Source organism: Micromonospora sp. C51 (assembly GCF_018070435.1).
Classification (GTDB): domain Bacteria; phylum Actinomycetota; class Actinomycetes; order Mycobacteriales; family Micromonosporaceae; genus Micromonospora; species Micromonospora sediminimaris.
The window spans coordinates 57,135-170,225 of the sequence record NZ_JAGPXQ010000005.1; the positions used below are offsets into that span (position 1 = coordinate 57,135).

113 protein-coding genes, 2 tRNA genes and 4 pseudogenes (2 of these 119 running past the window's edge) are annotated in these 113,091 nt (G+C 70.5%); 74 read left to right on the forward strand and 45 right to left on the reverse strand.

From position 1 onward, the window contains the following. Positions 1-351, reverse strand: partial view of a hypothetical protein gene (locus KBX50_RS08550; protein ID WP_374224590.1) — the 5' portion only. 1,317 nt of this gene lie to the left of the window's left edge; the window shows 351 of its 1,668 coding nt (coding positions 1-351); its start codon is at positions 349-351; its stop codon lies off the left edge, out of view. A 373-nt stretch (positions 352-724) separates the two neighbouring features. Here KBX50_RS08550 and KBX50_RS08555 point away from each other — a divergent pair, with 373 nt between their 5' ends. Next, positions 725-1,435 carry a class I SAM-dependent methyltransferase gene (locus tag KBX50_RS08555; protein WP_210936105.1) on the forward strand — a complete coding sequence of 237 codons (711 nt, stop codon included), beginning with the start codon at positions 725-727 and terminating at the stop codon, positions 1,433-1,435. 111 nt (positions 1,436-1,546) lie between these two features. Here KBX50_RS08555 and KBX50_RS08560 read toward each other — a convergent pair whose 3' ends face one another. Continuing rightward, the gene (locus KBX50_RS08560; RefSeq protein ID WP_210936107.1) at positions 1,547-2,080 is read right to left on the reverse strand and encodes a YbhB/YbcL family Raf kinase inhibitor-like protein; all 534 of its coding nucleotides are present in this window, start codon (positions 2,078-2,080) and stop codon (positions 1,547-1,549) included. A 149-nt stretch (positions 2,081-2,229) separates the two neighbouring features. Between KBX50_RS08560 and KBX50_RS08565 the strand changes: the two genes are divergently transcribed. Beyond that, positions 2,230-2,388, forward strand: coding sequence for a hypothetical protein (locus KBX50_RS08565; protein WP_210936108.1), 159 nt, complete (start codon positions 2,230-2,232; stop codon positions 2,386-2,388). A gap of 22 nt (positions 2,389-2,410) precedes the next feature. Here the strand turns inward: KBX50_RS08565 and KBX50_RS08570 are convergent, their stop codons facing one another. Further along, a complete protein-coding gene (locus KBX50_RS08570) occupies positions 2,411-2,788 on the reverse strand; it encodes a MerR family transcriptional regulator (RefSeq protein WP_210936110.1) in 378 nt (125 codons plus the stop codon). A gap of 75 nt (positions 2,789-2,863) precedes the next feature. Here KBX50_RS08570 and KBX50_RS08575 point away from each other — a divergent pair. Beyond that, a pseudogene (locus KBX50_RS08575) lies at positions 2,864-3,591 on the forward strand (SDR family oxidoreductase). A gap of 61 nt (positions 3,592-3,652) precedes the next feature. On the opposite strand, the gene KBX50_RS08580 reads toward KBX50_RS08575, so the two are convergent. Continuing rightward, positions 3,653-3,729, reverse strand: a tRNA-Ser gene (locus tag KBX50_RS08580). Positions 3,730-3,971: 242 nt separating this feature from the next. On the opposite strand from KBX50_RS08580, the gene KBX50_RS08585 reads away from it, so the two are divergent. Beyond that, the gene (locus KBX50_RS08585) at positions 3,972-4,739 is read left to right on the forward strand and encodes a hypothetical protein (RefSeq protein ID WP_210936112.1); all 768 of its coding nucleotides are present in this window, start codon (positions 3,972-3,974) and stop codon (positions 4,737-4,739) included. A 16-nt stretch (positions 4,740-4,755) separates the two neighbouring features. Continuing rightward, positions 4,756-6,231 (forward strand): hypothetical protein, encoded by a 1,476-nt coding sequence (locus KBX50_RS08590; RefSeq protein ID WP_210936114.1) that lies wholly within the window; start codon positions 4,756-4,758, stop codon positions 6,229-6,231. A 121-nt stretch (positions 6,232-6,352) separates the two neighbouring features. Here the strand turns inward: KBX50_RS08590 and KBX50_RS08595 are convergent, their stop codons facing one another. Next, positions 6,353-7,048, reverse strand: a complete 696-nt coding sequence (locus tag KBX50_RS08595) for an HAD family hydrolase (RefSeq protein WP_210936117.1) — start codon at positions 7,046-7,048, stop codon at positions 6,353-6,355. Continuing rightward, a complete protein-coding gene (locus KBX50_RS08600; RefSeq protein WP_210936351.1) occupies positions 7,045-7,911 on the reverse strand; it encodes a GntR family transcriptional regulator in 867 nt (288 codons plus the stop codon). The genes KBX50_RS08595 and KBX50_RS08600 overlap by 4 nt, the downstream gene beginning before the upstream one ends. Before the next feature lie 598 nt (positions 7,912-8,509). Here KBX50_RS08600 and KBX50_RS08605 point away from each other — a divergent pair. The 13 genes from KBX50_RS08605 (at position 8,510) to KBX50_RS08665 (ending at position 18,626) form a co-directional block, all read left to right on the forward strand. After that, positions 8,510-8,752 (forward strand): DUF6284 family protein, encoded by a 243-nt coding sequence (locus KBX50_RS08605; protein WP_307870888.1) that lies wholly within the window; start codon positions 8,510-8,512, stop codon positions 8,750-8,752. Between the two features lie 199 nt (positions 8,753-8,951). Next, positions 8,952-9,326, forward strand: a complete 375-nt coding sequence (locus KBX50_RS08610; RefSeq protein WP_210936119.1) for an RRQRL motif-containing zinc-binding protein — start codon at positions 8,952-8,954, stop codon at positions 9,324-9,326. Next, the gene (locus tag KBX50_RS08615) at positions 9,323-10,189 is read left to right on the forward strand and encodes an ABC transporter permease (protein WP_210936120.1); all 867 of its coding nucleotides are present in this window, start codon (positions 9,323-9,325) and stop codon (positions 10,187-10,189) included. The genes KBX50_RS08610 and KBX50_RS08615 overlap by 4 nt, the downstream gene beginning before the upstream one ends. Before the next feature lie 92 nt (positions 10,190-10,281). Beyond that, entirely contained in the window at positions 10,282-10,749 is a 468-nt protein-coding gene (locus KBX50_RS08620) for a DUF3307 domain-containing protein (protein WP_210936121.1), read from the forward strand. Between the two features lie 22 nt (positions 10,750-10,771). Next, on the forward strand, positions 10,772-12,994 hold the full coding sequence (locus KBX50_RS08625; protein ID WP_307870889.1) for a cell division protein FtsK: 2,223 nt from the start codon (positions 10,772-10,774) through the stop codon (positions 12,992-12,994). A gap of 142 nt (positions 12,995-13,136) precedes the next feature. Further along, positions 13,137-13,385, forward strand: coding sequence for a hypothetical protein (locus KBX50_RS08630; RefSeq protein WP_210936122.1), 249 nt, complete (start codon positions 13,137-13,139; stop codon positions 13,383-13,385). After that, positions 13,382-13,672, forward strand: coding sequence for a hypothetical protein (locus tag KBX50_RS08635; RefSeq protein ID WP_210936123.1), 291 nt, complete (start codon positions 13,382-13,384; stop codon positions 13,670-13,672). Before KBX50_RS08630 ends, KBX50_RS08635 begins: the two co-directional genes overlap by 4 nt. Beyond that, positions 13,672-13,968: a hypothetical protein gene (locus tag KBX50_RS08640; RefSeq protein ID WP_210936124.1), complete on the forward strand. Its 297-nt coding sequence runs from the start codon at positions 13,672-13,674 to the stop codon at positions 13,966-13,968. The genes KBX50_RS08635 and KBX50_RS08640 overlap by 1 nt, the downstream gene beginning before the upstream one ends. Positions 13,969-13,983: 15 nt before the next feature. Further along, positions 13,984-14,892 (forward strand): bifunctional DNA primase/polymerase, encoded by a 909-nt coding sequence (locus tag KBX50_RS08645; protein ID WP_210936126.1) that lies wholly within the window; start codon positions 13,984-13,986, stop codon positions 14,890-14,892. Then, complete coding sequence (locus KBX50_RS08650; protein ID WP_210936128.1) at positions 14,889-16,493, forward strand: YfjI family protein; 1,605 nt, start codon at positions 14,889-14,891, stop codon at positions 16,491-16,493. Before KBX50_RS08645 ends, KBX50_RS08650 begins: the two co-directional genes overlap by 4 nt. A gap of 338 nt (positions 16,494-16,831) precedes the next feature. After that, complete coding sequence (locus KBX50_RS08655) at positions 16,832-17,029, forward strand: hypothetical protein (RefSeq protein ID WP_210936377.1); 198 nt, start codon at positions 16,832-16,834, stop codon at positions 17,027-17,029. Then, a complete protein-coding gene (locus KBX50_RS08660) occupies positions 17,026-17,226 on the forward strand; it encodes an AlpA family transcriptional regulator (RefSeq protein WP_210936130.1) in 201 nt (66 codons plus the stop codon). Before KBX50_RS08655 ends, KBX50_RS08660 begins: the two co-directional genes overlap by 4 nt. After that, on the forward strand, positions 17,223-18,626 hold the full coding sequence (locus KBX50_RS08665) for a tyrosine-type recombinase/integrase (protein WP_210936132.1): 1,404 nt from the start codon (positions 17,223-17,225) through the stop codon (positions 18,624-18,626). Before KBX50_RS08660 ends, KBX50_RS08665 begins: the two co-directional genes overlap by 4 nt. A gap of 124 nt (positions 18,627-18,750) precedes the next feature. Here KBX50_RS08665 and KBX50_RS08670 read toward each other — a convergent pair. After that, positions 18,751-18,837, reverse strand: a tRNA-Ser gene (locus tag KBX50_RS08670). 149 nt (positions 18,838-18,986) lie between these two features. Between KBX50_RS08670 and KBX50_RS08675 the strand changes: the two genes are divergently transcribed. Further along, positions 18,987-19,964 (forward strand): NAD(P)H-quinone oxidoreductase, encoded by a 978-nt coding sequence (locus KBX50_RS08675; protein ID WP_210936134.1) that lies wholly within the window; start codon positions 18,987-18,989, stop codon positions 19,962-19,964. 84 nt (positions 19,965-20,048) lie between these two features. Here the strand turns inward: KBX50_RS08675 and soxR are convergent, their stop codons facing one another. Beyond that, on the reverse strand, positions 20,049-20,486 hold the full coding sequence (gene soxR, locus KBX50_RS08680) for a redox-sensitive transcriptional activator SoxR (protein WP_210936136.1): 438 nt from the start codon (positions 20,484-20,486) through the stop codon (positions 20,049-20,051). A gap of 46 nt (positions 20,487-20,532) precedes the next feature. Here soxR and KBX50_RS08685 point away from each other — a divergent pair, with 46 nt between their 5' ends. Together KBX50_RS08685 and KBX50_RS08690 are read left to right on the forward strand one after the other, a co-directional pair. Then, positions 20,533-21,258: a transketolase gene (locus KBX50_RS08685; RefSeq protein WP_210936138.1), complete on the forward strand. Its 726-nt coding sequence runs from the start codon at positions 20,533-20,535 to the stop codon at positions 21,256-21,258. A gap of 2 nt (positions 21,259-21,260) precedes the next feature. Beyond that, positions 21,261-22,148, forward strand: a complete 888-nt coding sequence (locus KBX50_RS08690) for a transketolase family protein (RefSeq protein ID WP_210936140.1) — start codon at positions 21,261-21,263, stop codon at positions 22,146-22,148. Between the two features lie 95 nt (positions 22,149-22,243). Here the strand turns inward: KBX50_RS08690 and KBX50_RS08695 are convergent, their stop codons facing one another. After that, positions 22,244-22,948 carry a glycosyltransferase family 2 protein gene (locus KBX50_RS08695; RefSeq protein ID WP_093410897.1) on the reverse strand — a complete coding sequence of 235 codons (705 nt, stop codon included), beginning with the start codon at positions 22,946-22,948 and terminating at the stop codon, positions 22,244-22,246. Positions 22,949-23,072: 124 nt separating this feature from the next. On the opposite strand from KBX50_RS08695, the gene KBX50_RS08700 reads away from it, so the two are divergent. Beyond that, positions 23,073-25,325, forward strand: coding sequence for a hypothetical protein (locus tag KBX50_RS08700; protein WP_210936142.1), 2,253 nt, complete (start codon positions 23,073-23,075; stop codon positions 25,323-25,325). A 181-nt stretch (positions 25,326-25,506) separates the two neighbouring features. Continuing rightward, positions 25,507-27,105: a ricin-type beta-trefoil lectin domain protein gene (locus KBX50_RS08705; RefSeq protein ID WP_210936144.1), complete on the forward strand. Its 1,599-nt coding sequence runs from the start codon at positions 25,507-25,509 to the stop codon at positions 27,103-27,105. A gap of 77 nt (positions 27,106-27,182) precedes the next feature. Here KBX50_RS08705 and KBX50_RS08710 read toward each other — a convergent pair whose 3' ends face one another. The 5 genes and pseudogenes from KBX50_RS08710 to KBX50_RS08730 all read right to left on the reverse strand — a co-directional run bounded on the left by KBX50_RS08710 (position 27,183) and on the right by KBX50_RS08730 (position 31,883). Further along, entirely contained in the window at positions 27,183-27,773 is a 591-nt protein-coding gene (locus tag KBX50_RS08710; protein WP_210936146.1) for a hypothetical protein, read from the reverse strand. Between the two features lie 103 nt (positions 27,774-27,876). Beyond that, positions 27,877-29,264, reverse strand: a pseudogene (locus KBX50_RS08715) (sensor histidine kinase). Then, positions 29,257-29,949, reverse strand: a complete 693-nt coding sequence (locus tag KBX50_RS08720; protein ID WP_210936148.1) for a response regulator transcription factor — start codon at positions 29,947-29,949, stop codon at positions 29,257-29,259. The pseudogene KBX50_RS08715 and the gene KBX50_RS08720 overlap by 8 nt, the downstream one beginning before the upstream one ends. Before the next feature lie 70 nt (positions 29,950-30,019). After that, positions 30,020-30,529 carry a hypothetical protein gene (locus KBX50_RS08725; protein WP_210936149.1) on the reverse strand — a complete coding sequence of 170 codons (510 nt, stop codon included), beginning with the start codon at positions 30,527-30,529 and terminating at the stop codon, positions 30,020-30,022. A 181-nt stretch (positions 30,530-30,710) separates the two neighbouring features. Next, positions 30,711-31,883, reverse strand: coding sequence for an acetyl-CoA C-acyltransferase (locus tag KBX50_RS08730; protein WP_210936150.1), 1,173 nt, complete (start codon positions 31,881-31,883; stop codon positions 30,711-30,713). A gap of 136 nt (positions 31,884-32,019) precedes the next feature. Here KBX50_RS08730 and KBX50_RS08735 point away from each other — a divergent pair, with 136 nt between their 5' ends. Continuing rightward, positions 32,020-32,463, forward strand: a complete 444-nt coding sequence (locus tag KBX50_RS08735; protein WP_307870890.1) for a PH domain-containing protein — start codon at positions 32,020-32,022, stop codon at positions 32,461-32,463. Positions 32,464-32,517: 54 nt separating this feature from the next. On the opposite strand, the gene KBX50_RS08740 is transcribed toward KBX50_RS08735, so the two are convergent. Together KBX50_RS08740 and KBX50_RS08745 are read right to left on the reverse strand one after the other, a co-directional pair. Further along, a complete protein-coding gene (locus KBX50_RS08740; protein ID WP_210936151.1) occupies positions 32,518-33,429 on the reverse strand; it encodes a rhomboid family intramembrane serine protease in 912 nt (303 codons plus the stop codon). A 308-nt stretch (positions 33,430-33,737) separates the two neighbouring features. Beyond that, positions 33,738-34,265 carry a peptidylprolyl isomerase gene (locus KBX50_RS08745; protein WP_210936152.1) on the reverse strand — a complete coding sequence of 176 codons (528 nt, stop codon included), beginning with the start codon at positions 34,263-34,265 and terminating at the stop codon, positions 33,738-33,740. Positions 34,266-34,324: 59 nt separating this feature from the next. Here KBX50_RS08745 and KBX50_RS08750 point away from each other — a divergent pair, with 59 nt between their 5' ends. Next, positions 34,325-35,116: a hypothetical protein gene (locus KBX50_RS08750; protein WP_210936153.1), complete on the forward strand. Its 792-nt coding sequence runs from the start codon at positions 34,325-34,327 to the stop codon at positions 35,114-35,116. Positions 35,117-35,248: 132 nt separating this feature from the next. Here KBX50_RS08750 and corA read toward each other — a convergent pair whose 3' ends face one another. From corA to KBX50_RS08770, 4 genes are all read right to left on the reverse strand, one after another. Next, positions 35,249-36,433, reverse strand: a complete 1,185-nt coding sequence (corA, locus tag KBX50_RS08755) for a magnesium/cobalt transporter CorA (RefSeq protein WP_210936155.1) — start codon at positions 36,431-36,433, stop codon at positions 35,249-35,251. Between the two features lie 253 nt (positions 36,434-36,686). Continuing rightward, complete coding sequence (locus KBX50_RS08760; protein ID WP_210936157.1) at positions 36,687-37,781, reverse strand: PLP-dependent aminotransferase family protein; 1,095 nt, start codon at positions 37,779-37,781, stop codon at positions 36,687-36,689. A 128-nt stretch (positions 37,782-37,909) separates the two neighbouring features. Then, positions 37,910-38,368, reverse strand: coding sequence for an ester cyclase (locus KBX50_RS08765; protein WP_093410771.1), 459 nt, complete (start codon positions 38,366-38,368; stop codon positions 37,910-37,912). Positions 38,369-38,479: 111 nt separating this feature from the next. Next, positions 38,480-38,872: a cyclic nucleotide-binding/CBS domain-containing protein gene (locus KBX50_RS08770; RefSeq protein WP_093410774.1), complete on the reverse strand. Its 393-nt coding sequence runs from the start codon at positions 38,870-38,872 to the stop codon at positions 38,480-38,482. A 117-nt stretch (positions 38,873-38,989) separates the two neighbouring features. On the opposite strand from KBX50_RS08770, the gene KBX50_RS08775 reads away from it, so the two are divergent. The 5 genes from KBX50_RS08775 to KBX50_RS08795 all read left to right on the forward strand — a co-directional run bounded on the left by KBX50_RS08775 (position 38,990) and on the right by KBX50_RS08795 (position 42,769). Beyond that, positions 38,990-39,439 carry an NUDIX domain-containing protein gene (locus KBX50_RS08775; protein ID WP_307870891.1) on the forward strand — a complete coding sequence of 150 codons (450 nt, stop codon included), beginning with the start codon at positions 38,990-38,992 and terminating at the stop codon, positions 39,437-39,439. Then, positions 39,436-40,179, forward strand: coding sequence for a hypothetical protein (locus tag KBX50_RS08780; protein ID WP_210936161.1), 744 nt, complete (start codon positions 39,436-39,438; stop codon positions 40,177-40,179). Before KBX50_RS08775 ends, KBX50_RS08780 begins: the two co-directional genes overlap by 4 nt. A gap of 103 nt (positions 40,180-40,282) precedes the next feature. Then, positions 40,283-41,014, forward strand: a complete 732-nt coding sequence (locus KBX50_RS08785; protein WP_210936359.1) for a sugar phosphate nucleotidyltransferase — start codon at positions 40,283-40,285, stop codon at positions 41,012-41,014. Next, positions 41,002-42,069 carry an iron-containing alcohol dehydrogenase family protein gene (locus tag KBX50_RS08790; RefSeq protein ID WP_210936163.1) on the forward strand — a complete coding sequence of 356 codons (1,068 nt, stop codon included), beginning with the start codon at positions 41,002-41,004 and terminating at the stop codon, positions 42,067-42,069. Before KBX50_RS08785 ends, KBX50_RS08790 begins: the two co-directional genes overlap by 13 nt. Next, positions 42,053-42,769 (forward strand): CDP-alcohol phosphatidyltransferase family protein, encoded by a 717-nt coding sequence (locus KBX50_RS08795; RefSeq protein WP_210936165.1) that lies wholly within the window; start codon positions 42,053-42,055, stop codon positions 42,767-42,769. Before KBX50_RS08790 ends, KBX50_RS08795 begins: the two co-directional genes overlap by 17 nt. Positions 42,770-42,896: 127 nt before the next feature. Here the strand turns inward: KBX50_RS08795 and KBX50_RS08800 are convergent, their stop codons facing one another. Further along, positions 42,897-44,216 (reverse strand): glycosyltransferase family 4 protein, encoded by a 1,320-nt coding sequence (locus KBX50_RS08800; protein ID WP_210936167.1) that lies wholly within the window; start codon positions 44,214-44,216, stop codon positions 42,897-42,899. A 24-nt stretch (positions 44,217-44,240) separates the two neighbouring features. Between KBX50_RS08800 and KBX50_RS08805 the strand changes: the two genes are divergently transcribed. The 18 genes from KBX50_RS08805 (at position 44,241) to KBX50_RS08890 (ending at position 63,392) form a co-directional block, all read left to right on the forward strand. Continuing rightward, positions 44,241-45,101, forward strand: coding sequence for an Fpg/Nei family DNA glycosylase (locus KBX50_RS08805; RefSeq protein WP_210936169.1), 861 nt, complete (start codon positions 44,241-44,243; stop codon positions 45,099-45,101). 266 nt (positions 45,102-45,367) lie between these two features. After that, positions 45,368-46,939, forward strand: a complete 1,572-nt coding sequence (locus KBX50_RS08810; protein WP_210936171.1) for a sugar transferase — start codon at positions 45,368-45,370, stop codon at positions 46,937-46,939. A gap of 50 nt (positions 46,940-46,989) precedes the next feature. Further along, positions 46,990-48,216, forward strand: a complete 1,227-nt coding sequence (locus tag KBX50_RS08815) for a sensor histidine kinase (protein ID WP_210936172.1) — start codon at positions 46,990-46,992, stop codon at positions 48,214-48,216. Next, the gene (locus KBX50_RS08820) at positions 48,213-48,992 is read left to right on the forward strand and encodes a LytTR family DNA-binding domain-containing protein (RefSeq protein WP_210936173.1); all 780 of its coding nucleotides are present in this window, start codon (positions 48,213-48,215) and stop codon (positions 48,990-48,992) included. The genes KBX50_RS08815 and KBX50_RS08820 overlap by 4 nt, the downstream gene beginning before the upstream one ends. 102 nt (positions 48,993-49,094) lie before the next feature. After that, positions 49,095-49,541, forward strand: a complete 447-nt coding sequence (locus tag KBX50_RS08825) for a hypothetical protein (RefSeq protein WP_247673362.1) — start codon at positions 49,095-49,097, stop codon at positions 49,539-49,541. Between the two features lies 1 nt (position 49,542). After that, on the forward strand, positions 49,543-51,183 hold the full coding sequence (locus KBX50_RS08830) for a cation acetate symporter (RefSeq protein WP_210936174.1): 1,641 nt from the start codon (positions 49,543-49,545) through the stop codon (positions 51,181-51,183). Between the two features lie 109 nt (positions 51,184-51,292). After that, complete coding sequence (locus KBX50_RS08835; RefSeq protein WP_210936175.1) at positions 51,293-52,057, forward strand: ABC transporter ATP-binding protein; 765 nt, start codon at positions 51,293-51,295, stop codon at positions 52,055-52,057. Further along, positions 52,042-53,733, forward strand: coding sequence for an ABC transporter permease (locus KBX50_RS08840; RefSeq protein ID WP_210936176.1), 1,692 nt, complete (start codon positions 52,042-52,044; stop codon positions 53,731-53,733). Before KBX50_RS08835 ends, KBX50_RS08840 begins: the two co-directional genes overlap by 16 nt. Positions 53,734-53,875: 142 nt before the next feature. Continuing rightward, the gene (locus tag KBX50_RS08845) at positions 53,876-54,406 is read left to right on the forward strand and encodes a flavin reductase family protein (protein WP_210936178.1); all 531 of its coding nucleotides are present in this window, start codon (positions 53,876-53,878) and stop codon (positions 54,404-54,406) included. Between the two features lie 44 nt (positions 54,407-54,450). Beyond that, entirely contained in the window at positions 54,451-55,425 is a 975-nt protein-coding gene (locus tag KBX50_RS08850; protein WP_210936180.1) for an NAD-dependent epimerase/dehydratase family protein, read from the forward strand. A gap of 64 nt (positions 55,426-55,489) precedes the next feature. Next, positions 55,490-56,710, forward strand: a complete 1,221-nt coding sequence (locus KBX50_RS08855) for an LCP family protein (RefSeq protein ID WP_210936182.1) — start codon at positions 55,490-55,492, stop codon at positions 56,708-56,710. A gap of 171 nt (positions 56,711-56,881) precedes the next feature. Then, complete coding sequence (locus tag KBX50_RS08860) at positions 56,882-58,069, forward strand: LCP family protein (RefSeq protein WP_247673364.1); 1,188 nt, start codon at positions 56,882-56,884, stop codon at positions 58,067-58,069. Positions 58,070-58,267: 198 nt separating this feature from the next. Then, entirely contained in the window at positions 58,268-59,206 is a 939-nt protein-coding gene (locus tag KBX50_RS08865) for an LCP family protein (protein ID WP_210936184.1), read from the forward strand. 80 nt (positions 59,207-59,286) lie between these two features. Beyond that, positions 59,287-59,622 (forward strand): rhodanese-like domain-containing protein, encoded by a 336-nt coding sequence (locus KBX50_RS08870; RefSeq protein WP_210936186.1) that lies wholly within the window; start codon positions 59,287-59,289, stop codon positions 59,620-59,622. Between the two features lie 10 nt (positions 59,623-59,632). Continuing rightward, positions 59,633-60,424, forward strand: coding sequence for a glycerophosphodiester phosphodiesterase family protein (locus KBX50_RS08875; protein WP_210936188.1), 792 nt, complete (start codon positions 59,633-59,635; stop codon positions 60,422-60,424). A gap of 60 nt (positions 60,425-60,484) precedes the next feature. Then, complete coding sequence (locus KBX50_RS08880; protein ID WP_210936191.1) at positions 60,485-61,942, forward strand: ATP-binding protein; 1,458 nt, start codon at positions 60,485-60,487, stop codon at positions 61,940-61,942. Positions 61,943-62,008: 66 nt separating this feature from the next. Further along, a complete protein-coding gene (locus KBX50_RS08885) occupies positions 62,009-62,422 on the forward strand; it encodes an ATP-binding protein (RefSeq protein WP_210936362.1) in 414 nt (137 codons plus the stop codon). An 85-nt stretch (positions 62,423-62,507) separates the two neighbouring features. Further along, positions 62,508-63,392 (forward strand): DUF5926 family protein, encoded by an 885-nt coding sequence (locus tag KBX50_RS08890; protein WP_210936194.1) that lies wholly within the window; start codon positions 62,508-62,510, stop codon positions 63,390-63,392. Positions 63,393-63,443: 51 nt separating this feature from the next. Here KBX50_RS08890 and KBX50_RS08895 read toward each other — a convergent pair whose 3' ends face one another. Next, positions 63,444-64,661, reverse strand: coding sequence for an arginine deiminase (locus tag KBX50_RS08895; protein WP_210936196.1), 1,218 nt, complete (start codon positions 64,659-64,661; stop codon positions 63,444-63,446). Between the two features lie 163 nt (positions 64,662-64,824). Between KBX50_RS08895 and KBX50_RS08900 the strand changes: the two genes are divergently transcribed. The 4 genes and pseudogenes from KBX50_RS08900 to pheA all read left to right on the forward strand — a co-directional run bounded on the left by KBX50_RS08900 (position 64,825) and on the right by pheA (position 67,903). Further along, the gene (locus KBX50_RS08900; RefSeq protein ID WP_210936197.1) at positions 64,825-65,565 is read left to right on the forward strand and encodes a hypothetical protein; all 741 of its coding nucleotides are present in this window, start codon (positions 64,825-64,827) and stop codon (positions 65,563-65,565) included. 167 nt (positions 65,566-65,732) lie between these two features. Further along, positions 65,733-66,191 (forward strand): PAS domain-containing protein, encoded by a 459-nt coding sequence (locus tag KBX50_RS08905; protein ID WP_210936198.1) that lies wholly within the window; start codon positions 65,733-65,735, stop codon positions 66,189-66,191. A gap of 164 nt (positions 66,192-66,355) precedes the next feature. Then, positions 66,356-66,841: pseudogene (locus tag KBX50_RS08910) on the forward strand (hypothetical protein); the annotation flags it as partial. Positions 66,842-66,946: 105 nt separating this feature from the next. Then, positions 66,947-67,903 carry a prephenate dehydratase gene (pheA, locus tag KBX50_RS08915; protein WP_210936199.1) on the forward strand — a complete coding sequence of 319 codons (957 nt, stop codon included), beginning with the start codon at positions 66,947-66,949 and terminating at the stop codon, positions 67,901-67,903. Between the two features lie 64 nt (positions 67,904-67,967). Here the strand turns inward: pheA and KBX50_RS08920 are convergent, their stop codons facing one another. The 3 genes from KBX50_RS08920 to KBX50_RS08930 all read right to left on the reverse strand — a co-directional run bounded on the left by KBX50_RS08920 (position 67,968) and on the right by KBX50_RS08930 (position 69,651). Next, positions 67,968-68,684 carry an AIM24 family protein gene (locus KBX50_RS08920; protein ID WP_210936200.1) on the reverse strand — a complete coding sequence of 239 codons (717 nt, stop codon included), beginning with the start codon at positions 68,682-68,684 and terminating at the stop codon, positions 67,968-67,970. A gap of 67 nt (positions 68,685-68,751) precedes the next feature. Next, the gene (locus KBX50_RS08925) at positions 68,752-69,090 is read right to left on the reverse strand and encodes a metallopeptidase family protein (RefSeq protein WP_170863629.1); all 339 of its coding nucleotides are present in this window, start codon (positions 69,088-69,090) and stop codon (positions 68,752-68,754) included. A gap of 129 nt (positions 69,091-69,219) precedes the next feature. Next, on the reverse strand, positions 69,220-69,651 hold the full coding sequence (locus KBX50_RS08930; protein ID WP_210936201.1) for an OsmC family protein: 432 nt from the start codon (positions 69,649-69,651) through the stop codon (positions 69,220-69,222). A 153-nt stretch (positions 69,652-69,804) separates the two neighbouring features. On the opposite strand from KBX50_RS08930, the gene KBX50_RS08935 reads away from it, so the two are divergent. The 3 genes from KBX50_RS08935 (at position 69,805) to KBX50_RS08945 (ending at position 72,326) form a co-directional block, all read left to right on the forward strand. Then, positions 69,805-70,518 (forward strand): hypothetical protein, encoded by a 714-nt coding sequence (locus KBX50_RS08935; protein ID WP_210936202.1) that lies wholly within the window; start codon positions 69,805-69,807, stop codon positions 70,516-70,518. A 177-nt stretch (positions 70,519-70,695) separates the two neighbouring features. Continuing rightward, complete coding sequence (locus KBX50_RS08940) at positions 70,696-71,514, forward strand: HAD hydrolase family protein (protein ID WP_210936204.1); 819 nt, start codon at positions 70,696-70,698, stop codon at positions 71,512-71,514. Further along, positions 71,514-72,326, forward strand: coding sequence for an HAD family hydrolase (locus KBX50_RS08945; protein ID WP_210936206.1), 813 nt, complete (start codon positions 71,514-71,516; stop codon positions 72,324-72,326). Before KBX50_RS08940 ends, KBX50_RS08945 begins: the two co-directional genes overlap by 1 nt. A gap of 48 nt (positions 72,327-72,374) precedes the next feature. On the opposite strand, the gene KBX50_RS08950 is transcribed toward KBX50_RS08945, so the two are convergent. Beyond that, complete coding sequence (locus KBX50_RS08950) at positions 72,375-72,980, reverse strand: bacterial proteasome activator family protein (RefSeq protein WP_210936207.1); 606 nt, start codon at positions 72,978-72,980, stop codon at positions 72,375-72,377. Between the two features lie 100 nt (positions 72,981-73,080). Here KBX50_RS08950 and KBX50_RS08955 point away from each other — a divergent pair, with 100 nt between their 5' ends. Together KBX50_RS08955 and KBX50_RS08960 are read left to right on the forward strand one after the other, a co-directional pair. Continuing rightward, complete coding sequence (locus tag KBX50_RS08955) at positions 73,081-73,878, forward strand: S9 family peptidase (protein ID WP_210936363.1); 798 nt, start codon at positions 73,081-73,083, stop codon at positions 73,876-73,878. Positions 73,879-73,955: 77 nt separating this feature from the next. Further along, on the forward strand, positions 73,956-75,155 hold the full coding sequence (locus KBX50_RS08960; RefSeq protein WP_210936208.1) for an ABC transporter substrate-binding protein: 1,200 nt from the start codon (positions 73,956-73,958) through the stop codon (positions 75,153-75,155). 63 nt (positions 75,156-75,218) lie between these two features. Here KBX50_RS08960 and ddaH read toward each other — a convergent pair whose 3' ends face one another. After that, positions 75,219-76,052, reverse strand: a complete 834-nt coding sequence (gene ddaH / locus KBX50_RS08965; protein ID WP_374224586.1) for a dimethylargininase — start codon at positions 76,050-76,052, stop codon at positions 75,219-75,221. A gap of 59 nt (positions 76,053-76,111) precedes the next feature. Between ddaH and KBX50_RS08970 the strand changes: the two genes are divergently transcribed. The 3 genes from KBX50_RS08970 to KBX50_RS08980 all read left to right on the forward strand — a co-directional run bounded on the left by KBX50_RS08970 (position 76,112) and on the right by KBX50_RS08980 (position 79,622). After that, positions 76,112-76,570 (forward strand): Lrp/AsnC family transcriptional regulator, encoded by a 459-nt coding sequence (locus KBX50_RS08970; protein WP_210936209.1) that lies wholly within the window; start codon positions 76,112-76,114, stop codon positions 76,568-76,570. 58 nt (positions 76,571-76,628) lie between these two features. Further along, positions 76,629-78,548, forward strand: coding sequence for a beta-propeller domain-containing protein (locus KBX50_RS08975; RefSeq protein ID WP_210936210.1), 1,920 nt, complete (start codon positions 76,629-76,631; stop codon positions 78,546-78,548). A 117-nt stretch (positions 78,549-78,665) separates the two neighbouring features. Further along, a complete protein-coding gene (locus KBX50_RS08980) occupies positions 78,666-79,622 on the forward strand; it encodes a zinc-binding dehydrogenase (RefSeq protein WP_210936212.1) in 957 nt (318 codons plus the stop codon). A 6-nt stretch (positions 79,623-79,628) separates the two neighbouring features. On the opposite strand, the gene KBX50_RS08985 is transcribed toward KBX50_RS08980, so the two are convergent. The 3 genes from KBX50_RS08985 to KBX50_RS08995 form a co-directional block, all read right to left on the reverse strand. Beyond that, positions 79,629-80,708 carry a hypothetical protein gene (locus KBX50_RS08985; RefSeq protein ID WP_210936214.1) on the reverse strand — a complete coding sequence of 360 codons (1,080 nt, stop codon included), beginning with the start codon at positions 80,706-80,708 and terminating at the stop codon, positions 79,629-79,631. An 88-nt stretch (positions 80,709-80,796) separates the two neighbouring features. Further along, positions 80,797-81,081 (reverse strand): DUF6457 domain-containing protein, encoded by a 285-nt coding sequence (locus KBX50_RS08990; RefSeq protein WP_210936216.1) that lies wholly within the window; start codon positions 81,079-81,081, stop codon positions 80,797-80,799. Then, on the reverse strand, positions 81,078-81,725 hold the full coding sequence (locus tag KBX50_RS08995; RefSeq protein WP_210936218.1) for a molybdenum cofactor guanylyltransferase: 648 nt from the start codon (positions 81,723-81,725) through the stop codon (positions 81,078-81,080). The genes KBX50_RS08990 and KBX50_RS08995 overlap by 4 nt, the downstream gene beginning before the upstream one ends. Positions 81,726-81,831: 106 nt before the next feature. Here KBX50_RS08995 and fdhD point away from each other — a divergent pair, with 106 nt between their 5' ends. Beyond that, positions 81,832-82,686, forward strand: coding sequence for a formate dehydrogenase accessory sulfurtransferase FdhD (fdhD, locus tag KBX50_RS09000; protein WP_210936220.1), 855 nt, complete (start codon positions 81,832-81,834; stop codon positions 82,684-82,686). A 21-nt stretch (positions 82,687-82,707) separates the two neighbouring features. On the opposite strand, the gene KBX50_RS09005 is transcribed toward fdhD, so the two are convergent. Together KBX50_RS09005 and KBX50_RS09010 are read right to left on the reverse strand one after the other, a co-directional pair. Beyond that, the gene (locus tag KBX50_RS09005) at positions 82,708-83,418 is read right to left on the reverse strand and encodes a GAP family protein (protein ID WP_210936222.1); all 711 of its coding nucleotides are present in this window, start codon (positions 83,416-83,418) and stop codon (positions 82,708-82,710) included. Between the two features lie 78 nt (positions 83,419-83,496). Further along, a complete protein-coding gene (locus KBX50_RS09010; protein ID WP_210936224.1) occupies positions 83,497-84,534 on the reverse strand; it encodes a DUF4192 domain-containing protein in 1,038 nt (345 codons plus the stop codon). Positions 84,535-84,722: 188 nt separating this feature from the next. Between KBX50_RS09010 and KBX50_RS09015 the strand changes: the two genes are divergently transcribed. The 9 genes and pseudogenes from KBX50_RS09015 (at position 84,723) to KBX50_RS09055 (ending at position 94,499) form a co-directional block, all read left to right on the forward strand. Beyond that, positions 84,723-85,016, forward strand: coding sequence for a hypothetical protein (locus KBX50_RS09015; protein ID WP_210936226.1), 294 nt, complete (start codon positions 84,723-84,725; stop codon positions 85,014-85,016). Further along, positions 85,013-85,408, forward strand: coding sequence for a hypothetical protein (locus KBX50_RS09020; protein ID WP_210936228.1), 396 nt, complete (start codon positions 85,013-85,015; stop codon positions 85,406-85,408). Before KBX50_RS09015 ends, KBX50_RS09020 begins: the two co-directional genes overlap by 4 nt. Before the next feature lie 15 nt (positions 85,409-85,423). Further along, on the forward strand, positions 85,424-86,338 hold the full coding sequence (locus KBX50_RS09025; protein ID WP_210936231.1) for a fructosamine kinase family protein: 915 nt from the start codon (positions 85,424-85,426) through the stop codon (positions 86,336-86,338). Then, entirely contained in the window at positions 86,335-87,342 is a 1,008-nt protein-coding gene (gene moaA, locus KBX50_RS09030) for a GTP 3',8-cyclase MoaA (protein ID WP_210936233.1), read from the forward strand. The genes KBX50_RS09025 and moaA overlap by 4 nt, the downstream gene beginning before the upstream one ends. A 2-nt stretch (positions 87,343-87,344) precedes the next feature. Then, positions 87,345-87,593 carry a MoaD/ThiS family protein gene (locus KBX50_RS09035; protein WP_210936234.1) on the forward strand — a complete coding sequence of 83 codons (249 nt, stop codon included), beginning with the start codon at positions 87,345-87,347 and terminating at the stop codon, positions 87,591-87,593. A 12-nt stretch (positions 87,594-87,605) separates the two neighbouring features. Then, positions 87,606-88,904: a metallophosphoesterase gene (locus KBX50_RS09040; protein WP_210936236.1), complete on the forward strand. Its 1,299-nt coding sequence runs from the start codon at positions 87,606-87,608 to the stop codon at positions 88,902-88,904. Between the two features lie 61 nt (positions 88,905-88,965). Next, the gene (locus tag KBX50_RS09045; RefSeq protein ID WP_210936239.1) at positions 88,966-92,184 is read left to right on the forward strand and encodes a UvrD-helicase domain-containing protein; all 3,219 of its coding nucleotides are present in this window, start codon (positions 88,966-88,968) and stop codon (positions 92,182-92,184) included. A gap of 678 nt (positions 92,185-92,862) precedes the next feature. Further along, positions 92,863-93,123, forward strand: a pseudogene (locus KBX50_RS33780) (hypothetical protein); the annotation flags it as partial. Between the two features lie 134 nt (positions 93,124-93,257). Then, positions 93,258-94,499: an ATP-binding protein gene (locus KBX50_RS09055; protein WP_210936243.1), complete on the forward strand. Its 1,242-nt coding sequence runs from the start codon at positions 93,258-93,260 to the stop codon at positions 94,497-94,499. 72 nt (positions 94,500-94,571) lie between these two features. Here KBX50_RS09055 and KBX50_RS09060 read toward each other — a convergent pair whose 3' ends face one another. Then, complete coding sequence (locus KBX50_RS09060; RefSeq protein WP_210936245.1) at positions 94,572-94,772, reverse strand: DUF397 domain-containing protein; 201 nt, start codon at positions 94,770-94,772, stop codon at positions 94,572-94,574. After that, positions 94,763-95,530: a helix-turn-helix transcriptional regulator gene (locus KBX50_RS09065; RefSeq protein ID WP_210936247.1), complete on the reverse strand. Its 768-nt coding sequence runs from the start codon at positions 95,528-95,530 to the stop codon at positions 94,763-94,765. The genes KBX50_RS09060 and KBX50_RS09065 overlap by 10 nt, the downstream gene beginning before the upstream one ends. Positions 95,531-95,776: 246 nt before the next feature. On the opposite strand from KBX50_RS09065, the gene KBX50_RS09070 reads away from it, so the two are divergent. Beyond that, a complete protein-coding gene (locus tag KBX50_RS09070) occupies positions 95,777-96,067 on the forward strand; it encodes a hypothetical protein (RefSeq protein WP_307870892.1) in 291 nt (96 codons plus the stop codon). 38 nt (positions 96,068-96,105) lie between these two features. On the opposite strand, the gene KBX50_RS09075 is transcribed toward KBX50_RS09070, so the two are convergent. The 3 genes from KBX50_RS09075 to KBX50_RS09085 all read right to left on the reverse strand — a co-directional run bounded on the left by KBX50_RS09075 (position 96,106) and on the right by KBX50_RS09085 (position 99,819). Then, complete coding sequence (locus tag KBX50_RS09075) at positions 96,106-97,560, reverse strand: polysaccharide pyruvyl transferase family protein (RefSeq protein ID WP_210936249.1); 1,455 nt, start codon at positions 97,558-97,560, stop codon at positions 96,106-96,108. Positions 97,561-97,710: 150 nt separating this feature from the next. Further along, positions 97,711-99,165 carry a polysaccharide pyruvyl transferase family protein gene (locus tag KBX50_RS09080; RefSeq protein ID WP_210936251.1) on the reverse strand — a complete coding sequence of 485 codons (1,455 nt, stop codon included), beginning with the start codon at positions 99,163-99,165 and terminating at the stop codon, positions 97,711-97,713. 108 nt (positions 99,166-99,273) lie between these two features. Beyond that, a complete protein-coding gene (locus KBX50_RS09085) occupies positions 99,274-99,819 on the reverse strand; it encodes a GNAT family N-acetyltransferase (RefSeq protein ID WP_210936253.1) in 546 nt (181 codons plus the stop codon). Between the two features lie 137 nt (positions 99,820-99,956). Between KBX50_RS09085 and KBX50_RS09090 the strand changes: the two genes are divergently transcribed. Both KBX50_RS09090 and KBX50_RS09095 read left to right on the forward strand, forming a co-directional pair. After that, a complete protein-coding gene (locus KBX50_RS09090; RefSeq protein ID WP_210936255.1) occupies positions 99,957-100,502 on the forward strand; it encodes a DoxX family protein in 546 nt (181 codons plus the stop codon). 234 nt (positions 100,503-100,736) lie between these two features. Further along, positions 100,737-102,179, forward strand: coding sequence for a glycosyltransferase 87 family protein (locus KBX50_RS09095; RefSeq protein WP_210936257.1), 1,443 nt, complete (start codon positions 100,737-100,739; stop codon positions 102,177-102,179). 9 nt (positions 102,180-102,188) lie between these two features. On the opposite strand, the gene KBX50_RS09100 is transcribed toward KBX50_RS09095, so the two are convergent. The 8 genes from KBX50_RS09100 to KBX50_RS09135 all read right to left on the reverse strand — a co-directional run bounded on the left by KBX50_RS09100 (position 102,189) and on the right by KBX50_RS09135 (position 112,328). Continuing rightward, positions 102,189-102,608: a molybdenum cofactor biosynthesis protein MoaE gene (locus tag KBX50_RS09100; RefSeq protein WP_210936259.1), complete on the reverse strand. Its 420-nt coding sequence runs from the start codon at positions 102,606-102,608 to the stop codon at positions 102,189-102,191. After that, positions 102,602-103,858 carry a molybdopterin molybdotransferase MoeA gene (locus tag KBX50_RS09105; RefSeq protein WP_210936260.1) on the reverse strand — a complete coding sequence of 419 codons (1,257 nt, stop codon included), beginning with the start codon at positions 103,856-103,858 and terminating at the stop codon, positions 102,602-102,604. Before KBX50_RS09105 ends, KBX50_RS09100 begins: the two co-directional genes overlap by 7 nt. Positions 103,859-103,867: 9 nt before the next feature. Further along, positions 103,868-104,350 (reverse strand): molybdenum cofactor biosynthesis protein B, encoded by a 483-nt coding sequence (locus KBX50_RS09110; protein ID WP_210936261.1) that lies wholly within the window; start codon positions 104,348-104,350, stop codon positions 103,868-103,870. Beyond that, a complete protein-coding gene (moaC, locus tag KBX50_RS09115) occupies positions 104,347-104,838 on the reverse strand; it encodes a cyclic pyranopterin monophosphate synthase MoaC (protein WP_210936262.1) in 492 nt (163 codons plus the stop codon). The genes KBX50_RS09110 and moaC overlap by 4 nt, the downstream gene beginning before the upstream one ends. A gap of 237 nt (positions 104,839-105,075) precedes the next feature. Then, positions 105,076-105,786, reverse strand: coding sequence for a tetratricopeptide repeat protein (locus KBX50_RS09120; RefSeq protein WP_210936263.1), 711 nt, complete (start codon positions 105,784-105,786; stop codon positions 105,076-105,078). A gap of 32 nt (positions 105,787-105,818) precedes the next feature. Beyond that, entirely contained in the window at positions 105,819-106,601 is a 783-nt protein-coding gene (locus KBX50_RS09125; RefSeq protein WP_210934479.1) for a transposase family protein, read from the reverse strand. A 124-nt stretch (positions 106,602-106,725) separates the two neighbouring features. After that, the gene (locus KBX50_RS09130) at positions 106,726-109,083 is read right to left on the reverse strand and encodes a BTAD domain-containing putative transcriptional regulator (protein WP_210936264.1); all 2,358 of its coding nucleotides are present in this window, start codon (positions 109,081-109,083) and stop codon (positions 106,726-106,728) included. Positions 109,084-109,208: 125 nt separating this feature from the next. Next, on the reverse strand, positions 109,209-112,328 hold the full coding sequence (locus KBX50_RS09135) for a BTAD domain-containing putative transcriptional regulator (protein ID WP_210936265.1): 3,120 nt from the start codon (positions 112,326-112,328) through the stop codon (positions 109,209-109,211). A gap of 441 nt (positions 112,329-112,769) precedes the next feature. Between KBX50_RS09135 and KBX50_RS09140 the strand changes: the two genes are divergently transcribed. Next, a protein-coding gene (locus tag KBX50_RS09140) for a bifunctional diguanylate cyclase/phosphodiesterase (protein ID WP_247673369.1) crosses the window boundary here: on the forward strand, positions 112,770-113,091 show its 5' end (the start). The gene runs 2,183 nt beyond the window's last position; the window shows 322 of its 2,505 coding nt (coding positions 1-322); its start codon is at positions 112,770-112,772; its stop codon lies off the right edge, out of view.

Consider the following 113,091-nt stretch of genomic DNA (forward strand, 5'->3'; position numbering starts at 1 on the left):
GGCGTACGCGCAGAAGGTGGCGCCCAGCCAGGCCGGCCCGCGCGAACCGGGCAACACCACGCGGGAGAGCAGGAAATACCAGGCGGTGGCGGTGGCGATCATGCCGAGGGTGAGAAAGAGCAGGAACGCGGCCCGGGTGCCGAACAGCAGGGTTATCGGAGTCATCGGCAGCGATACGGACAGAACAGACGTATTTGCCATCAGATTGACCGATTCCGGCACGTTCATTCGGTCCGAGGAGAACGGATAGGCCAATTCGGTGACAACCCGGGCACCGTGCGCGAACATCCATTCGAATTGCGCCATATCGGTCGGATTGTCGCGAATACCGTCGCCAGGATTCAGCCACATCCGTCCGGTGACCCAGAAGCCGAATGCGGCGAAGCTCGCCACCGCCACGGCATCCCGCCACCACCCCGAGCCGCCCTCGCCCCGCACGCGTCCCGGGCGGACCGCAGCACTTCCCGCCTCGGACTGTGCGTTAGGTCGGCCCGAATCGGGAGTAGTCATAACAATTCGCAGCGTAGTCGGCCCATGTGGTCAGCGTGCAGGGTTCGGGGCACTGGCGTAGTATCGGTCAAGTTCTCTGGCTATCACCGATCGTGCACCCCCACCCCCGACCGCTAATTCGGCCATCACGGGCCCCGATATCCCCGCCGTCCGGGCGGATGGTTCACTCAGTCGGTCCCGGCACGGGTCGAGTCGTATCGTGAGGAATCGACGCATGGCAGAAATCACTGGGGATCAGCGCGTGCAGTCCGAGGTCCTGGAGGGCCTCGCGACGGCGGTCAATCACCGACGCTGGTTCGTCGAGCTGGCCGTGCCCTACCTGGGTGACAACCCCATCGAGATCGGTAGCGGCCTCGGCGACTACGCCCTGGAGTGGAGCGAGAACTTCCCCCGGTTCACCGCCACCGAGGCCGACCCGGACCGCCTGGTGGCCCTCAAGGAGCGTCTGGCTGACCGACCCTCGATCGAGGTACGCCAGATGCTGCTGCCCAACCCCGAGCGCGGTGACTACAGCGCCGCGGTCTCGTACAACGTGCTGGAGCACATCGAGGACCACGTCGGGGCGCTGCGCAGCATGGGCCAGTTGGTCCGGCCCGGCGGAGCCGTCGTCATCATCGTGCCGGCGTTCCAGTTCGCGATGAGCCCGGCGGACATCGCCACCGGCCACGTCCGGCGGTACACGAAGAAGACCCTGGCCGACGCGATGACCGAGGCGGGCCTGCGGGTGGAGAAGATCCACTACGCGAACGCGCTCGGCCTGATCGGCTACTTCATGGCCACCAAGGTCTTCCGGCTGATGCCGAAGGAGGGCCCGATGGTGAAGGTCTACGACACCCTGGTCCTCCCCGCCACCAAGGCCGCCGAGCAGCTCGTCCGCCCACCCTTCGGCCAGTCCGTCTTCGCCGTAGCCCGCACCCCCTCCTAAACCCACCCCACCCCCAACCCCCGGGGCCCGTCCCGTTGATCATGAGGTTAGCGGCACTTTTCGAGATCGAACTCGCCGCCAACCTCATGATCAACCCGGAATGGGGGCGGGTCAGCCGGCGATCTGGTAGGTGGGGCGGGTGGTGGCTCGGGCCAGGGTGTGGAAGGCCAGGTTGAAGCCGACGTAGGCGGGGGTCGCCTCCGGGGTGACGTCGAGACGTTCGACGTCGAGGGCGTGCACCGCGAAGACGTACCGGTGCGGACGGTCACCGGGCGGCGGCGCGGCACCGCCGAAACCGTGCTCCCCGTAGTCGTTGCGCACGGTGAACGCGCCCTTCAGGTCCTGCTCGGCCGCGCCGCGTGGCAACTCCGTTACGTCGGCCGGCAGGTTGACCAGCACCCAGTGCCAGAAGCCACTGCCGGTCGGTGCGTCCGGGTCGAAACAGGTCACCACGAAGCCCTTGGTCTCCGCCGGGAAGCCCGACCAGGCAAGATGCGGCGAGACGTTGTCGCCACCAGTGCTGCCGTGGGCGTGAGCCGCGTCCATCGGCTCACCGTTCCGCACATCGTCACTGGTCAGCGTGAAGGAGGCGACGGTCGGCAGCAGCTCGTACGGGTCCGGAGCGATGGGACGTTCCAGGGTCATCGACACAGGTCCTTCCGGTGGAAGTGGTGTTCTGCGCCCCTTTCATACCCTGTGACGCGCTGACATTCGACAGAACCGGCCCCAAGTCCGCCGTAACCGAGAGCACCTCACGGCGGTTGTCACCCTGCAACATCTAGCGAAGGAGTCTCTTGGCCGGGGTCTGGCGTGACTTCATCACCGCCGTCATCGATGCCGTGCGTCGACGTGACGAGGCGGCCCTCAGCGACGAACGCCGCCGGGCACTGGACCGGCTCGCCGACGAGAAGATCCGTGAGGAGCAGCGGAAACAACCCCCGGAAAGCACCTAGAGGCGGCCTCGACCGGCAGCGTCTACGGATGCTCGTCGGTGATCGCGATGACCTCGTCGAGGCGGTCCAGAGCCGCCTGTAGGTCGTCGACCTTGGCCTGGATGCGGTCGCGCTCGGCGCGCAGCATCGCTCGCTGCTTGGCGTCGGTGTGCCCGGCTTTCCAGCAGGGCAGCAGTTCCGCGATCCGCTGACTGGTGAGGCCGGCGGCGTACATCTGCTGGAAGAAGCGCACCAGGGTGATGGCCTCCTGCCGGTAGCGGCGCTGGCCGGACGGGCTGCGCTCCGCGGTGAGCAGCCCCTGCTGCTCGTAGTAGCGCACGGCGCGTACCGAGACACCGGCGGCCCGCGCCACCTCGCCGATGCGGATCAGCCGCTCGGCCGCGGTCCCCGTGGCGGTCATGGTGACTCCTCTCACTCCGGCGCTGACGAGCAGCACTTGCCTCTGACGTCAACGTCAGGTTCTAGCGTAGCGGGCATGGATATCAACAACTCGGTTGCCCTCGTTACCGGAGCCAATCGCGGCCTGGGCCGCGCCTTCGCCAAGCGCCTGCTCGAACGGGGCGCCCGCAAGGTGTACGCGACCGCCCGCCGACCGGAGACCGTCGATCTGCCCGGGGTCGAGGTGCTGCCGCTCGACATCGCCGACGCCGACGCCGTACGCGCCGCCGCCGAGGCAGCCCCGGACGTCTCGCTGCTCGTCAACAACGCGGGAATCCAGACCGGCACCGACCTGGTGAGCGGCTCGCTGGACGCGATGCGGCACGAGCTGGAAACCAACGTGCTCGGTCACCTGGGAATGATCCGGGAGTTCGCGCCGACGCTCGCCCGCAACGGCGGGGGCGCGATCGTCAACGTCCTCTCCGCCATGTCGTGGTTCGGGGTCAGGGGCGCCAACGCCTACCACCTGACCAAGGCCGCCGCATGGGCCATGACCAACGGCGTTCGCCTCGAACTCGCCGAGCAGGCACCCTCGTGACGGCGGTCCACCTCGGCCTCGCCGACACCGACATGTCCGCGGACTGGCCCGTGGTCAAGATCGCACCGTCGGATCTGGCCGACGCGGCGCTCGACGGTGTCGAGGCGGGATCCGCCGAGGTCCTCGCGGACCAGTGGAGCCGCGACGTCAAGTCCCGACTGACGTTGAGGCCGGAAGAGTTCAACGCCGCGATGGATCGCGCCCTGGCGGCGCTGACGGCGGCCTGAGCCGCTCTCCACGAGCATCCGGACCGCCGCTGGGACTCCTGCTCGCTGTCCAGGTGAGCGGAGGGTGTGGGATTCGAACCCACGAAGACATCGCTGCCTTACCGGTTTTCAAGACCACGAAGCTCACGCCGCCGAGCTGCTGGTATGCGGTTCGCCACCCACAGTGCGACACGTACACGACACACGTGCCCTCGGTCTAGCCCTGCTCGGCACGTCCGATTGCCGACAGTTGATCGATTGAGAGACGGCCAGGGTCGCGATCGGTCATTGCGCTGTGGCATGGTGCGAGCGCGAGCGAGGGGGCAAGGAACCGCTGACCCATGGTGCCTGAGGAGTTAACCTCCTTGTCTCCGTGACCGTTACGCCCCCATAGGAGCAGTATGACCAGTGACCCCGATGGTGACGTCAAGCCTCCATCTGAAATCCAGCAGCGATCAGGGGCTGCGTTCGATCGGATTCTTGGCAACTCCGTCAACACTGGCATTGCTGCATGGGTCGCTGCCACAACCGGATCACCCGAGGCTGGCGCAGCTATCGGCGGGATGGTTGGCCCACTCGCTGAGGAACTCTCTTTCGCTCTACGAAAAGCAATTGATATCCAGCAGGCGCAGGGCGGTTACATGTTGACCGACGCCGCCACGAAGGCCGAAACGACACCTGACGAGCTTCTGGAAAAACTCATTGCCGATCCGGTAAAGCTACAACTCCTCCTCCGGTCTTTAGAAGTCGCCGCCAGAGCAACGACCGAAGCAAAGCTGAATTTGACAGCTGAACTGCTATCGACTGGGGCTCTCGCAGCAGACCGGGCGGTGGTCGATGAACAAATTCTCGTGGTCGAGGCCATTGGGGGATTGGAAACACCTCATTTTCGTCTCATGCTGGTACTAGCTAACCCGTCGCCTGTCTGGTGGGAGAAATCAGAACATCGGGCAGTCCTACGCTTCGCTTGGCCAGAAGATCGCGTGATCGAACGTGACGCTGGCCTAGAACCTGCACTCACTGCTTTGGTTGCGAAACTACAAAGCCTTGGTATTGCGCGGGATGTCGGCTCCTCAAACGTGGGGCGACCCTTATGGGAGCTGACCAACTTCGGACGCCTATGCGTGGCGTCGCTGCGACATCGCGATGATGTTAACCCTGCCCAGTAAAGCGACAGGAGGCATCGTGTCAGACGCTGACACTGTCCAGTCGGGAGAACCCTCGTCGGAGCCGAACTCTACGAGAAGAATCACGACCCGGAATTTGGCATTTCTGACAATCGAGACCGCGGTTAAGATATTCCTCTCTAGCATAGACAAGTCAAGGCAAATAATCTCGATTATCGACGAACAGCACGCGACTAATCGGTCTACAGCTCTAGGGCCCTACATCAGGCGAATGGAGGTGCAGGAAAGGATTGGAATCGAAGCTGCGGTTAGCAGACTGTCGAGGTCGCGGGGCGATCGACTGAAAAAGAAGATGGATGACCTACGCAAAGAACGAGGTAACGAACCGCCAAAGCAGGAGCCCGACGGAAAAGATATATACCCGGTCGCCATGGAGCAGGTATTCGCCACCATGGGTGAATACTTTACCGAGATTGAGAACGAGATTTGGGCTGAGATCCAAGAGCGATACGCCGAAAAAGAGGTGCACTTGGGATTCGCCTCAAACTACTACCTTTCTTTGACTCAGCCTACGCTGATAGAACACCTTTCGGAATCACTTCTCACGAAGAGCATTTACTCACTTGAGGACTGCATCGGTGCACTAACTCGTTGCACATTGACGATTGCCGGAGCGGAGACGCTCGGCGACCTCCCGCCCGTTCCATACAAGGTAATAGAGTCTTACGGCAAGAATTCAGAGACTGCCGACATCCAGAGGTGGGCGATTGATCGACGAACTGAAGAGTTCGTACGGGGTGGCCCACGCGAGTGGCGTGAGAGTATAGAACGATGGTGCGGGTTCGACATCGACTTAATTGGGGGTGACTGGCCTGCGATACGGGAAGCCGTAGCGAGGACGCGTCTATATAGTCGAGGTTCGAGCGGACGGGTAGACAACCAGTACCTTGCGGAGATCGACAAAGGTGCCGCGAGTGAGATTCCGTTGTGGGAGAAGCTCGATACCGACTCAAAGTACCTGTCCTACCTACTCGACCAGTTGGAGTTGGCAAGCCTCTGTTTGTCGCTCCGATGGGCACAGCACTTCTTCCCAGACCCGGAGGTTAACATTGACTTCTTCCTGGATCGGATCATTGATTTTGAACACAAAAGACGGTGGCGTCATGGCGTTTCCCTTTGCGAAACGCTGCTTGATACATTCGTTCACCGCGATCACCCGACATTCAATCTAATCTCTCTGAACCTGTGGCTCTGCATGCAGGAGACTGAGGGAGATCAGGCCGCACGAAAGGAGGTGGAAAGCTTCGCGCCTGCGGACTCCTATGAATTGATCGGCAAATCAGCACTGCTGAGAGACTGGCCGCAGCTTGTAGACGCAATTAAGGAGTTCGGAAGGGCGGAAGAAGGCGGCAAGATTCCCTCATGGATGGCTCGCATGCCACTAATGCGACGTTCTCTTGAAGAATATCCGCCACTCAGATCACTCTTCCCTGTGCAGCGATCTCGCAGTAAACGTCGCCGCAAGCGCTCCTGATCGATATCGACGGCACCTGCCACAGCCTCTCGCCCATCTCGGCCTGGTCGACATCGGTTCCCAAGACCGATTCCACAACCAGTGGTGGAGGCTGCTCCTACACATGCAGATCGCAGTGTCATCAGCCGCCGATACGATCGATCAATACGTTAGCTACCTGTCCCATGCTCGTGATCACCACGTCTGCACCGGCGGCCCGAAACGTCCCAGCCTTCGCCGGCCGATTGGCATAACCGATCGCTCGCGCACCTGCCGCCCGCGCCCCTTCGATGTCCGAGAGCGAGTCGCCGACGAGCACGCAATGGCTCGGTGTCGCACCGACGGCGCGCACAGCCTGGAGGATCGGTTCTGGATTGGGCTTCATGCGATCCGGGGCGGCGTATGCCCGGCCGACAACCGGCGACGCGTATCCGACAAGCCGATGCGCTGCCAGGTATGCCCTCACCGCACCGGCCGAGTTGTTGCTGACCACCGCTAGCGGCATCCCGGCTTGCCGTGCCGCCACGATGACTTCCCGGCCGTACGGTGTGGGTTCGGCAGTCTCGACGGCTCGGTGTTCCGCCGCGCAGAGTGCATCCTCGACGGCCTGCGTAACGCCTTGGTCTCCGGTTGCGCCGGTACGGCGTAGCACTTCAAGCGGGTCCGGCTCGCTCGCGAGTTCTGGCGGCACGTCGACGCCGTGCCGCCGCAGCAAATCGACCAGCTCGGCGGCAACCTGCGGCGCGGGGTATCCGGCGAAGATGCTGCACACTGGACCGTCGAAGTCGAGTAGTAGTGCGTCGACGTCGTCGAGCAGTCGGCCGAGGTCGGCGTTCATGCGTCGTACCGGTAGGCGATGGTCGACCACACCGAGTCGAACCACTGGCGGGACGCTTCTACGAACTGTGTGCCGTGTGAGGTGTCGTCGTCGGTGACGGCGTAGTGGAACAGTGGCACGTCCTTGCCCATCAGGTCATAGATGGCCAGCGGCTCACCCTTGATCGATACGGTGCGCTCTACGACGGGATAGAAGCCGTAGAAGACCTCTTCGCCATTGAGGATGTAGAGCTTGAACAGCGGGGACGCCCGGTGTAGCCGTACCTCAACGGTGGTCGACCGGATCAGGCCGAGGTCGCCTAGCTCGGCGACCTGATCGATGATGCCGTCTGCCGCTCGGCGGGTAATCCGCTCCGCGCGTTCGCGTACCGCAGGATCGTCGGCCTGTGTCTCGGCTCGTGCCGGCAGTGCCATGGGCGCGGTCATGTCAGAGATCAGGACTCGCACGGCGATCGTCTCCGGCGCGAGTCGACCGACGCGAACCTTGTCGAGTGCCTCGGCGAGCGCGTCGCGGAGCGTCTCGCCGGAGAATCCGGCGAAGTCGATGCTGACATGAGGCCGGTCGAACGCTGCTTCGATGTGCGGGCGCAGCTCGACGGCTCGCTGTGTCTGCGCCCGGACGAACGCGCCGCTGCCCTGCCGGGACACGATCAGTCGCTCTGCCCGGAGCAGGTCTAGAGCGCGCTTGACTGTCTCTCGTGCCACGCCGTAGCGGGTGGCTAGCTCAGGCTGTGACGGCAGCTTGTCACCGGGGGCGAGTCGGCGCGTGAGGATGGCCGCCCGCAGCTTGTTCGCAATCTGCTGTGACGCCTGTTTCGGGTCGTCGGGATCTAGCTGGCCAAGGAAATCAAGACTCTCGCTCACGAGGATCACACTAGCGCTGACTAGCCAAGTTGGGAAAGTTCGCCGCGTCCTCTTGACCTGACTAGCCAGGCCGACCTACGTTGATGGCGTCGCACCTGGCTAGCCAGGGACGACAAGCCGGTCGGTTGCTGCGTCGGCGTTGCGGCTTTGGCTGCAGCGTTCGCGAACGGGCCGCCGTGTGGTCGTCCATTGAGAACTTCAGAGCAGAAGCGCCGCGTTGATCTGGCTTGCGGTATTCCCGCCTTGAGTCACACGGTGGCCGACCTCGGTAGATCCCGAGCGAGCGGGCCGAGCGGGCCGATCTTGGCGCGCGGAACGTCTTCTGCCTCTTCGCATCTGCACCTGTCCCGGGGTGGGGTGTCGCGCTGCTTGGGCGCGGCCTCACCCCGGGTTTCCCCGTCTTGATCCCCCGCTTGTGGAGGTGAGCCGTCATGACCGTGAGCGTCTTCGCTGCCGTTCGAGTGACCACCAAGAGCAGCGCCGTCTGGCGTACCTGCCACCGCTGCGGCGGACTCGCCCCGCTGGCACCCGATGAGCGTCACTGCCGCCCCTGCCGGCCGGTGTCGCGCTCTCGCCGTTCTGGAAGGAACCGATCGAAGTGATCACCCACCTCCCCACCGCCGAGCCGACCGCCGCCGACCTGGCCGCGATCGACACCGAGTGGCCGCTGATCGCCGCCGAACTCGACGTGTTGGACGCGCAGATCACCATGCTCTACGCCGAGGACCACGGCGGACCGACGACCCTGGATTGGCGCAGGCTGCGCCGGGCTGAGGCCCGCGTGACCCGCGCCGCCGCCGAGGTGGCCGCGCCGCCCATCGCTCGTAGGGCGGCGGTGTGATGCGTAAGCCGACCGTTCGTTTCGATGCCGGTGACCCCGGTCGCTGTGCGACGTGTGGCGATCCGTTGGCATGGGTCGGCAACCCCGGATCGGACCGTATCCACGCCTGGTCCGGTCGGCTTGGGCTGCCGGAGCGTCCATACAACCACGACGCACTGCTCATGGTTAGCGCCGCCACCGACCCGCAGCGCGCGGCCTGATGTCCCGCATCCGCGCCGCCTACTACGACCCGGACGGGTCGCGGTACGGCATTCCGACGTTCTGGTGGCGCGGCGCACCCCCGGGCTACGCCACCCGCCGTCAACTGCGCGCCGCCGGCCTGCGGCCCGGTGGCCAGCCAATCGCCGCGCAGATCCTCTGGCGTGGCATCGGCGGTACCCGCACCGCCTACCTGTACCGCCTCGATTTGGCCCGGCCGAAGCGCACCGCCACCCCCGCGCAGCTGCGCGCGATCCGTGCGGCGTTGACCGCCCGTCGCACCTGTCCGACCTGCGGCACGGTGCGCCCGTACTGCATCCCGCGCTCGCTCGGCGAGTGCGTCGACTGCGCCTACCCGATGGAGGAAGCAGCATGACCGCCCCCACGATCAACGGCACCAAGTACCCGCAACCCGTCGAGAAGCTGTTGCCCGCCGCCCGCGCGCTGGAACTGCCGGATGGGCAGGAGTTCCCGTCGCGCAACCGGCTGATGCGCGAGTTCCGCATCGGCGCACCGAAGGCCGACGAACTGCTCGCCCGGCTGCGGGCCGAGCACGCCGACCGGAACCGCACCGACACACTGCGGACCGCGATGGCCGTCCGGGGTGCCCTGCTGGCACCAAACACCGACACCGACACGCCGGCCGCGCCCCGGCTGGACTACGCCGAACCGATCGGCCCGGACCCGGCACCGACGCCGGTCATGCCCGAGCACACGCCGCCGCCCGCCGAGCCGGTGAAGATCCCACCCGTCACGCCGCCCGCCGAGGTTGGCACGGTCGGTCACCCGGACACGCCCACCCCGACAGCGCCGGTCCGGTCGGCGGTGGTGTGGCCGGTCATCCTGCTGGCCCTGCCCGCGTTCGTGGCGATCTGGTCCGGGTGGGTCGGCCTCGGCGGACTCACCGGGTTCGGCGTGGTGCACCCGCTACCCGGTATCGCCGACGGGTTCGCCATCAACACCGCCATCACCCTCCCGATCGGCGTCGAAACGTACGGCGCGTACGCCCTGTACGTGTGGCTGTCCGGCCGGGTTCCCGAGCGGGCACGACGGTTCGCGAAGTGGTCGGCCATCGCCTCACTGCTCGTCGGCGCGCTCGGCCAGGTGGCTTATCACCTGCTGGTCGCCGCCGGAGTGCAGGTCGCCCCGTGGTGGATCACCACCGCCGTTGCCTGCCTGCCGGTGGCGGTGCTCGGCATGGGCGCCGCACTGGCGCACCTCGTTCGCTCGCACGACTAGCCCCGCCCGGCGGCACAGCCCATGGCCTAGGAAACCGCGCTGTGCCGCCGGCCTCACCCCTCAACCCTCACGGACCTTGGGAGAGAACACCCATGCTCGCAGATCCGACCGGCGCGCACGCCGCGACGTTCGCCGCCGTCTTCGCTGCTCTCTACGTCGCTCACCAGGTGGGCGACCACTGGATCCAGTCGCAGCACCAAGCCGACCACAAGGGCCTGCCTGGCTGGCCGGGCCGCATCGCATGCGCCGCCCACGTCGCCACCTACACCCTTACGGCCCTGCTCGCGTTGGTGTTCCTGATCGCCGGCACCGGGCTGCGGCTGGACCCGTGGGCGGTCGGCGTGGGGCTGACCGTCTCGGCGGTGTCGCACTACATCGCCGACCGGCGCACCCCGCTGCGGCGCATCGCCGAAGCGCTCGGCTCGGCGCGCTTCTACGCCCTTGGCACGCCCCGCCCCGGACACGACGACAAGCCCTGTCTCGGGACCGGCGCGTACGCCCTGGATCAGTCCTGGCACGTGGCGTTCCTGTTCGTCTCCGCCCTGCTGATGGCCGCCTGACCGACACGACAGGAGAACGATCGTGGCTAGCCCCAACCCTCATGAAGATGACCGTTTCGACTGGCAGGCCGCCGAGGCGGACCTGACCGACCCCACCACCGGCCCGAATGCCGAGGTGGTCGACCTAGATGACGCTCGCGCCCGCCGGCAGGCGACCGCCACGCCCGGCGGTGACGGAAGCGACGTGGCCGATGATGGCGAGGATGCGGAGAGCGTCGCCGATGACCCGGACCGCGACGGCGGGCCGGTCGACGTCGCCGAGGACATCCCCCGCGATGTGCTGGCCCGGCAGCGTCAGCGACGGCCGATCCTGGCCGACTGGGCGCGTTCGTGGCGTGGCTTGCGCGCCGCTGTGCGGCATCAGAGCAAGGACGCCGGTTACGTGGCCGCGTACCACACGGTGCGGCTGCCGAAGTACGCGGCGAAGACCGCCGTTTACGCCCCGCTGGGTCTGTTCCGGGGCGTCGGCCGGGCGTTGCACTGGGCCAGCGCCGAGGAAGGCAACTGGCACTTGCGGCAGGCCGCCGCGTCGCGGGGTGACGCGGACACGTGGATGAAGCTCGACGCGCGTCGGCAGCGTCAGACCGTGTGGCGGTGGTGGGTGCTGGCCGGCGCTGCCGGGGCGATGGTGGCCGGTGCGATCGTGCTGGCCCTCGGCCCGTCCTGGTGGCGGTGGGTCGCTCTGCTGGCGGTACTGCCGCTGCTGGCGACGCTCGGCCGTCCGGCGGACAAGCCGCTGACTGACCGGGTTTCTGAGGGCACCCGGTATCGCAAGCTCACCGCCGAGCTGGTGCGCCGGGCGTTGACGTCGCTGCAACTGCCGGCCATCAACTCCGCGGTGGCCAAGGACGCGAAGGCGATCAGCTTCCCGGTGGACATCCACCGCGACGGCCCCGGCCACCTGGCGGTGGTCGACCTGCCGTACGGGGTGGAGGCGTCCGAGGTGGTCGCCCGGCGGGGCAAGCTGGCCTCGGCGATGCGGCTTCCGTTGGATCAGGTGTGGCCCGAGACGGCACCCGGCCACACCGGACGCCTTGCTTTGTGGGTGGGCTACGAACCGGCGTCGCAGATGACCCCGCCGCCGTGGCCGCTGCTGTCGGCCGGGGCGAAGGTCGATCTGTTCAAGGCGTTTCCATTCGCTACCACGCCCCGGCTGGACACGATCAGCGCGGAGATGATGTTCCGGAACTGGCTGTTCGGTGGTCAGCCCGGATCGGGTAAGACGTTCGCGCTGCGGCTGTTGCTGCTGGCCGCGTCGCTGGACCCGCGTGCGGAGATCCGGGGTTACGAGTTGAAGGGCGTTGGAGACTTCGCCGTGTTGGAGCCGGTCATGAACGAGTACGGCAACGGCTTCGATGACGACACCCTCGCCCGGTGTGCCGCGTTCATCGACTGGCTGTACGAGGAGTGCCGCCACCGCTCCAAGCGCATCGAGCACTACGCGAGGTTGGGCAAGGCACCGGAGAACAAGGTCACCCCGGAACTGGCGTCGCTCAAGGGGTCCGGCCTTCACCCCCTCGTCGCCTGGTTCGATGAGCTGCAAGAGCTGATGACCAGCAAGTACGGCAAGGACGCCGGAGAGAAGTTGGAGAAGGTCATCAAGCTTGGCCGTGCGCTCGGCGTGATGATCGCGATCGGTACGCAGATCCCGGACAAGGACAGCTTGCCGACCGGCATCAGCCGCAACGTCAACTCTCGGTTCTGCCTGTCCGTGGCGGACCAGACCGCGAACGACATGATCCTCGGTACCTCGGCCTACAAGCAGGGGCTGCGTGCCACGGTGTTCGTGCCGGTCGATGAAGCAGGGTGGGGCATCCTGCGCGGGTTCGGGCCGAAGGCGTCGGCGGTGAAGTCGTACTACGTCAACACCGCCACCGCTGCCCAGGTGGTCACCCGTGCCGTCGCGCTGCGGCAGTCGGCCGGGACGCTGCCCGTGCCGGACGAGCAGACCCGCACCGTGGCTCCGGTCGCCGATGTCCTCGGCGACCTGGCCCGCGTGTGGCCGGGGGATGAGAAGTCGGCGTGGAACGAGACGCTGTGCGGTCTGCTCGCCGAGCTGCGACCCGACGTCTACGGCGGGTGGGAAGCCGCGCAGCTCACCACCGCGCTCAAGCCGCACCCGTCGATCAAGGTCGCGGATGTGGGTCGGCGCATCGACGGCAAGTCGGTCACCCGGCGCGGCATCAAGCACACCGACCTCCTCGCCGCGATTGCGGAGCGTGACCGCAAGCGGTCGGCTGACTGACCACCCCGGAGGGTGCTAGCGCTAGCGGCTCGTGCTGCTAGCGCTAGCACCCCCGCTAGCACCGAAACCGAATCATGAGCTGCCATCTAGCGGATAGCAGCTCACGGCCCTTCACGCCCGAAAACCGGCCCAGGAGGCTGTCATGGACCCCCTGACCATCGCCGCTATCACCCTCGCCACCATCCCCGCACTGATCACGCTCGGTTACGGCGTCCTGTGCTGGGTCGCGCCGTTCAAGACCTGCCAACGCTGCGCGGGCACCGGGCAGACCACGACCCGGTTCCTGCGTCGGCCGCGTGCCTGCCGCCGCTGCGACCGGGGCATGAGACTGCGCACCGGACGGCGCGTCTACAACGTCCTGCACCGGCTACGCGCTGAGGCGCACCGATGACCCGCCGGAACGCCGGTCACACCGACTGGTGTGCCGGTGGCCACCGCTGCAACCTCGGCGAACACCGCTCCGACGAAATCGTGGTCGACGCCGGTCACGCGCGGGCGGTGCTCGTGCGCGTGCGGTCCGCCGCCGGCCGCGACCACGCCGAGGTGCGCGTCAGGGTGGCGCTCGCCCCGACCGAGCTGGCCGCCCGCCGTCAGTTGGTCGGCCTGCTCGGCGACGTGCGCCAGGCCGTGACCCGCGCAGCGATCGCGGCGCGACCTCGGCCGCGCCGGGCCGCGTGATGGCCGGGCCGCGCCGCGACGGCGCTTCCCCGCGCGATGCCCGGCTGTCCGGGTTGGAGATCTGGCTCACCGGTACCCCGGCCGAGCTGGACGCCGCCACCGCTGCTTTCGCCGCCGCCGGGCACCGGATCGCCCAACGCGGCACCCGCCGACCGCTGACCGGCGCTGATGCCGGTCGGTGCCGCCTTTACCTGCGGCTGTCCGTCGCCACCGCCACCCGGCCGTCAGGGCGCACGCCGGACACCGGCGGCGCGGCGCTGCTCGACCTGGACACCGCCCGCCGCAAGACCGCCTGATCAGGAGACATTCCCATGCCTGACCTACTCACCGCTGCGCTCGGCCACGCCGAACGCGGATGGCACGTCTTCCCGCTGCGACCCGACGACAAACGACCCGCCTTCCCCGACCACCCCACCGAGCAGTGCACCGGCCGCGACCCGCGCTGCCGCGCTGCTGGCCGGCACCTCGGGTGGGAAGACCGGGCCACCACCGACCCGGACCGCATCCGCCGCGCATGGTCCGCCCGCCCGTACGGCATCGGCATCGCGTGCGGACCGTCTCGCCTCGTGGTGCTCGACCTGGACACCCCGAAACGGTCCGCCGAGGCGGGTGGGCGGGACGGCCTGGCGGTGCTCGCCGAACTGGCCGACACCCACCGGGCGACCATCGACCCGACCTACACCGTCACCACCGGCCGAGGCGGCACCCACCTCTACTACCAGCACCCGACCACCGGCCCGACCCTGCGGAACACCGCCGGGACGCTCGGGCCGATGGTCGACACCCGCGCCGCCGGTGGCTACGTCGTAGCCGCCGGTAGCACCGTCTCCGCACGGCCCTACACGGTGGCGCTCGACGTCGATCCCGCACCGCTGCCGACCTGGCTCGCCGACCTGCTCGCCCCCGCACCGATGCCGCCGCAGCGGCCCGTGGTTGTCGACCTCGGCACCGGGCGGGCCGGTGCCTACGTGCGGGCCGCCATCGCCCGGGAAGTCGACCGGGTGACCGCCGCCGCGCCGGGTGAGCGGAACCGCAGCCTGTACGTGGCCGCCGTCGCGCTCGGGCAACTCGTGGCCGGTGGCGGGCTGACCGAGGATGACGCTCACAGCGTGCTGGAACAGGCAGGCGTGACAGCCGGGCTGCGCACCGCCGAGGCGTACCGCACCGTCCGATCCGGCCTGACCGCCGGTGCCCGCCGGCCTCGGCAGGTGGCCGCATGAGCGCCGCCCGTCTGCACCTCGTGACCACCGACCACCCGGACGCCACCGGCGAGCAGTCGCCGGGCGGGCCGTTGTGGGATGTTCCAGTGCCCTTGACCGGCCCCACCACCGCGCCGCCGCCGTTTCCGGTGGAGGTGTTTCCCCGATGGTTGGGCGACATGGTGACCGGTGTGGCCCGGTTCACCGCCACCGACCCGGCGATGGCCGGCACCCTCGCCATGGCCGTGCTGTCCGCGTGCGCGGGTGGCCGGTTGGAAGTCGAACCGGTGCCCGGGTGGCGGGAGCCGGTGAACGTCTTCGCCGCCGTCATCGCCGGCCCCGGTGAACGGAAGTCCCCGGTGCATCGGGCGATGACCGCGCCTCTGTTCGTCGCTCAGTCGACGCTCGCCGAGGCGGCGCGGCCTCGGATCGCTGAGGCCGCCGCGCTGCGGGACATCGCCGACCGGCAGGCCGAGCAGGCGAAGACGGCAGCGGCGAAGGCCAGCGACCCGCACAAGCGCGACGAAGCAGCGGCCGAGGCGGTCGCCGCTGCCATCGCCGCCGAGGCGATCACGGTGCCGACCCTGCCGAAACTGATCGTGGACGACGCTACCCCGGAAGCGTTGATCGGGTTGATGGCCGCGAATGGTGGCCGGATGGCGATCATCTCGGATGAGGGCGGGATTTTCGACACCCTCGCCGGTCGGTACTCCGGTGCGCCGAACCTTGACCCCTACCTGAAAGGCCACGCCGGGCAGCCGATGAGCAATGAGCGGCAGACCCGCGAAGGCGCATCCGTCGACAAGCCCGCATTGACCGTGTGCGTGATGGCGCAACCGACCGTGCTGCGCAAGTTCGGCGGGAACGCCGACCTGGCCGGGCGTGGCCTGCCGGCCCGGTTCCTGTTCGCCCTACCCCGATCCCTGGCGGGGTATCGGCCGGTGGACACGCCGCCGGTGCCGGAGCAGGTGACCGCCGGCTACCGGCACCGGGTGCACGACCTGGCCGCGACGTTCGCCGAGTGGCCCGACCCGGACGTGGTCACCCTCACCGACGACGCCGGACGGGTGCGGCGGGCCGCCGCCGAGCAGGTCGAAGCCGAGCTGCGGCCCGGCGGAAGCCTGTACGACATGCGCGAGTGGGGCAACAAGCTCACCGGCGCAACCCTGCGGCTGGCCGGGCTGCTGCATGTGGCGCACCATCCGACCGATGCGTGGCTGCGGCCGATCGACGCCGACCGCATGGGCGACGCCGTACGGCTGGCCGAGTTCTTCGCCGCGCACTACCGGACCGCCCTCACCGCGATCGGCACCGACAGCGCGGTGGAGAACGCCCGGTACGTGCTCGGCGTGCTCACCGGCAAGGGCATGACCGCCTTCACCCGCCGGGAGCTACACCGCCGGGTGTCTCGCCGGCTACCGAAGTCCGATGACGTGTCGGCGGTGCTCGCCGAGTTGGCCGCGCTCGGATGGGTCCGCACCGGGCCGGACGGACGCTACGAACTGCACCCACGTGCCACCGCCGAGCAGGAGCCCGGAAGCGTTGACACGCTGACATCCGACCTCGCCAGCGGCGTTTCCGCAGGTCAGGACACGGGCGAGGGTGTCAACGGGCCGCGTTGACAGCCGTTGACAGGCGTTGACAACCCACCATCAGCCCGCCCGGTGTCAACGGGTGTCAACGCCTGTCAACGGGCACCGTTGACACCCACACACCCGCCGCCACCTGCGGAAACGCTCGAATGTCGGCGGATTGTCAACGTGTCAACGCTTCCCGGCCCCACCGCCGGGCGGCACCGGCATCCGACCGGTCCACCGGTGGCCGGAAACGGCCCGCTGAGAGCGCCTGAGAGCGCCACGCCCTACGCCCTACACCGGAACACCCGAGATCTTGCCTCCACGGCGCTCTCAGCGGGCCGCTCTACGCCGTTCTGCGGCGACACCTCCCCGTACCTCCACAAGTGACCGCCACCGACCGGAAGGCCGCCACCGTGCGAATCAGGCTGCACGGCACACCCGCTGAAACAGCCGCAGCACTCAACGCCATCGCCCGAGTGCTGCACATCCGCTCTGCGTCCCGGCCCTACCCCGATCCCCGATCCCCGATGTTCCAGCGCCTCTACATCGACGCCACCCCGAGGGAGGACACCCGCCGATGACCGCCCGCCGCACTTCCACCGGCAACCTGCTCACCCTCGCCGAAGTGCTGGACGAACTTCGCGTACCCCGGTCGACCTTCTTCCGCTGGAAGGCCACCGGCCGCGCACCCCGAACCATCAAGTACCCGAACGGAAGCCTCTACGTACGCCGCCGCGACCTGGACAACTGGCTCAACGATCACGAGGAGGCCGCTTGAGCAGCTACGACGTTCGGATTCACGCGATCCTGGCCAACGACCTATCGGGCAAGCGGAAGTCGTACACGGTCCGATGGAAGGTCGCCGGCAAGCCGTTCCGAAACACGTACGCCACTCGGGCACTCGCCGAGAGCTTCCGATCAAAGCTGGTCGTAGCGCAGCGCGAGGGAACGGCATTCGATGAGAAGACCGGGCTACCGGAACCGATGGCACGGGAACTGAACAGCCGGAATTGGTACGACGTCGCCGTTGCGTTCGTGGATATGAAGTGGCCACGTGCGGCAGCAACTCAGCGCAAGAGCATCGCCGATGCGCTCACCACGGTCACGCTCGCCCTGCTCGCCACGTCACGCGGCGCACCGGATGAGGCCGAGATCCGGCACGCCCTCTACACCTGGACCTTCAACAAGTTGCAGCGCGACCGAGACAACGGCAAACCGCCGGAGCACCTTGCGCCGGTCATCCGGTGGCTCACCGCGAACACGCTGCCGCTAACCGACGTGGCAAATCCAGCCACCATCCGGAAGGCACTTGACGCTCTCACGGTTCGGATCGACGGTGGCCCGGCCCCAGCGAACACAGTGGCAAGAAAGCGGGCCGTCTTCTACAGCGCCTTGAAGTACGCAGTTGAACTTCGCTATCTCGAAGCGCACCCAATGGACTTCATTCAGTGGCGAGCGCCGAAGAACACCGATCAGGTTGACCGGAAGGTGGTCGTGAATCCTGAACAGGCACGTTCCCTACTCTCGGCAGTGCGCAAGCGCGATCCACACTTGGAAGGCTTCTTCGCCTGCATGTACTTCGCCGCGCTCCGTCCCTCCGAGGTAATCCACCTACGCGCAGACGAATGCGAGCTGCCCGAAAAGGGGTGGGGTTGGCTTCACCTCAGTGGCTCAACTCAGCAAGTTGGCGAGGATTGGAGCGACAGCGGCAAATCGTTGGAAGACCGGGAGTTGAAGCACCGGGCGAAGAAGGCGACCCGTGACGTGCCGGCCTGCCCGGAGTTGGTTCGCATCCTGCGGCAGCACGTCGGGAGGCACTGCCGCGACGCCAACGGGCGGATGTTCAACGCCGCTGGCGCGCGACCCGCCCCGGTGTCCAAGAGCACCTATCTGCGCGCCTGGCGGCAGGCACGCGAGGCAGCGCTGACACCGGCTCAGCAGCGCTCACCTCTGGCGCACCGGCCGTACGACCTGCGGCACGCGGCCGTGTCGCTCTGGCTGAACGCCGGAGTGCCGGCTACCCAGGTCGCCCAATGGGCGGGGCACAGCGTGCATGTGCTGTTGAAGGTCTACGCCTCGTGCATCGACGGCCAGGATGAGGCCGCCCGGAAGCGAATCGAGGGAGCGTTAGGCAGCGACGACCAGGCCGAGGAAGCGCCGGGTGACGCCGACACGTAAACGACACGACCAGTGAGACACGGCGGCACCGGGCGAGACAAAGTGAGACTCATTCACTACCAATAGACGCGCCCCCTGATCAGCGTTCGCGCTGGTCAGGGGGCGTTTTTGCTGTCCAGGTGGGCGGAGGGTGTGGGATTCGAACCCACGAAGACATCGCTGCCTTACCGGTTTTCAAGACCAGCGCCATCGGCCACTAGGCGAACCCTCCCGGACCACGCGGTGCGCGGCCGTGCCTAGTCTGCCACGCCGCGTACGTCAGCGAACGGCCGAGCTACCCGGTGCGCCGTGACCACTGACGCTGGGTGGTGCCCGGGGCCGCCGACGTGGAGTCGGCCCGGGATCGGGTAAGACTGGGCCATGCGAGCGATCACCATTGCGGAGCCCGGCGGACCTGACGTACTGAGCTGGAGCGAGGTGCCGGACCCGCAGCCGGGTCCGGGTGAGGTGATCGTGGACGTGCGGGCCACTGCGGTGAATCGGGCCGACCTGTTGCAGCGGCAGGGGCACTATCCGCCTCCGCCGGGCGCGCCCGCGTACCCAGGGTTGGAATGCTCGGGGGTGGTCAGCGCGACCGGTCCCGACGTGGCCGGCGCGCGGGTGGGTGACCAGGTCTGCGCGCTGCTGGCCGGCGGCGGGTACGCCGAACGGGTGGCCGTGCCCGCCGGGCAGTTGCTGCCGGTGCCGGCCGGCGTCGATCTGGTCGACGCCGCGGGGTTGCCGGAGGTGGCGTGCACGGTCTGGTCGAACGTGGTGCAGGTGGCTCGTCTGACGGCGGGAGAGACGCTGCTGGTGCACGGCGGTGGCAGCGGGATCGGCACGTTCGCGATCCAGCTCGGTGCCGCGCTCGGCGCGACGGTGGTGGCGACCGCGCGGGCCGCCAAGCACGAGCGGCTGCGTGAGCTGGGCGCCGACCTGCTTGTCGACTACCGGGAGCAGGACTTTGTCGAGGAGGTTCGGCAGGCCACCGACGGCCGGGGCGCGGATGTCGTCCTGGACATCATGGGCGCGTCGTACCTGGGCCGGAACGTGGCCGCCCTGGCCGCCGACGGGCGGCTGGTGGTGATCGGCATGCAGGGCGGCCGCAAGAGTGAGTTGGATCTGGGTGCGCTGTTGGCCAAGCGCGGCACGGTCGCGGCCACCGCGCTGCGCTCCCGGCCGCTGGAGCAGAAGGCCGCGATCGTACGCGGGGTACGCGAGCAGGTCTGGCCGCTGGTCGAGGCGGGCCGGGTGCGTCCGGTGATCGACCGGCGGCTGCCGATCATCGACGCGGCGCAGGCGCACCGGCTCGTGGCGTCGAACGAGCACGTCGGCAAGGTGCTGCTCACCGTCGGCTGAGCGGTGCCGTGCCCGCCACCGGCAGCCGGGCAGCCGGGCAGCCGGGCAGCCGGGCAGTCGGGCAGCCGGGCAGCCGGGCGGAAGCTAGCCGGGCAGTACGAGTCGGGCTCCGGGGCCCTCACCGCCCAGATTGTCCTCCGGGTTGTAGAGGGTGCAGCGGCGCAGCGAGAGACAGCCACACCCGATGCAGGCGTCCAGGTCGTCGCGGAGCCGACTCATCAACCTGATCTTCTCGTCCAGCCGGGCCCGCCAGGTCGTGGAGAGCTTGGCCCAGTCCTCGGCGGTGGGGGTACGGGCGGCCGGCAGCGAGTCGAGTGCGGACCGGATCTCCTCCAGCGAGATGCCGACCTGCTGAGCGATCCGGATGAAGGCCACCCGGCGCAGCTCGGTGCGGTGGTAGCGGCGTTGGTTGCCGCTGGTCCGCTCGGCCCGGATGAGCCCCAGCCGCTCGTAGTAGCGCAGCGCGGACTGCGCCACCCCGCTTCGGGCGGAGAGTTGACCGATGGTCAATGCTTCCTGCATCACGTCGCCTTGAGTTGAACCTCGCTTCAACTTGCAGGCTATCCGTATGACCACACTCGCCACCACGGCCCGGGTCGCCGAGGCCGCCGCGCCGCTCGACGGGCGCGATCCGGTCGCACCGCTGCTGGAGCGCGTTCGCGCCGGCCGGCAGTTCGGTGCCAACGTCCTGTCCACCCTCGACGTGCTCCAGGTGCTCTACGACCGGGTGCTGCGGATCACCCCGGCGACCGTCGACGACCCCCACCGCGACCGTTTCCTGCTCTCCAAAGGTCACGCGGTGGCCGGCTACTATGCGCTGCTCGCCGCGAAGGGCTTCATCCCGCCCGACTGGCTGGACGACCAGGGTGGGCCGTCGAGCCGGCTCGGCGACCATCCGGACCGCACCCTGATCCCCGGCGTGGAGATCGGCTCGGGCTCGCTCGGGCACGGCCTGGGTCTGGGCATCGGCACCGCCCTGGGGCTACGCGCCCAGGGCCGGCCCGACCCCCGGGTGTACGTGCTGCTCGGCGACGCCGAACTCGACGAGGGCTCCAACCACGAGGCGATCGCGTACGCCGGCGCGGTCGGCCTCGGCAACCTGACCGCGATCGTGGTGGACAACGCCTCCGCCACGCACGGCTGGCCGGGCGGAGTGGCCACCCGGTTCACGGTCAACGGATGGACCGCCGCCACGGTCGACGGGCGGGACCGGGACGCCCTCCACCCGGCGTTGACCGGGCACCACGGCCACCGGCCGCACGCCGTCGTAGCGGTCGTCAGGGACGGTGAGTGATCGTGCGGGACACCTTCGTGGCCACCACAACCGCCTTCCTGAACGACCCGCGGACCGTCATCGTGCTGGCCGACATCTCCGCCGAGGCGTTCGCTCCCGCCGCCGCCCAGCACCCCGACCGGGTGGTCAACGTCGGCATCCGGGAACAACTCATGTTGGGAGTGGCGGGGGGCCTGGCACTGACCGGGCTGCGTCCCATCGTGCACAGCTACGCGCCGTTCCTCGTGGAGCGGACGTACGAGCAGATCAAGCTGGACCTCGATCATCAAGGGGTGGGCGCGGTGCTGGTCAGCGTCGGGGCGTCGTACGACCGCGCGGCAGCCGGCCGCACCCACCTCAGCCCGGCGGACGTCGCACTGATCGACACTCTGCACAACTGGACGGTGCACGTACCCGGCCATCGGGACGAGGTCCCCGGGTTGCTGCGCGACGTGGTCTGCGGCCAGGACTCGGCATACGTGCGGCTCTCCACCCAGAGCAACGCGCAGGCGTACCCGGAGGCGGGCGACCTGCGGGTGCTCCGGGACGCCGGCCCGGGGGCGGCGCTGCTGGTCGCGGTCGGTCCCACGTTGGACGCGGCCCTCGACGCGACCTCGGATCTGCCGGTCACCGTGGCGTACACCCATCGCCCGCGCCCGTTCGACACCGCCGGCCTGCGGGCGCTCGCGGCCAGTGCGGTGATCCTGGTCGAGCCGTACCTGGCGGGCACCTCGACCCGGCTGGTCTCGGACGCGCTGGCCGACCGGCCGCACCGGTTGTTGGCGCTCGGGGTCCGCCGCGAGGAACTGCGCCGGTACGGTTCCGCGGCGGACCATGCCCGGTGGCACGGGCTGGACGCGACCGGCCTACGCCGCTCGATCACCGACTTTCTGTCGCCGGCGCTGGTCTGAGCGTGCCGGTTCGCGGCATGTCGCGGTCTCCGAGGCCGGCGTACGGCCCGACATGCCGCAACCGGCGCCGCCCCATCGCCTCGACCGGCGGGCGGTCAGCGGGCCGAGGCGTCGGGGTTGCGACGGGTGCGCTCCCGGCCGAGGATCCAGATCGCCTCGACGCCGTCCCGCCAGGTGATCTTCTTGCCTTCCTCGCGGCCCCGGGCCCGGTAGCTGATCGGCACCTCGTACGGCCGGATGCGGCGACGCAGCAGCTTGCCGGTCACCTCGGCCTCCATGCCGAACCCTCGGGATCGGACGTCCAACGAGCGGTAGAGCGCGACCGGCATCAGCTTGAAGCAGGTCTCCAGGTCTCCGATGTAGGAGTTGAACAGCACGTTCGCCGCCATGGTGACGCCCTTGTTGCCCATCACGTACCAGAAGCTGTAGGCGCTGTGGCTGCCGAAGGTGCGGTTGCCGTAGACCACCGTCGCCCGCCCGTCCAGCACCGGGGCCAGCAGCTTGGGGATGTCCTGTGGGTCGTACTCCAGGTCGGCGTCGAGGATGACCATGTACTCGCCCTCGGCGTTGGCCACCGCCGTGCGAATGGCCGCGCCCTTGCCCGCGTTGCGCTGGTGCGTGATGACCCTCAACCGGGCGTCGTCGGCGCGCCCGAGGATCTCCCCGGTGCCGTCGCGGCTGCCGTCGTCGACCACCACGAGCTCGATCTCACAGGGGTACTCGACCGCCAGCGCCTGCTTGAGGGCATCCGCGATGCGTTCTTCCTCGTTGTAGACCGGCATGAGGATCGACAGCTTCACGGGAATCTCCACGAGGGCGGGTAATGTGTCGGCCATAGCCTAGCCCGGCAGGTCAGCCGAGTGGCGACGACCACCGACGGCGATCCACGGCCGGGCATTCAGACTGATGGTGTTTACTTCCGCCATGTCGGCCGCCGGCTTCCCGTTCGTCTTGGTTCCCGTCGCCGCCCTCGTTCTGCTCAGCGTGACGTTACGGCCACGCGACGCGGAGACCGTGGCACCACGGCGACTCGGGGCGCTCCGGGCGACCCTCGCCGTCGGTGCCGTCGCGGTGACCACCGTCGAGGTGCTGGGCGCGCTGCGGCTGCTCACCACGCCCGCCTTTGGCCTGGCCTGGTTGCTCTTCCTCGCGGTGGCGGCAGCGGCCGCCGGGTGGCGCCGACGGGCCGACGCCACGGCCCGCAAGGCCGAAGAGCGTGCCATGGTCCCGGTCGAAGGTGCCGGCCCGTCGTCAGCGGACCCCCCGCAATCCCTTTCGCCCGGATCAGCGGGCGTCCTCGCCGAGCCGTCGGGCGCGCGGGTTGCCACGGTCGCCGTGGGACCGGACCGGCCGTCGACACCGTCCGGACCGGACCGACCGCTGGCCGGCGGCTGGCGCAGCGCCGCCAGCGCTTTCTGGCGTACGGCCAGCCGTGGTGAGCGGCTGCTCGCCGGTACGGTCGCCGGGCTGCTCCTGGTCGAGCTGCTGATCGCCCTGCTGGCCGCACCCAACAACTACGACTCGCAGACCTACCACCTGCCCAAGGTGGAACGCTGGGTGGCCCAGGGCGACCTGACGTTCTGGGCGACCGCGATCCACCGCCAGGTGACCATCCCGCCGGGTGCCGAGTACCTGCTGCTGCACCTGCGGCTGCTCACCGGCGGCGACGCGCTGCACCACCTGGTGCAGTGGGCCGCCGGACTGGTCTGCCTGCTCGCGGTCGCCCGGGTGACCGCGCAGCTCGGCGGTGGCCGGCGGGCCCAGTTGCTCACCGTGTTCCTGCTGGCCAGCACACCGATGGTGACCCTGCAGGCGACCAGTACCCAGACCGATCTGGTCTGCGCCGCCTGGGTGCTCTGCGCCGGCACGCTCGCGCTGGACGGGCTGCGCCGCCGTGCGCACCTGGGTGACCTGCTGGTTCTCGGGGCGGCCACCGGGCTGACCGCGGTCACCAAGACCAGCGGCCTGCTCGCGGTCGGTCCGCTGCTGGTGCTCTGGGGGGTGGGCCAGCTACGCCTGGCGTACGCCGACCGGCCGGCCACGCTCCGCCGGACTCCGGTCGCCGGGATCACCCGTACCGTCGGCGCCTCGGTCCTGATCCTGCTGGTGGCCGCCGCGGTGGTCGGCCCCTTCCTGGGCCGGGTGTACGCCGAGTTCGGCCACCCGCTCGGGCCGGAGCGGCTGCGCGAGTCGGTTCCGATGGAGCGGCACGACCCACCGTCGGTGCTGGTGAACGCGCTCCGGATTGCACACACCGCACTGGACACTCCGCTGGCGCCGCTGCGCGAGGTGTCCGCCGAGGCGATCATCGGGGTGGCCGGCCTGATCGGGGTCGACCCGCAGGACCGCGCGATCACGTTCGGGCGGGAGATCTTCCCGGTCGCGTCCTGGTATCCCGACGAGGACCGGGTCGCCTTCCCGCTGGCCGGTGCGCTGGCGCTGATCGGTGCGGTGGCGGCGCTGCGCCGCCCGGCCCGGGTCAGTCCGGGCGCGGCGGGGGCGCTGCGCGCGTACGCCCTGGTGGTGGTCCTCGCCGTGGTGCTGCACACCGCGATGATCAAGTGGCAGCCGTGGGGGAACCGCCTGATCCTCTATGCCCTGGCGGCCTCGGTGCCGCTGGCCGGCCTCTGGCTCGACGCCCTCTTCCGCCGCTCGGGTCAGCTCGGCTCCCGCCTCCGCGAACGGCGCGGCGGCCCGGCGGGCAGCGATGGCAGGCGGCCCGTCGCCGCCGGGCTCGCGGTGACGGTGCTGGCCACCTGCGCACTGGCCGGGGTGTTGTCGGTGTCGTACGGCTTCCCGCGCCGGCTGGTCGGCACGGGCTCGGTCTTCACCACCTCCGACTGGGAGAGCCGGTTCGTGCGGCGTCCACAGTGGGCGGAGGAGTACCGCTGGGCGGCCGACGCGGTCCGGGCTGCCGGCGCGCGCCGGATCGGGTTGTCCCAGCGCAATGACGACTGGGAGTACCCCTGGTGGCTGCTGCTCCGCGACGCGGACGGTACGCCGCCGGACCTGCTGGCGCTTCAGTCGGTGCTGGACGACCGACCACCGGCCGACCCGGCCTCGCTTGACGCGATCCTCTGTGTCGGCAGCCGGAAACTCTGCACCGGCCTGCTGCCCACCGGCTGGCGGCTGGAGTTCCGCAGCTATGTCGGCTACGCCCTGCCCGAGCGGCCGTGACCGGGCAGCCGGCGGTGACCAGGCAGCGCGGCACGCCGAGCGGTCCGGGCGGAAAGAAGCCATTGGCCCGGTTCGGCGCAGCACGTAAGTATTCCGAGACGTATTCACATACCTGCATCGCGCGCGTTACCGTCCGGTAACCCGATCGACGTCCCGCGATCGGACCGAAAGGAGTGCGTCGATGTCTGGTACCCACGCCAGGCGTGAACGGACACCTCGACGGCGCCTTGCCGAGGTCGCCGTCCTCGCCACCGCTCTCGTCCTGCCGATGCTGGCCACGGCCTCACCCGCCGCCGCAGCCGACCGTCCCGCCGTCCAGCCGCTCCCCGCCCACCTCGAAACCATCCGTGCCGCCGAGGCCACCGCGCTCTACGGCGCTCCCGGCATCCGTCCGCTCGACCAGCGCCGCAGCGCACTGATCACCATGGGCGACAGCCAGATCTCCGGCGAGGGGGTCGGCAACTACGTGCCCGGCACCCACCAGCCGGGCAACTGGTGCGACCGCTCGTACGACCAGGCGGTCTTCCGCACCGGTATCGCCGCCGACGAGCGTTACAACATCGCCTGCTCGGGTGCGACGCCGTGGAACTTGATCGTCGGCGGTCCCACCCAACACAACGAGTTGAACCAGGGCGACCATCTCGCGATCAAGGCACGCAACACGCACATCAAGCTGATCTGGGTGGTGGCCGGCGCCAACGGCGACGGCACGATCCAGTTCGGCCCGGTCGCCACCGACTGCGCCGTCCGCCGCGTCTTCTTCCAGGGCCCCTGCTGGCCCACCTACACCGACCAGTGGACGGTACGCACCGACGGCAGCCGCCGGGCCGTCGAGGAGGCACTCACCGACATCCGCCAGACCATGACGAACGCCGGCTACCTCGGCTCCGACTACGAACTGGTGTTCATGTCGTACTCCAGCCCGGCCAGCCCGGACGTGGAGGACAACCCGGACTTCCCCGGCTGGTACGCCGGTGGCTGCCTGCTGTACCTCGCCGACGCCGCGTTCGCCCGGAACAAGGCGGTGCCGCTGTTCGAGTCGGCGCTGCGGGCGGCGGCGGCCAACACCGGCACCCGCTACCTCGATGCCAGCCGTCTCTTCCACGGCCACGAGGTGTGCACCGACAACACCTCGGTACGCGGGCTCTACATCGAGTTGGGCGTCTGGGACGAGAACGCGGCCCGCCAGTCGTTCCACCCGAACTACCGGGGACACGGCATGTTCGCCCAGTGCATCACCCAGTTCTACGCCTCCGGCCAGCAGCAGGGCACCTGCGTCGACCCGGCCAGCACCGGCAACGGCCAGCTCTACCCCGGACTGATGGAGTTTCGGCAGCTGCGCAACGCCGCCACCGGCACCTGCGTGGACGGCAAGGGGTACGACTCACGCAACGGCACGGCCCAGCAGTCGTACCGCTGCCATGGCGGACGTAACCAGGGCTTCTGGTACGACCCGACCCGACAGTCGCTGCACTCCGAGCTCTCGCACGACCGCTGCCTGGACGTGGCCGGTGGTTCGCTGCGGTCAGGCACGGCGGTGAACATCTACGACTGCCATGGCGGCGCCAACCAGAAGTTCACCGTCTCCGGCAACCAGGTCCGCGCCGCCGGTGCCACAAACCTCTGCCTGGCCTTCGACAACCCGCTGCTCGGTACGCCCCGACTGCGCCTGGCCACCTGCTCCAGCAGTTCCCGGCAGCAGTGGTCGTTCGAGTCGCGGTCGTTCGCCCAGCCCGTCGGGTACGGGCGGGACGACTTCATCGGCTCCCGGGTCTACTGACGCCGGGGGCGGGCGGGGCCGCCGGGCCCGGCACCGGGTGATCGAATTTCACCGCGCCGGGCCCGGCGGGCCCACTGTCACTTCTGGTTGAACGGGACGACGATCAGGCGGGCCTGTGCCTGCTCGCCGTTCACGGTGCCGGCCACGCCCAGCTTGGTGCCGACCTTGATGTCCGTGGCGGCGATCGACTTACGCCGTTCGATCACCCGCAGGTCGTCGGTGAAGGTCCAGGTCCGGGTGAAGCCGTCGGTCGACTTGACCGTGATCTTGCCGTCGGCGAGGTCGGTCACCTCGCCGCGCTGCACCGAGACGGTCTTCGTGCCGCCGTCCTTGGTCTGCACCACGACGTCGCCGTGCAGCGTGTTCTTGCGCAGCAGCACCCGTGCCGCCCGACGCTTGCGCCACTCCTCGACCCGCTCCTTGCGCTTGTTGGCCGCGCTCGGGGTCGGCTCCACCGGCGCGGCCACGGTCGCGTCGGGATCCAGCTCTGCCGGGTCGAGACCGAGCGCGGCCAGTGCCTGGCCCTCCGCGCCCATCGCGGCGACCACCTCGACGGCGCTCTCCTGCATCGCGTCCCGCTCGGCCCGGCCCACCCCGCAGCCGGCGGCGGCCAACGCGACCGTCACCAGCAGCGCGCCGGTGGCGGTGAAGGATCCCCTGCGTGCCATTCCTCGTCCTCTCGTCGGTGCTGGTCTGCCGGATCTCGTCGCGCCGCGTCACGGCCGGCGTGGATCCGTGCACCCAGCCTGGACCCGCCGGATGCGCCGACCGTCAGGCCGACGTTCGGGTCAGGTAAGGAATCCCGGCAGCCGGATGGTGAACGCGGCCCCACCCTCGGGCGCGTGCCCGGCGCTTATCTCACCGCCGAGCCGGCGGACCAGGCCGGCGGCGAGCGCGAGCCCGAGCCCACTGCCGACCTTGCGTAGCCCTCGGTAGCGTTGGTGCAGCGCCCCGCGCTCGAAGGCCACCGTCAGGTCGTCGTCGGTCAACCCGGGTCCGCCGTCGCGAACCTCGATCACGCCACCGGCACCCGGGTCGGCACCGGCCGGTCGGACCGCCAGCACCACCGGCGCACCCGGGGGTACCACCCGCAGCGCGTTCTCCAGGAGGCCGTCGATCACCTGTCGGATCCGGCCCGGGTCGGTGTACGCCGGCACCGGCTGCCCCGGCAGCTCCGTCCGGAACGTCACCCCTATCGAGGCGCACCGGTCCGCCCAGGTCCGGCCGGCGTCAGCGGCCAGGCCGGCCAGATCCACCGGCACCGGTTCGAGGGGGAAGTCGACCGCCTCCAGGCGGGCCAGGGCGAGCAGGTCGGTGACCAACCGGTCCAGGTGCTCCGCCTCGGCGAGCATGGTCCGGCCGGTGTCGGCCGCCGACGACGGTTCAACCACCCCGTCGGCCAGCGCCTCGGCGTAGCCACGGATCGCGGTCAGCGGGGTGCGCAGTTCGTGCGAGACGGAGAGCAGGAACTCCCGCTGTCGTCCCTCACTCGTGGCCAGCGCGGCGGCCAGCCCGTTCAGCGCGTACGCCAGGTCGGCCACCTCGGCCGGCGGCTCGACCGGCACCCGGACGGTGCGATCGCCCGCCCGCAGCCGGGCCGCGACGAGGGCCGCTCGGCGGATCGGTCGGGCCAGGCGGCGGGCGAGCAGGAGGCCCGCGACCGCGCCTGCCGCCAGCCCCGCCAGCAGCGGCAGCCAGAGGCCGCGCAGCACCTGACGCCACACTCCCGCCCCGAGCGGACGGGTCAGCACCACGCCGTCGCCGCCGGGCAGCGCCCGGCCCTCGACGAGTGCCCGTTGCCCGTCGACCAGCCGCCGACCGGAGAAGTTCCGCCCGTTGGACACCCGCTTCACCACCTGGGGAGGCAGACCGGCACGGTCGACATCACCGCCCGAGATCAGGTAGATGGTGGTGCCCTGGTTGCCGAGTTGGCGGATCAACCGCTCGCCGGCCAGTTCACGGACCCGGCCGGGGCGTGCCCGCAGCAGCTCGGCGGCGACCTGGGCCTGTGCGGCGAGCGCCTGCCGGTCCCGCCGCTCGGCAGCGCGGACCGCCACCGGCACCGCGACCGCCGCGGTGACCAGGACCGATACGAGGGCCACCGCACAGGTCACCAGCACCGCGCGCGCGGTGAGCGTGCGGCCGGGACGATCAGCCATCAGCGGCGTACCCGACTCCGCGATGGGTCCGGATCACGCTCGCCGCGCCGAGCTTCGCCCTCACCTGAGCCACGTGCACATCGACGGTACGGGTGCCGGCGTGCGCCGCGTATCCCCAGACCGCGGCCAGCAGTTCCTCCCGTGAGAAGACCCGGCCCGGCCGGCTCATCAGGTGGGCCAGCAGGTCGAACTCGGTGGAGGTGAGCTGCACCGGAGCGCCGTCGGCGGTGACCGACCTGCGATCGGGGTCGACGGTGACCCGGCCGAGCATGACGGGCTGCCCGACGCCGCCTGGCGGGCCGGCGGCCCGGCGCAGCACCGCCCGCAGTCGGGCGACGAGTTCGCGAGGGCTGAACGGTTTGGTGACGTAGTCGTCGGCCCCCAGTTCCAGGCCGACGACGCGGTCCACCTCGTCGTCGCGAGCGGTGAGGAAGATGACCGGCGTCCAGTCGCCGGCCTCGCGCAACCGACGACAGATCTCGGTGCCGGCCAGCCCCGGCAGGGCGATGTCGAGCACGCAGGCCACCGGACGCAACCGGCGGGCCGCCGCGAGGCCGGCACTGCCGTCCCGTTCGACGTGTACGCCGAAGCCGTCCCGGCTGAGGTAGAGCCGGACCAGGTCGGCGATGCTCGGTTCGTCCTCCACCACGAGGACCAGCCCGCGTTGCGGGTTCTCGGCGGTCACTGGGCCATGATTGCCGATTGACGAGACTCGGCAGCGTCAGGCTGTGTTCGAATTCGGTAAGAAGACCCGGTCAGTGGGCCACGACGGGCTGGAAGGCACCCGGTCGGGCGGCGGGCGCTTCGGCGACGGTGGCCACGATCCGCGGCTGTGCGCTGCGTACGCGGGTACGGAAGGCGTGATTGAGCAACGCGTCCAGCTGCCACACCTGCTTCGGGTGCTGGGTGCGGATCAGGAAGCGCTCGCGGATGCCGTCGATCGCGGTGGCGGCCAGTTCCACGCAGTGCAGGCGCGGGTCGGGGCTCCAGGTGACGTGGCTCAGCTCGCGGAGCTCCGTGTTGAGGTGCAGGCGGAGCCGATGCAGCACCCGGGTCTGCCGGGTGACCACCAGCCTCCGGTGGGTGAGCAGTAGGAGGTATTCCCCGTCGACCGGTCGGTCGGGCCGGCTGCACCGGGTGACCAGGATGGTGGCGTCGCCGGAGCCCACGCAGCGGCGGAACACCGGCATGTGCCGACTGGCGGTCTGCACCGCCAGGCCGGCCTCGGCGGCGGCCGGAAGGAACGTTCGGGAGAAGACGTCCATGACCTGCCCAACGACCCTGTCCGCACGGTGACATGGCCGATGGACATGCTTTCTGCAATTTCCACACCGCCCCGCCCACCTCGGCCACCCCCGCTCGCCTCGGCCAGTTGACCAAGAAGTTCTGGTCGCCCGAGCGCCGGTCAGGGGACCAGAACCTCTTGATCGACTTGACTCGGCGAGGTCAGAGGAGTTCGAGGATGGTGGCGTTGGCCATTCCGCCGCCCTCACACATGGTCTGGAGGCCGTAGCGGATGGTGTTGTCGCGCATGTGGGCGAGCATCGTGGTCATGATGCGGGCACCGGAGCCGCCGAGCGGATGCCCCAGGGCGATCGCACCGCCGCGCGGGTTGAGCCGCTCCGGGTCCGCCTCGGTCTCCGCCAACCAGGCCAGCGGTATGGGGGCGAACGCCTCGTTCACCTCGTACACCCCGATCTCCTCGATGCCCAGCCCCGCGCGACGCAGTGCCTTCGCGGTGGCCGGGATCGGCGCGGTCAGCATGGCGACCGGGTCGTCGGCCGCGACCACGGCGGTGTGGACCCGGGCCAGCGGGCGCAGCCCGTGCCGGCTGGCCCACTCGCTCGTGGTGACCGCGAGCGCGGCGGCACCGTCGGAGATCTGCGAGGCCGAACCGGCGGTCACCACACCGTCCGGGCGGAACGGAGTGGACAGTTCGCCCAGCTTCTCCAGCGACGTGTCGCGCCGGATGCCCTCGTCGACCGCGAACTTGCCGCCGTCGGCGAGCGCCACCGGGGCGACTTCGGCCTCGAACGCGCCCGCGTCCTGCGCGGCGGCGGCCTTCTCGTGGCTGGTCAACGCGAACTCGTCGAGCTGGGTGCGGGACAGGCGCCACCGCTGGGCGATCAGCTCCGCCCCGACGCCCTGGCTGAAGGGGAGCGGGGAGTCCTCGGCGACACCCTCGACCCCCCGGTAGCGGGTCAGGATCTGCTCGCTGAACGGCGTTCCACCGACCACGCTGGAGCCCATCGGCACCCGGGTCATCGACTCGACGCCGCCCGCGACGACCAGGTCCGCCTGACCGGAGAGCACGGTGGCCGCAGCGAAGTGCAGGGCCTGCTGGCTGGAACCGCACTGCCGGTCCAGGGTGGTGCCGGGCACCGACTCGGGCCAGCCGGCGGCCAGTACGGCGTTCCGGGCCACGTTCCACGACTGTTCCCCGACCTGGGAGACGCAGCCCCAGACCACGTCGTCCACCTGAACCGGATCGATCCCGGTGCGTTCGGCGAGGGCCCGCAGGACGTGTGCGGACAGATCCACCGGGTGCACCGTGGCCAGGCTGCCCTTGCGCCGCCCGACCGGGGTGCGCACCGCACCAACGATAACCGCGTCACTCATGTTTACTCCCCGGTAACCTGGGCTGGTCCCGATCCTACGCCCCGCCGGGTCGACCGCCACGCCCCCGCCCACGTGAACGCCGGCCGGACGCTCCGCGGCGGATGCCGGTGACCGGCGGCGCTGGCATGCTGGTGCCGTGGCGTACGACACCATCGCACAGCAGTGGCGGGTGCCTCTGGGCCTACCGTTCCTGAAGCTGGCTGCCGCAGCCAGCGTGCTCGCCCTGGGAATCCTGCTCGCCGCGGGTGACCCGCTCCGACCGGTGCTCGGCGGGTTGGCCGCAGCGGTTCTCACCGGGTGGGGCCTGCGGGATCTGCTCGCGCCGGTCCGGTTGGCGGTGGACCCGACCGGCATCACCGTACCGGCCGGGCTGCTGGGCCGGCGGCACCTGCCCTGGCCGATGGTGGAGACCATCCAGGTGCACCGCCGGTCCGGGCGCGGACTGGCCGGACCGACCCTGGAGATCGATACGGGCGATTCACTGCACCTGTTCAGCCGGCTCGATCTCGGTGCCGATCCGGGCGAGGTCGCCGACGCGTTGCGCACCGCCCGGGCGGGAAGCCCGGGCGGCCCCGGTTGATCGGCGCTCTGGCAGCCGATATGACCGGGCCGACGGTGCCGTGTCGGGCAGCGGTCAGCCCAGCAGCGCGGCCGTGCGGACCAGGGCCATCCCGAGCAGCGCCACGACGATGATCGCGCCGCCGCCGAACTGCACCAGGGTCCGGCGCGACCGCGGCGCGTAGGCCAGCACCAGCGCCATCAGCGCGCCGAACACCAGGCCGCCCAGGTGACCGGCGATGGAGATCTGCGGCACGGTGAAGGTGAAGATCAGGTTGATCACGAGGATGGGGAGGATGGCCGAGGTGTCCCGACCCAGGCGTCGCATGATCACAAAGATCGCCGCGAAGAGGCCGAAGATGGCGGTCGACGCTCCCGCCGACATCTGGTTGGGCGCGCTGAACACGTATACCGCGACGTTGCCGCCGAAGCCGGCGATCAGGTAGAGCGCGGCGAAGCGCAGCGGCCCGAGCACCGCCTCCAGCGAGCGGCCGAGCACCCAGAGCGCCCACATGTTCAGCAGCAGGTGCACCACGCCGTAGTGCAGGAACATCGCGGTGATCAGGCGGTACCACTGGCCCTCGGCGACACCGCCGATGGTGCCGTCGAGGAACATCGCCCGGCCCAGCACCGCACCCCACTCGGTCAACGGGGTGCTGCCGCCCATCAGCCCGCCGAAGCCGTTACCGCCGGCCGCCGCGTCCCCGCCCCGGTCGGAGGCGATCGAGACCAGCATCACCAGCAGGTTGAGGGCGATCAGGGTCTTGGTCACGTAGCCGTGTCGGCCGACGACCCCGCCGCCGAAGGCGGTCCGCGCCGGGCGCACGCCGCGGCGTCCCTCCGACACGCACTCCGGGCACTGGAACCCGACCGACGCCTCGTTCATGCAGTCCGGGCAGATCGAACGGTCGCAGCGGGTGCAACGGACATACGTTTCCCGGTCGGGGTGGCGGTAGCAGGCCGGCGTGGTCGGCGGGGACTCGCTCATCGCTGGCCCCAGACACCCGAGCGCTCAGTCATGCGAGCAAAGGTACCCCGAGCCGCCACTCAGGCGGGTCGAGGCGTACCGGCCCAGCCGTGGCGGAGTGCTGACGGCCGCCGCCACGTCGACGCCTGCGCGGCCCTGGCGGCCGCCGGCAGAGCGAAGACTGGTCCGGACACCGGTGGGGTGTCCGGACCAGTCCGCAAGCCGCCGGTCGTCGTCGACGTGCCCGAGCTGGCACTCGGCGAGTTGGACGACCAGACCATGGACCCGCACGGCGGGCCGGCCCTTCGGCACCGCCCGCAGACGCCCGGTCAGGCCGAGCGCTCGATCTCGACGCGCTCGATGACGACGTCCTGGAGCGGCCGGTCGCTGGGGCCGGTCGGGGTGTTGGCGATCGCCTCGACGATCTTCGCGGACTGCTCGTCGGCTACCTGCCCGAAGATGGTGTGCCGGTTGTTCAGGTGCGGCGTCGGCGAGACGGTGATGAAGAACTGCGAGCCGTTGGTGCCGGGCCCGGCGTTCGCCATCGCCAGCAGGTACGGCCGGTCGAACCGCAGCTCGGGGTGGAACTCGTCGGCGAAGGTGTAGCCCGGCCCGCCCCGGCCGGTGCCCGTCGGGTCACCCATCTGAATCATGAAACCGCTGATCACCCGGTGCGAGATGGTGCCGTCGTAGTACGGACCACTGCCCAGCTGCCCGGTCCGCGGGTCGGTGTACTCGCGGGTGCCCTCGGCCAACTCGACGAAGTTGCGGACGGTCTTCGGGGCGTGGTTGCCGAAGAGCTCCAGCCGGATCGGGCCGGCGTTGGTGTGCAGGGTGGCGTAGACAGCCTCAGCCACGGGTACTCCTTATTCGTTGGTCAGTTCCATGCGGATCCTCCCATGTGCCCGATCTGGACATGCGGAGGCATCCGAAGGTGGAGGATGAGACAGAGCAACTCCCAGGAGGTGGGACCGTGTTTGGAAACTGGCGGCGAAAGACCCAGGCGCAGTTGGCTCGGGCCGAATTGAACCGCAGCATCGGTCACCTGAGGCAGGCCGCCACGCATGCCGCGAGGGGTGCCGGCGACACGGTCGGCCCGCGATTCCAGGCGGCCCGCGGTGCGGTGGCACCGACCGCCGTCGTGGTCCGGGACCGGGCATCGAACGGCCTCGCATCGACGGCCGCAGCCCTCACGCCGCTTGCTCTGGCCGTACGTCACGCGCAGTCCGACGCGGCCGATCGGGCCGCCAAGGGGAAGAAGGCCGCGGTTGCCAAGCAGGCCGCGGTCAGTAGGAAGGCGAAGAAGATGAAGGCGAAGAAGAAGTCCCGCCGGAGCGGGACCATGATCGGCCTGCTGGCCGCCGGTACGGTGGCCGGGCTGGCCGGCGCGATGGCCCTGCGGCGGCACCGCGAGCAGCAGGAGTGGGCCGAGTACGACGCGGGTGCCGCGCTTGAGCCGATGCACGAGGAGGTGGAGACCATCGAGGTGCGCACGACCGGCCCGGCCGGTGCCGGCAAGGTCTCGACCGGAGCGGGCAGCTCGGCGGTGGCCAGCGGCGACAGCGCCTCCACCACCGCGACCGCGCCGTCCGGGGTCGCCGCCACCGGGAAGGTCCCCGCGGTTGCCGAGGGTGCGCGCACCAGCACCGGCCGCCCCGCCGACGACCTGAGCAAGGCCACCAACCACAAGTCCAACACCCGCGCCTGACGCCTCCCCTCCCACCCCCACCGCCGTCGAGGTTGATCATGAAGTTGTTGCCGCGCACGCCGGTGTGTCGCGGCGACAACTTCATGGTCAGCGCAGACAGCGACACGGGCGGTCGGGGGAGGGAGGGCCGGGTCAGAGCCAGTCGTTGCGGCGGAACCAGCGGTAGAGGGCCAGCGAGATGCTGAGCATCAGGGCCAGCACCACGGGGTAGCCGTAGGTCACCCTCAGCTCCGGCATGAAGTCGAAATTCATGCCGTAGATGCCGGCGATCGCGGTCCACACGGCGGCGATGGCCGCCCAGGCCGCGATCTTGCGCATGTCGTTGTTCTGGTCGACCGTCACCTGGGCCAGCCGCGCCTGGAGGATCGAATTGAGCAGGTCGTCGTAGGAGTTGACCTGCTCGACGGTGCGGCTGAGATGGTCCTGCACGTCGCGGAAGTAGCGGCGCACCTCCTTGGGCACGTCCCGGTTCATCTGCGAGGTCAGCGTCACCAGCGGCCGTTGCAACGGCATCACCGCCCGCTTGAACTCGACCAGTTCCCGCTTCATCTGGTAGATCCGCTGGATCCGGCCGCTGGTCTGGCGGTCGAAGACCTCCGTCTCCAGCACGTCCATGTCGTCCTCAAGCTGGTCGGCAACCTCCAGGTAGAGGTCGACGACCCGGTCCGTGATCGCGTACGCCACCGCCCAGGGACCGTTGAGCAGCAGCTCCTGGCGAGCCTCCAACTCCTCGCGTACGGGCGCGAGCCGGCAGGCGTCGCCGTGCCGGACACTGATCACGAACTGCGGGCCGATGAAGAGCATCACCTGCCCGGTCTCCACCACCTCGGAGTTCTCCGTCAGCTCGGTGTGCTCGCAGTAGCGGGCGGTACGCAGCACCAGGAAGCTGACCTCGCCGAACCGTTCCAGCTTCGGACGCTGCTGGGCCTTGACCGCGTCCTCCACGGCCAGTTCGTGCAGCCCGTACGTGGTGGCGATCTCGGTCATCTCGGCCAGCTCCGGCTCGTGCAGGCCGAGCCAGACGAAGCCTGTCTCGGCGCTACGAGCCGCGGCCAGCGCGTCGGCGTAGTCCCAGTCGCCGGCCTGCCGTTGACCGTCGAGATAGAGCGCGCAGTCGACCACCGCGCTGCGTCGCCGGTCAACCGCCGGCTCACCCGACTGCGATCCGTCCGAGCTGAGCCGGCGCGTCACGGCCCGCACGGGTGACCAGTTCCGGGGGCGCAGGGCGCGGCTCCCGTTGGCGCTCGCGTTCCGGTTGCCAGCGGTGGCCGGGCCGTCCGAGGAGGTCGTCCCCGCGCGTTGCGTCCGCTCCGTCATCACGCCCTCCCCCCGCCGGCTGCGGTTTGCAGGTTACGCCGCCGCAGTGATCATGGCCGGCCCGCAGGGGTGGCGCCGGACGGACCGGACCGCATCGGGGGGGGTGAGGGGGCGACCCGGCCCGCCCGGCGCCGTGGGGGCGGGGGTTGTGCGTACGCGTGGTGAGACGCTCGCAGCATTGTGGGCCCCGAGTCGCCTCAGCGGGAGACCCGGGCCGGCCGGTATCGCCTTACTGTCGGAAAGCCGACAGAAATTAGCCGCGCACCGCCTTCATCGCCTCGGCCAGCCGCCGAACTCCCTCGTCGATCCGATCCGCGGTGACCGCCGAATAGGCCAGCCGGAGCGCGTGCCGGCCGCCGTCGATCACAAAGTCGCTGCCCTTGACCACCGCGACGCCACGCTCTGCGGCCGCCGGGGCGAGCCGGTCGACCGCCACGTCCTCCGGCAACTCGACCCAGAGGAAGTAGCCGCCGTCCGGCTCCACGAACCGGGCCTCCGGAATGTGCCGGCGCAGCGACTCGGCGAGGACCGTGGCGCGCTCGCCGAGGGCCGCCCGGACCGTCTCGATGGAACGCCCGATGTCCCCCGACACGCAGAACTGGTGCACGATGGCCTGGGAAACCATGCCGGGCGAGATGTAGAGGCTGGTCGCCTTCTTCGCGACGTCGCCGATCAGGTCCGCCGGACCCACCAGGTAACCCACCCGCACCCCCGGGCAGACGGTCTTGGTGAAGCTGGAGGCGTGCACGACCACGTTTCGGGTGTCCATCGACAGCATCGACGGCAGCGCCTCGCCCCGGAATCGGATGTCCGCGTACGGGTCGTCCTCGAAGATCGTGAAACCGAACTCCGCAGCCAGGTCCAGTAGCTCGCGGCGCTTCTCCAGGGACAACGTCACGCCGGCCGGATTCTGGTAGTTCGGAATGACGTGGGCCAGCCGGGGCCGTACCCCGGACTCCAGCAGCTTGCGCAACTCGGCGGTGTCCAGACCGTCCGGCTGGATGGTGACAGCATGCAGCTCACTGCCCATGTTCCGGAGGTTCAGCAGGGTGCGGTCGTAGGTCGGACGCTCCACCACCACCGCGTCGCCGGGGCGGACCAGGTGATCGAAGAGAAAGGCGTCGGCCTGCAACGAGCCGTTGGTGACCAGCACCTGCTCCGCCTCGACACCGTGCTTCTCGGCGATCCACTTCCGGAGCGGGACGTAACCGACGGAAGTGCCGTACGCGGTCACCCCGGCGGGGTCGGCGTCGAAGGCGCGGACGGCTGCGGCCTTGAGCCCCTCGACATCGACGATGTCCAGTGAGGGGGCGCCACGGGCAAAGGAGATCAGCTGCTCGGCGGTCATGGCTGTTCAGCGTACGGGCGGAGGTGGGACGTGCGCGGAAGGCACGGCGATGTCCGCATCCTGAGCCACCGGGTCGGGTGAACGGGCGCGCCCGGTGGCCGACCCACACCCGCCGACTGTGCGGCAGATCAGGCCGGAAGGCCGACCGGCTCGTCCTGCGGCCGGCGTGACGTCCCCGCGACCCGCAGGCCGAGCAGAGTCATCAGCTGCCCCCAGTCGAAGTAGGACCGCCAGGCGGCGATCCGGCCCCGACGCACCCGGACCACGTCCACCACTTCCCAGGCGACGTCCCGTCCGGTGGGCGCGACGGTCCCGAACGGGGTGTGCAGCACGCCGGTGTGGGTGCCGGTCAGCAGGTGCTCGACCGCCGCGCCACCGGCCGTGCGTACCGCACCGAGCGGATCGACCCGCAGGTCGGGAAAGGCACCCGTCCAGGTACGCAGCAGCGCCGGCAACTCGGTCGGACGCACCGTGACACCGGGCATGGCGTAACGCGCGTCCGTCGCGTACAGCTCCGGCAGGCGAGCCACGTCACGCCGCAGGAGCATCTCGTACTGCTGCTGGATCAACCGGTCCGCGCCACGCATCACGCCTCCCCGCGCGGGGCACGATCGGCCCGCGCCCGCAACAGGGGCATTACCCGCCGACCGGCCCGCCCAACCCGGGACGGATCGACCGACCGCCGATCGGCGACCTGGTCAGCCGGTGCCGACCATCCGGCTGGCCGCCCACACCCGCATGATGTCGCGTACGGAGATGACGCCGGCGACCTCACGACCGTCGAGGACGACCAGGTGCCGGAAGCCACCCCGGGCCATCGCCGCCGCCGCTTCCTCGATCGTCCATTCCGGCCCCGCGTAGACGACGTCCCAGGTCAGATGGGCCCCGGTCCGTTCGACGTCGCAGTCAAGACCGGCTCCGATCGCGTTGAGCACATCCCGCTCGGTCATGATCCCGATGCCCTCGGAATCCGGGTCGATCACCACCGCCGACCCGATACGGCGCTCCGACATCATCCGCGCCGCCTGCCGCAGCGTGTGCTCCGGACCGACCACGAGGATCTCACTGGACATAGCTTCCCGAACCTGCATGACACATCACCCCTTTGGGACGGCTGCACCCGGTTACCCGCAATGGTGAGCCCCATAGGTTTCCAGGACAAGACCGGACATCGGCACGGCGGGACGGTCGCGGCTACTGTTCTTGACGTGTCCACCGAGCCGCTGCGCTGCGCGGGAGCGCTGATCGTCGCCCCCGACGGACGCCTGTTCTTCCAACGTCGCTCGCCGCACCGGCGACTCTTCCCCAACTGCTGGGACATCGTCGGCGGCCACCTCGAACCGGGCGAGTCCGTGCAGGACGCGCTGCACCGGGAGGTCACCGAGGAGACCGGCTGGCGGGTGTCCGAGGTGCTCGCCGAGATCGGCGAGTACCGCTACGTCGGGGACGACGGCCTGGCCCGGATCGAGAGCGACTGGCTGGTCCGGGTCGACGGCGAGCTGGCCGCGCCCGTGCTGGAGGCGGGCAAGCACACCGAGTACCGCTGGCTCGGCCCCGACGACCTCGACCTGCTCGACGAGCACCGTGACGTCAACGACGGGTTGATTCGGCACATCGCCGAGCGGGCCTTCGCCGTGCTGCGGTCCATCGGTTCGTGAGCGACACGGTCGGGCTTGCTCCGCACCGGTACGCGGCGTTGGTGGCGCCCGCCGTGGACCGGGTCTTCACCGCAGCCATGCAGGCCGGTCGGCACGGTGGCGGCGCCGAGCTGAGCCAGCGGTACGGCGGCCCGCCCGCCACCGGCTTCCTGGTGGAACTGCGCACCCGGCTGGCCGTACCGGGTGGCACAGTCGACGGCTCGGGGTTCGCCGCGGTGACCCGCTACCGGGACCCGACCGCCTGCCGGCGCAGTCTCGACCGGCATGTCGCGTACGGCATGATCCACCGCCGGGCGGACGGCGGGCTTGCCGCCACCGAGCGGGGCCTGGCCTTTCTCGCCGAGCTTTACCAGGTGCACGCCGAGGTGACCGAGGAGCTGTGGGCCGGCCACCACGACCGGGTGCTGCGGCTGGTGCAGGTCGCCGGCCGGCTGTTGACCGCCGCGCCGGGCGGTGGGGCGTTCCACGCGGTGGCACCCCCGTACGAGCCGGACGGTGCCCCGCCCGGCCTGCTGCTGCTCAACCGGCTCGGCGCGCTGCGCTACCACCGGGCCGACGCGCATGCCGCCGCCTGGGAGGCCGCCGGTCACACCGCCGTGAGCATCGCGGAGCTGCCCGACGGTCCGCAGCGCCAGGCCATCGAGTTGGAGACCGACCGCCGAGCGGCCGGGCCGTACGCCGTGCTGACCGCCGAGGAACGGTTGACCATGCTCGCCGACCTGGCGGCTCTGCCCGGCTGACCGGGGTGCGCACCGGCCGCTGGCCGCTGACCGGCGGCAGCGCCGACGCGGGCGGCGCTATCCTCCTTCGGTGAACGCCGCGAGAACAGGAAACGATGCCGGCATGGTCGGAATGGTGCTGGCGGCTGGCGCAGGTCGCCGGCTGCGCCCGTACACCGACACGCTGCCCAAGGCGCTGGTGCCGGTGGATGGCGAGATCACCATCCTCGACATCGCGTTGCGCAACCTGGCCGAGGTGGGGCTCACCGAGGTCGTGGTGGTGGTCGGCTACGCCGCCGACGCCGTCCGCGAACGCCAGGCCGAGTTGGAGCGCCGGTACGGCGCCACGATCACCCTGGTACCCAACGACAAGGCCGAGGAGTGGAACAACGCGTACTCCCTCTGGCTGGCGCGTGACTGGTTCTCCCGGGGAGTCCTGCTGGTCAACGGCGACACCGTGCATCCGGTGAGCATCGAGAAGACCCTGCTGGCCGAGCGCGGGCCGGGCGTGCTGCTGGCGATCGACACCCTCAAGCCGCTGGCCGAGGAGGAGATGAAGACCACCTTCGACGCCGCCGGCCAGCTCACCCGGATCACCAAGCTGATGGACCCGGGCGAGGCGTACGGCGAGTACATCGGGGCCACCCTCATCGAGCCGCAGGTGGCCGAGGCCCTCGCCGACGCCCTGGAGGCGACCTGGCGGCGCGACCCCAACCTGTACTACGAGGACGGGTACCAGGAGTTCGCCGACCGTGGCGGCGAGGTCCGGGCCGCGCCGATCGGCGACGTGGCGTGGGTCGAGGTCGACAACCACGCCGACCTGACCCGGGCGCGGGAGATCGCGTGCCGCTACTAGCCCGTACCGTCGCGACGCCACTGTCGATCGAGGTCCGCCGGGGCGCGGTGGCCGACCTCGGCTCGCTGCTGGCCGACCGCCGGATCTCCAGCGGTGGCGACGTCGCGGTGGTGGTCGGCCCGGGTCAGGGCGAGAAGATCGTCGAGCTGTGCCGTCCCTCGCTCGGGTCGGCCGACGTGTTCACCGTCGCCGGTGGCAGCGTCGACTCCGCCAACGAACTCGGCGACCAGCTACGCCGCCGCAGCTACGACGCCGTCGTCGGCATCGGCGGCGGGAAGACCATCGACACCGCCAAGTACGCCGCCACCCGCTACGGCATTCCGATGGTCACCGTGGCGACCAGTCTCGCCAACGATGGGATCGCCTCTCCGGTGGCGTCGCTGACCCATGAGGGCGGCAAGGGCTCGTACGGGGTGCACATCCCGATCGCCGTGCTTGTCGATCTCGACTTCGTGGAGAACGGGCCGGACCGGCAGACCCAGGCCGGCATCGGCGACGCGGTGAGCAATCTCAGCGCCTGCGCCGACTGGGAGCTGGCCCACCAGGTTCGCGGTGAGCCGATCGACGGGCTGGCCGTGACGCTGGCCCGCACCGGGGCGGAGGCCCTGGTCAACCATCCCGGCAAGATCACCGACGACGGGTTCCTCACCACGCTGGCCGAGGCGCTGATCCTGGGCGGCATCTCGATGTCGATCTGCGGTTCCAGCCGGCCGGCCAGCGGCGGCGACCACGAGATCTCGCACGCCATCGACCACCTCTTCCCGAGCACCGCCTCGCACGGGGAGCAGGCCGGGCTCGGCGCGCTGTTCTGCACCTTCCTCCGGGGCGACCTGGAACGGTTCGGCCAACTCGCCCGCTGCCTGCACCGGCACGGGCTGTCCACCCGACCCGCCGACCTCGGGCTCACCGACGAGCAGTTCGTCGAGGCGGTGGCCTTCGCCCCGCACACCCGGCCCGACCGTTACACGATCCTCGAACACCTGGCGCTGTCCGCCGACGACCTTCGTACCCGGCTGGGAGACTACGTTGACGCCCTTCGTGAGCACCTTGGCTGAGCCGCCCCACCCCACGGTCGCCGACTTTCACCGGGTGAACCGGGGCGGTGGCCTGTTCAGCGAGTCGGTCAGCCAGTGGATCGGCGCGGTCTTCGCGCTCGTCGCCCAGCGTCTCGGGCTCCGGCCGACCGCGCTGACCGTCACCAACCTGCTGCTCGGGCTGGCCACCTCGGTCACCGTGGTCGCGCTCGCCAGCCCGGTCGCCGCCGGGGACGTGCCGGCGCCGGTGGTCGGGCTGGTCGCGCTCTTCGGCTGGCAGATCGCGTACGCCCTGGACTGCGCCGACGGTCAGCTGGCCCGGGTGACCGGGCAGGGCAGCGCGGCCGGCGCCCGGGTCGACGTGCTCTGTGACGTGGCCGCCCAGATCGCCCTGGTGGCGGCGTTGTCCGCGACCGCCGTGGCGCAGCGCCCGTCGACGCCGGTCTGGTTGGTAGCGGCGTTCGCCGGCACCTGGATGGTCAACCTGGTCACCTCGGTGATGCAGTCCGGCCCGAACGCCGCCAGCATGGTCACCTCCACCAGCCTGCCGGTACGCCTGGTCAAGCTGGTCCGCGACTACGGCGCGGTCATCTTCGTGGCCGCCCTGGTCCTGGCCCTCGCCCCGGCGCTCACCCTCTGGGTGATGATCGCCTTCACTGCGGTCAACGGCGGCTTCCTCCTGGCCAGCATCGCCTTCTCCGCCCGCGCCTCCCTCCGCTGACCGCCCAACCCCACCCCCTGACCCACCCCACCCCCTGACCCACCCCGTTGATCATGAGGTTAGCGGCACCTTGAAGATCAAATAGTGCCGCTAACCTCATGATCAACCCGGTTGGTGGTGGGGTTGATTAGGGGTGGGTCAGGGAGGCGTAGACGTCGATGAGGCGTTTGGTGACCACGTCGGGGTGGAAGGTGCGCTCGTAGCGGTTGCGGGCGGAACTGGACAGGGCGGCGGCTCCGGCGGCGGCTATCGGCAGCGCGGCGGCCAGCGCGGCCGGGTCCGGCGGCACGACCCAGCCGGCCTCGCCGGCCCGGATCCCGACCGGGAGGCCGGTCTGCGGCTGGGTGACCGCCGGTACGGCCTCGCCGGCCTGCGCAACGGGGGCTGTGGGCCCGCCGGGGCTGGGCGGGGCTGGTGCCGAGGCGGTCACCGCGGGACCGGTGCCGGCGGGTTCGCGGGGGGTGTCCGCGCCGACCAGGTACGGGATGCCGCCGAGCGCGGTGCCGAGCACCGGCCGACCGCTGGCCAGCGCCTCGATGATCACTGTGGGCAGCACGTCGTGCCAGGTGGAGGTGGCCAGCACCACGGCGCTCGCGGTCAGCGCGTCACGGACGCCTGCCCGATCGAGCGGGCCGAGGAACGTCACGTCCGCGCGTTCGGCCGCCGCCGCCTCGACCAGTGGGCGCAGTTCGCCGTCCCCGGCCACCCGCAGCGGGCCCAGCGCGCCGTCCGGGTGCCGGCGCCACGCCTCCAGCAGCAGGCCGAGCCCCTTCTCCGGAGAGAGCCGGCCGAGGAAGAGGAAACCCTGGCCGAGCGGAGCGGGCGTGCCCGGGTCGGGGATTCCGTTCGGTTTCACGACGATTCGCGAATCGGGGATGCCGTAGTCACGCAGATGGTCGGCGACCGCGCTGGTCAGCGCGACGAACCGGTCCACCGACTTCCAGGTGCCGCGGTGCACAGCCAGGGTGGTGGCCATCAGCGCGCTCTGCGCCCGCGACCCCCGGTAGCAGCGGTGCACCACCGCCGGCACGCCCAGTGCCCGACCCCGGCAGTCCTGGCAGATCACGCCGTCCCGGAAGTACAACCCCGAGGAGCAGACCTGTCGGTAGTTGTGCACCGTCTGCACCACCGGCACGCCGTGTTTGTGCGCGGTCCGCACCACCCAGGGCGACAGCAGCGGGTACGGGTTGTGCAGGTGCAGCACGTCCGGGCGCTGCTCGGTGAGCAGCCGACCCAGCTCCTGCTGGGCGCGGGGTGCGTAGATCGGGGAGATCGGCAGCAGCGCCTTCGCCGTCTTCGGCATCGCCGGGATCTCGTCGGAACTGCGCAGGAACGGCAGCACCTCCACCCCGGCGGCGGCGAGTTGGGCGATCTCGGCGTCGACGATGGTGTTCTCACCGGACGGCTGAGCTTCCCGGTACCGGTTGTGCGCCACCACGATTCTCACGGGAAAGAAGGCTACCGTTGGACGATGCCCGAACTACCGGAGGTGGAGGCGCTCGCCGGTTACCTGCGACAGCGCGCGGTGGGCCGGCGGGTCGACCGCCTGGAGGTCGCCGCGATCAGCGCCCTGAAGACGTACGACCCGCCGCCGACCGCCGTCGCGGGCCGGGCGGTGACCGACGCGCGGCGGTACGGCAAGTTCCTTGACGTGGTCTTCGACGGCGGCCTGCACCTGGTGGTCCACCTGGCCCGCGCCGGCTGGCTGCACTACCGGGAGGCGTTCGCCTCGGCCGTTCCGTTGCGACCCGGCAAGGGGCCGATCGCGATCCGGGTGCGCCTCGACGACGGCTCCGGCTTCGACCTGACCGAGGCCGGTACGCAGAAGAAACTCGCCGCCTACCTGGTGACGGATCCGCAGGCGGTGCCCGGGGTGGCCAAGCTCGGGCCGGACGCGCTCTCGGCCGACCTCGCCACCTTCGCCGGTGCGCTGCGCAGCCGCCGGGGCCAGGTCAAGGGGGTCCTCACCGACCAGGCGGTGCTCGGCGGGGTCGGCAACGCGTACTCCGACGAGATCCTGCACACCGCGAAGCTGTCGCCGTTCGCGTTGACCGACCGGCTGACCGACGACCAGATGGCGACCCTGCACGCGGCGACCCGCCGGGTGCTCGGCGACGCGGTGACCCGGTCGCTGGGGCAGCGGGCCGCGGAGTTGAAGGGCGAGAAGCGGTCCGGCCTCAAGGTGCACGCCCGCACCGGGCTGCCCTGCCCGGTCTGCGGAGACACCGTCCGGGAGGTCTCGTTCGCCGACTCCAGCCTCCAGTACTGCCCGACCTGCCAGACCGGCGGCAAGCCCCTTGCTGACCGAAGGTTGTCCCGACTTGTACGGTGAGTCACACCACTCGCTGATTACGCAGCGGAATCGGACGTGCGGTGCGCAACCACCGGTCCGGCGCTCTACCCGGGCCGTCATCCATCGGTATAGTGGCCCGGTCCCCGGCCTGCGAATGGCGTGGGGCCGGCCAGATCCCAGGCGGTAGGTGGCCGCCGCGCAAAGTCCCTCGGGTCGGCAACGGAACGGAACTCGCGTGGGAAACTGGAACGGTGGGCGACCCGGGCGGTCACGGCGAGTGAACGCGGCGGGTCATGCGGGAGGACATGAGTGAGGTGACGACCAGCCTCCAGCGCCCGGTGACCAACGAAGGCCGGAGCAGACTCGTGCGGCACGTCGACAGCTTCGAGATCCAGCCGCCGAACCCGCCATCCCCGAACGGCGTACCCCGATCGGCGTGGGCCCGGGCCCGGCGGCGGGTGTCGCGCTGGCACCGGCCCTACACGGCGATCCTGCTGCTGCTCGACTTCGCCGCGGCGGCCTTCGCCAGCTACACCGCGATCCACACCTTCGACCAGGCCACCGCGGGTTTCCACCAGGCGCAGAACGACCCGACCTGGTTCTACACGGTCGCGTTCCTGCTGCTGCCGCTCGGCTGGCTGGTCATCCTCTGGTTCAACGGCACCTACGACCGACGTTGTCTCGGGCTCGGGCCGGACGAGTTCAAGCGGGTGATCCGGGCCGGGGTTACCGTCTGTGCGGCGGTGTCGTTCCTCGCCTTCGCCACCAAGACCGACCTGTCCCGGTTCACCGTCGGCACGGCGTTGCTGCTGGCGTTGCTGCTGATCCTGCTGGGCCGGATCCTGGCCCGTTTCGTGCTGCACACCGTCCGGCGCAACATCCAGCAGGCGGCGCACCGGATGGTGCTGGTCGGCACCCTGCCGGAATGCCTGGAGGTGTACACGGCGGTCACCCGCACCCCGGCCGCCGGGCTCGTCCCGGTAGCCATCCACATCACCGACGGGTACGCGGCGGCCAAGGGCGTGCAGACCCCGGTTCCGGTGTACGCGGGCCGCGACGTGCTGGCCCTGGTACGCGAGGTGGGCGCGGACACCATCGCGGTCTGCGGCTCGGCCAGCGCTGAGCCCGGTGAGCTACGTCGCCTGGCCTGGCAGTTGGAGGGCTCCGGCGTCGATCTGGTGGTGGCGCCGCAACTGACCGACATCGCCGGCCCCCGGGTGCACATCCGCCCGATCGAGGGCCTGCCGCTGCTGCACGTCGAGGAACCCACCCTCTCCGGGCCGGCCCTGCTGGCCAAGAACATGATGGACCGCGTCGCCGCCGGGCTCGGCCTGCTCGCGCTGATCCCGGTCTTCATCGCGATCGCCATCGCCATCCGGGTCTCCGATCCGGGTCCGGTCTTCTTCCGGCAACCCCGGGTGGGGCACGAGGGGCGCACGTTCCGGGTGTGGAAGTTCCGGACCATGTACGTCGACGCGGAGGACCGGCTGGCCAGCCTGGTCGACCAGAACGAGACCGACGGCATGTTGTTCAAGATGAAGCAGGATCCCCGGGTCTTCCCGGTGGGCCGCTTCCTGCGTGCCTCGTCGCTGGACGAGCTGCCGCAGCTGATCAACGTGCTCAAGGGTGAGATGTCGCTGGTCGGGCCGCGCCCGCTGCCCGCCGACGACGGCGACTTCCTGGGTGATGTGCGACGCCGGCTGCTGGTGCGCCCGGGTATGACCGGGTTGTGGCAGGTGTCCGGCCGCTCCGATCTCTCCTGGGACGAGGCCGTCCGGTTGGACCTGTACTACGTCGACAACTGGTCGCTGGCGTACGACCTGAGCATCCTGTGGCGCACGGTAGGCGTGGTGGTGGCGCGCAAGGGCGCGTACTGACCGGTGCCCACCCCTTTCCCGCAGCGTCCGCAACCAGCAGGATCGTCGACGTGGGTGGCAACATATCCGCCGTGATCGGCGTCTTCTCCCTGGTCAGTGTGCTGGCCGGGGCGCTGTTCGCGGTCGGCCGGCTACGTGGGCGGCGCGGCATCGCCACGCCCGGACAACGGGCCACCTACGAGGTGCTGCACACCGCCGGGCTGGCGGCCGAGCCGCTGCGGGCCGGGCTGAACCCGGCCGGCGCGGCAAAGGCCGCCCGCCACCTGCGCACCCTGGTCGGCGCGGAAGGGCTGGCGTTGACCGACACCGACGACCTGCTCGCGCTCGACGGACGCGGCGCGCACCACCGGGAGCAGCTGCGGACCGCCGCCCGGCGGGTGATCGCGTCCGAGCGTTCCACCGTGCTGGGCGAGGCGGAGCTGACCTGCGACCGGATCGACTGCCCGGTCCGGGGCGCGGTGGTGGCCCCGCTCGGTGGGGCGTCCGGCCGGATCACCGGCGCGCTGGTCGCCGTCACCGACGGCGCTCCGGCACCCGGGCTGGTCCAGGCCACCCTGGAGACCGCCCACTGGGCCGGCAGCCAACTGGCCCTGGCGGAGCTGGACTCGTCCCGGGAGCGGTTGGCCCGGGCCGAGGTACGCGCCCTGCGCGCGCAGATCAGCCCGCACTTCATCTACAACGCGCTGACCGCGATCGGTTCCTTCGTCCGCACCGATCCGGAGCGGGCCCGGGAGCTGATCCTGGAGTTTGCCGAGTTCACCCGGTACTCGTTCCGGGCGCACGGCGAGTTCACCACGCTGGCTGAGGAGCTGCGCTCGATCGACCGCTACCTGACCATCGAGCGGGCCAGGTTCGGTGACCGGCTTCAGGTGCGGCTCCAGATCGCCCCCGAGGTGCTGCCGGTGACCCTGCCGTTCCTGTGCCTGCAACCACTTGTCGAGAACGCGGTCCGCCACGGGTTGTCGCGCAAGCCGGGCACGGGCATGGTGAGCATCGAGGCTCGGGATGCGGGCGCTGAATGCCACATAACGGTGGAGGACGACGGAGTGGGGATGGATCCGGCCACGCTGACCGCGGGAATCGCCGAGCTGGCCGGATCGACCGGCGACCCGGGGGACGATCCGGGCCAGCACGTCGGGTTGTCGAACGTCGACGAGCGCCTGCGCTCGGTCTTCGGTGACGGCTTCGGCCTGGTCGTCGAGACCGGTGTCGGCTCGGGTACGAAGGTGAGCATGCGGGTGCCGAAGTTCCACCCCGGCGTACGGGCGGGTTCGTGACCGGCTCCGGCCCGACCGCCGCCACCGGCTTCCTGCGGGTGCTGGCGGTCGACGACGAGCCACCGGCGCTGGACGAGCTGGCGTACCACCTGCGGGCCGATCCCCGGGTGGCCCGGCTGTACACGGCCGGCGACGCCACCGAGGCGCTGCGGGTGCTCCGCGACGACGACGTGGACGTGGTCTTCCTGGACATCCGGATGCCCGGTCTGGACGGCATGGAGCTGGCCCGGGTGCTGCGCCGCTTCGCCCACCCTCCGGCGATCGTCTTCGTCACCGCGTACGACGACGGTGCCGCGGACGCCTTCGACGTGGGCGCCACCGACTACGTGCGCAAGCCGGTACGCGCCGAGCGGCTGGCCGAGGCGCTGCGCCGGGTGGTCGGCTCGCGGGTGGTGCCCACCCATCCCGCCGCGCTGGCCCGGGCCGAGGAGGATCCCACCATCCCGGTCGAGCTGGCCGGCACCACCCGGATGCTGCCCCGGTCCGCCGTGCGGTGGGTCGAGGCACAGGGCGACTACGCCCGGCTGCACACGGCGGACGGGTCACACCTGGTGCGGGTGTCGCTGGCCACGCTCGCCGAACGGTGGGCCGACGCCGGGTTCGTCCGGATCCACCGGTCGTACCTGGTGCAGCTCCGGCTTATCGCCGAACTCCGTCTGGTCAACTCCGGCTACGTGGTGGTCATCGACGGTACTGAGCTGCCGGTGAGCCGCCGGCACACCCGGGAGCTGAAGGACAAGCTGGTCCGGGCCGCCAAGCAGGAGTGGAGCCGCTGATCGGCGGGGTTGTCCACCGCGTTGTCCACAGGCCCGACTCGTTGTCCACACCGTTGTCCACAGGCCGCTTGACAATCCCGCCGGGCGGACGAGACTGCCGGGATGGCCGCCGAGGATGCACTGCCGGCACCCCGCCGACCCGATCCGCCCGGAACCGTAGACGAGGGCGTCGGGTCCGGGCCGCCCGCGCGTACCCGGGTGGTGTTGGCCGAGGTCTCCCGCCGGCCGCACTGGCCAGCGGGTACCCACACCGAGCTGACCCAGCAGACCCGGGTCGGTGAGGCGCTCGTCCGCGGTCTGGTCCGCGCTCAACTGGCCCTGGCGCTGCAACTGTCGGCGGTGGTGATGGTCGGGCTGGGCGGGCTGCCCTGGCTGTTCGCCATCGCCCCCTCGGTCGGCCGGATGACCGTGCTCGGCGTCAACCTGCCATGGCTGCTGCTCGGGGTGCTCTCCTTCCCGTTCCTGGTGGCCGTCGGCTGGACGTACGTCCGGCTGGCCGAGCGCAACGAGCAGGACTTCACCGACCTGGTCCAGCGGCCGGAGCGCTGACGTGGGCAACGACCTCGTCGTACCGGCGATCGTGGCGGTCACCCTGGTCACCGTCGCCATCGGCTTCTACGGGCTACGGCTGGCCCGCACCACCTCCGACTTCCTGGTCGCCTCCCGGGTGGTCAGCCCCACCTGGAACGCAGCCGCGATCGGCGGCGAGTACCTGTCGGCGGCGAGTTTCCTCGGCGTCGCCGGGCTGATCCTCAAGTACGGCGTGGACGTGCTCTGGTACCCGGTCGGGTTCGCCGCCGGATACCTGGCCCTGCTGCTGTTCGTGGCCGCACCGCTGCGCCGGTCCGGCGCGTTCACCCTGCCCGACTTCTGCGAGCTGCGGCTCGGGTCCCGCCGGCTACGCACGCTGGCCACCATCTTCGTGATCTTCATCGGCTGGCTCTACCTGGTGCCGCAGCTTCAGGGCGCCGGCCTGACGCTGGCCACGCTGGCCGGCTCGCCGTACCCGGTCGGCGCGCTGGTGGTGGCCGCCGTCGTGACCGCGAACGTGGCCCTGGGCGGGATGCGGGCGGTCACCTTCGTGCAGGCGTTCCAGTACTGGCTCAAGCTGACCGCGCTCGCCGTACCGGCGATCTTCCTGGCCCTCCAGTGGCAGGCCGACGGCCGTCCGGCGGTGACCCCGCCGGACGGGGCCACGTTCCGGACGGCAACCACCGTCGTGGTCGAGCAGCAGGCCGTGCTCACCCTCGCCGACGGCCAGACCCTGGAGGTACGCCCCGGCGACGAGCTGAGCTTCGCCGAGGGCGAACCGGTGCCGGAGGTCTCCGGGGTGGCCAACGGGGCCACCGACTGGCTGCTGCCCAGTGACGCCGGTTCCGACGACCGGGGACTGTTCGGCACGTACTCGCTGATCCTGGCCACCTTCCTGGGCACCATGGGGCTGCCGCACGTTCTGGTGCGCTTCTACACCAATCCCGACGGGGCCGCCGCCCGCCGGACCACCCTGGTGGTGCTGGCCCTGGTCGGCGTCTTCTACCTGCTGCCCACCATCTACGGCGTGCTGGGCCGGATCTACACACCGCAACTGCTGATCACCGGCCAGACCGATGCGGTGGTGGTGCTGCTGCCCGAGGCGGCACTCGGTGCCGGGACCACCGGTCGCCTACTGGCCGCGCTGGTCGCCGCCGGGGCGTTCGCGGCCTTCCTGTCCACCTCGTCCGGGCTGCTCACCAGCGTCGCCGGGGTGATCTCCACCGATGTGCTCGGTCGAGGCTCGGTGCGCGGCTTCCGGCTGGCGACAGTGATCGCCGGGGTGGTGCCGACGGTCCTCGCCCTCAACGTCTCCGGCCTGGACGTCTCGCAGGTGGTGGGCCTGGCGTTCGCGGTCGCCGCGTCCAGCTTCTGCCCGCTGCTGGTGCTCGGCATCTGGTGGCGGGGCCTCACCGACGCGGGCGCCGCCGCCGGAATTCTCGTCGGCGGCGGCGCCGCCGTGACCTCGGTCCTGATCACCGTCCTCGGCCCGGCCATGACCGGCTGGCCGGCCACCCTGATCGCCCAGCCGGCCGCCTGGACGGTGCCGCTGGCCTTCACGGTGATGATCGCGGTCTCGCTGGCCACCCGCCGCCGCGCCCCGGCCGACATCGGCCGCACCATGCTCCGCCTGCACGCCCCCGACGCCCTCCGCTCGTGAGGAAGCGTCCTTCCGGCCCCGACTCCCACGCTGGTCCGACTCGGGGATGAGCTGCGGATCCTCCTCCGGTCGGGCGGCGGGTTGGTCGGCACGGGATACGGTCGGGCGCATGACTGGTGAGCACCCGGCGCTGGCGCTACGCGGCCTGGCCAAGAGCTTCGACGGCAAGGTCGCGGTGGCCGGCGTGGATCTCGACGTCCCGGCTGGCTCGTTCTACGGGCTGCTCGGCCCGAACGGCGCCGGCAAGACCACCACCCTGTCCATGGCGGTCGGGCTGCTCCGGCCTGACGCCGGAGGCGCCTGGGTGCTGGGCCACGACGTGTGGGCCGACCCGGTCACCGCGAAGCAGCTGCTCGGCGTCATGCCGGACGGGGTACGCCTGTTCGACCGGCTCAGCGGGGCCGAGCTGCTCGCGTACCACGGCCTGCTGCGCGGCATGGACCCGGCCGTGGTCGACCAGCGGGCGGCCGAGCTGCTCGACGTGCTGGCCCTCGCCGACGCCGGTCGGACGCTTGTGGTCGACTACTCCGCCGGCATGAAGAAGAAGATCGGGCTGGCCTGTGCGTTGTTGCACGGGCCCCGGCTGCTCGTGCTGGACGAACCATTCGAGGCGGTCGACCCGGTCTCGGCGGCGCTGATCCGGGACATCCTCAAGCGGTACGTGGCCGGCGGCGGGACGGTGGTCTTCTCCAGCCACGTCATGGAGGTCGTGCAACGGCTCTGCTCACACGTGGCGATCCTCGCCGGTGGGACCATCAAGCGGGTCGGCACCCTGGAGCAGGTCCGCGGCGACCGTTCGCTGGAAGACGTCTTCGTCGAGGTGGTCGGCGGGCGTACCGCCACCGGTGAGGAGCTGGCGTGGCTGTCCCGGTGACCGCACCGGCGAACCGGGTGCGGCCGGTCTCGGCGCGTCACTTCGTCCGACTCAAGCTGCGGGTGATGGGCAACAACTTCCGCGGTCAGGGCTGGCGGGTGGCGCTGTTCCTGGTCGGCTCGCTGATCGGGCTCTGGTTCGCGGTCGGCGCCTTCTTCGGCCTGGCGGCTCCCGGGCTGGCCGGCGACGACCGGTACGCCCTGCTGGTCGCCGCGTTCGCCGGTGGGCTGACGGTGCTCGGTTGGCTGCTGCTGCCGCTGGTCTTCTTCGGCGTCGACGAGACACTCGACCCGGCCCGGTTCGCGCTGCTGCCGCTGTCCCGACGCACCCTGGTGACCGGGCTGTTCGCGGCGGCGCTGGTGAGCGTACCCACGGTCGCCATGCTGCTGGCCCTCTCGGGTCTTGTGGTCACCGCCGGGGTGTTCGGCGGTTGGTCGGCCGCCCTGGTCACCGCCGTCGGGGTGGTCTGCGGGCTGCTCCTCTGCGTGGCCGGTGCCCGAGCGGTGACCAGCGCATTCGCCTCGATGCTGCGCTCCCGCCGGGTACGCGACCTGGCGGCCGTCCTGCTCGCGGTGCTCGCCGCGTCGCTCGGCCCGTTGCAGCTCGCCGGCGTGGCGGCGATCCAGGACACCGACTGGGACCGGCTCACCGGCGTGGCGACGGTGATCGGCTGGACCCCCTTCGGTGCCCCTTGGACGGCGGGCATCGACGTGGCGCAGGGCCGCGCCTGGGCCGCACCCGTGAAGCTGCTGATCACCGTGGTGACGATCGTCGCGCTGCTGGCCTGGTGGTCACGCTCGCTGGAGTCGGCGATGGTGGGCGCGGCGACCGCCGGACCCACCCGGGCACGGCCCGGAGTGACCGGCGGCGTGGTGACCCAGCTCTTTCCCCGGGCCGCCGGCTGGCTGCGTCGGGATCGCTTCGGTGCCCTGGTCGCCCGGGAGGCCCGCTACTGGTGGCGGGACGCCCGACGACGCGCCAACCTGATCACGATCGCGGTGGTCGGTCTCTTCGTGCCGGTAATGGTCAACTTTGGTGGGCAGGGCTTCACGATCGACAGCGACCAGGGCTTCAGCGCTGCGGGGGACTCCTCGCCGGTGCTGGTCAGCCTCTCCATGCTCTTCGTCGGGCTGCTCGCCGCCGTGACCCTGGCGAACCAGTTCGGCTTCGACGGCAGCGCGTACGCGGCAAACGTGGTGGCCGGCGTACCGGGTCGGCTGGAGTTGCGCGCCCGGATCACCGCGTTCTCGCTCTACGTGCTGCCGATGCTGGCGGTGGTCGCCGTGGTGATCGCGCTGGTGCTCGGCGAACCGACGTGGATCGGATTCATGGCGGGTGCGCTGGTCGCCACCTACGGTGCCGGGCTGGCGGTCAACTCGTTCGTCTCCGTGCTGGGCGCGTACTCGCTGCCGGAGACGAGCAACCCGTTCGCGATGAACAGCGGGGCCGGGGTGGTGAAGGGGATGCTGACGCTGCTGGCCATGGTGGCCACCAGCGCGCTCGCCGCACCGATGGTGCTCGCCGCGGCACTGCTCGGCGACGCCTGGCTCTGGCTCGGCCTGCCGTTGGGCGTGGCCTACGGCGTCGGCGCGGCGCTGCTCGGCGCGTACCTGGCCGGCGACGTGCTGGACCGCCGCCAACCCGAACTGCTCGCCCTGGTCACCCCGCGCCGCTGACCGCCGGCTGCTGGACCGTCGCTGACCGCCGCTGACCGTCGCGCAAGATGCGGCATGTCGCGGCATCCCTACCGGGAGATACCCCAACATGCCGCATCTCGTGAGCGGTAGCCGAGGCCGAGAACCGGGCAGACGGGTCACAATGTTTCACGTGAATCATGAGCCGGGTGCCCGGATCCATCACACCGACCCGTTCGCCGCGCCGGCCGACCAACGGTCGCCCGTACGCCGGCTGCGGGGCCGGCTCGCCGCGCCGGTGACCCTCTGGACGGCGCCCGGACCGGCCGGGCTGACGGTGTCATCGACCCTGGTCGCCGAGGGCGAGCCGGGCCGGCTGCTCGGACTGGTCGACGCCGAGTCGGAGCTGTGGGCGGCGGTCGAGGAGACGGGCCGGTTCGCCGTGACCCCGCTCGGCCCACCACACCGACAGCTTGCCGACCGGTTCGCCGGTATGTTCCCGTCACCGGGTGGCCTCTTCGCCACCGGCACCTGGCTCGACACGCCGTACGGTCCGGTGCCGGGCGACGCGGGTGGCTGGGCCGGTTGCCGCCTCGACGGTAACCGGGAGTACGGCTGGAGCCTGCTGGTGGAGGCGACCATCGAGCGCGTGGAGCTGGCCGACGACGCCGAGCCGCTGCTGCACCACCGGGGTCGCTACCGGGAACTGGCCTGACCGTTGCGACGGACCGACCACCCGCTCCTTTAGGCTGACCAGTCATGAAGGTTGAGCAGCGCTTCGGTCCCGGTCATCGGATCCTGGTCACCGGCGGCGCCGGTTTCGTTCCGTCGCACCTGGTGGATTCCCTGATCGAACGCGGCTGCACAGTCGTCGCTCTCGACAACTTCGTCACCGGGTCCAAGGAAAACGTCGCGCACCTGCTCGACACGCCGAACTTCACCCTGGTGGAAGCCGACATCGCCGACGGCCTGCCCAGCCATCCGGCGTTGGCGGAACGCTTCGACGCGATCCTGCACATGGCCTCACCGGCCAGCCCGACCGACTTCGAGAAGCTGCCGGTGGAGATCCTTCGGGTCGGCTCGGTGGCCACCCTGCACCTGCTGGAGCGGGCCGCCGCCGACGGCGCCCGGTTCCTGATGGCCTCCACCTCCGAGGCGTACGGCGACCCGAAGGAGCACCCGCAGCGGGAGACGTACTGGGGCAACGTCAACCCGATCGGCATTCGCAGCGTCTACGACGAGGCGAAGCGGTTCTCGGAGGCCGCGACGATGGCGTACCGCCGCAGTCGCGGCGTGGACACCGCGATCGTGCGGATCTTCAACACCTACGGGCCGAGGATGCGGCCGGACGACGGACGGGCCATCCCGACCTTCATCTCTCAGGCGCTGCGCAACGAGCCGATCACCGTGCACGGCACCGGCAACCAGACGCGTTCCATCTGCTACGTCGCCGACCTGGTCCGGGGCATCCTGCTGCTGCTGGACTCGACCGAGAGCGGGCCGGTGAACTGTGGCACCGAGCACGAGATGAGCATGCGGGAGCTGGCCGAGACGATCGTGTCGCTCTGTGGCAGCCGATCCGAGGTGACTTACGTCACGCGCAGTGCCGACGACCCGGAAATGCGCCGTCCGGACCTCACCCTCGCCCGCGAAGCACTCGGCTACGAGCCCACCGTCGCACCCGAGGAGGGACTGCGGCGCACCATCGACCACTTCCGCCAGCGGCTGGGGTAGTCGCCACCGACGGCGCACCGCTCGGTAGGGGCGGGACTGGCTCGTGCTGCGTACATTGAGTTACATGTCAGCAGCCATTCCCGCCGCGCTACCGGCCCTCCACCTGCACCGCAGCGCCGGCCGGGCAGCGGTGCCAGGCCCGGGACGCGGAAGCCGGGCCAACCCGCCGGCCGACACCCGGTGGCACCCGGCGTACGACGATGAGCCGAGCCCGGCCGGCGGCGCGGGAGGACCACGCGGTCCGCTGGGTCCGGGCGGGCCCGGCGGTCCGTCACCGCGGCGGCGACCGCACTGGCGTCGCATCGCGCTGGTGGCCGGGGTCGCCGTGCTGGTGCTGGCCCTGATCGGCGGCGCGGGAGCCTGGTTCTACGCCCGCAGCCTCGACAACAACATGGCTCGGACCGACCCGTTCTCGGAGATCACCGGTGACCGACCGCCCAAGGCGGTCAACGGCGCGTTGAACATCCTGATGGTGGGCACCGACTCGCGGGATCCGGACGCGCCGATGGACCGGGCCGGCGAGTGGCGGGCCGACACGATCATCGTCATGCACATCCCCGCCGACCACAAGCAGGCGTACCTCGTCTCCATCCCACGGGACCTGTACGTGCCGATTCCGGAGAGCGCCGGCGCCGGATGTGAGACGGGCCAACGACGCAAGATCAACGCCGCGTTCGCGTTCGGTGGACTGCCCCTGGCGGTACGTACGGTCGAGTGCTTCACCGACGTGCACATCGATCACGTGATGGCCATCGACTTCGCCGGGTTCAAGCAGGTCACCGACGCCCTCGGCGGGGTGGACCTGGAGGTGGAGCGGACCATCACCTCAATCCACAAGCCGTACCGGAAGTTCACCAAGGGCACCAACCACATGAACGGCAGCGAGGCCCTGGACTGGATCCGCCAGCGCAAGCAGTTCCCGGACGGCGACTTCGCGCGGATGCGGCATCAGCAGGATTTCCTGCGGGCGCTGATGGACAAGGCGGCCAGCACGGGCACGCTGACCAACCCGAAGAAGCTCAACGCCTTCCTCCAGTCGGTCACCGAAGCGGTCACCGTCGACCAGGGCTTCTCGCTCACCGACATGGCGGTGCAGTTCCGCAACCTGCGGGGCGAGAACCTGACCTTCGTCACCAGCCCGCACCTGGGCAGCCAGACCATCAACGGCGAGTCGGTGGTCGTCTCCGACCGGGAGAAGGCGCTGACCATGTACCGGGCGATGGCTGCGGACACGATGGCCGACTGGATGCAGGCCAACAAGCAGCCGACCAACGGCAACGGCTGAGCACCAGCGACCACCGGAACGGCCGATCGTCCACTTGGTTGTGGACGATCGGCCATTACAGCAGGATGACGCGGCGGAGAACGTGAACTGGACAGCACCCGAACTCGCCAGCACGGGAATGCGAACGTAAAGTGTTCCCGCCCCCTTCTGCGTACACGAGCTGGAGCACGCATGCCGGTTCACAGCCCCTCTCTGCTTGAGCCGCCGCGCACGTCCGCTGCCCCACCGACTCTCAAGAACGACGGTCCCGGCAAGTCCGGCAAGAAGCGCACCCGGCGCAGGGATCCACTCTGGGCCCGGCTCACCGTGATCTTCGGCGCCGCGCTGATGATGACCAGCGGTGTGGCCATCGTCGGCAGCAAGGCGCTGATCAGTCAGGCCACCGGCAGCATTTCCCAGCGCAACCTGCTCGGTGACGCCAGTAAGACCTCCGCGGAGGGTGGGGCCGATCTCAAGGGCCCGATCGACATGCTGTTGCTGGGGGTAGACGCCCGGGAGCGGTGGGCGGCGGACGACGTACGCGCGGACAGCATCATCGTGCTGCACATCCCGGCCACCCACGACCAGGCGTACCTGATCTCGATCCCGCGGGACACCGAGGCGCGGATCCCGGCGTTCGAGAAGACCGGTTACCCGGGCGGCGTCGGCAAGATCAACGGGGCGTTCCAGGCCGGCGCCCAGAACGGCGGCGGCTGGGAGGGCGGCGCCCAGTTGATGGCGCAGACCATCAAGGGCATGACCGGGGTCAGCTTCGACGGTGCGGCGATCATCAACTTCGGCGGCTTCAAGAACGTCATCGACGCCCTCGGCTCGGTGCGCATCTGCCCGAAGCAGGAGGTCACCTCGATCCACATGTCGTACGTCGACGGCAAGCCGATGTGGAACGCGGACGCCAAGAAGACCGGCAAGTCGCGTACCCCGGTGGTGCACAAGAAGGGCTGCCAGGAGATGGAGGGCTGGGCGGCCCTGGACTTCTCCCGCCAGCGGTACGGTCTCAAGAACAGCGACTACGACCGCCAGCAGAACCAGCAGCAGCTGATCAAGGCAATGGCCAAGAAGGCCACCCAGAACGGGAGCCTGACCAACCCGGTGAAGCTGAACGCGCTGATCAAGGCGGCCGGTAAGGCGTTCATCCTGGACACCGGTGGCGTGCCGGTGGAGGATTTCGTCTTCACCATGCGCGGGGTGACCGGCAACGAACTGATCATGCTGAAGACCAACGGCGGCACGTACAACGCCAAGGGCAACGGCACCGAGGCGCTCAGCGAGCAGACGCTGGACATGTTCCAGGCGGTCCGGAAGGACAAGCTCGCCGAGTTCGTCTTCTACAACCCCGAGGTGATCTCCTCACGGAAGTGACGGCGGGGCAGCGCGATAGCCGAAACCACCGTCACTCTTCGTGACACTTCCGTAGCCTGATGTGAGTCGGATTCACATCAGGCTACGGGGAGGGACGTCACGGCCAGGAGGCGGCGTACCAACCGAGAGCGGGCACCGGGCGCGCGTACCCGGCGACCGCGGTGGCCTCGCGTACTGCTCGGTATCGGGCTGGCGGCGATGCTGCTGGCCACGATCGCGGTGATCGGACTCCGGACGCTCACCGACCGGTACGAGAGCACCATGACCCGGGCGGAGCTGCTCGACCCGAGCGCCCGCGCCGACCGTACCGACCTGGACGGCCCGCTCAACTACCTGCTCGTCGGCTCGGACCGCCGGCCCGGAGACGCCGGCTCCGAGCAACGCACTGACACCATCCTGATCGTGCACGTGCCGCCCGGACTACGCGAGGGCTATCTGGTCTCCGTGCCGCGCGACCTGCTGGTGACGATCCCGCCGGGAGGCGGCTACCCCGGCGGTGAGGACAGGATCAATACGGCGTACGAGTACGGTGGCGGCGGCCAGCCCGGTGCGCACCTGCTCTCGGCCACCCTGACCCGGCTCACCGGCATCCGCTTCGACGGCGCCGCACTCGTCGACTTCGCCGGTCTCCGGAACGTGATCGACCTGCTCGGCGGGGTCGACATGTGCGTACGCGACGAGGTGAAGTCGATCCACACCGACCGGGTCTTCCGTCCCGGCTGCCAGCGGATGGACGGCGAACAGGCGCTGGACTACGTGCGCCAGCGCTACGATCTGCCGGGCGGCGACTACGACCGGCAGACCCACCAGCAACAGTTGTTGGGGGCGATGCTGGCACAGGCCGGTGAGACCCGACTCCGTACCGACCCGGTACGGCTGCACCGGCTGATCGGGGCCGTGGGCGGCTCCCTGACCCTGGACACCAACGGCGTGCCGGTGGAGGACCTGCTGCTCGCGCTGCACGGACTGGCCACCGACGGACTACGGGGCGTGCAGGTACCGTCTCACCCCCAGATGATCGACCAGGTGTCCTACGTCCGGCTCGACGACGAAGGTGACGGGCTGTTCGAGGCGGTGCGCGGCAGCCGGATGTCGGAGTGGGCCGGTGCGCATCCGCGCTGGGTGACCCGGCTCTGACCCGCCCGATGACCGGGCCCGCCGGGCGCAACGCCGTCCGTCGCGGGCCGCCACCCCACGAGGTTCTAGGCTTGGTACCCGTGTTCGGACCTCAGATACCCACCGTGACCGTTCCCGAGATCAACGATCAGACGTACCTGCTCGACGTCCGGGAGGACGACGAGTGGAGCGCCGGTCACGCCCCGGGCGCCCACCACCTGCCGATGATGGAACTACCGGCCCGGCTGGCCGAGGTGCCGACCGACCGGGACGTGGCCGTCATCTGCCGCTCCGGCGGTCGCTCCGCTCAGGTCGTCGCGTATCTGCTGCGTAACGGCTGGGAGCAGGTGAGCAACGTCGCCGGCGGGATGGGCGACTGGGCGGCGGCCGGTCGACCGGTGGTCGGCTCGGACGGGCAGCCGGGCCGGGTGCTGTAGGACGCGAGCCGTGGACGGACCCCTCGTCTTCGCCCACCGTGGCGCCTCGTACGACCTGCCCGAGCACACCCTCGCCGCCTATCTGCGCGCTCTCGACGAGGGTGCCGACGGGCTGGAGTGCGACGTCCGGTTGACCCGCGACGGGCACCTCGTCTGCGTACACGACCGGCGGCTGGACCGGACCAGCAACGGCCGGGGTCTGGTCAGCGCCCGGACGCTCGCCGAGTTGGAGCAGTTGGATTTCGGTTCCTGGCATCCCGGAGGGGTGCCGGCCAACGGCGACGAGGTGCTCGACGACTCGCACACCCGACTGCTCACCCTCGAACGGCTGCTGGCGGCGGTGCTGGCCGCCGGCCGGCCCGTCCGGCTGCTGGTGGAGACCAAACATCCGTCCCGCTACGGCGGCAACGTGGAGCGGCGGCTGGTCGCGCTGCTGCGCCGGTACGGTCTGGCCGACCCGCACCCGGACGCACTCGTACGGGTCACCGTGATGTCGTTCTCCCCGCTGGCGGTACGCCGGATCCGGGCACTGGCCCCCGCGCTACCGACCGTGCTCCTGCTGGAGGTGCTGCCTCGCTGGTTGCCCATGGGTCGGCTGCCGTTCGGTGCCGACATCGCCGGACCGGGGATCGCGCTGGTCCGCGCCCGCCCCGCCCTGGTGCCGGCGCTGCGGGCAGCCGGCAACCAGGTCTATGTCTGGACCGTGAACGAGCCGGCCGACCTCGACCTCGTGCTGGCGGCGGGGGTGGACGGCGTGATCACCGACCGCCCGGCGCGGACTCTCGCCCGGTTGCACAGGTAGTCAGAGCCTGAGGCCGCTCGGGGGTGCCCGGGAACGCGGACGGCAGGCACACTCGGGGTCATGCCGGACCGCACCGACTACTCCGCTCTCATCGCCGGGCACACCGCCGTCATCGAGATGATCAATTCCGGTGACGCGGGTCTACCGGTGCTGACCCAGCTGCTCCGGGTGGCCCAGCCGGCGCTCGGTGCCGCCGGGATGGCGTTCGTGGAGTTCGCGCCCAGCGGCGGCCGGGTGATAGCCGCCACCGGTGCCGCTGAGTGGACCGTCGGCCGGCCGCTGCCGGCCAACGATCCGGTCACCATCTGCCTGCTCGCCGGCCCCCGGGTGCAGTGCGTACGAACCGACCAGTTCAGCAACTCGCTGACCAGCGAGCTGGCCCAGCGCGGCCTGCGGCGGATGGTCGTCTCCCGGGCCGAGATCGGTGGCCACACCGTCGGCAGTCTGCACGCCCTCTACCTCGCTGGCGACGAGGAACCCACCGCCGAGCACTGCGGCGTGGTCGGTTACCTGGGCTCCTGCATCGCTCACATGTACGGCGACCAGAGCGGCCTGCCGGTGCACGGCGACGGTCCGGTGGTCGCGGCGCTCGCCGACGGGCTGGCCGTGGTGGACCGGGACGCCAAGGTGCGGCTCTGGAATCCGGCCGCCGCGCAGGTGACCGGTCGGTCCCCCGGGGAGGCGATCAACCAGCCGCTGCCCTTCCCGCTCCCGCCGTCCGGGCAGGTCCTCGATCATCGCCTGCCGAGCGGGCGCTGGCTGCGGATCACCTCGGGTGAGTTGCCGGGCCCCGGCGCCCTGCGGGTGGTCACCTTCCGGGACACCACCGACCAGCAGCGGCACGACCACGAGCGAGATCTCTTCGTCGCGGTCACCAGCCACGAGTTGCGTACCCCGGTCACGGTCATCAAGGGCTACGCGGACACCCTCACCGACCACTGGGAGTCGCTGAGCGAGACCGACCGGCGGCAGGCCGCCCGGGTCATCGGCCAGCGGGCCAACGAACTGGCCCGGCTGCTCGACCGGCTGCTCGCCTCCGCGGCCGAGGCGTGGCCGGGCGACGGACCGCCGGCACCCTTCGACCTCACCGAGACGCTCCGGGTCGCGATCGCCGACCTGCCCACGGACCTGCGTCGGCGGATCACCCTTGAGGTGCCGGCCGAGCTGCCCAGGGCGATCGGCCATCGGCAGAGCCTGGCCACCGTGCTCACCGAACTCGTCACCAACGCCGGCAAGTACTCCCCACCCGACTCCCCGATCGACGTCGCCGCCGGTGCCGACGGCCAGACCGTCTGCTTCCGGGTCAGTGACCGGGGCATCGGCGTACGCCCGGAGCACGTGGAACGGGCCTTCGACCGGTTCTGGCAGGGCGACTCCGGCGACCGGCGTCGCTATCCCGGCACCGGGCTCGGCCTCTATCTCGTGCGCCGGATCGTTGAACAACAGAATGGGTGGGTATTCCTTCGTCCGAGAAGTGGTGGGGGTACGGTCGCAGAGGTGCGGCTGCCCCGCAGGTGACAGTGGGGGTCACGGGGCGAAAGAGGGGCAGAGGTGGCGACGACAGCTGTCGAACGCGCGTGGTGCGTGGTGGTGCCGCACCACGCCAGTGGGGCGCGGATCGCCCGGCACCGGCTCGCCGCCGAGCTGGCCGGCAGCGTCTCCCCGGCGATGCTGGCGGATCTGGTAGCGGTCCTGGCCGAGCTGGTGGGTAACGCGGTCCGGCATGCCGACCCGCTGCCGGGCGGCGTGGTCCGGGTCGCCTGGCGGCTGCGCCACGCGCCCGACGGGCCGCAGCTCCGGCTGCGGGTCACCGACGGCGGCGCGTCGGGTGCCCCGCGAATCCGTCCGCCGGACCCGGACGCGGCCGACGGCCGGGGTCTGCACATCGTCTCCGGCCTGGCGACCAGTTGGGGCGTGGAGCGCGACGGTCTCGGTCAGAGCGTCTGGGCCGACTTCGAACCGGTCGTCGACCAGCCGGCCTTGGTGACCTCCGGCTGAGCCGGTCGGTCGACCGTTGTCGGGTCCGGCCCCACCCTCCACCGGAGGGCTCCGGCGCCTGTGTCACCCGCTAGGCTGTGTCGCCGTGAGCAAGCGTCGAAAGAACCAGCGGGCCGCCGCTGCGACCGGCAAGCGGGAACGGGTCCGGGACGTCTTCGTGCCCCGGCCCTTCGAGGGGCTGGTCGACGAGCCCGAGTGGATCGCCCTGCGGGAGCTGGTGCCAGCCGCTTCCGCGCCGCTGCGGCTCGCCCCGGCGCTCGTCGAGGAGCACGGCGACCGGCCGGTGACGCTGGCCACCGTACTGCCGATGGCCGCCCCCGCGATGAGCCGGGACGACGGCCACATCTTCATCGGGCTCCAGCGTCATCTCCAGTCCGGTGACGTCTCCCGTGACCTGGCCGAGTCGCTGCTCTGCGCACTGCGTACCGCCCCCGGCGCCCAGGTCGCGGTGCCGCCGCTGCCCGGCCCCGGTCCCCGGTTGCAGGACATCCTGGTCGACGGGCCGTTGGAGATCAGCCTGCACGAGGGGTTCGAGTTCTGGCTGGCCCCGGAAGCCGCCGAGGACCCGACCGTGCGGGCTTCCCTGGAGCGGGCCAACGCGGCGATCTATCCCACGGTGCGACTGACCGCCGCGCGTGCCGCGTACTGGTGCCAGGTGACGGACAAGGCCCACGTCCGCTGGGTGCTGCCCGAGGCCGAGGAGGCCGCCCTGGACGCGCTGGCCCGGCTCGGCGCGGCCGGCTCGCTGACCCTCGGCGACCAGACCCGGTTCGCCGGCATGTTCCGGGCCCACGGGCGGCTGGTGCCGGTCTGGGACCTGCCCGAGGCGATCCCGGCCGGTGACTGGGAGCAGCCGGTCGCCGACTTCGCCAAGCGGTACGCCGACGCCCTGGCCGAGACCGGCCCGCTCGACGCCGACGCCCGCAGGTCCCGCCAGGGGCTGCTCGGCCGTCAGCTCACCCTGCGCTGACCGCAACCCGGGCTGCTGATTCGCCCGCCGGGCACCTGCTCCACCCGGCCGTCAGGAGGGTGCCCTGCCCTGCTCCCGCAGCAGTGGGCAGGACATGCAGCGGGGGCCGCCGCGCCCCGAGCCCAGCTCCGAGCCGGCAATCGGAATGAGTTCGATGCCGGCCCGCTCCAACTGGGCGTTGGTCTCGACGTTGCGCTCGTAGCCGACGCAGAGTCGGGGCGCGAGCGCCAAGGTGTTGTTGCCGTCGTCCCACTGCTCCCGCTCGGCGGTCACCGGGTCGAGCCCGGTGTCGATCACCCGTAGCCGGTCCAGGTCCATCGCGTCGGCGGCGGCCCGCAGGAACGGCGCCGGCCCGTCGACCCGCGGGTCCGCACCGTCGGCACCGGCGATGACGGTGTACGCCGACAGGCTGCTGGCCACGTTCGGGTACATCAGCACCGCGTCGACGTCGACCATCGTGCAGATCGTGTCCAGGTGCATGGTGGCCCGTTCCTGGGCGATCGGCACGACGAGGATGGTGTGCGCCAGCCCGGCCGCGAAGACCCGACGCGCGAGACGCTCGGCACCGGCGGGTGTGGTCCGCTCGCCGACACCGACGGCCAGCACGCCGGGTGCCAGCAGCAGCACGTCCCCACCTTCCAGGGGCTCCAGGCCCGGGCGGTAGACGAACTCGGTGCCGGCGAACCGGGGATGGTGACGGTAGATCGCGTCGGTAAGCGTGGTCTCCCGCCGCCGGGCGGGCATCGCCAGACTCGTCACACCCACCCGGTCACCGATCCACAGTGACGAGTCGCGGGTGAACAGCAGGTTGGGCAGCGGGTCGATGATGAAGTCGTGGCGGTCCATCAGGGTGTAGACGAGCCCACCCCGGCGGTCCCGGCCGAGCCGCAACTCCTCGTGGGCCAGGCCAGCGACGAGGACGCTGGCCAACGCGGCCGGGTCGAGGTACGCCAGATGCGCGGCGACCCGGGCGCGCAGGGTGTCGCCGAGCCGAGGCGAGTTGAGCACCTCGTCGGTCAGTTCCGTCCGGGCCTCCGCCACGGCCAGCGTCTCGGTGAGCAGGTCGGTCAGGTAGAGCACCTCGACACCGCGTTCCCGTAGGGCTTCCGCGAAGGCGTCGTGCTCCTCCTGCGCCCGACCTACCCACGGGATGGCGTCGAAAAGCAGCGAGTCGTTGTTGCGCGGGGTCAGCCGGGCGAGTTCCGGCCCCGGCCGGTGCAATAGGACGGTGCCGAGCCGGCCGACCTCACTGTCCACGTGGTGGCTCACCCCCGCAGCGTAGGGCAGGGTTTGGCGGTATCCGGTAAAACAACCGTGGGTGAATATGGCATTCATCCACAGTCATTCCGGCGCTCCGGCTTGCCGACCACCGGGACTGGCAACGTAGGGTAGTGAGAACGTAACTTCGAGGGACCTTTTGCCGGAGGTCGCGATGACTGTTTTCCCCGCACGTCGAGCCGTACCGTCCGCCAGGGCGCTGCCGCCAGTGGCGGTACCGCACCCCCGGGTCGAGTCTCCCGGGGTGGTCGCGGCTCCTCGCCCGTCTCCGTTGGAATGGGCCCGCCGCCGTCGGGCGGAGCGGGGCGCGCGACGGCTGGAGGCGGCCGGTGCCCGCGCTCTCGGTCAGCTCGACCATCTCGGGCCGGCCTGGCACGTCATCGACTGGCCCCGCACCGACGTGGCCGATGCCCTCCTCGACGACCACGCGGACAACCGGGCCGGGTTCCTGGCCATCGGTCCGAGCGGCCTCTTCGCCGTCACCATCGCCGACCATGGCCGGGCCCGCGTCCTGGTCGCCGGTGACGTTGTGCAGATCAACGGCAAGCGCCCGCCCTACGTGGCCGAGGCACGTCGCGACGCACGACGGGCGAGCAAGGCGCTGACCGCGGCCGTCGGCCACCCGATCCCGGTGACCCCGGTGCTCACCTTCGTGGGCTCCGGGGTGATCAGCGTCTACGGTCTGCCGAAGGACTGCCTCATGGCGACCCACCGGGAGCTCGACCGGCTCCTGGTGGCCGGCGGTAACCGGATCAGTCCGGCCACCGCCGAGAAGCTGTCCCGGGTAGCGCAGCACCCCGGCACCTGGGGCGACGGCGGTTACCCGCCGGCTGCGGACTACCGGTGGTACGAGGACGGCCGAATGGCCGCTGACAAGCCGACCGGCCGCCGGTAACGTCAACGGCGACGCCACGCGGCCGGGCACGGCTCAGCTCCCGCCGGCTCGCGCCGTCGCCGACCGGGCACTGATCAACACCGACGGCACCGTACGCCCAACGCGGTCGGCGGTCGCTGCCGCGACCGGCTAGCGTGGACGTACCGTCGGTGTGCATAGGAGGCTCGGTGGCCCACGTCGAACTCTCGCTCTCGGAAGTGTTCGCGCCCTCCGGGGGGACACCGACAGAGCTGGAGGGCGACAACCTCGGCCGCTGGTCGGCCACGGTCTCCAGCGCCGACGAACCCTGCCTGCTGATCGACGCCGAGACCCGGGTGCTGGCCGTCTCCACCGCCGGTTGCGAGCTGCTCCAACTGGGTGCGCCGGAGGACGTGATCGGCCTGCCGCTGCTCGACGGAGGGCTGCGACTGCTCGACTTCACCGCCTACCGGGGCGAGCTGGCCGAGCCCGAGATCGACAAGATCCCCCCGCTGCTGGCGCTCACCTCCGGCCGACTGGCCCGGGGCCTGCTACGCATCGAGGCGGCGACCGAGGACGCCCCTGACGCGACGGTGGACGCGATCTCCACCCCCGTGGTCGCCGACGGCACGGTGGCCGGCTCCCTCACCTTCTTCTCCGAGGTCTGACTTCCTCCTACCATGGGCTCGGCCACCATGCCGTCCAGAGTTCCCGCCCTGAGGACCACTCCGTGCCGCCCACCTCGCCGTTCCCCGTCGACCCCGATCGGCCCACCGCCGGCTCCCGGTCCCCCACCGGGGCCTTCCTCCGCCCGTGTCGGCGGCACGGTCGGCTGATCGGTGTTGCCGTGCTGACCGTGTTGGCCGTCGGATGTGGCGCGCCCCCGGAGGCACGCGACAGCGGCGGTCTACCGACCCTGCCGCCCAGCCGGGCGACGACCAGCCCCACCAGCTCCGCCACGCCGTCCTTCGGTGCACTTCCGGGTGCCGTTCCGACCACGCCGGCGGCCGACCCGGGGCTGGTCGCGGTGGCCTGCACCGGCGAGCCGTCCGGGAAGCAGATCATCGAGCTGGTGCGTGGCCGTCGTGGGCTGCTGCCCGGCAGCGCTCGGGTCAGCGTCCGCACCGGTCCGTTGTGTGCCGCCGACTGGCACCTGACCACCCTCGACGTCGCCGGATACGAGCCACTCCAGGTGGTCAGCCGGGACCGGGCCGGATCTTTGCGCCTGGTGACCGCCGGCACCGACGTGTGTACGGCCGAGGTGCGGGTCGCCAGTCCGGCCGGCATCCAGACCCTGGCCTGTGGCAGTGATGGTGGCGGTCTTCCGGTGCCGGTCGCCCCGCCGACGGCATCGCCGACTCCCTCGAACCCCTCACCCACTCCGTCGGGCCCGTCGCCGACTCCGGGTGCGTAGGCTGAGGGCATGCCGGGAACGCCGCCGACCCGTTTCGTCTACCTCGGGCCCGAGGGCACCTTCGCCGAGCAGGCACTACGCACCGTGCCCGCTGCCGAGCGGGGCAGCCGCACGCCGGCCCGCAGCGTCGGCGAGGCGCTGGAGGCCGTCCGCGCCGCCGAGGCCGACGCGGCTCTGGTGCCATTGGAGAACTCGATCGGGGGCGCGGTCGGGGTCACCCTCGACGAGTTGGCCGAGGGCGAGCCGCTGGTCATCACCCGGGAGGTGATCCTGCCGGTGGAGTTCGTGCTCGGGGCACGGGCAGGAACTCCGCTGCCGTCGGTGCGCAGCATCGCCGCACACCCGCAGGCGTCCACCCAGTGCCGGGGCTGGCTGCGGACCCACCTGCCCGACGCGGTCGTGGTGGACGTGCTGTCCAACGGCGCGGCGGCGGCCGGCGCGGCCAACGGTGAGTACGACGCGGCCATCTGCGCACCCATCGGCGCGACCCGGCACCGGCTCGCCGTCCTGGCCGACAAGATCGCCGATCACCCCGACGGGGTGACCCGCTTCGCGCTGCTGTCGCGGCCCGGTCCGCCTCCGCCGCCCACCGGCGACGACGTGACGTCACTCGCCGTCTACATCGCGCACGACCGGGTGGGCGCGCTGCTGTCCGTACTGATGGAACTGGCGGTCCGGGGCGTCAACCTGACCAGGATCGAGTCCCGGCCAACGGGCGAGGCCCTCGGCCGCTACGTCTTCTTCCTCGACTGCACCGGTCACGTCGCCGACGTCCGGCTGGGTGAGGCGTTGCAGGGGCTACGTCGGGTCTGCGCCGACGTACGCTTCCTCGGCTCGTACCCCCGGCACCGCTGGGACGGATCGGCGCCGGAACGGCCGGTGACCGCCCCGGCGGGCCTGTCCGACGCCGACTACACCGATGCCGCCGCCTGGCTCACCCGCCTGCGCGCGGGGGAGCTGACCTGAGCGACCCGGGTGCCGCCGGCCGACGTAGCCGGGCCCCGGCTGCGCGAGCCCGGCGCGCCGCGGACTACCGGAACAGGCTGCCGAGCACACCGCCCTGGTCCTGCTGGCCGCTGCCCATGATCGGTGGCTCCTCGGAGGGCTGGACGACGACGAAGCCGTGGCCGGCGAAGCTCATCGTGTACGCCTCACCGGTGGTGCGGCCCAGCAGCGTGCCGAGCCCGATCTGGTCGGCCCGGTGGTAGCCGGTCTGTAGGCTCGCCGACCAGCAGACGGCAGCCTGTGGGTCCACATAGGTGGGCGCGTCGACGTTGAGCACGACCGGAGTTCCCCGGGTGGTGACGGCGATCCTGCCGTGCCCGGTGAAGACGCAGTTGAACAGGCCGGACGAGGCCATGCCGGCCCCGCCGACCATCTTGATGTCGTAGCGCAGCGTGGCGTCGAAGGCCAGCACGCTGGAGCCGTTGATGGAGAGGGCGTCGCCCGGCTCCAGGTCGATGACGTGCACGTCCTTGGCGAAGTCGGCCAGGAACACGTCGCCGCGTCCGGTGAGCTTCATCAGCGGCACACCCTCGCCGGTGAGCTTCTGCTTGAGGAAGTTGCCCAGCCCACCGGAGCCGAGCGCCTGGAACTGCACCTGACCCTGGTACGCCACCATCGAACCGACCCGGGCCATCGCCTCACCGTCGAGTTCGATCTTCAACATCTTGGAGTTCTGCAACCGCATGCCGGGTTGCGTCGACTCCTGCTCCAGATTCGCCGCCGAGAACAGCTCGCTGCGCATGATTCCTCCCGTACTCGCCGTACCTGGCCGAGACGGTAGGGCCAGCCCGCAACCCCGGAAGCAGGCGTCAACCCCAGCCCAGCTCGTGTAGGCGCGCGTCGTCGATGCCGAAGTGGTGGGCGATCTCGTGCACCACGGTCACGGCCACCTCGTCGACTACGTCCTCGTCGCTGTGGCAGATGCGCAGGATGGGGTTGCGGTAGATGAGGATCCGGTCGGGCAGTACGCCTGCGTAGTCCCAGCCGCGTTCGGTCAGCGCGTGTCCCTCGTACAGGCCGAGCAGATCCTCGCCGGGCGGCGGGTCGTCCTCGACCAGGATCACCACGTTGCTCATCAGCGCCAGCAGTTCCTCTGGAACCTCGTCGAGTGCCTCCCCGACCAGTTCCTCGAACCGCTCACGCTCCATCTCGACCGCCACGGCGTCATTCTCCCCCAGCCGGCCCGCGGTCCGGCACCCCGAACGCGGCGGACCGGCACGGTCGGTGCCGGTCCGCCGACGGCCAAGAGGCAGGAATCGCTGCGGGCTGGGCGCAGGTCAGGAGGTGAGGCGAGCGGTGAGAGTGATCTCGGCGCCGGGCGAGAGCAGGCGCGAGATCGGGCAGTTCTGCTTGGCGGTCTCGGCCAGCTTGGCGAACTGCGCCTCGTCGATGCCGGGCACCGCACCGACGGTGTCCAGCTCGATCCGGGTCACGGTCATCCCGGCGTCGGTCTTGTCGAGGTGCACCTTGGCGGTGGTCTCCACGGAGGTGGGCGTCGTGCCGGCGTCGGCGAGCGCCTTGGAGAAGGCCATCGAGAAGCAGCCGGCGTGCGCGGCACCGATCAGTTCCTCGGGGTTGGTGCCCTCACCCTCTTCGAAACGGGACTTGAAGGAGTAGTTCCCCTCCAGCCCGCCCTTGCCGGTGCGGATGGTGCCGGACCCCTCGGTGAGGTTGCCCTGCCAGCGTGCGGAAGCGGTACGGATAGGCATGCACCTGACGCTAGTCCACCGAGGGCCGGCAGGCGACCGACCGCCCCCGGCCGCGTGGTTGTTCCTCGGCGTCGCGACCCGGCTGTGTCATGATGCGACCCGGAGCTCGCGGCGCGGCGGACGCGAGTCCCGGCCATCAGGAGAGGGTGAGTGATGACCCACGACCTCCCCATTCCCCGTCAGGACGACCGCACCGACGGTGCCAGCGTCATCGAGTGGGGGGCGGAGGACGAGTCGCCGGCAACCGGCCGGTTCCGGCGGGCTTTCGGTGGCCTCGGCGGCGACCACCGGGTGCCGGTGCTGCTGGCCGGGCTCGGCGCGGTGGCGGCTCTGGCGTCGCTGCTCGGCGAGTGGTCGACGATCACGATCCCCAACGGCGGACCGGATCCGGACACGCCGCTTCAGGTGACCAGCGGCATCTCCGACCTCGGGCTGGGCTCGGCATACCTGGTCGGGCTGCTCGCGCTCGGTGCCACGGTGGCGCTCGCGGTGCGCGGTACGGACGCTGTCCGGGCGAATGCCCGGGTGGCGGGGTTGGCACTCGCCGCGGGTGTGCTCGCGCTGCTGGCGACGACCGCGACGGCGCTCGACGACACCCTGGGCCGGGGAATGTACTTGAACCCGGAACTGACCTTCGACGTCGAGTACGGGCGCGGTCTGATCACCGCCTTCGTCGCCGTCGGGCTGTTCGCCGCTGCGCTCCTCCGGACCTCGCCCGGACCGGCCGGCGCCCGGCCGGGGTCGGACGGGCCGCGACGGCGCGGCCGACGGCCGTCGATGGACGCGGAGCCGGAGGGGGAACGCCCACCTGCGGACATAACCGTCACACCGACGGTGCCCTTCGCCCGGGAGGCACCGACCGACTGATCCACCGACCCCCGGTCACGAGGTCATCTCCGGTGTGTCGCCCGTTGGCACCCGATTCGCCTGGAAGCCATGGTTGCGACCGGTTGTGCGAGGTACGGTTGCTGCCCGCCGTCACGCCGGGTCGCCGATCGACGAGGTGAACGGCTGGTCGCGACGGCGGCGGGCGAAGGAGGAACCATGACCCGCCCGGGACTGCCCAAGCTGATCGCCACCGACCTCGACGGGACGCTCGTCCGCAGTGACGACACCGTGTCGGCCTTCACCCACGAGGTGCTCGACCGGGTACGCGCCGCTGGTATCCCGGTGGTCGGCGCCACCGGTCGCGGCCCTCGGCTGACCGAACTGACCCGCAACGACATCCGCGCCGCCGATTTCCTCGTGCTGGCCGGCGGCGGCCGGGTGGTCGACCAGAGTGACCCGGAGGGGCCGGTGGTGCTGCGGGACGAGCGCCTCTCCAGCGAGGTGCTGGCCGTCCTGCTGGCTGAACTGGAGGCCGCGGTCGGCCCGCTGACGGTCATGGTGGAGGCGTCGGATGAGCACGAGGCACCGCTCTGGGGCGACTACCACCCCGCGTGGCCCTATCAGGACGCGTTCGAGGTACGCAGCCGCGCGGAGTGCCTCGCGGGTGATGTGATCAAGGCGTTCGCGCGTACCGCCGATCACCACGTGGACGAGTTGCTGGCCGCCGCCCGGGAGATCGTGCCGCCGCATCTGGCCACCCTCACCCAGGCGGGCCTGGGCTTCATCGAGATCTGCCCGCCCGGGGTGGACAAGGCCTCCGGGCTCAGCGTCATCGCAGAGACCCTCGGGGTGGACCCGGCGGACGTGCTGGTCTTCGGTGACATGCCCAACGACCTGCCGATGTTCGAGTGGGCCGGCTGGGGGGTGGCCGTCGCCAACGCCCACCCGAGCCTGCGCGCGGTCGCCGACGAGGTCACCTTGCGCAACGACGACGACGGGGTGGCGATCTATCTCGACCGGCTACTCTCCCGGTGATGGACTCCACGCCGCACCTGGTCGCCAGCGACATCGACGGGACACTGCTGCGCGACGACCGCACCCTGAGCGCCCGCACCGCCGCCGTGCTGGCCCGGATCTCCGCCCAGGGCACGCCGGTCGTCCTGGTCACCGGCCGGCCGATCCGCTGGCTCCGGTTGGTGTACGACCAGCTGGCCGAGCCGCTGCCGGCGGTCTGCGCCAACGGGGCGGTGGTCTACGACCCGACCACCGACGAGGTGCTGCGGGCCGACCCGCTGGCACCGGAGCTGCTCGCCGAGGTGGCCCGACGCCTGCGTGCCGAAATACCCGGAGTGAGCCTGGCCGTGGAGATCGTCGATGGCCGCGAGATGCGTCACGAGGCGCACTACCCGTTGCGGTGGGACGCCGACGACGAGGCGATCCGGGCGGTGCGGACCGCCGAGGAACTGCTGTCGGCGCCGGCGGTGAAGCTGCTGGCGCGGGCCGGTGAGCAGGACCCCGACCGGTTCACCCGACTGATCGCCGCCGCCCTCACCGGGCTCGCGGAGGCCACCCACTCCTCACACTCCGGGCTGGTGGAGATCTCGGCTGCCGGGGTGACGAAGGCAGCGGGCCTGGCCTGGTACTGCCACCGACTCGGCATCGCCGCGCCGGACGTGCTGGCCTTCGGTGACATGCCCAACGACCTGCCGATGCTCACCTGGGCCGGGCGGGCGGTGGCGGTCGCCAACGCGCATCCGGAGGTGCTGGCGGTCGCCGACGAGGTCGCCCCGGCGAACTCGTCCGACGGTGTGGCCGCGTACCTGGAGAAGGTCTTCGGGGCGGACTGAGCCGCCCGGCTGCGGCGCGCGACGAGCGTGCCGCAGCCGGACTCATGGTCAGAGGTACTGGCCGGTGCTGTGTCCCTCACCGCCGCCCGGCTGACCCATGCCGGGCATTCCCGGCAGCATCGCCCCGGCAGGTCCGCTGGGCAGCGCCTGCCGACCGGAACGCATCTGCTCCAGCTGCACCCGGGCCGCCATCTGTTGCGCGACCAGAGCTGCCTGGATGCCGTGGAACAGCCCTTCCAGCCAGCCGACCAGCTGGGCGTGGGCGATGCGCAGCTCGCCCTCACTCGGTGCCTGGTCCTCGGAGAACGGCAGCGAGATCCGTTCCAGCTCCTCCCGCAGCTCGGGGGCGAGCCCTTCCTTCAGCTCGACGATCGACCGTTGGTGGATCTCCCGCATCCGGTGCCGGCTGGCGTCGTCCAGCGGAGCGGCCTTGACCTCCTCCAACAGCTGTTTGATCATGCTGCCGATCCGCATCACCTTGGCCGGCTGTTCGACCAGGCGCGACGGATCCTCACCAGATCCGTCGTCGGTCTGCACGGTGCCGACGGGCCGGCCGTCCGGTCCGACCACCACCACGGTTCCGGAGTGCCCGGTACCGTCCCGGTCGGGCTCGTCGTTCTGTCCAGCGGAGCGCGCTTCGGTCATGCCCTCCATCTTTACCCAGCGGTACCCGTCCGCGTCCGGCGGCCCGCTGCTCTGTTACCAGGGCGGCACCGACCTCACGGTGGCCGGTGAGCCGCGCTACCGTCGCCCGATGCACTCCGATCCCCGTACGGTGCTGACCCGCCCCGCGCCCGAACCGGACGCGACCGTCGCCTACGGCGAGCACCCGGACCAGATCGCCGACCTGCGCCGCCCGGCCGGCTCCGGGCCGCCCCGTCCGCTGGTGGTGGTGGTGCACGGTGGTTTCTGGCGCGCGGAGTACGACCGGCGGCACACCGGGCCGCTGGCGAGCGCACTGGCCGCGCTCGGGTACCCGGTCGCCCAGTTGGAGTACCGGCGGACCGGTCAGCCCGGCGGCGGCTGGCCCGGCACCCTCACCGACGTGCTGGCCGGAGTCTCCGCGCTGCCCGGATTGGCCGAGGTCGCACTGCCGGGGCGGGTCACCGCCACGCCACCGGTGCTGGTCGGCCACTCGGCCGGCGGGCACCTCGCGCTGTACGCGGCGGCCCACGCACCCGGTGCCGTCGCCGGGGTGCTGGCCCTCGCACCGGTCGCCGACCTGGCCGAGGCGTATCGGCTGGATCTCGACGCCGGTGCCGTGGCCGCGCTGCTCGGCGGTGGGCCGGCCGACGTGCCGGAGCGTTACGCGACGGCGGATCCTCGGTCTCTGGTTCCCCTACGGCCACGCACGGTAGTGATACACGGCACGCTCGATCAGCAGGTACCCATCGACCTCTCTCGAAATTACGTGGCTGCCGCCCGCGCCGCCGGTGCCGAAATCCGCCTGATTGAGCTACCAGAGTGCGAGCATTTCGGGCTTATCGCTCCGGACTCGCCAGCATGGCCGGAGGTTACCGACGCGTTGCGGTCTCTGCACGAAGATCATTAGCCATTGACGCAGCGTCGCCGAGCAGGTAGAACGCCGAAGGGGCGGATGCGCCCGGCAACACATTCGAAGGGAACTCGGTGTCGCAGATGAACCGCAGGCGGGCACTCCAGCTGCTGGCCGCGCTCGGTACGGGCGGACTCGTCGCCGCATGCGGCTCCGACGCCGAGCCGGAGGTGGCCGACACAGAGAGCCCGATCAAGATCGGGCTCATCGCGCCACAGTCCGGTCCGAGCAAGGCGGTCGGCGACGAACTCAGCAACGGCTTCGAGCTGTACCTGGACCTCAACGACCGGCGACTCGGTGGCCACCCGGTCGACCTGGTCACGGCCGACGAGGGTGACAACGTCAAGTCCGGTCAGGGTGCCGTCGAGGGGCTGCTCAAGCAGGGCGTGCTCGCCCTGACCGGGGTCGCCAGCTCGTCGGTCATGTTCGGCATCAAGGACATCGTGGAGCAGGCCCGGGTGCCGTTGATCGGCTCCAACGCCTCGCCTGCGAACCTGCAGAGCGTCGTCTACATCTGGCGTACGTCGTACGTGCTCGACGAGGCGGGCCGGGCACTCGGCCGCTACCTGAAGGACGAACTCGCGGCCTCCGACCGGATCGCGACGATCCTGCCGGAAGGGGTCGTCGGTGTCGAGGATGTGCTTCGTGGCTTCCGCGAGGAGTTCGGCGCGTCCGACCCGCGGCTCGCCTCCGAGGTGGTCTGGACCTCCGGCAGCAGCAGCCCCAGCAGGACCGCCTACGTCTCGGACATCAACCGCGCGCTGGCCGGCAACCCCTCGGTCGTCTTCTGCTTCTACTCCGGCACGGCGGCCGTGGAGTTCATCATGCAACTGCGCGACGCCGGATTCCGGGGCCGGATCTACGCCCCCGGCTTCCTCACCGAGGGTTCGGTGCTGGAGAACATCCGGCCGGCGAACGACGCGCTCGGCATCCGTACCGCCCTGAACTACTCCGCCGACCTGAACAACGCGGCCAACCGGCGGTTCGCCTCGGCGTACCGGAAGAAGCACAACACCTCCCCGACCACGTACGCGATGGCCTCGTACGACGCGGCCAAGGTGCTCGACCAGGCGATCCGGCTCGCCGGCCCGGCACCCACCCCGCAGCAGGTCAACCTCGCGCTGGGCCGGATCGGGCAGATCGACAGCCCACGTGGTGCCTGGCAGTTCAACCAGCCGCGTACGCCACAGCAGAAGTGGTACCTGCGTGAGGTGCAGCGCGACGGCCAGGTGGTGTCGAACGTGCTGGTCAACGAGTTGGCCACGCTCGGCTGACCAGGTCGAGGAGAGCGCAGGGCCGCCCCCGGCCCGGGGACGGCCTCGTCTCTTGATCGGCGCTCAGTACCGCAGTTCGGCGATGCAGCACTTCACGCTGCCACCGCCCTTCTTCAGCTCGGCCAACTCCACCGGCACCGGGGCGTAGCCGGCCGCCTTGAGCCGACCGGCGAGCCGGGTGGCCTCGCTGTTGAGCACCACGTTGGCCCCATCGCTGACCAGGTTCAGCCCGAAGGCGAGGGCATCCTCGTCGTCCGCCAGCACCGCGTCCGGGAAGAGTTGGGCGAGGACCCGCTGACTGGCAGCGGAGAAGGCACCGGGGTAGTAGACGATGTTGCCGTCGTCGATCGAGGCGAGCGCCACGTCCAGGTGGTAGAAGCGCGGGTCGACCAGCCGCAGCGAGACCACCGGCCGGCCGAGCGCCTCCTGCGCCTCGGCGTGCGCCGGCAACTCGGTACGGAAGCCGTGCCCGGCGAGGATCAGCCCGCCGTGCGCCTCCGGCAGGTACGCGAAGTCCCCCTCGCCCTCGTTGGTCTCGTTCGGCGCGATGAACCGCCAGCCCTGCGACTCGTAGAAGGCCCGGTGCGTGGCCGCCTCGGCGGCCCGCTGCTGGTGCTTGAACTGTGCCCCGTAGACCGTGCCGTCGACCATGAGCGCGCCGTTGGCCGCGTAGACCATGTCGGGCAGGCCGGGCTCGGGTACCAGCAGGTGCACCTCGTGGCCGAGGCCGACCAGGGTCTCCCGCAGACGGTCCCACTGCTTGACCGCCAGCTCGGCGTCGACCGGTGCGGTCACGTCCATCCACGGGTTGATCGCGTACTCGACCGCGAAGTGCTCCGGGGAGCACATGATATATGTCCGCTTTCGCGGCACTCGCTGCTGGTTCACGGTGACCAAGGGTAGGTACGGTAGAACTTTGGTAACAGCCGCAAACATTGCTTCCCAGAGGCGGAACATTGCAGATCGACACCGTTGACCAGCGAATCATTGCGCTGCTGGTGGCCGATGCCCGGGCCTCGTACGCCGACATCGGCGCCCGCGTGTCACTCTCCGCTCCGGCGGTCAAGCGGCGGGTCGATCGACTGCGGTCCGCCGGGGTGATCCGGGGATTCACGGCCATCGTGGACCCGGCCTCGGTCGGCTGGACCACCGAGGCGTTCGTGGAGTTGTTCTGCGCCGGCCGGACCACCCCGGCCCAGATCGGCGCCGCCGTGCGCCGCCACCCCGAGGTGGTCGGTGCGTACACCGTCTCCGGCGAGGCCGACGCGCTGGTGCACCTGCGTGCCGCCGACATCGCCCACCTGGAGGAGGCGCTGGAGCGGCTGCGGGCCGAGACGTTCGTGACCTCCAGCCGCAGCACCATCGTGCTCTCCCGGCTGGTCGAGTCCCCCGGTGTCGGCCCCTCCACCGCCTGAAGCCGCAACAGCCGGCTCCGGCTGGAACCAAACACGGATTCGCCACGTCGAACCGGCCATGAGACGGGGTACCAAGCTCGCCACGACCGGCGGTTCGCTGGTGGCGCTCGCGCTGCTCGCCGGCAGCATGGCTGTGTCGCAGCCTCCGCCGACCGGGCCCGACCCTGCCGAAACACCGATGGTGCCGGTCGGCCTGGTCTCCTTCGACTCCTGCGCCGACGCCCTCACGGAGCTGCGGGCGGCGGCCACCGCCTCGGTCGGCCCGTACGGTCTCGCCGAAGACGGGGTGCTGAAGGCGGCGGCCCTCGGCGGCGCGGAGTCGATGGCCCGTACCTTCGCCGGAGCGCCGGGCGACGCCGCCGGTCAGGACGCCGGGACCCCTTATTCGACGACCAACAACCACGAGGCCGGCGCGGACGAACCCGACCTGGTGAAGACCGACGGCCGACGGATCGTCACCGTCACCGGCGGGGTGCTGCGGGTGGTCGATCCGGTGAGCCGCCGCGTCACCGGGCGGCTCGACCTGGCCGACGGCCGGGAGGAGTTGCGCTGGCAGGAGCACCGCCTGCTGCTGCTCGGCGACCACGCGCTGGTACTCGGCGAGGACCCGCCGCGTCCGGCCGACGCGCTGCACTCGATCAGGCGTCCCGGTGGGACCCGCCTCCTGTTGATCGACCTGGCCGGCCGTCCCCTGCTGCTCGGCACGTACCGCATCCAGGGCAGCACGGTCGACGCCCGGTTGACCGGTGACACGGCCCGGGTGGCGGTCCGGGCGCCGGCCCGACTGGAGTTTCCGCTGGCGTCCGAGGGCACCGACCAGGTCCGCACCGAACGGAACCGCAAGGTGATCGCCCGGGCCGGTGTCGAGGCATGGCTGCCGGAGTACGAGTGGACCGCCGGGCCGGAGCGGCACACCGGTCGGGTCGGCTGCGACCGGCTCAGCCGGCCCGACCGGATGACCGGCGCGGCCACCCTCACCGTGCTCAGCTTCGACCTCACCAGCGACCGGCTGGGTGATGGTGACCCGGTGGCGGTGGCCGCCGACGCCGACACCGTCTACGGCACGGCGACCAGCCTGTACCTGGCGGGTCAGCGTCCGACACCGATCACCGGCCTGCCCCGCTGGCAGCCGTCGCCGGCCGAGCCGATCACCGACATCTACCAGTTCGACACCGCCGCGCCGGGGCCTCCCCGCTTCCTGGCCGCCGGCTCGGTGCCCGGCCTGTTGATCAACCAGTACGCGCTCTCCGAATGGGCGGGGCACCTGCGGGTGGCCACCACCACCGGCGAATTCCGGGACGACGGCTCCGCCTCCGAGTCGGCGGTCCGGGTGCTACGTCGCGACGACGGGACGCTGGTACCGGTCGGCATGGTCGGCGGCCTCGGGCGGGGTGAACGCATCTACTCGGTGCGCTACCTCGGCCCGGTCGCGTACGTCGTGACCTTCCGGCAGACCGATCCGCTCTACGCGCTCAACCTCGCCGATCCGGCCGCGCCCAGGGTCACCGGCGAGCTGAAGATCACCGGCTATTCCGCGTACCTGCATCCGCTGCCCGAGGAACGCCTGCTCGGTGTCGGTCAGGAAGCCGACCGCCAGGGACGGACCAAGGGCGTCCAGGTGTCACTCTTCGACGTCCGCGATCCCGGCCGGCCGGACCGGCTCGACCAGTGGCACCTGCCCGGCGGGTGGTCCCACGCCGAGCACGACCCGCACGCCTTCCTGTACCGCCCGGACACCGGCCTGGTGGCGCTGCCCGTCGACGCCGGTGTCCGGCTGCTGCGCGTCAGCGACGACACCATCAGCGAGATCGGCGAGGTGACCCACCCGGTCGGCGGCGACAGCGGCCGGCAGCGGTGGGGGCAGCCGGTACGGCGGTCACTCGTGGTCGGCGACGTGCTCTGGACGGTCTCCGAGGCGGGCCTGCGCGCCACCGACCCGGCCTCGGCCCGGAGCCTGGCCTGGATCGCCGCCACCTGAACCTTCCTCCCGCGCGGGTGGGGTCCGGTTTCTCGGGGTTTCCGGGCCCCACCCGCCTTGACCTCAACCACGCTTCAACTGATCGACTCCGGTGGGAAGCGGCGGTGAGGGGGAGACATGCGCGCGGTGTGGCTTCACGAGTTCGGCGGGCCGGAGAAGCTGGTGCCGGGCACCGCACCCGATCCCGTACCCGAGCCGGGACAGGTGCTGATCGACGTGGTGCACGCGAACATCACCTTCGTGGAGACCCAGTTCCGGGCGACCGGCTTCGGCCCGTCCGGCGCGAGGCTGCCGGTGATTCCGGGCAACGGCGTCGGCGGTGTGATCAGCGACGTCGGGCCGGGCGTCGACCCGGGACTGGTCGGTCGACGGGTGGTGAGCGGCACCGGCGGCTCCGGCGCGTACGCCGAGCGGGTCGTCGTCGACGCGGCGCTGCCGGTGGCGGTACCGGACGGGATGCCGCTCGATCAGGCGGTGGCCCTGCTCGCCGACGGACGTACGGCGTTGCTGCTGGCGGAGGCGGCCGGGCTCGAACCAGGTGACCGGGTGCTGGTCGAGGCCGCCGCCGGTGGGGTGGGCAGCCTGCTCGTCCAGCTCGCGGCCGGTGCCGGAGCGCGGGTGGTCGGGCTCGCCGGCGGTACGCGCAAGGTCGAGCTGCTACCCCCGCTGGGCGCCGAGATCGCCGTGGACTACCGGGCGCCGGACTGGGTTGGCCGGGTACGGTCGGCGACCGGTGCCGTGGACGTGGTCTTCGACGGGGTCGGGGGCGCGATCGGGCGGGACGCGTTCGAGCTGCTCGACCCGGGTGGTCGGATGCTCAGCTTCGGCCTGGCCAGCGGCGAGTGGGCGGGCATCGAAGCGGAGTCCGCCGCCGAGCGGGGCGTGACAGTGGTCCAGCCGACGTCGACCCCCGCCCAGCTGCGGGCGTACACCGAACGGGCGCTGGCGGAGGGGGCGGCCGGGCGGCTGCGCGCGGTGATCGGCCAGCGTTTCCCGCTGGCACGGGCGGCCGAGGCGCACGCGGCGATCGAGGCCCGCTCGACGGTTGGTAAGACCCTGCTCGACGTGCGCTGACCGCCCTCAGAGGTACATGCCGGTGCGATGCTCGCCGCGTCCCGGCTTGTCTCCCTCGCCGAAGAACCGCTTGCCGCCGAACTCGCCGTGCAGACGGTCGTCCAGCTCGTCCGCGAGCCCGGTCATCACCTGTACCGCAAGCATCAGGTGGGTCGGCTGGAAGTTGCGACCGAAGACCGGGATCGACGCCCACACGGTGTCGTCGGCACAGTAGAGCCGGCCGATCGGCATCCGGTTGGTCAGCTCGGAGAGCTTGACGTACAGCCGCTCGGTCGGCTCGACCTCGGTCAGCACCGGCGAGAAGACGTCGACCAGCGGCGGATTGTCCCGCACCCGGACGAAGACCATCGCCGAGCCGGCGCGGATGTTGATGTCACCGTCGGAGTCAACCTGGAGCCGGTCGGAGTCCGATTTGAGCATGGTCGAGACGACCGTGCGGACCCGCTCGGCCAGATCCAGCACCTCGCTGTCGGCATCGGCCTCGTCGGTTGCCGCCAGCGCCTGCTCCAGCTCGGTGCCGATCTCCCGCGCCAGGTTCGCCGCGCTGCGGGCGGTACCCAGTGCCTCTCCGGGGATCGGCTCACCCTCGCCGTCCTCGATCGCGTAGACGAGAAAGGCCGGATGTGGGGCACCGTAGATGTCGCGCAGTGTGCGGGAGAGCAGCGCGGCCAACCGGGTGGCCTCGTCCGCCGCGGAATCCAAGCCGAACTGGTCCCCCGAACCTTCCACCACGCCCGGCGGTGACCAGCCCAACGCGATCATGTCGGCGACCGCCGCACGGTCCAGCCGGTAGCCCGCTGGCAGGGTGGCGTTGCCCACCGCGCGGGCGGCGAACCGACCGTCGCTTCTCACCTCGACGTAGACGGAGTAGACGGCGTCGTCGGTGCCGGAGGCGGTCGGGTCGAGGGTCAACGCCACCTCCGCGCCCGGCGGCAGCGTGGACAGCCGCTCCGCCAGCGCCCGGGCGAAGTCCCGCCACGCCTGGGTCACCTTCGCCCGCAGGTCGGCCGTGCTCGGCTCGTCGAGCAGGATCGACTCGTGGTGCACCGGCGTGCCGGGCGGCGCCGAGGGGTGGTCAGCCGTCATGATCGCCTCCGTCCGTTCCGGTCACCCTACCCAGCAGGCTGCCGGCACGGATCAGCGCGGACCGTGATCGGACAACCTCCCGGGGCGGTCAGCCGTGGTCGGGTCCGGCCGGGTCGGCGCGGGAGTGCGGGTCGCCGCCCAGTTCCACCGGCCAGGTGGCGGCCAACCCGGAGAGCCGGGCCACGGCCACGGCCGGATCCGCGCCCCGCCCGACGGCCAGACCGAGCAGGTACGCGGTGACCGGCGCACCCGGCCGCAGCACCTGGTGCGCCACGTCCCGGGCCAGATCCAGCACGGTCGGCACCGGCACCTGCGTCGGATCGAGACCCAGCTCCGCACAGGCGGCCGTGACCCAGTCGTCCAGCACCGTCATCGCGTCCACTCCTCCGCCCGGCGTAGGTCACGCTCAGTGTCGCAGTCGAACCAGGGCTCCGGGCCGTCACCGTGCCACGTCACCTCGCACACCGTCAGGCCAGCGAGCAGCTCCCGCAGCGGTGCACCGGTCACGTCGCCGCCGCGCCGAACGCGGAGCCGATCCAGGGCGGCCCGCAGGGCGGCTGGCCGCCAGACCGCGCACAGCGTCTGCCGCCGCCCCGACCGGTCCACGTAACAGGCCCCGTCAAACGTCGCCGAACCCGGCCCTTCCAGGCTCGCCGTTCCGGCGGACCGGGGACGGTCGAAGCCGGGCAGGTGGTCCAGCAGGTCGCCGACGGCTGACCGGGTCAGCAGGGGCAGGTCGGCGGCGAGCAGGGCGACGGCGGGTACCTCGGTGTCGAGCAGGGCCAGCCCGGCCGCGACAGCGGTCACCGGCCCGCCGCCAGGCGGCACCTCCCGGGTCAGCCGCACTCCGGTGATCGCCGGTCCGGGGCCGACCAGGATTCGGGGCGACGCATCGGCCACCGCGGACAGCACCCGCTCCCGCATCGGCACCCCGCCGACCGGTAGCACCGACTTGTCCCGCCCGCCCATCCGGCGCCCCGCACCACCCGCGAGCACCACCGCCGCGTACGCCGTCATGGCGCCACGCTAGTCGCCGGCCCGACCTGGCGGCAGTCATGGTGGCCGGGCACGGGATCGAGGGCGGCGTGGAGGACGTCCGGCGATGCGGGGCAGGATGGGGGACGTGGGACGGGCTTCGGATCGGCGTGGTGTGGTGCGGGTGGATCTGGACGCGACGGACGCCGGCCGGCGCCGGGTGCGGCGTCCGGACACGATCGCTGCCGAGGAGCCGCTGGAGATCCGGGTCGGTCCCGCCGGACCTGGGCGACGTCCGCCGCTGACCGTCACCATGCGTACCCCGGGTGCCGACCTCGACCTGGCCATCGGCTTCCTGTTCAACGAGGGGCTGATCCGCTCCGCGGACGACGTGTCCACCGCACAGTTGTGTGCCGGCACCGACACCCCGAACACCTACAACGTGGTCGACGTGACCCTCGCTCCCGGGGTACCGGACCCGGTCGCCGACGCGACCCGGCACTTCCACACCACCAGCGCCTGCGGGGTGTGCGGCAAGGCGAGCATCGACGCGGTGCGTACCCGGTCGATCTTCGACGTCGGCGACGACCCGCTCAGCGTGCCGGCGGAGCTGTTGGCCGAGTTGCCGCAGCGGCTGCGGGCCGGGCAGCGGGGGTTCGACCGCACCGGCGGGCTGCACGCCGCGGGCCTGTTCTCCACAGACGGCGAGTTGGTGGTGCTGCGCGAGGACGTGGGTCGGCACAACGCGGTCGACAAGGTGGTGGGCTGGGCGGTGCGCGAACACCGGCTGCCGCTGAGCGGTCAGGTGCTGCTCGTGTCGGGCCGGGCCAGTTTCGAGCTGACCCAGAAGGCCTGGATGGCGGGTGTGCCCCTGCTCGCCGCGGTTTCGGCACCGAGCACGCTCGCGGTCGACGTGGCCACCGAGGCGGGAATGACCCTGGTCGGGTTCCTGCGGGATCGGACGATGAACGTCTACACCGGCGGACACCGGGTCATCGCCTGATCGCGCTCCTGGCGGCCACCGTCAGCGGTTGGCCAGCATCTCGAACAGCTCCAGCCGGGCCGCGGCGTCGCGGGCGATCAGGAAGCCGGCAATGCCCAGAACCCAGCCGAGCATGCTGCCCGAGGTGCGGACGATCCACGCGTTGAGCCGGGCCAGCACCGGCTCCACCCAACTCGGCCAGGCCACCCGCGCACCGAGCAACAGCATCGCCGGCAACACCATGACCAGGCAGTAGCCGCCGAGCAGCGCCACGCTGGTGGGCACGGCCAGGCCGGAGGTGGTGAGCAGGCCCAGAGCGCCGAGGTACGGCAGCATCGTCGCCACCTCGGCCAGCGCCGCGAACAGCGCCAGTCCCACCAGCCAACGAGCCGACGAGTCACCGGCGGTCACCCGGTCACGCCAGCGCAACACCCGACCCGTACCGGCGCCACGCTTGCCGTCGTAACGAAAGCTCAGCACGAACAGGCCGACCCCGAGCACCAGCTGACCCCAGAGCACCGGCCGGTTGTCCAGCGCACCGCCCAGCAGCTCGGCCAAGCCGCTGCCACCGAAGTACAGCAGCAACCCGACCACGAAGTAGAAGCCGGCGATGGTGCCGAGGTAGATCATCACCCGCCGGACGCTCACCGGCCCCGGAGCGAGCAGCAGCCACACCGGGATGAACAGGGTGCCGATGCTGGTGCTGTCCACCAGTGCCAGGCCGACGAGGGACAGCAGCAGGGCAACGCTCATGCCGTACCGGCGGCAAGCTCGGACATGCGGCGATTATCCGGCACCGCCGCCAGGATCGTGCCCCCGGTGCAGAGACGGTCACCGAGGGCGCCGTCGCGCGCGTCGCCTCGCCCGACGCCGCGCTCTCGGCAGACTGGTCGCCGGCCAGCCGTCCAGCCGGGACGGCGGCACTCCACGGCGGAGCAGATCGTCCAGCAGCACGGCGAGGGAGTAGTCGGGATGCTCGGCCAGCACGCGTCCCAGTGCCACCGCCGCCAACGCGCCCTGCCCGTCGCGCCAGGCGGCGAACGCGAGCAGCGCACCCGGAGCGGCGATCAGCTCCGGGTCGGCCCGGCGCAGCACCTCGGCCCAGAACGCGACGTCCTCGTCCCGGCCGTCGGTGCGCTCCCAGGCGTGGTCGCGTACCGGCAGGTGGGTCAGGAGCAGGCAGAGCCAGGCCAGCTCGTCGTCGGTCAGCCGTTCGCCAGCGCGGTGCCGCCGCACCGTGGCCCGCAGCGCCGCCGTGCCGGCCGCCCGCAGCGCCCGAGCGCCGAGCAGGTCGGTGGCGGGCGCGGCGGCCAACAGGTCGGTGAGCCGTTGCTCCGCCCGCTCGACCGCGTGCCGCATCGCCTCCCCGCCGGCCGGGGCCACCTGTGCGGCGAGTGCCGCCCGGTCCGGTAGGGCCACCTGGCCGGCGAAGACCGCCGCCGCCGGCACCGCGCTGGCCTGCGGGTCGTACGGAGTGCCCTCCGGCGGGCAGCACTCCGGCTCCTCGCAGAGGTAGGACCACCACCGCCCGTCGGTGACCCGCAGCGCGTCGAGCACGGCCAGCCCCGCCTCGGCCAGCGCGGCCCGGACCGCGTCCACCGCCGGGGTCACCCGGGCGGCCGGACCGTACCCGACGACGGTGGCCGAGTCGGCACCCTGCCGGGCGGTCACCGCGGCGATGTGTTGACCGGGCTCGTAGGGGTCGGCGTCGCCGGGCAGGTCGCCGCGGGCGGCGAAGACGATCCGCTTACCGGACAGCGCCACCACCACGATGCTGTCGGCGGGATGGAAGCCCAGCAGGTACGGCACGGCGGCGATGAGGTCGGCGGGAGAGCGTACGGACAGTCGGGGCAGCTCGGTCGAGTTCATGCAGGCAGCCTGCGAGCCAGGGATCGGGCGACGCTGCCCCTGTGGACGACACGCCGGTTATCCACAGTCACCCAGCGTATTTTCCCAGCTCAGTTTCGATCGACTACCACCAGCACCGGCGACCTGACGACTTACCCCAAGGCAGGTAAGGCCAGACGAGGAGTATTCTCACCGTATACTTGGCGGCTGTGGATACCACCATCAAAGTAGACAGTCAGGTACGGGACCGCCTTGCCCGACTCGCACGCGAGCGCGGAACCACGCTCCGCGAACTTGTCTCTGAACTGGCCAACAACACGCCGACCGCGGAAGACCTGAAGACCCGGGCCGAGGCCGCCGTCAGTTACGTGCGGGCTCGCATCAACCCCGACCTCTCCGAGGCCGACCTCTCCGCCGCCGAACGCTTCTGGATGGAGATCGAGTCCGGGCGGGTCCCGGACATCGACGACATGTACGAACCCGACCGGAAGCGGGCAGCATGAGTCGAGCACCCGCATGCGTGGTGCTCGACCACACCGCATTGCTCCTGCTGGGACGAGGTCACCCCTTCCTGTCCGGGCTGGTGGCCGCACCGGCGCACAGTCAACCCCACCGGCACGTTTACGTGCCCGCACTGTGCCTCGCCGGTGCGGTAGCGGAACGCCCGGAGATCGGGGAGCATGTCCTGTCCCTGCCCGCCATCGAGGTCGTCGAAGTGGGCTTCGCCCACGCGTTGACGATCGGCCGCCTCATCGCCGACGAACTGCCCTGGCAGCACGCCCATGCCACGGCGACCTGCGTTCCCGACGTCGAATGGCCCGCCGGCCGACCCCTCATCACCGCGGAGCCGAAACGGTACGAGGGGTACGCGATGCACGTGATTGCCGTCGGTTAGCGATACGTTGCGGGGATGGATCTGGCGTACCTGCGGGCGCATCCGGAGCAGTTGCCCACCTTCCTGACCCACCAGCGGATCCGGGAGACGCCGGTGTCCGGCGGCAACATCTGCGCGGCTTCCCGGCTGACCCTGGACGACGGTCACTCGGTGTTCGCCAAAACCTGGCCGGAAGATGCGGAGCGGCCGGTGCCGGCGAATTTCTTCGCCGCCGAAGCGGCCGGACTGCGCTGGCTGCGCGAGGCCGATGCCGTCGCCGTACCGGAGGTGCTGGTCGCGTTGCCGGAACTGCTGGCGCTGGAGTGGGTCGACCCGGGTGAGCCGACTCCGGAGGCGGCCGACGGTTTCGGGCGGGAGCTGGCCGAGTTGCACCGGACCGGCGCCGATGCGTTCGGTGCGCGGTGGCCGGGGTTCATCGGCGCCCTGCCGGCGGACAACACGCCCCTCGACGGCCTGTGGACGGAGTGGTTCGCCCGGACCAGACTGCTGCCCTACCTGCGCCGATCGGTCGACGCGGGTGCCCTGACCAGCGCCGACGCCGCTCTGGTCGAGCAGGTCGTCACCCGGATCGGCGAGTTCGGCGCTGACGAGCCGCCCGCCCGCATCCACGGTGACCTCTGGCCGGGCAATCTGCTCTGGGGCGATGACGACCGGGTCTGGCTGGTCGACCCGGCGGCGCACGGTGGGCACCGGGAAACCGACCTGGCCCAGTTGGCGCTCTTCGGCGGCCCTCCGCACCACGACCGGATCATGGCGGCGTACCAGGAGAGCTGGCCGCTGGCCGACGGGTGGCGGGCCCGGGTGCCGCTGCACCAGTTGCACCTGTTGCTCGTGCACACCGCGCTCTTCGGCGCGGCGTACCGCGATTCGGTAACCAGGAGCGCCCGGGACGCCCTGAGCGGGGCGGGGCGCGCTACCGTCGACCGGTGAGCCTGCCCCCGCCCACCGGCCTCGTCGACCGGTACGGCCGCGTCGCCCGGGACCTGCGGGTCTCCCTGACCGACAAGTGCAACCTGCGCTGCACCTACTGCATGCCCGCCGAGGGTCTGCCCTGGCTGGCCGGGCCGCAACTGCTGACCGACGACGAGGTGGTCCGGCTGATCCGGGTCGCGGTGTGCCGGCTCGGGGTCGACGAGGTGCGGTTCACCGGTGGTGAACCGCTCATCCGCCCCGGTCTGGTCGGCATCGTCGAAGCCGTGGCGGCCCTCGAACCGCGACCCCGGATCTCCCTGACCACGAACGGCATCGGCCTGGACCGGCTCGCCCCCGCGCTGCGTACCGCCGGCCTGGACCGGGTGAACGTCTCACTCGACACGCTGGACCGGGAACGCTTCACCCGGCTCACCCGCCGGGACCGGTTGGCCGACGTGTTGGCCGGCCTGGCGGGCGCGGCCACCGCCGGGCTCACCCCAGTCAAGATCAACGCGGTGCTGATGCGGGGCGTCAACGACGACGAGGCGCCGGCGCTGCTGCGCTTCGCCCTCGACCACGGCTACGAGTTGCGGTTCATCGAGCAGATGCCGCTGGACGCCCAGCACGGCTGGGACCGGGCGGCCATGGTGACCGCCGACGAGATCCTGGCCACGCTGCGTGACGCGTACGACCTCAGCCCGGACCCGACCGAACGCGGCACCGCCCCCGCCGAGACCTGGCTGGTCGACGGCGGTCCGGCCCGGGTCGGCGTGATCGGCACGGTGACCCGGCCTTTCTGCGGCGACTGCGACCGGACCCGGCTCACCGCCGACGGGCAGATCCGCAACTGCCTGTTCGCCACCGAGGAGTCGGACCTGCGCGGCGCGTTGCGGGCCGGGGCCGACGACGCGGAGCTTGCCCGCCGCTGGCGGGCGGCGACGCTGACCAAGCGGGCCGGGCACGGCATCGACGACCCGTCCTTCCTGCAACCGACCCGGCCGATGTCGGCCATCGGAGGCTGACCATGACCAGCGTCACCGTCCGTTACTTCGCTGGGGCTCGGGCTGCGGCCGGCCGCGCCGAGGAGACCACCGCCGCGGGTCGGTCGCTTGACGAGTTGGTGGCGGAACTGGCCGAGCGGCACGGCGGGCGGTTGGTATCGGTACTGGCGGTGTCGAGTTTTCTGATCGACGGCGTGACCTGTCATGATCGGCAGCAGCCGCTGCCGGCCGGGGCGACGATCGACGTCCTGCCTCCCTTCGCCGGCGGCTGAGGGGGATCCCACGTGTTCGCGGTACTCGGCTTCGTCACCACCCTGGCCGTGATCACCGGGTTGATCCATCTCTACCTGTGGAAACGCCTGGTGAAGGACACCACCACCGCCGGGCGCTGGCGGCGGGCCGGCACGGTCACCGCGGTGGTGCTGGCCCTGCTGGTGCCGGCGACGATGGTCGGCACCCGGGCCGGGATGTACTGGCTCGCCTGGCCGGGCTACCTCTGGCTCGCGCTGATGTTCTACCTGCTGGTGCTGCTCGTCGTGCTGGAAGTCCCGATGCTGGTGACGCGGCTGGTGCTGCGTCGCCGGTCGACCCTGGCCGCCCCGGAGCCGGTCCTGGTCGGCCCGGCCGGGTCCAGCGCGTCGACGGAGTGGGCGACCGGCGCTGACGAGTCGACCGAGCCACCCCAGCCGGCCGGCGACGCCCCTGCGACTCCGCCGGCCACCGGCGCCGTCGGTCCCGACCACGATCCGGGCCGCCGCCTGCTGCTCGCCCGTGGTGCCGCGATCTTCGCCGGGCTCACCGCCACCGGCCTGGTCGGCTACGGCGTACGCACCGCGCTGGGCCCGCCCCGGCTGGACCGGGTGCAGATCCCGCTGGCCAAGCTGCCCCGCAGCATGGACGGTCTGCGCATCGCCACCGTCTCGGACATCCACATCGGCCCGCTGACCGGACGGGCGCACACCGAGCGGATCGTGGCCGCGATCAACCGGCTGGACGCCGACATCGTCGCCGTGGTCGGCGATCTGGTCGACGGTACGGTAGCCGAGTTGGGCGACGACGCCGCACCGCTGCGCGACCTGCAAGCACGCCATGGCAGCTACTTCGTCACCGGCAACCACGAGTACTACTCCGGGGTGGAGGAGTGGGTGGCCGAGGTCGACCGGCTCGGGCTGCGAGTGCTCCAGAATCGGCGACTGGAGATCGCCGCCCGTGGTGGGGTGCTCGACCTGGCCGGCGTCAACGACGTCTCCGCCGTCGGCGACGGCGTCTCCGCGCCGCCGGACTACGACGCGGCGTTGGGCGACCGTGACCCGTCCCGACCGGTGGTGCTGCTGGCGCACCAGCCGGTGGCCGCGCTGGAGGCGGCCAGGTACGGGGTCGACCTGCAACTGTCCGGCCACACCCATGGCGGTCAGATCGTTCCGTTCAACCTGCTGGTCCGGCTCGAACAGCCGGTCGTATCCGGGCTCGGTGAGGTGGACGGAACGAAGGTCTACGTGACCAACGGTGCCGGCTTCTGGGGGCCGCCGGTCCGGGTCGGCGCGGAGCCTCAGGTCACCCTCGTCGAGCTTCGTTCGGCATAGCGCAGCTCACCTCCACGCGTGGCGGCGCGCGGGAGCGCGGCCGGTCGTGACAGGATGCGGCGTGCCCCCGTTCAGCGCCGTACCCCCCGGTGGCCTTCCGCCCTTCGTCGCGGACCTGCACATCCACTCGAAGTACTCGCGGGCCTGTAGCCGCGACCTGAACCTGCCGAACCTCGGCTGGTGGGCGCGCCGCAAGGGCATCGCGGTCCTCGGCACCGGCGACTTCACCCATCCCGCCTGGTACGACCACCTGCGGGAGACACTGCATCCGGCCGAGCCGGGCCTGTACCGGCTGTCGCCGGAGGCGGAGCGGGACATCGCCCGTCGGCTACCGCCCCGGCTGGCCAGCGAGGCGGAGGGCGACCAGGTCCGCTTCATGCTCAGCGTGGAAATCTCCACGATCTACAAGCGGGACGACCGGACCCGCAAGGTCCATCACCTGATCTACCTGCCGGATCTGGACGCGGTGGGCCGGTTCAACGCCGCGCTCGGCCGGATCGGCAACCTCGGCTCGGACGGTCGACCCATCCTCGGTCTGGACTCGCGCGACCTGCTGGAGATCACGCTGGAGGCGAGCGGCGACGGGTACCTCGTACCCGCGCACATCTGGACGCCGTGGTTCTCCGCCCTGGGCTCGAAATCCGGCTTCGACGCGATCGCCGACTGCTACGCAGACCTGGCCGACCACATCTTCGCGGTGGAGACCGGGCTCTCCTCGGACCCGGAGATGAACTGGCGGGTGGGCAGCCTGGACCGCTACCGGCTGGTCTCCAACTCCGATGCCCACTCGCCGCCCGCGCTCGCCCGCGAGGCCACCGTCTTCGCCTCGTCCCGGGACTACTTCGGCATCCGGGAGGCGCTGCGTACCGGTGCCGGGCTGGCCGGGACGATCGAGTTCTTCCCGGAGGAGGGCAAGTACCACGCCGACGGCCACCGGCTGTGCGGGGTGAACTGGGCACCGGAGCGGATCCGGGAGGCCGGCGGACGCTGCCCGGAGTGCGGCAAACCGCTGACGGTGGGCGTACTCAGCCGGGTTGAGGATCTGGCCGACCGGCCCGAGGGTTACCGGCCGCAGCACGCCCCCGAGGTGACCCACCTGATCCAGCTCGCCGAGATCCTCGGCGAGATCAACAAGGTCGGTCCCCGCTCCAAGCGGGTCGAGGGGAAGCTGACCGAGCTGGTCGCCGCGCTCGGCCCCGAGCTGGAGATCCTGACGCGCGTTCCGCTGGACGAGATCGGCCGGGTCGGCGGCGAACTGCTCACCGAGGCGATCGGCCGGCTCCGTCGCGGCGAGGTCCGCCGGGTGCCGGGGTACGACGGCGAGTACGGCGTGATCACCCTGTTCGACCCGGCCGAGCTGGGCGGCGGGGCCGGCGTGTCCGCCGGGCAGGAGACGCTGTTCGACGTGCCGGTGCCCGCGCAACGGCGGGCACCGGAGACCACGGCGAAGGTGGGCGCTGCGGCGAAGACGGCGGCCGGTGTGAAGCGTCCGTCGGCGAAACCCGAGCCGAAGCGGAAGCCGGCGGCGCCGGCACCGCCGATCGCGCCGGCACCCTCCCCGCACGAACCGTTCGAACCGATGCTCGCCGGCATGGAGGAGGTCGGCACCGGCCTGCTCGACCGGCTCGACGCGATGCAGCGGGTGGCCGCCTCGGCACCCGGGGGGCCGCTGCTGATCGTCGCCGGCCCGGGTACCGGCAAGACGCGGACGCTCACCCACCGCATCGCGTATCTCTGCGCCGAGCTGAACGTCTTCCCCGAGCGATGCCTGGCCATCACGTTCACCCGGCGGGCCGCGGAGGAGTTGCGGCACCGCCTCGACGGTCTGCTCGGCCCGGTCGCCGAGGACGTCACAGTCGGCACCTTCCACTCGCTCGGGCTCACCATCCTGCGCGAGAACGCCGGGGCCGCCGGCCTGCCCGACGACTTCCGGATCGCCGACGACGCGGAGCGGACGGCCGCGCGGACCGAGGCCGGAGACGACCCGGCCCGCTACACCGCGCTGCTGCGCAAGCAGGGCCTGGTGGACCTGGACGAGCTGCTCACCCTGCCGGTGGCGCTGCTGCGGGAGGACCGGCGGCTGGTCGACAGGTACCGGCAGCGATGGCAGTGGATCTTCGTGGACGAGTACCAGGACGTCGACGCGGTGCAGTACGAGCTGTTGCGCCTGCTCAGTCCGGCCGACGGGAACCTGTGCGCGATCGGCGACCCGGACCAGGCGATCTACTCGTTCCGAGGTGCCGACGTCGGATACTTCCTGCGCTTCTCGCAGGACTTCACCGACGCCCGCCTGGTCCGGCTCAACCGCAACTACCGGTCCTCCGCGCCGATCCTGGCCGCCGCGGTGCAGGCCATCGCGCCGTCATCGCTGGTACGGGGTCGCCGGTTGGATCCGGCCCGGCTCGACCCGGAGGCGCCGCTTGTCGGCCGGTACGCCGCGGCCTCCGTCGCCGACGAGGCCGATTTCGTGGTACGCACCGTGGACGAGCTGGTCGGCGGCCTGTCCCACCGGTCGCTGGACTCCGGCCGGATCGACGGACGGTCGACCGCGCTGTCCTTCTCGGACATCGCGGTGCTGTACCGCACCGACTCGCAGGCCGCGCCGATCGTGGACGCCCTGGCCCGGGCCAACATCCCGGTGCAGAAACGCTCGCACGACCGGCTGCGGGACCGTCCCGGGGTGGCCGCCATCGCTCGTGAGCTGCGGCACGCCCCCGGTGTGGAGGGTGCCCTGCCCGCGCGGGTACGCCTCGCCGGCCAGGTGCTCGCGGACCGGTTCGCCGCCCCGACCCTGGACGGGTCCGGCGGGGTACGCCCGGAGGATGTCCGGACCGCCGTCGACCTGCTGACGCCGCTGGCCCGTCGCTGCGGTGACGACCTGGAGATGTTCCTGTCGCAGCTCGCCACCGGCGCCGAGGTGGACGCGCTCGACCCACGCGCCGAGGCGGTCACCCTGTTGACCCTGCACGCCGCGAAGGGTCTGGAGTTTCCGGTGGTCTTCCTGGTCGGTGCCGAGGACGGACTGCTGCCGCTGCGCTGGCCCGGGACCACGCCCGACGAGGCCGCGGTGGCCGAGGAGCGACGGCTCTTCTTCGTCGGGCTGACCCGTGCCCAGGACCGGCTCTACGTCAGCCATGCCGCCCGCCGATTCCGGCACGGCTCGGAGCGGGACTGCCGCCCGTCGCCGTTCCTCGACGTGGTCGACCCGGGCCTGTTCGAACGCCTCGGCGACAGCGAGGGCCCCCGGCGACCCAAAGACCGCCAGCTACGCCTCATCTGACGAAGGGGCGATCGGGTTGCCGACCGGCCGGGCAGTGTGGCACCGGTGACCTGTCGTAGGCACTACGGTGACGTTGGCGGTGCCGGTGGTCGACCGACCACCCACCGGCTTCACGGGATGGCTCAGGAGGGCGTGCGCATGGCGAACTACGGACCACCGGGCCCAGGCCCGCAGCCGTGGCACGAGCCGCCTCCTGGCGAGCAACCGTGGCCCGAGCCACAGCCCGGCCAGTGGTACGGCCAGGACCAGGGGTACGGCCAGGACCAGGGGTACGGCCAGGACCAGGGGTACGGCCAGGACCAGGGCTACGGCCAGGTGTACGGAGGCGGCCAGGGCTACCGGTCCGGCGAGTCCTACGACGCCGGGGGGCACGGCGGCGACCGGTACGGCACGACCGGGTCGGGACACCTTCCGCCGGATGCCTGGGCGCAGTCCGCCTACCAGGCTGATGCGGAGACCGGGTACGCCGGCGCACCCACACCACCGCCCCAGCCTCGGCGCGGACGGATGCTCGTCGTGCTGGCGGCCGTCCTGGTGCTGGTGCTGGGCGGTGCGACGGCGTTCTATCTGGTCGGGCGGGACGGCCAGACACCAACTCCGGTGGCCGCACCGACCGAGGAGGTGGCGTCCACGCCGGACCCGCAGGGCGAGGAGCCGCCGCCCGACGATCCGGCCACCGCACCGTCCGCCGATCCCCGCTTCGTGCAGGCCGGGCAGTGCGTACGCAACGACGCCGCGGCCGGCGGCGAGCCCAAGCTGCTGCTGAGTGAGTGTGCGCCGAGGTCGTACGAGGTGCTGCGGCGGTTCGACGGCAAGACCGGCGGCGAGCGTGACGCCGAGGAGAAGTGCGCTGGGGTGGACGGCTACACCAACTGGTACTTCTACGACAGCGAGTTGGACTCACTCGACTTCGTGCTCTGCCTCAAGCAGCGCGACTGACGACCGATTACCAAAACTAGTGCTGTCTAGCTTGGAGGCTAGACAGCACTAGTTTTTGGTCGAGGGCAACACGCCGGTACCGCCGTCTATCCATGTCTAGCCTCTTCTCTAGACGGCCCGATACTCTGCGATGCGTGGATCCGGTCCGCAACCCGTACGCGCCGGGCGCCGGCCAGCGTCCGCCCGAACTCGCCGGGCGGGGGCGGGAGCTGGACGTCTTCGACATCGTGCTGGAACGCATCGCCCGGGGCCGGCCGGAACGCAGCCTGATGCTCACCGGGCTACGCGGCGTCGGCAAGACCGTCCTGCTGAACACGCTGCGCTCCCAAGCCATCAACCGGCTCTGGGGGAGCGGCAAGATCGAGGCACGACCGGATCAGTCGCTGCGCCGACCGATCGCCGCCGCGCTGCACATGGCAGTCCGGGAATTGGCACCGAGGCACCGGGCACCGGAGCGGATCGACGCCTTCCTCGGGGTGCTCAAGGCCTTCGCCCAACGGGGCGCTCCGACCGGTCGCGGCGGGGCCGCTCCGAAACTGCGCGACCGTTGGCAGCCCGGCATCGACGTACCGGCGGCCAGCGGCCGGGCCGATTCCGGCGACATCGAGATCGACCTGGTGGAGCTGCTCACCGATGCCGCCTCCGTCGCCAGCGACGTCGGCACCGGTGTGGCCGTCTTCATCGACGAGATGCAGGACCTGGGCCCGGAGGATGTCTCCGCGCTCTGCGCCGCCTGCCACGAGCTGTCGCAGCTCGGCGCGCCCCTGATCGTGGTCGGTGCCGGCCTGCCGCACCTGCCGGCGGTGCTGAGCGCGGCCAAGTCGTACTCCGAGCGGTTGTTCCGCTACCAACGCATCGACCGTCTCGACCGGATCGCCGCCGACCACGCGCTCTGCGCGCCGGCCGAGCGGGAGGACGTCGAGTACGAGGCGAAGGCCCTCGACCTGCTCTACGAGAAGTCCGGCGGTTATCCGTACTTCGTGCAGGCGTACGGGAAGGCCACCTGGGATCATGCGCCCCGGTCGCCGATCACCGCGGCCGACGTCCGCGTCGCCGCACCGGAGGCCGAGGCGGAGCTGGCGGTCGGCTTCTTCGGCTCCCGCTTCGAGCGGGCCACTCCCGCCGAGCGGGAGTACATGCGCGCGATGGCGACGCTCTCGCTCGTCGAAGGGGAGGCCGACGGCGGCGGCCGGGACGACATGGACGCCGCGGTGCCGACCTCGGAGATCGCCCGAGCCCTCGGCCGCAAACCCGCAAGCCTCTCGCCAGCCCGGGATGCGCTGATCAAGAAGGGGCTGATCTACTCCGGCGAGCGCGGCACGGTCGCCTTCACCGTCCCGCACTTCGGCCGCTACCTGCGCACTCAACCCGCCTGAGGTAGATCTCCACGGACACCGGCCAGGGTTGAAAGCCCTCGGCCGGGCGGCCGGGGGCTTCCGTGAGGTGCGTCAGGCGGTCGGGCGGGCGGCCTTCGCGAGCTCGACGAAGCCGCGCCACGCTGCTGGGTGGAAGGTGAGCGTGCCGCCGGCACGGTCCTTGGTGTCCCGAACCAGGACGACGCCGGGAAGGTTGTCGGCGACCTCGACACAAGCACCGCCGTTGTTGCCGCTCTTGCTGCTCTTACGCCACTGCGCGCCGGTCATGTCCATGATGCTGCCGCTTCCCTGAGGAGTGTCAGGGACTGCGTCCGTGACAGCGCCTCGCCACGGATGCGTTCCCACCTGCGGCCCAGGGTAGCAATGTCGGCGGATTGATCGACGATCTTCGCCTCGGTCTGGCTGTCCGCATGCCCGAGCACGCTGCCGTCGTCCAACTCGGCGAGGATGAGGGGCCCGCCCAGCCCGGCGTACATGCCTACCGATGCGGGCACGACATGGATCGCCGTGGTGGGCTGTGCGCCGCACGCCACCAGGTGCTCGCACTGCTCCCGCATCAGCGCCCGGTCACCGTAGGCGGACCGGCGCAGCACCAGCTCGTCCAGCACCACCACCAGCATCGGCGGGTTGTCCCGGCGCAGGATGGCCTGCCGCTGGAGGCGTGCCTCCACCAGCCGCCCGACGTCGTCGGCGGTCAGTGTCTCCCCGGCCAGCGTCGCCCGCGCGTACGCCTCGGTCTGGAGCAGCCCCGGCACCCAGGCCAGCTCGAACCAGCGCAGCGCTACCGCCTCGCGCTCGATGTCCACCCACCGCCGGAACCACGCCGGCTCGCGCCGCTTGAGGACGTCCGGCCACAGCTCGGTCACCTCCCGGCCGAGCGCCTCGGCGACCCGCCTACGGGTCTGCGGGCGCGGGATGCGTCCATGGCTGGCCCACCGCGCGGCGGTCTTCGGGTCGACACCGACCCGCGCCGCGAGGGTGTCGGCGGTCTCGCCCGCCTCGGTCATGGCTGTGACGACGGCACGGTTCACTCGCGCGATCCTTCCTGGACGTTCGGGGACACTCAGCATCCACTCCGATACGCGGTGTATGCGGCAGCCACACGCCGGAAGGGTGGAAACCAGGACGGCACGAGCCAGTGGAGACTCCCCCGAACTCGCTGGACGTGCTTGTCGGGGCCGCCCCGCCCGGCGAGCACCTCCCGGGGCGGCCCCTCCCAGATCTCCTGGCGACGAGGAGTCACACGTGCCCGCACGACAGCCCCACCGCGATGGCCGGTGACCGGCCGGCGGGAGGACGGCACCCCGACCGTCCCGCCCGGCGTGTATCTGTTGAGCCGGGAGGCATCCCCGCAGTTCAGCGCGCCGATCCTGGTCCGCGTGATCCGCGAGTTGACCGACCGGCACCCGCCGCACGGCTGGACGTGGATCGACTGCTACCAGCTCGACCGGCACGGCGACGCGATCGAGAAGCGACAGTTGTTCGTGATGCCGGCGGGGATGCGCCAGGTCAACGTGCCACCGGTTCCGTACGCCGCCCGACGCCCTTCGGCGAGAACAACCCGGTGAGCCGCCCGGAGTCCATCTCGGAGCGCGTACGCGCTTCCTCAGGACCGGCGGCGAATTCGATCGGCGAGCGTACGGCTGCGGTGCAGCGCGGACCGCACCGGGACAGGTAGGTGCCGCACGGCCGCGCGACCGGGCAACCGTTCACCGGGTGCCTGCCCCTTACGCAGCGCTTTGGTGTGCGGGAAGGGGATCTGCGGCTGATGCGCCTCGCGCAACGCCCGGACGCCGCCGAGCGAGTACAGCTCCGCCACTCGGGCGATGATCCGCTCTCTGGCCTCCGGATCGGTGGTCATCAGCGTGGTCACCGGCGGCGGCAGGTCCGCAGCAGCCAGCCGGGTCTCGTATCCGGGGTCGGCCTTGCCGGGCTGGAAGATGTGTTCGACGCCGTTGCGCTCAAGGAAGCCGGCAAAGCGGTCCCAGCGCTGCGCCTGCCCGGCGTTGAAGGCGGTGTAGTCGGCCCCGGCGTAGAGATCGGCGGCGTCGACCTCCGGCGTGAGGCTGGGGAGCAGGCTGTGCGGGATGTCGTGGTACCGGGCCAGTTCCAGGGTCCGGCTGTCGTGCGCCAGCACGTAGGCGGGCGTGCCGGCGGACAGCGCCGCGATGTTGCCGTGAATCCGGGTGCCGAAGGAGAAGTCGCGTTCGGCGAGGTAGCGCATCCAGGTCGAGGTGTCGACGAAGAACCGGATGCGATCCTCCCGGTAGAGCTGGTGACCGGGGTGGTGCGGCAGCCCACGGCGCACGTTGCCCGGGTGGACCCCCCACAGGAGCAGTTCGAGCACCTCGTCGCCCTGCGGCACGTAGACCATGTTCGGGTAGCGCTTGGCGTGCCGGGTACCGATCCGGTCCATCAGCTTCACGTAGGGCGAGATGTTGATCGTGAAACGGCTCTCCTGGGTGATTGCGGGCAGCCGCTTGCTGATCCGGAGGTGCGGACCGTCCCGGAACAGCGACGGACAGCCCACGACATCGACCACATCGTCACCGAAGCCCAGCTCGGCGAGGTAGGCGCGGGTGAACTCACCGCGTACGCCGATCGTCGCCGACTTGTCGAGCACCGCGCGGACAAACCGGCGCACCGCCACGCGCAGCTCGTCGGTCGGCGGCGGAAACGGGTCGTCGAGGCTGCCCGCGCCGCCCGCGACGCCGACGCCGATCACCACGACCGGGATCCGCAGCCGCTCGATCACCCAGGTGAGGCGCTTGAGATTCTCCAGAAAGCTCAGCCGGAAGGCATTGGCCAGCGGCACCACGAACAGGTCGAACTGCTCGTTGACCCGGTCCACGTACGCGCGGTCCACACCGGGCCGTTCACTGAGGAAAGAGTTGGACACCACCTCGGTCCCCGGAACGCTGATCAGCTTGTGCACCGCGTCGGCAAAGACGAGGTTGCCGACGTTGCGCCCGAAGATGCCTTGCTTGTAGAGCGCGAGGGAAAGCTCCGGGCTCACCGGGGTGAAGGGATCCTTGGCGGAACGCAGCAGAACACGAGGCATCTGGTCATCTCCACGCCGGGGGGTGTGGGATCGGGTCGAGGCATTCGACGTTAACAACGCACCGGCGATCCTGCCCGTTGAGCGAGCAGACGAGACCATCCTGAGTCCCGGGCACCCGTCACGGTCGCGGGCTCAGGGTGCGCGGTGCCTTCAGGACTGGCGGCGGAGCCGACCGGCGAGCGCGCGACTGCGGCGCAGCGCGGACCGCACAGGTGCCGGCAGGTGCCGCACTGCGGCAGGTACCGGCCGCCGCTCGCCGGTCGCCACCGCCTCCTTCGGCGCAGCGGTGTGCGGGAACGGAATATCCGGCTTGTGTGCCCTGCGCAGCGCGCGGAGGCCACCCAGCGCGTAGAGTTCCGCCACCCGGGCGGTGATCCGCTCCCTGGCTTCGGGATCGGTGGTCATCAGCGTGGTCACCGGCGGCGCCAGCCCCACGGCGTCCAGCCGCTTGTCGTAGTCCGGGTTGGCCTTTCCGGGTTGGAAGATGTGCCCGATGCCGTTGCGCTCAAGAAAGCCGCCAAAGCGGTCCCAGCGCTGCGTGTGCCCGGCATTGAACGCGGTGTAGTCGGATTGGGCGTAGAGGTCCGCGGCGTCGACCTCCGGGCTCAGGCCAGGGACCATGGTGTGCGGAATGTCGTGGTACCGGGCCAACTCCAGGGTCCGGCTGTCGTGCACGAGGACGTGGGCCGGCGTCCCGGCGGCCAGCGCCACGATGTTGCCGTGGATCCGGGTGCCGAAGGAGAACTCCCGCTCCGCCAGGTAGCGCATCCAGGTCGAGGCATCGACGAAGAACCGGATCCGGTCCTCCCGGTAGAGCTGGTGGGCGGTGTGGTGCGGCATTCCCGGGCGGACGTTGTCCGGCTCGACCCCCCACAGCAACAGCCTGAGGTCGGTGTCGTCCTGCGGTAGGTAGACCATGTTCGGGTAGCGCTTGGCGTGTCGGGTCGCGACCTCGTCCATCAGCAGCACGTACGGCGAGATGTTGATCGTGAAGCTGCTCTCCGGCGTCAGCTCGGCCGCCCGCTTGGTGATCCTCAGGTTCGGGCCGTCCCGGAACAGCGACGGACAGCCGACGACCTCGACCACGTCGTCACCGAAACCCAGCTCGGCGAGGTAGGCGGCGGTGATCTCGCCACGTACGCCGATCGTCGCCGACCTGGCGAGCACCGAGCGCACGAACCGTCGCACCGCCCCGCTCATCTCGTCGGTAGCCGGCGGGAACGGGTTGTCGAGGCTCCCTCCGGCACCCGCGACGCCGACGCCCACCACCACGACCGGGATCCGTAGGTTCTCGATCACCCAGGTGAGGCGCTTGAGGTTTTCCAGGAAAGTCGGCCGGAAGGCATTAGCCAGCGGCACCACGAACATGTCGAACTGCTCGTTGATCCGGTCCACGTACGCCTGGTCCACGCCGGGCCGTTCGCTCAGGAACGAGTTGGACACCACCTCGGTCCCCGGCACGCTGATCAGCTTGTGCACCGCCTCGGTGAAGACGAGGTTGCCCACGTTCCGCCCGAAAATACCCTGCTTGTAGAGCGCGAGGGAGTGCTCCGGGCTGACCGGGGTGAAAGGGTCCTTGGCAGAGCGCAGCAGGACACGGGTCATCGGGTCGGAGCCTCCGGGGTGCGGGGTGCGAGGGGGTAGCCGAAAGTCGCTCGATGCTAGCCAACCCCGTCGTCGCTCGCCACCTGCTGCGGGTCGGCCGGAAAGGGATCAGACCTTCGACCACGGCGGCGGGAAGATGACCTCGCCCCGGGGAGGCGACGGCTCGCCGCTGGTCGCTGGCGGCAGGATCAACGCCTGCCACGGCTCACCAAGGCCGGACCAGGGACTCGTCAGGCCCAACTGGTCCGCGCGGCTGAAGCCGAAGCGCCGGTAGTAGGCCGGATCGCCGAGCACCACCACCAGCCGCTCACCGAGTTCGGTCGCCGCTTCCAGCGCGGCCTGCACCACCGACGTGCCGAGCCCGATCCGCTGCCGGTGCGGCGCCACCGCAACCGGGCCCATCGCGAGCGCTGGCGTGCTGGCCGTTCCCGAGTTGACCACCACCCGGGTGAGCAGGGCACATCCGACGATCTCCCCGCCGTACTCGGCGACCATCGCCAGCTCCGGCAGCCACGCGTCGCTGCCCCGCAGCTCGTCGACGAGGCGTACCTCCGGCGGGACGGCCACGTCGGGCCGGGCGAAGGCTGCGGCCAGCACCCGGCGGATCGCGCCGGTGTCGGCCGGGTCCTCGGGTCGCAGCCGCAGGGTCGTCACGCGGCGTAGGGTACCCCGGAGGACGCGTCCAACCGCGACGGTCCTCGAACCCGGGCGCGCCGTCACCAACGCACTCGATCGATCGACATACCCCGTTGCGGGGCGTAGTAACGCCCGGGACAGGGTATGACTGTTCCATGACGCCCGTACGATCCCTCGCCCGCGCCATGTTGAGCGGCATCTTCGTGGTCAGCGGCGCCCGCAACTTCGCCAACCCCAGCCGCCTGGCACCCACTGCGAAACCGGTCACCGATCGGGTGACACCGCTGCTGGAACGGGTGCATCCGCAGCTCCCCACGGATACTGAAACCCTGATCCGCGCCAACTCGGCCGTGCAGTTCGGCGCCGGGCTGATGCTGGCCACCGGGCGGTTCACCCGGCCGGCGGCCCTGGTGCTGGCCGGCACGCTGATCCCGGTCACCCTCGCCGGGCACCCCTTCTGGCGCAACGACGACCCGATCGCGAAGAACAACAACCAGATCCACTTCCTGAAGAACCTCGGTCTCTTCGGTGGGTTGTTGCTCGCTGCGGCGGACACGGAGGGTAAACCCGGACTACGCTGGCGGGCCGGTCACCGCATCGGCCACTCACGACGGTCGGTACGCCGTGCGGTCCGGACCGCGCGCCGGGAGGCCCGGATCGCTGTGCGATCGACCTCCGCCGCCCGGCGACTTCCCGGCTGAGCTGTACGCGTCCCACCTCACCCCCGCTGAGCTGCGATCCAACCACCCCCACCCCGGCTAAGGCCGCGAATCACCTGAACCGCCCGGTAGGCGTTAACGCGGTGGAAATGTCAAAAGAATGTGTGGGATCGGACACGGTCGCATAACGCGGGAGGCACTGACGTGAGGCGCCGTTCTAGGCTCCGTACTGGACCTGGACGGGTAGGACGACCTTGGTACGGGGGTGGCCACGCCATGCCGACGATCGTCGGTAGAGGGCTGGACCGCCTCGCCACAGTCCGTCGCGTAACGCGTGGGATCGATCGTAGGACAGTCGTACGGGCGGGCATCGTCGCCGCCGTCGCCTACGCCGCATGGCTTGCCATCGGCGCTTTCGGGCGTCCGTACAACTTCTTCGACATGAAGATCTACCACGGCGCGGTGGTCTGGTGGGCGAGCGGTCACGAGCTGTACGAGTTCGTCGCGCCCGACACAACCCTGGGTTTCACCTACCCACCCTTCGCCGGGCTGGCCATGCTGCCGATGGCGCACCTGCCGGTCACCCTGGCCGGTCTGGTCAACGCCGCGGTCAGCATCGCCGCGCTGGCCGTGGTGCTGGCCGCGCTGCTGCGCCCGATCGTCGACCGGCTGGGCTGGCCACTGTGGTACACGGTGGCCATCGCCACGCCACTGGCCGCCGCCATCGAACCCACCCGGGAAACCCTCGGCTACGGGCAGGTCAACCTGCTGTTGTTCGCCCTGATCCTGGCCGACCTGGTCGCCCTGCGCTGGCGGTCGCGCCGGGGCACCCACCAGGCCGAGAGCGACGGCCCGCTGCTGCGGTTCATCTACGGCGGCGCGTGGGCCGGCGTGGGCATCGGCCTCGCCACCGCCGTCAAGCTGACCCCGGCACTGTTCATCTTCTATCTGATGATCACTCGACAGTGGCGGGTGGCCTGGACGGCCATCGGCACCGCCGTCGGGGTGACCATCGGCAGCTTCGGCATCGTCGGCGCGGAGTCCCGAGACTACTTCGGCAGCGTGCTGTGGCAGACCGAGCGGGTGGGCGCCGCCGACATGACGCCCAATCAGTCGTTGGCCGGCCTGCTGGCCCGGCTCTACGACTCGATCGAGACCCCCGGCCTGCTCTGGCTCGCCTTCTCCGTGCTGGTGCTGGCGCTCGGTCTGTCCCGGGCCTCAAACGCCCACTCCGACGGCGACGAACTGACCGCCTTCACGCTTGTGGGCCTGACCGCCAACGTGATCAGCCCGATCTCCTGGACGCACCACCTCGTCTGGGTGATCCCGGCGATCATCGTCCTGGCCGACGCCGCGATCCGTCGGCACGAAGCCAGCCGAGCACCGGTGGCGCGATCCGCGTCAGCGCCGTACGGCGGCCCGCCGGGAGTGTCCACTCTCCGTTCACCGATCTGGTACCCGACGCTTACCGGGTTCCGCCACGGCTTCGCCGCGATCGGGCTCTACCTGCTTTTCCTGATCTCCCCGATCTGGCCGTACGAGCACCAGCTGCCGGAGGTCTCCCACTACCAGGACGGCCTGTTCGGCGCGTTGATGGAGAACTCCCTGGCGCTGGCGCTGATCCTGCTGGTCGCCGCACTGCCCTGGCGGCCCGGCGCGGAACCGGCGTTCCACACCGACCGGGCGGCACGTGCCTCGATGCTGTACGGACGGCGGTAGCCCATCCGGTCAGGGGCAGTTGACCCATTCCTCGGTGCCGTCGGTGAAGACCTGCCGCTTCCAGATCGGCAGCCGGGCCTTCGCCTCGTCCACCAACCGGGCACAGGCAGCGAAGGCGGCGGCCCGGTGGGCGGTGCTGACCGCCGCCGCCAGGGCCACGTCGCCGATGGCCAGGGGGCCGATCCGGTGTGAGATCGCCACGGCGTACACGTCGGGGTCGGCGGCGATCTCGTCGGCGACCTCCTGGAGCACCTTCTCGGCGTTCGGGTGGCCTTCGTACTCCAGGCTGGTCACCGACCGTCCGTGGTCGTGATCGCGTACCACCCCGACGAACGACACCACCGCGCCGGCCCGACGGTCGGCGACCGCCGCCTCGTGCGCGGCGAGATCCAGTGGCTGGTCGGTGACGCTGCTGATGACGGTCACCATGCCCGCTCCCCCGGTAGCAGTGGCAACGGCACGATCGGCACCCGGTCACCCGCCGAGCCGGTGGTGCCGGGGTCGATCACCGCGAACCCGTCGGCGGTGGCGAGCCCACGCAACATGGCCGAACCGACGTGCCGGACCGGATGGGCTGTCCCGGCGGCCCGGTCGAGTCGGACCAGCGCCAGGTGGGTGTGGTCGCCACGACCGGCAACGGGCTCGGCGAGGACGGCGTGCGGAAGCGTCGGCAACGACCGACCCGCGAGCCCGGCCAGCAGCGGAGCGACCAGCGACACCAAGGCAATGACGGCGGACTGCGGATTGCCCGGCAGCCCGGCCACGAACCGGACCTGCCCGTCGGCACCGACCAACCGGGCCAGCAGCATCGGGAAACCGGGCCGCACCGCGACCGTGTTGACCACGTACTCGGCACCCAACGACGCCAACGCCGGGTGCAGGTGATCGACCGGGCCGTGCATGGTGCCGCCGGTGGTGCAGACCAGATCGGCGTTGTCCAGGGCGGCACGCAGCGCCGCCACGTGGGCGGGCAGCGTGTCCGCGACGGGGCCGACCACGCTGTTCGGATCCACCTGGCAGCCGTACCGGCGGAGCCAACCCGGCACCGCCGGGCCCAGCGCGTCACGGACCCGCCCGGCGCCCGGCGGGCCGGCCGTGAGCAACTCGTCGCCGAAGACCAGCAGCGCCGCCCGGGGCTGCCGGCGTACCCGCAGCGTGTCGTGGCCGCACGAGGCGGCCAGGCCGATCACCGCAGGGTCGACCGGTGTCCCGGCCGGCAGCAGCTCCTCACCGGCGGTGGCCTCCTCGCCGGGTTGCCGCCACTCCGGCGTGGCGCGTGGCACGCCGTCGACCAACCCCTCCGGCGTACGCCTCGACTCCTCGACCCGGAGCACCGCCGAGGCGCCCACCGGCACCATCGCCCCGGTGGCGATCTCGACAGTCGTCCCGTCCTCGGTCAACGGGGCAGGCGCACCACCCGCCAGGACGCGCCCGACGACCCGCCACGGGCCGGCACCACGCACCGCCCAGCCGTCCACGCTCGACGTCGGAAACGCCGGCAGGTCGGTCCGCGGGGAGAGCGGTTCGGCGAGGGTGTGCCCGTCAGTCCCGGCGAGCGGACGCTCGACGGCGGGCAGCGCGGCGGCCAGGCCGGCCGCGTACACCAGGGACCGGGCCTGCGCCCAGTCGGCCGGTGGTGGCGCGGAGACCTCGTCGGTGGAGGCGGTTTCCGTTCTCACCGGCCGAGCCTAACCGGCCGCCAGGTGGTCGCCACCACGCAACTGGTCGACGGTGTGGGCCAGAATCGGCCCCAGCACGGCGAGGCCGTCCCGCGCTCCGCCGGTCGACCCGGGCAGGTTGACCACAAGCGTGCGACCGGCCACGCCGGCCACCCCGCGAGACAGCGCGGCGGTGGGCACCTTGTCGCGGCTGTGCGCGCGGATCGCCTCGGCGATGCCGGGAATCTCGTAGTCGAGCAGGGCCCGGGTCACGTCGGGAGTGCGGTCGGTGGGGGTGATCCCGGTGCCGCCACTGGTCAGCACCACGTCGAAGCCGTCCACCACGGCCGCCCGGACTGCCTGGCCGACCGGCTCGCCGTCCGGCACGACCACCGGGTCGCCCACCGTGCAGCCCAACTCCCGCAGACCGGCGACGAGGAGCGGACCACTGGTGTCGGCGTAGACACCGGCGGCGGCGCGGTTGGAGGCAACCACCACCCGGGCGCGGATCACGACCGGTCCTCCGGGCGCTCCCACAGACCGGTCTTTCCGCCCTCCTTGCGTAGCACCCGGACCGCGTCGACGCTGGCTGCCGGATCAACGGCCTTGACCATGTCGACGAGAGCCAGCCCGGCGACCGCGACCGCGGTCAGCGCCTCCATCTCCACCCCGGTGCGGTCGGCGGTGCGGGCGGTGGCGGTGATCTCCACGCTGTCGTCGGTAAGCGCCAGGTCGACGGTGACTCCGTGCAGCGCGATCGGGTGGCAGAGCGGGATCAGGTCGGGAGTGCGCTTCGCCCCCATGATCCCGGCCAGCCGCCCGACCGCCAGGGCATCGCCCTTGGGCAGACCCTCCCCACGGAGCAGGTCGATCACCTCACGGGTGGTCCGCAGCCGGCCGGCGGCCGTCGCCACCCGACCGGTGACCTGTTTCGCGGAAACATCGACCATGCGTGCCGCGCCGGCGGTGTCGACGTGGGTGAGCTGGGCGGGTTCGGTCACGGTCGCGAGCCTATCCCCGCCGTGTGACAGGACGGTTCCGTAGGCTCGGAAGGAGCGGCGCGGGGACGCCGCCCCTTCCTCGCCAGCCTGCCTCGGGCTGCTGGGGTAAGACCCGGCGGCAGGAGTCGCGACGAGATCCGGCAACTGTCGGATCTCCCCCCGTCGGCGAACGCTCCGGAGGCTAGCGACCCCGGCGATAAGAAATCGATAAGAACGATGGCCAGCGAGATCTGGCGATCAGCGGGTCGGTATGCCCTGCTTCAACGCGGCGAGACGGCGCTCGATATCGAACCGCTCCGGTGCTCCGGTCGGCACAATGAGCGTCAGCGCCCGTTCCAGATATCGCCGAGCCTCGGTCGGATCCGCCCTCAGCAGGTGCTCGGCCAGACCGGCCAGCGCCCGGGCCTGTTCGTACCGGTTGTCGATCCGGACCGCCAGATCAAGCGCTCGCTGGTGTGCCCGCAGGGCACCGTCGGTGTCGCCGTCGGCCGCCAGCGTCAGGCCGAACTCGTTCAACGCGGTGCACTCCGCATGCCGCTCGGCCGACTGGCCGGTGAGCTCCAGCGCCAGTTCGTGCTGCCGTCGGGCCTCCGCGAGCCGGCCCACGCCGCGATAAGCCACGCCCATCACGTTGCGCGCGTCGGCCTCTCCGTATCGATGACCCGTCTCGGCGTAGAGGATCATGGCAGATCGCAGCAACCGCAGCGCCTGAGCATGCTCTCTCAAGCGCACCCGCACGGCGGCGATGTGGCTCAACACGTTGGCGATCTGGTAGCGGTCACCTTCCACCCGTGCCCAGAGCAGATGAAGGCGATGTACCCGCAGCGCCTCCTCGTAACGCCCCAAGCAGGTGAGGGCGATGCCGACGTTCGGCAGATGTGTCCGAACCCGACCGATCTGCCGCATCGGAAGGTCGCGCAGTGCTGCCAGTGCGAGATCCGCGGACACCTGGAAATCACCCATCATGCAGTGAGCCTTTTTCATCCTGTGTAGCGGTTGGATTCGGTGTGGTGCAGGACGAGGATGGCCTGCACGATCGCGGTGGCTCGGCGTGGGCAGCAGCGCAGCTTGGCGAGGATCTTCCAGGTCTTGAGCGTGGCAATCGCTCGCTCACCGCGGGCGCGGATCTTCGCGTGGGCGCGGTTCACGGCTTTCTGCCTGCGTGACAGCTTCGGCCGGAAGCGGCGCCGCTTGAACGGGGTACGCACGCTGCCGTGGGCGCCCTGATAGCCCTTGTCCGCGAAGGTCATCACGTGTGCACTGGTCAGCGCGTCGATGATGCCGTGCGTGCGGGCAGCGGTCAGGTCGTGAGCCGATCCGGGTAGCGCGGGCGATGCCCAGACGAGGCGGCCCGCTGCGTCGGCGATGACCTGCACGTTCACGCCGTGGCGTTTGTGTTTTCCCGAGTAGTAGGGCTTCTGGTCGGCGATCCGGTCGATCGGGATCAGGGTGCCGTCCAGGATCGCGTACGCCAGCATGCGGATGCGTTTCATCGCGGTGGCCAGGTCGTCGGCGGATGCCGCGAGCAGGGCGGTCGCTTCCTGCACGTAGCGCCAGGCGGTGGCGACGCCGATCGCGAACCCGCAGGCCAGCCGGGTGTATGTGTCGCCGTTACGTAGATGGGCAAGGGCGAGTAGTGCCTGGCGTCCCGCGTCGAGGCGCCGCCACCTGGATCGTTGCTGGTTACGGTGCTGGCGGATGCGGTCGGCGAGGTGGTTGAGGGTCCGGCTGGACAACGAGATCGTGGACGGGTAAGACAGCACAGGCGAGGCTCCCGGTCGGGGCATCGGGTTTTGGTCGATTTGCTGTCTTACCTGGAGCCTCGCCCTCATCGATCCCGGGGCTACGCACACCTCCTCTGACCTGCAGGGTCAGGATGAAAAGGGCTCAGTGTGCGACGCTCAGGTTCCCCCGGATCCGGGCGATGTCTCCACGGCGGCCTGCCGCTTCAGCCTCCACCAAAGCTCTTTCCAGACACTCAACCGCCGGGTGATAGAAACCGGTTTTGGCCAGCGCCGAGGCGAGATAGTTGTTCATAATGCCGACTGCCCGACTGTCCCCCAATTGCTCTGCGGCGGCCAGCCCCAGTTCATGCGTCCGCTGAATATCTTCGAAGTATCCGCGAACATAGTAGAAGCGCCACAGCACGCGCGCTACCTTCCAGGCAAAACCATGAAAGGAGTTTTTTGCCGCCAGCTCGATGAAGAGATTCAGATTACTTCGCTCCCGCTCGACCCAGGTGATATCGACCGTCTCGGATCCGGGTAGGAGATCTGGCCGCTCCGGCATCACGTCGCCGATGTCCGCGTAAATGTCGCTGATACTGTTCAACGACTTCATGGCGGCGATCGACAGTTGCATGACCTGGTCAAGCAGACTGGCAAGGGCAGCCCTTCGCCTCTCCTCCGAATCTGTCTCCAGGCACTTCTCGCGAGCGTACTGTCGAACCAGGTCGTGCATGCGATAGCGACCACTATCCGATTCTTCCAGCAGGTGACGGTCGACCAGATCGTCGAGGATCTGCCCGGCTTTCGCGTAGGAAAGGCCGGACATCGCCGCGACCATGCTGATGCAGTAGTGCCCGGTATGGAGACCCAGCAAGCGGAAAACCCGTTTACTCACCTCGTGCAACGGCTCGTACGAGGCGGTGAAGGCGGCGGCGACGCTGCGCTCTCCCGTTCCGAAGCTGGCCAGCCCTGACTCGTTCGCGGCCAGACGACCGGCCAAATCGACCAGCCGGCGGTTGCGCCGGTGAGCCAGCCGCGACCCGACCAACCGGATCGCCAGCGGCAGGTAACCACAGTTGCGGACTATCTCTGCGGCGGATTCGGGGTCCGCATACACCCGCTCTTCTCCAGCGCTGATCGCCAGCAGGCGGAGCCCCTCTTCTGGCGACAGCACGGACAGGGACTCGGGGGGCCCGACATCCAGGTCGAGAAGTCGCCGACGGGAAGTGACCAGGATGACCGACGACGCGGTGACCGACGACGCGGTGACCGGCAACAGCGGAGCAACCTGGTCACTGTCAGCCGCATTGTCGAGAACGACGACCGCACTGCGGGCGGACAGTTCCCTGCGCCACAACCCTCGTCGTTCATCAACATCTACTGGAATTCGGGGTGCCGGCACACCCAACTGACGGAGAAGCACCACGAGGGCAGTGGCGGGATCCATCGCGTTGCCCTCACCGTGACCGCGCAGGTCGATGAAGAGTCGACCATCCGGGTACGAAGCGGCCAGGCGTCTGGCGACCTGCACGGCGAGCGTCGTCTTACCGCTTCCCGCCATCCCGTCGATCAGGTGAACTACCGGTGCCGGGCCTGCGGCGGCTCGGCACCGGCCGATCATTCGCTCGACGAGGGCCTCCCGGCCAACAAAGTGAGCTACCGGTCTGGGTAGCCAGTCCCAGTCCGTCCCATCGATGTCAGGTGTCGTCGAGGTCCTCGCGCTCGAATCGTTGCTGCCTCCGGGTCCCGCCGCGGGGGAGACCGATGCCGGGGCCGCTCGACGCCCGACCATTTCCTGATGCAGTCGCCGAAGATCGGATCCCGGCTCGACGCCGAGTTCGGCCCGCATGACTCGGGCAGCGGATCGAAACACGGAGATCGCGCCGGCTACGTCGCCGCGCCGATGCAGCGCCCTCATCATCAGCAGCAGCGCCGGCTCACGGGTCGGGTGGGCCGCAACCGTTCGCCACAGCAGCGGTAGGGCATCCTCGACGCGGTCCGCTGCAAGGTGGAGGCCCGCGAGGAGTTCCACGGCGAGAAGATGCTGTTCCTGAGCGCCCGCCACCTGAGCGGCCAGCGAAGCCCCGAGAGGCACGCCCAGCAGGGGTGGCCCGTTCCAGAGGGGCATCACCCCGCTCAGCAACGACCGCGCGGTCTCCGGGTCGTCGCGGCGGTTGAGCTGACGGGCCCGCTCAGCCTGGTCAAGGAAGTGGAACAAGTCCACGTCGTCGGTCGCGATCTCCAGTCGGTACCCGCCGCGCTGACGTACCAGCACCCCCTGGCCGGCATCGTGCGCCTCGAAGGTGCGTCGCAGGTTGGCGGCATAGGTCCGAACGTTCGGTACGGCCGAGCGAGGTGGGTCGTCGGGCCAGATCTCGTCGATCAGCTCCTCTAAGGCAACCGTCCGGCTCGGGCTCATCACCAGCTTGGCCAGAACGGTGCGTTGCTTCGGCGTACCGAGGTCCACCCCGGACGAACCAAACGAGACCCGAAAGCCGCCAAGCACCTCAATCTTCACTTCTCGAACCCCTTGTGAGGCGGGCATTCGCGTGAGCGCACCTTAACAATGCGCATCGGATCGGGGTGAGCTGCACCAGACGCTCGGGCTCGGCGGTGGCGACATCGAAAGGGCTTGCCGCTTGCCTACCCGGGCCGGCCAAGGTCGGTCGTCACATCGCGTCCGGCCAGAAATGGTGTGACGGCGACCGATGACCACGGCCCGCTATCCGCCGGCTGCTGGGCTCCGGCCTCGGCCAAGCGTTGGGCGACCTCAACCCGCTCTGGCACCCCCATCCGCCTGAAGATCGCCAACGCCCGTACCCAGTGTCGGCGCGCCTCCGCCGGATCAATGGACCACATGTGCTCAGCCAATCCAGCCAGGGCGCGCCCTTGCTCATAGGGATGAGCTATCCGGGTGGCCACCCGCAGCGCCTCGCGGTGCAGTTCCATCAACCTCGCGGACTCAGCCGAACCGGCGAGAGTCAAGGCGAGGTCGTTCAAAGCCGCCGCCTCCACGTGAGGTTCGCCGGCATCGACTGCCATCTGCCGGGCAGCCTCATGCTCAAGCACCGCTTCCGTAACGCGTCCGAGACCACGCAGGGCGACCCCGAGGTCATTCCGGACCTCAGGTTCCGCGTAACGGTGTCCGGTGCGTTGGCGCATGACGAGCGCCGTCCGCAACGCTCGCGCGGCCACGTCGTACTGCCCCATGCGACACTTCACCGCACCGATGTGACCGAGCGCGTTGAGAATATGGAACTGGCTACCAAGCTGGCGTCCTAGGTACAGGTGGAGGCGGTGCACGCGCAGGGCCTCGTCGTATCGCCCGAGCAGCGCCATCGCGAGCCCGAGGTTCGGCAGGTGGGTGGCGGTTTCATGCACCTCCGGAACAATCCCGTTTCGCGTTCGCTCCAGCGCCACAGCAACTGCCTTATCAGGTTCGCCGAGAAGCCAATATACTGCCACCAAGTTTGCCTGATAACGCGCAAGGTTGGATCGATCACCACACCGCTCACAAATTTCGACAGCCTTCTTCAGATGCGTTAATGCGCCTGGATAGTTGCCGGTTCGTAAATAGGCGGAGGCGAGATAGTTGTGCATCACGGCCACGGCCCGCTCGTCGCGAGCCTCTTCCGCAGCCGAAAGCCCTTGAAGGCTGGTCACGACGATATCGTCATAGCACCCCCGAGTGTACAAAAACCGCCACAGAATCCGTGCCAGCCGCCACGCTTCCTGGCGAAATTCCCACTCGCGGGCTCTACCGACAAGCAACACGAGGTTGGTCCGCTCGATCTCCATCCACTTTTCGGCAGAGTCGCTCTTCATCTCAACCAGGTCGGGTCGACGCGGAGCATCGAGAGAGACATGAAGGCTAATGCGGCCCAGCTCAAGGATATCGGCCACGGAAAAGGAGAGATGCAGCATCAGATCAAGGAGTTCCGCCAGAGCCAAACTTCGCTCATTCACCTCGTCCACGCGGTTCGACAGATCGTGGGCGTAGTGCCGGATGAGGTCGTGCATCCGATAACGCCCAGCCGTCAACTCTTCGATCAGGTGGGAGTCCAGAAGGGCGTCGAGTACGTCGGCGGTTTCTTCGACCGACAAGCCGGACAGCGCACTGGCGGCCAGCACGCCGAACTCGTCTCCCGGATGCACGCTGAGCAGTCGGAACAGTCGCTGCGCGGGCTCGTTCAGCGAGGCGTACGAGGCCGCGAAGGCACCGGCCACACTACGGTCCCCTGAGGTCAGCTGGTCCAGCCGGCGGGCCTTGCTTGCCAGCAGCTTTGCCAGATCCGCCACTTGCCAGTTCGGCCGATGCGCGAGCCGTGAACCGGCAAGCCGTATCGCCAGCGGCAGGTGACCACAGCTTTCCACCACGGCCACTGCCGCCTCAGGCTCCGCAGCCACCCGCTCCGCCCCTGCCGTTGAGGCCAGTAGTGCGACGCCCTCCGCCGGCTTGAGCAGCGGCAGGGACACCGGCGGATCGACATCCAGCCCGTTGATCCGCCGGCGCGAGGTCACGATCACCAGGTTTCCCGGTGCGGTGGGCAGTAGAGGCCGGATCTGCGCGGCGTCGGCCGCGTTGTCCAGCACGATGATCACCCTGCGACCAGCCAGGTCGCGGCGCCACCGGTCGAGCCGGTCTCCGGGGTCCGACGGTATCCGGCCGGCGGGTGTGCCAAGTTGCCGCAGCAAGGTCGCCAGAGCCGTCGGGCTGTCCAGCTTCTCGGCAGGGTCGTGGCCTTTGAGGTCGATGAACAGCTGGGCGTCCGGAAATCGGTCGGTCAGCCGGTTGGCGACGTGTACCGCAAGTGTCGTCTTGCCGCTGCCAGCCATGCCGTCGACGAGGTGGACTGCGCAGTTGTGCTCGCCGGCCCGCAGGGTCGTGGACAGTAGGTGCTCGACGGCGTCGGCACGGCCCACGAAGTCCGGGACCGTCCGCGGGAGGTAGGAGGGCAGTCGTTGCTCCTGGTCGACGGGCTCCCTACCCGGCGCTCCGGCTGCGTCGGCTCGGCGAGACTGGCCGTCGTGACGGGCGATACGGCGATACAACCGTTGCAGTTCCTCCCCCGGCTCGACGTTCAGATGCTGACGCAGGGTTCGACGAGCTGCGGTATAGGCCGCCACGGCACCGGCGGAGTCCCCTCCTACGTAGAGGGCCTGCATGAGCAACAGGTGAGCCGGTTCCCGCAGTGGATGCCTGACCAGCAGCTCCCGAAGAACCGGCAGGGCCTCGTCGTTGTGGCCGAGCCGGATCTGCAACTCGGCGTACAGCTCGGTGGCCAGCAGCCGATCCTCGGTCGCGGCGGCCACCTGGGCGGAGAGCCGGGGCCCCAGGGCGATCCCGGTGAGCATCGGCCCACGCCAGCGGGCCAGCGCTCGGGATACCAGTCGCACCGCCTCCCGCTCGTCGGCTCCGATGAGTTGCCGCGCCTCGGCCACCTCTGCTCGAAAGGCACAAAGGTCCACGTCCGAGCACTCGACATCGAGCCGGTAACCGTCACGACTGCGGATCAACACTTCCCGATCGGGAAGCATCGCCTCTAGGCTTCGTCGCAGATTAGCCGCATAAGTACGGACATTCGGTATAGCCGAGGGAGGTGGGTCTTCAAACCACAGTTCATCGACGAGTTGTTCGACCGACACCAACTGCCCGGCGTTGCACGCGAGCATGGCCAGGACGGTCTGCTGCTTGGGCGTCCCAGGCGGTAGCGCCTGTGAGCCCAGGCGCACCGCGAGACCGCCGAGAACCTGAATCTGCACCCGGCTCCTCTGACCGCATTCAAAGGATCACTGTATGCAGCTTAACGCCATCGGCACCCGGTAAGTTGCAGCGATCAGCGGCAAGCTCAACCGAAGCGGCGATGAACTGAACAAAGTTCTGTGGTCACACTTGTTCGCAAATCTGCGGCGGGACTGCTGGCACAGGAAGGGCGAAGTGATCGCCGGATTTGGACCCTTCGTAAAGCCAGCGAAACGGAAAGTGACACAACATCGCCCTATTGGCCTATTCTGCGCAATACGACATGTTTCATCGCAAAACATCCGCAAGCACCCCTAGGGTTTGGCCAGTCAAAGCAAATGCCAAGCAGCTGGGGGTCGAGATGAAGTCGAACGAATGGGGCTGATTCCAGCTTCTGGATCAGCAGCGGCCGAAGTACGCTTGCGGAGCGCAGCCCCACGGTGACGAACGGGGATGATGGGTTGGCTCTGCAAGAGCGACAGACCGGGACCGATAAGCGGTTACTGCCGCTGATCGGTCTCGTCGTCGCCCTGGCCGGTCTCTCGGGAGCCGTCTCGGTCGCACACCTGCCGAGCTACGGGGCCCTTACCGCAACCCTGATCTGGACGGCGTTGATCTCGCTTGTCGCCGTCGGCTTCACCGCCAAAGTACGAGTCAGGATCCGTGCCACCAACCACTACATCGCGTGGACCGAGACGGCCATCCTGATCGCCCTCGCCGTGGCACCGGCCCCCGTGGTCATCCTGGCCACCGGCTTCGGCGTCGCGATCGCCACGACCCTGG

Excerpts from the sequence above, each read along its gene's own strand:
- KBX50_RS08555 (WP_210936105.1), top strand. The coding sequence starts at position 725 with ATGGCAGAAATCACTGGGGATCAGCGCGTGCAGTCCGAGGTCCTGGAG.
- KBX50_RS08560 (WP_210936107.1), bottom strand. The coding sequence starts at position 2,080 with ATGACCCTGGAACGTCCCATCGCTCCGGACCCGTACGAGCTGCTGCCG.
- KBX50_RS08570 (WP_210936110.1), bottom strand. The coding sequence starts at position 2,788 with ATGACCGCCACGGGGACCGCGGCCGAGCGGCTGATCCGCATCGGCGAG.
- KBX50_RS08585 (WP_210936112.1), top strand. The coding sequence starts at position 3,972 with ATGACCAGTGACCCCGATGGTGACGTCAAGCCTCCATCTGAAATCCAG.
- KBX50_RS08595 (WP_210936117.1), bottom strand. The coding sequence starts at position 7,048 with ATGAACGCCGACCTCGGCCGACTGCTCGACGACGTCGACGCACTACTA.
- KBX50_RS08610 (WP_210936119.1), top strand. The coding sequence starts at position 8,952 with ATGTCCCGCATCCGCGCCGCCTACTACGACCCGGACGGGTCGCGGTAC.
- KBX50_RS08615 (WP_210936120.1), top strand. The coding sequence starts at position 9,323 with ATGACCGCCCCCACGATCAACGGCACCAAGTACCCGCAACCCGTCGAG.
- KBX50_RS08620 (WP_210936121.1), top strand. The coding sequence starts at position 10,282 with ATGCTCGCAGATCCGACCGGCGCGCACGCCGCGACGTTCGCCGCCGTC.
- KBX50_RS08630 (WP_210936122.1), top strand. The coding sequence starts at position 13,137 with ATGGACCCCCTGACCATCGCCGCTATCACCCTCGCCACCATCCCCGCA.
- KBX50_RS08635 (WP_210936123.1), top strand. The coding sequence starts at position 13,382 with ATGACCCGCCGGAACGCCGGTCACACCGACTGGTGTGCCGGTGGCCAC.
- KBX50_RS08640 (WP_210936124.1), top strand. The coding sequence starts at position 13,672 with ATGGCCGGGCCGCGCCGCGACGGCGCTTCCCCGCGCGATGCCCGGCTG.
- KBX50_RS08645 (WP_210936126.1), top strand. The coding sequence starts at position 13,984 with ATGCCTGACCTACTCACCGCTGCGCTCGGCCACGCCGAACGCGGATGG.
- KBX50_RS08650 (WP_210936128.1), top strand. The coding sequence starts at position 14,889 with ATGAGCGCCGCCCGTCTGCACCTCGTGACCACCGACCACCCGGACGCC.
- KBX50_RS08660 (WP_210936130.1), top strand. The coding sequence starts at position 17,026 with ATGACCGCCCGCCGCACTTCCACCGGCAACCTGCTCACCCTCGCCGAA.
- KBX50_RS08675 (WP_210936134.1), top strand. The coding sequence starts at position 18,987 with ATGCGAGCGATCACCATTGCGGAGCCCGGCGGACCTGACGTACTGAGC.
- soxR (WP_210936136.1), bottom strand. The coding sequence starts at position 20,486 with ATGCAGGAAGCATTGACCATCGGTCAACTCTCCGCCCGAAGCGGGGTG.
- KBX50_RS08685 (WP_210936138.1), top strand. The coding sequence starts at position 20,533 with ATGACCACACTCGCCACCACGGCCCGGGTCGCCGAGGCCGCCGCGCCG.
- KBX50_RS08700 (WP_210936142.1), top strand. The coding sequence starts at position 23,073 with ATGTCGGCCGCCGGCTTCCCGTTCGTCTTGGTTCCCGTCGCCGCCCTC.
- KBX50_RS08705 (WP_210936144.1), top strand. The coding sequence starts at position 25,507 with ATGTCTGGTACCCACGCCAGGCGTGAACGGACACCTCGACGGCGCCTT.
- KBX50_RS08710 (WP_210936146.1), bottom strand. The coding sequence starts at position 27,773 with ATGGCACGCAGGGGATCCTTCACCGCCACCGGCGCGCTGCTGGTGACG.
- KBX50_RS08725 (WP_210936149.1), bottom strand. The coding sequence starts at position 30,529 with ATGGACGTCTTCTCCCGAACGTTCCTTCCGGCCGCCGCCGAGGCCGGC.
- KBX50_RS08730 (WP_210936150.1), bottom strand. The coding sequence starts at position 31,883 with ATGAGTGACGCGGTTATCGTTGGTGCGGTGCGCACCCCGGTCGGGCGG.
- KBX50_RS08740 (WP_210936151.1), bottom strand. The coding sequence starts at position 33,429 with ATGAGCGAGTCCCCGCCGACCACGCCGGCCTGCTACCGCCACCCCGAC.
- KBX50_RS08750 (WP_210936153.1), top strand. The coding sequence starts at position 34,325 with ATGCGGAGGCATCCGAAGGTGGAGGATGAGACAGAGCAACTCCCAGGA.
- corA (WP_210936155.1), bottom strand. The coding sequence starts at position 36,433 with ATGACGGAGCGGACGCAACGCGCGGGGACGACCTCCTCGGACGGCCCG.
- KBX50_RS08760 (WP_210936157.1), bottom strand. The coding sequence starts at position 37,781 with ATGACCGCCGAGCAGCTGATCTCCTTTGCCCGTGGCGCCCCCTCACTG.
- KBX50_RS08765 (WP_093410771.1), bottom strand. The coding sequence starts at position 38,368 with ATGCGTGGCGCGGACCGGTTGATCCAGCAGCAGTACGAGATGCTCCTG.
- KBX50_RS08770 (WP_093410774.1), bottom strand. The coding sequence starts at position 38,872 with ATGCAGGTTCGGGAAGCTATGTCCAGTGAGATCCTCGTGGTCGGTCCG.
- KBX50_RS08785 (WP_210936359.1), top strand. The coding sequence starts at position 40,283 with ATGGTCGGAATGGTGCTGGCGGCTGGCGCAGGTCGCCGGCTGCGCCCG.
- KBX50_RS08805 (WP_210936169.1), top strand. The coding sequence starts at position 44,241 with ATGCCCGAACTACCGGAGGTGGAGGCGCTCGCCGGTTACCTGCGACAG.
- KBX50_RS08810 (WP_210936171.1), top strand. The coding sequence starts at position 45,368 with ATGAGTGAGGTGACGACCAGCCTCCAGCGCCCGGTGACCAACGAAGGC.
- KBX50_RS08825 (WP_247673362.1), top strand. The coding sequence starts at position 49,095 with ATGGCCGCCGAGGATGCACTGCCGGCACCCCGCCGACCCGATCCGCCC.
- KBX50_RS08835 (WP_210936175.1), top strand. The coding sequence starts at position 51,293 with ATGACTGGTGAGCACCCGGCGCTGGCGCTACGCGGCCTGGCCAAGAGC.
- KBX50_RS08845 (WP_210936178.1), top strand. The coding sequence starts at position 53,876 with ATGTTTCACGTGAATCATGAGCCGGGTGCCCGGATCCATCACACCGAC.
- KBX50_RS08850 (WP_210936180.1), top strand. The coding sequence starts at position 54,451 with ATGAAGGTTGAGCAGCGCTTCGGTCCCGGTCATCGGATCCTGGTCACC.
- KBX50_RS08855 (WP_210936182.1), top strand. The coding sequence starts at position 55,490 with ATGTCAGCAGCCATTCCCGCCGCGCTACCGGCCCTCCACCTGCACCGC.
- KBX50_RS08860 (WP_247673364.1), top strand. The coding sequence starts at position 56,882 with ATGCCGGTTCACAGCCCCTCTCTGCTTGAGCCGCCGCGCACGTCCGCT.
- KBX50_RS08865 (WP_210936184.1), top strand. The coding sequence starts at position 58,268 with ATGCTGCTGGCCACGATCGCGGTGATCGGACTCCGGACGCTCACCGAC.
- KBX50_RS08880 (WP_210936191.1), top strand. The coding sequence starts at position 60,485 with ATGCCGGACCGCACCGACTACTCCGCTCTCATCGCCGGGCACACCGCC.
- KBX50_RS08900 (WP_210936197.1), top strand. The coding sequence starts at position 64,825 with ATGACTGTTTTCCCCGCACGTCGAGCCGTACCGTCCGCCAGGGCGCTG.
- pheA (WP_210936199.1), top strand. The coding sequence starts at position 66,947 with ATGCCGGGAACGCCGCCGACCCGTTTCGTCTACCTCGGGCCCGAGGGC.
- KBX50_RS08920 (WP_210936200.1), bottom strand. The coding sequence starts at position 68,684 with ATGCGCAGCGAGCTGTTCTCGGCGGCGAATCTGGAGCAGGAGTCGACG.
- KBX50_RS08925 (WP_170863629.1), bottom strand. The coding sequence starts at position 69,090 with ATGGAGCGTGAGCGGTTCGAGGAACTGGTCGGGGAGGCACTCGACGAG.
- KBX50_RS08930 (WP_210936201.1), bottom strand. The coding sequence starts at position 69,651 with ATGCCTATCCGTACCGCTTCCGCACGCTGGCAGGGCAACCTCACCGAG.
- KBX50_RS08935 (WP_210936202.1), top strand. The coding sequence starts at position 69,805 with ATGACCCACGACCTCCCCATTCCCCGTCAGGACGACCGCACCGACGGT.
- KBX50_RS08940 (WP_210936204.1), top strand. The coding sequence starts at position 70,696 with ATGACCCGCCCGGGACTGCCCAAGCTGATCGCCACCGACCTCGACGGG.
- KBX50_RS08945 (WP_210936206.1), top strand. The coding sequence starts at position 71,514 with ATGGACTCCACGCCGCACCTGGTCGCCAGCGACATCGACGGGACACTG.
- KBX50_RS08950 (WP_210936207.1), bottom strand. The coding sequence starts at position 72,980 with ATGGAGGGCATGACCGAAGCGCGCTCCGCTGGACAGAACGACGAGCCC.
- KBX50_RS08955 (WP_210936363.1), top strand. The coding sequence starts at position 73,081 with ATGCACTCCGATCCCCGTACGGTGCTGACCCGCCCCGCGCCCGAACCG.
- KBX50_RS08975 (WP_210936210.1), top strand. The coding sequence starts at position 76,629 with ATGAGACGGGGTACCAAGCTCGCCACGACCGGCGGTTCGCTGGTGGCG.
- KBX50_RS08980 (WP_210936212.1), top strand. The coding sequence starts at position 78,666 with ATGCGCGCGGTGTGGCTTCACGAGTTCGGCGGGCCGGAGAAGCTGGTG.
- KBX50_RS08985 (WP_210936214.1), bottom strand. The coding sequence starts at position 80,708 with ATGACGGCTGACCACCCCTCGGCGCCGCCCGGCACGCCGGTGCACCAC.
- KBX50_RS08990 (WP_210936216.1), bottom strand. The coding sequence starts at position 81,081 with ATGACGGTGCTGGACGACTGGGTCACGGCCGCCTGTGCGGAGCTGGGT.
- KBX50_RS08995 (WP_210936218.1), bottom strand. The coding sequence starts at position 81,725 with ATGACGGCGTACGCGGCGGTGGTGCTCGCGGGTGGTGCGGGGCGCCGG.
- KBX50_RS09005 (WP_210936222.1), bottom strand. The coding sequence starts at position 83,418 with ATGAGCGTTGCCCTGCTGCTGTCCCTCGTCGGCCTGGCACTGGTGGAC.
- KBX50_RS09010 (WP_210936224.1), bottom strand. The coding sequence starts at position 84,534 with ATGAACTCGACCGAGCTGCCCCGACTGTCCGTACGCTCTCCCGCCGAC.
- KBX50_RS09020 (WP_210936228.1), top strand. The coding sequence starts at position 85,013 with ATGAGTCGAGCACCCGCATGCGTGGTGCTCGACCACACCGCATTGCTC.
- KBX50_RS09025 (WP_210936231.1), top strand. The coding sequence starts at position 85,424 with ATGGATCTGGCGTACCTGCGGGCGCATCCGGAGCAGTTGCCCACCTTC.
- KBX50_RS09035 (WP_210936234.1), top strand. The coding sequence starts at position 87,345 with ATGACCAGCGTCACCGTCCGTTACTTCGCTGGGGCTCGGGCTGCGGCC.
- KBX50_RS09060 (WP_210936245.1), bottom strand. The coding sequence starts at position 94,772 with ATGGACATGACCGGCGCGCAGTGGCGTAAGAGCAGCAAGAGCGGCAAC.
- KBX50_RS09075 (WP_210936249.1), bottom strand. The coding sequence starts at position 97,560 with ATGCCTCGTGTTCTGCTGCGTTCCGCCAAGGATCCCTTCACCCCGGTG.
- KBX50_RS09080 (WP_210936251.1), bottom strand. The coding sequence starts at position 99,165 with ATGACCCGTGTCCTGCTGCGCTCTGCCAAGGACCCTTTCACCCCGGTC.
- KBX50_RS09090 (WP_210936255.1), top strand. The coding sequence starts at position 99,957 with ATGACGCCCGTACGATCCCTCGCCCGCGCCATGTTGAGCGGCATCTTC.
- KBX50_RS09095 (WP_210936257.1), top strand. The coding sequence starts at position 100,737 with ATGCCGACGATCGTCGGTAGAGGGCTGGACCGCCTCGCCACAGTCCGT.
- KBX50_RS09100 (WP_210936259.1), bottom strand. The coding sequence starts at position 102,608 with ATGGTGACCGTCATCAGCAGCGTCACCGACCAGCCACTGGATCTCGCC.